General features: G+C 70.7%; 100 protein-coding genes, 1 tRNA gene and 1 other RNA gene (2 of these 102 only partly in view). 35 read left to right on the forward strand and 67 right to left on the reverse strand.

Features of this window, described 5'->3' with window-relative positions; genetic code table 11:
• A protein-coding gene (locus tag MTS1_RS04305; RefSeq protein WP_036304628.1) for a prolyl oligopeptidase family serine peptidase crosses the window boundary here: on the forward strand, nucleotides 1-298 show its final stretch. 1,619 nt of this gene lie to the left of the window's left edge; only the last 298 of its 1,917 coding nucleotides appear in the window; its start codon lies beyond the left edge, outside the window; its stop codon occupies nucleotides 296-298.
• Nucleotides 299-416: 118 nt separating this feature from the next.
• On the opposite strand, the gene hflX is transcribed toward MTS1_RS04305, so the two are convergent.
• Nucleotides 417-1,934 (reverse strand): GTPase HflX, encoded by a 1,518-nt coding sequence (gene hflX, locus MTS1_RS04310; RefSeq protein ID WP_023951752.1) that lies wholly within the window; start codon nucleotides 1,932-1,934, stop codon nucleotides 417-419.
• 85 nt (nucleotides 1,935-2,019) lie between these two features.
• On the opposite strand from hflX, the gene MTS1_RS04315 reads away from it, so the two are divergent.
• On the forward strand, nucleotides 2,020-2,661 hold the full coding sequence (locus MTS1_RS04315) for a class I SAM-dependent methyltransferase (protein ID WP_023951754.1): 642 nt from the start codon (nucleotides 2,020-2,022) through the stop codon (nucleotides 2,659-2,661).
• Nucleotides 2,662-2,697: 36 nt separating this feature from the next.
• On the opposite strand, the gene dapF is transcribed toward MTS1_RS04315, so the two are convergent.
• The 4 genes from dapF to miaB are packed head-to-tail and all read right to left on the reverse strand — an operon-like array spanning nucleotide 2,698 to nucleotide 6,589.
• Nucleotides 2,698-3,567, reverse strand: coding sequence for a diaminopimelate epimerase (gene dapF / locus MTS1_RS04320; protein WP_023951756.1), 870 nt, complete (start codon nucleotides 3,565-3,567; stop codon nucleotides 2,698-2,700).
• A 9-nt stretch (nucleotides 3,568-3,576) separates the two neighbouring features.
• Nucleotides 3,577-4,035: a GNAT family acetyltransferase gene (locus MTS1_RS04325; protein WP_023951758.1), complete on the reverse strand. Its 459-nt coding sequence runs from the start codon at nucleotides 4,033-4,035 to the stop codon at nucleotides 3,577-3,579.
• Nucleotides 4,032-5,042, reverse strand: a complete 1,011-nt coding sequence (gene miaA / locus MTS1_RS04330) for a tRNA (adenosine(37)-N6)-dimethylallyltransferase MiaA (RefSeq protein WP_023951760.1) — start codon at nucleotides 5,040-5,042, stop codon at nucleotides 4,032-4,034. The genes MTS1_RS04325 and miaA overlap by 4 nt, the downstream gene beginning before the upstream one ends.
• Nucleotides 5,039-6,589 (reverse strand): tRNA (N6-isopentenyl adenosine(37)-C2)-methylthiotransferase MiaB, encoded by a 1,551-nt coding sequence (gene miaB / locus MTS1_RS04335; protein ID WP_023951762.1) that lies wholly within the window; start codon nucleotides 6,587-6,589, stop codon nucleotides 5,039-5,041. The genes miaA and miaB overlap by 4 nt, the downstream gene beginning before the upstream one ends.
• A gap of 343 nt (nucleotides 6,590-6,932) precedes the next feature.
• Here miaB and MTS1_RS04340 point away from each other — a divergent pair, with 343 nt between their 5' ends.
• Nucleotides 6,933-9,389: a LuxR C-terminal-related transcriptional regulator gene (locus MTS1_RS04340; protein ID WP_023951764.1), complete on the forward strand. Its 2,457-nt coding sequence runs from the start codon at nucleotides 6,933-6,935 to the stop codon at nucleotides 9,387-9,389.
• Between the two features lie 59 nt (nucleotides 9,390-9,448).
• On the opposite strand, the gene MTS1_RS04345 is transcribed toward MTS1_RS04340, so the two are convergent.
• The 10 genes from MTS1_RS04345 to MTS1_RS04390 all read right to left on the reverse strand — a co-directional run bounded on the left by MTS1_RS04345 (nucleotide 9,449) and on the right by MTS1_RS04390 (nucleotide 19,804).
• Nucleotides 9,449-9,907, reverse strand: a complete 459-nt coding sequence (locus tag MTS1_RS04345; protein WP_023951766.1) for a regulatory protein RecX — start codon at nucleotides 9,905-9,907, stop codon at nucleotides 9,449-9,451.
• Between the two features lie 239 nt (nucleotides 9,908-10,146).
• On the reverse strand, nucleotides 10,147-11,199 hold the full coding sequence (gene recA / locus MTS1_RS04350; protein WP_023951768.1) for a recombinase RecA: 1,053 nt from the start codon (nucleotides 11,197-11,199) through the stop codon (nucleotides 10,147-10,149).
• Between the two features lie 280 nt (nucleotides 11,200-11,479).
• Nucleotides 11,480-11,704 (reverse strand): DUF3046 domain-containing protein, encoded by a 225-nt coding sequence (locus MTS1_RS04355; RefSeq protein WP_023951770.1) that lies wholly within the window; start codon nucleotides 11,702-11,704, stop codon nucleotides 11,480-11,482.
• Nucleotides 11,705-11,719: 15 nt separating this feature from the next.
• The gene (locus MTS1_RS04360) at nucleotides 11,720-12,040 is read right to left on the reverse strand and encodes a helix-turn-helix domain-containing protein (RefSeq protein ID WP_023951772.1); all 321 of its coding nucleotides are present in this window, start codon (nucleotides 12,038-12,040) and stop codon (nucleotides 11,720-11,722) included.
• 157 nt (nucleotides 12,041-12,197) lie between these two features.
• Complete coding sequence (locus MTS1_RS04365) at nucleotides 12,198-12,743, reverse strand: CinA family protein (protein ID WP_023951773.1); 546 nt, start codon at nucleotides 12,741-12,743, stop codon at nucleotides 12,198-12,200.
• Nucleotides 12,740-13,312, reverse strand: a complete 573-nt coding sequence (pgsA, locus tag MTS1_RS04370) for a CDP-diacylglycerol--glycerol-3-phosphate 3-phosphatidyltransferase (RefSeq protein WP_023951774.1) — start codon at nucleotides 13,310-13,312, stop codon at nucleotides 12,740-12,742. Before pgsA ends, MTS1_RS04365 begins: the two co-directional genes overlap by 4 nt.
• A gap of 17 nt (nucleotides 13,313-13,329) precedes the next feature.
• Nucleotides 13,330-16,050, reverse strand: coding sequence for a DNA translocase FtsK (locus MTS1_RS04375; protein ID WP_036304631.1), 2,721 nt, complete (start codon nucleotides 16,048-16,050; stop codon nucleotides 13,330-13,332).
• Nucleotides 16,051-16,098: 48 nt separating this feature from the next.
• Entirely contained in the window at nucleotides 16,099-17,775 is a 1,677-nt protein-coding gene (locus MTS1_RS04380; RefSeq protein WP_023951776.1) for a ribonuclease J, read from the reverse strand.
• 51 nt (nucleotides 17,776-17,826) lie between these two features.
• A complete protein-coding gene (gene dapA, locus MTS1_RS04385) occupies nucleotides 17,827-18,804 on the reverse strand; it encodes a 4-hydroxy-tetrahydrodipicolinate synthase (protein WP_023951777.1) in 978 nt (325 codons plus the stop codon).
• 157 nt (nucleotides 18,805-18,961) lie between these two features.
• Nucleotides 18,962-19,804 (reverse strand): type IV toxin-antitoxin system AbiEi family antitoxin domain-containing protein, encoded by an 843-nt coding sequence (locus MTS1_RS04390; RefSeq protein WP_233494893.1) that lies wholly within the window; start codon nucleotides 19,802-19,804, stop codon nucleotides 18,962-18,964.
• A gap of 252 nt (nucleotides 19,805-20,056) precedes the next feature.
• Between MTS1_RS04390 and MTS1_RS04395 the strand changes: the two genes are divergently transcribed.
• A complete protein-coding gene (locus MTS1_RS04395; RefSeq protein ID WP_023951780.1) occupies nucleotides 20,057-20,596 on the forward strand; it encodes an NUDIX domain-containing protein in 540 nt (179 codons plus the stop codon).
• 43 nt (nucleotides 20,597-20,639) lie between these two features.
• On the opposite strand, the gene thyX is transcribed toward MTS1_RS04395, so the two are convergent.
• Nucleotides 20,640-21,392, reverse strand: coding sequence for an FAD-dependent thymidylate synthase (gene thyX, locus MTS1_RS04400; protein ID WP_023951782.1), 753 nt, complete (start codon nucleotides 21,390-21,392; stop codon nucleotides 20,640-20,642).
• Nucleotides 21,393-21,466: 74 nt separating this feature from the next.
• Between thyX and MTS1_RS04405 the strand changes: the two genes are divergently transcribed.
• The 3 genes from MTS1_RS04405 to MTS1_RS04415 all read left to right on the forward strand — a co-directional run bounded on the left by MTS1_RS04405 (nucleotide 21,467) and on the right by MTS1_RS04415 (nucleotide 23,355).
• Nucleotides 21,467-21,901, forward strand: a complete 435-nt coding sequence (locus MTS1_RS04405) for a thioredoxin domain-containing protein (RefSeq protein ID WP_023951784.1) — start codon at nucleotides 21,467-21,469, stop codon at nucleotides 21,899-21,901.
• Nucleotides 21,902-22,022: 121 nt separating this feature from the next.
• Nucleotides 22,023-22,448, forward strand: coding sequence for an OsmC family peroxiredoxin (locus MTS1_RS04410; protein WP_023951786.1), 426 nt, complete (start codon nucleotides 22,023-22,025; stop codon nucleotides 22,446-22,448).
• On the forward strand, nucleotides 22,441-23,355 hold the full coding sequence (locus tag MTS1_RS04415) for a TIGR01777 family oxidoreductase (protein ID WP_023951788.1): 915 nt from the start codon (nucleotides 22,441-22,443) through the stop codon (nucleotides 23,353-23,355). The genes MTS1_RS04410 and MTS1_RS04415 overlap by 8 nt, the downstream gene beginning before the upstream one ends.
• 1 nt (nucleotide 23,356) lies before the next feature.
• Here the strand turns inward: MTS1_RS04415 and MTS1_RS04420 are convergent, their stop codons facing one another.
• From MTS1_RS04420 to MTS1_RS04450, 7 genes are all read right to left on the reverse strand, one after another.
• Nucleotides 23,357-23,806, reverse strand: a complete 450-nt coding sequence (locus tag MTS1_RS04420) for a tetratricopeptide repeat protein (RefSeq protein ID WP_023951790.1) — start codon at nucleotides 23,804-23,806, stop codon at nucleotides 23,357-23,359.
• Nucleotides 23,803-24,618 (reverse strand): 4-hydroxy-tetrahydrodipicolinate reductase, encoded by an 816-nt coding sequence (dapB, locus tag MTS1_RS04425; RefSeq protein WP_023951792.1) that lies wholly within the window; start codon nucleotides 24,616-24,618, stop codon nucleotides 23,803-23,805. The genes MTS1_RS04420 and dapB overlap by 4 nt, the downstream gene beginning before the upstream one ends.
• A 10-nt stretch (nucleotides 24,619-24,628) precedes the next feature.
• The gene (locus MTS1_RS04430; protein ID WP_036305001.1) at nucleotides 24,629-25,450 is read right to left on the reverse strand and encodes a TSUP family transporter; all 822 of its coding nucleotides are present in this window, start codon (nucleotides 25,448-25,450) and stop codon (nucleotides 24,629-24,631) included.
• 64 nt (nucleotides 25,451-25,514) lie between these two features.
• On the reverse strand, nucleotides 25,515-26,090 hold the full coding sequence (locus tag MTS1_RS04435) for a GrpB family protein (RefSeq protein WP_023951796.1): 576 nt from the start codon (nucleotides 26,088-26,090) through the stop codon (nucleotides 25,515-25,517).
• A gap of 4 nt (nucleotides 26,091-26,094) precedes the next feature.
• Nucleotides 26,095-26,694, reverse strand: coding sequence for a histidine phosphatase family protein (locus MTS1_RS04440; protein WP_023951798.1), 600 nt, complete (start codon nucleotides 26,692-26,694; stop codon nucleotides 26,095-26,097).
• 85 nt (nucleotides 26,695-26,779) lie between these two features.
• Nucleotides 26,780-27,823 carry an aldo/keto reductase gene (locus MTS1_RS04445; RefSeq protein WP_023951801.1) on the reverse strand — a complete coding sequence of 348 codons (1,044 nt, stop codon included), beginning with the start codon at nucleotides 27,821-27,823 and terminating at the stop codon, nucleotides 26,780-26,782.
• Between the two features lie 198 nt (nucleotides 27,824-28,021).
• Nucleotides 28,022-30,301 (reverse strand): polyribonucleotide nucleotidyltransferase, encoded by a 2,280-nt coding sequence (locus MTS1_RS04450; protein ID WP_023951802.1) that lies wholly within the window; start codon nucleotides 30,299-30,301, stop codon nucleotides 28,022-28,024.
• 289 nt (nucleotides 30,302-30,590) lie between these two features.
• On the opposite strand from MTS1_RS04450, the gene MTS1_RS04455 reads away from it, so the two are divergent.
• Both MTS1_RS04455 and MTS1_RS04460 read left to right on the forward strand, forming a co-directional pair.
• A complete protein-coding gene (locus MTS1_RS04455; RefSeq protein WP_036304634.1) occupies nucleotides 30,591-30,773 on the forward strand; it encodes a DUF5302 domain-containing protein in 183 nt (60 codons plus the stop codon).
• 128 nt (nucleotides 30,774-30,901) lie between these two features.
• Nucleotides 30,902-32,383 (forward strand): HNH endonuclease signature motif containing protein, encoded by a 1,482-nt coding sequence (locus MTS1_RS04460; RefSeq protein ID WP_023951807.1) that lies wholly within the window; start codon nucleotides 30,902-30,904, stop codon nucleotides 32,381-32,383.
• Nucleotides 32,384-32,518: 135 nt separating this feature from the next.
• On the opposite strand, the gene MTS1_RS04465 is transcribed toward MTS1_RS04460, so the two are convergent.
• Nucleotides 32,519-33,967: a cation:dicarboxylate symporter family transporter gene (locus tag MTS1_RS04465; RefSeq protein WP_023951808.1), complete on the reverse strand. Its 1,449-nt coding sequence runs from the start codon at nucleotides 33,965-33,967 to the stop codon at nucleotides 32,519-32,521.
• Nucleotides 33,968-34,057: 90 nt separating this feature from the next.
• Between MTS1_RS04465 and MTS1_RS04470 the strand changes: the two genes are divergently transcribed.
• Nucleotides 34,058-35,386: an ATP-binding protein gene (locus MTS1_RS04470; RefSeq protein WP_023951810.1), complete on the forward strand. Its 1,329-nt coding sequence runs from the start codon at nucleotides 34,058-34,060 to the stop codon at nucleotides 35,384-35,386.
• Entirely contained in the window at nucleotides 35,383-36,063 is a 681-nt protein-coding gene (locus MTS1_RS04475) for a response regulator (protein ID WP_023951812.1), read from the forward strand. The genes MTS1_RS04470 and MTS1_RS04475 overlap by 4 nt, the downstream gene beginning before the upstream one ends.
• A gap of 104 nt (nucleotides 36,064-36,167) precedes the next feature.
• On the opposite strand, the gene MTS1_RS04480 is transcribed toward MTS1_RS04475, so the two are convergent.
• Nucleotides 36,168-38,156, reverse strand: a complete 1,989-nt coding sequence (locus tag MTS1_RS04480; protein ID WP_036304636.1) for a GDSL-type esterase/lipase family protein — start codon at nucleotides 38,154-38,156, stop codon at nucleotides 36,168-36,170.
• A gap of 150 nt (nucleotides 38,157-38,306) precedes the next feature.
• Between MTS1_RS04480 and MTS1_RS04485 the strand changes: the two genes are divergently transcribed.
• A complete protein-coding gene (locus MTS1_RS04485; RefSeq protein WP_023951814.1) occupies nucleotides 38,307-38,990 on the forward strand; it encodes a DedA family protein in 684 nt (227 codons plus the stop codon).
• Here MTS1_RS04485 and MTS1_RS04490 read toward each other — a convergent pair.
• Nucleotides 38,902-39,546, reverse strand: coding sequence for a CE1759 family FMN reductase (locus tag MTS1_RS04490; RefSeq protein WP_023951815.1), 645 nt, complete (start codon nucleotides 39,544-39,546; stop codon nucleotides 38,902-38,904). The genes MTS1_RS04485 and MTS1_RS04490 overlap by 89 nt on opposite strands.
• Complete coding sequence (locus MTS1_RS04495; protein ID WP_036305013.1) at nucleotides 39,543-40,739, reverse strand: LLM class flavin-dependent oxidoreductase; 1,197 nt, start codon at nucleotides 40,737-40,739, stop codon at nucleotides 39,543-39,545. Before MTS1_RS04495 ends, MTS1_RS04490 begins: the two co-directional genes overlap by 4 nt.
• Nucleotides 40,740-40,886: 147 nt before the next feature.
• On the opposite strand from MTS1_RS04495, the gene MTS1_RS04500 reads away from it, so the two are divergent.
• On the forward strand, nucleotides 40,887-42,050 hold the full coding sequence (locus MTS1_RS04500) for an acyltransferase family protein (RefSeq protein WP_023951817.1): 1,164 nt from the start codon (nucleotides 40,887-40,889) through the stop codon (nucleotides 42,048-42,050).
• Between the two features lie 9 nt (nucleotides 42,051-42,059).
• Nucleotides 42,060-43,073 (forward strand): isopenicillin N synthase family oxygenase, encoded by a 1,014-nt coding sequence (locus MTS1_RS04505; RefSeq protein WP_023951818.1) that lies wholly within the window; start codon nucleotides 42,060-42,062, stop codon nucleotides 43,071-43,073.
• A gap of 185 nt (nucleotides 43,074-43,258) precedes the next feature.
• Here the strand turns inward: MTS1_RS04505 and rpsO are convergent, their stop codons facing one another.
• On the reverse strand, nucleotides 43,259-43,528 hold the full coding sequence (gene rpsO / locus MTS1_RS04510; protein WP_023951820.1) for a 30S ribosomal protein S15: 270 nt from the start codon (nucleotides 43,526-43,528) through the stop codon (nucleotides 43,259-43,261).
• A gap of 118 nt (nucleotides 43,529-43,646) precedes the next feature.
• Here rpsO and MTS1_RS04515 point away from each other — a divergent pair, with 118 nt between their 5' ends.
• Nucleotides 43,647-44,951, forward strand: coding sequence for an MFS transporter (locus MTS1_RS04515; RefSeq protein WP_023951822.1), 1,305 nt, complete (start codon nucleotides 43,647-43,649; stop codon nucleotides 44,949-44,951).
• 75 nt (nucleotides 44,952-45,026) lie between these two features.
• On the opposite strand, the gene MTS1_RS04520 is transcribed toward MTS1_RS04515, so the two are convergent.
• From MTS1_RS04520 to MTS1_RS04530, 3 genes are all read right to left on the reverse strand, one after another.
• Nucleotides 45,027-45,581, reverse strand: coding sequence for a YceI family protein (locus MTS1_RS04520; protein WP_023951824.1), 555 nt, complete (start codon nucleotides 45,579-45,581; stop codon nucleotides 45,027-45,029).
• Between the two features lie 162 nt (nucleotides 45,582-45,743).
• A complete protein-coding gene (locus MTS1_RS04525; RefSeq protein WP_023951826.1) occupies nucleotides 45,744-46,112 on the reverse strand; it encodes an FKBP-type peptidyl-prolyl cis-trans isomerase in 369 nt (122 codons plus the stop codon).
• Nucleotides 46,113-46,297: 185 nt separating this feature from the next.
• Complete coding sequence (locus MTS1_RS04530) at nucleotides 46,298-47,467, reverse strand: PrsW family intramembrane metalloprotease (RefSeq protein WP_023951828.1); 1,170 nt, start codon at nucleotides 47,465-47,467, stop codon at nucleotides 46,298-46,300.
• Between the two features lie 86 nt (nucleotides 47,468-47,553).
• On the opposite strand from MTS1_RS04530, the gene MTS1_RS04535 reads away from it, so the two are divergent.
• Nucleotides 47,554-48,423 (forward strand): fumarylacetoacetate hydrolase family protein, encoded by an 870-nt coding sequence (locus MTS1_RS04535; protein ID WP_023951829.1) that lies wholly within the window; start codon nucleotides 47,554-47,556, stop codon nucleotides 48,421-48,423.
• On the opposite strand, the gene MTS1_RS04540 is transcribed toward MTS1_RS04535, so the two are convergent.
• From MTS1_RS04540 to MTS1_RS04585, 10 genes are all read right to left on the reverse strand, one after another.
• Nucleotides 48,413-49,567, reverse strand: a complete 1,155-nt coding sequence (locus MTS1_RS04540) for a LacI family DNA-binding transcriptional regulator (RefSeq protein ID WP_023951832.1) — start codon at nucleotides 49,565-49,567, stop codon at nucleotides 48,413-48,415. The genes MTS1_RS04535 and MTS1_RS04540 overlap by 11 nt on opposite strands.
• Nucleotides 49,568-49,604: 37 nt before the next feature.
• On the reverse strand, nucleotides 49,605-51,449 hold the full coding sequence (locus tag MTS1_RS04545) for a glycoside hydrolase family 3 protein (RefSeq protein WP_023951833.1): 1,845 nt from the start codon (nucleotides 51,447-51,449) through the stop codon (nucleotides 49,605-49,607).
• A 56-nt stretch (nucleotides 51,450-51,505) separates the two neighbouring features.
• Nucleotides 51,506-52,390: a carbohydrate ABC transporter permease gene (locus MTS1_RS04550; RefSeq protein ID WP_023951834.1), complete on the reverse strand. Its 885-nt coding sequence runs from the start codon at nucleotides 52,388-52,390 to the stop codon at nucleotides 51,506-51,508.
• Nucleotides 52,391-52,394: 4 nt separating this feature from the next.
• Entirely contained in the window at nucleotides 52,395-53,345 is a 951-nt protein-coding gene (locus tag MTS1_RS04555; protein WP_036305017.1) for a carbohydrate ABC transporter permease, read from the reverse strand.
• 5 nt (nucleotides 53,346-53,350) lie between these two features.
• Nucleotides 53,351-54,616: an extracellular solute-binding protein gene (locus MTS1_RS04560; RefSeq protein ID WP_023951836.1), complete on the reverse strand. Its 1,266-nt coding sequence runs from the start codon at nucleotides 54,614-54,616 to the stop codon at nucleotides 53,351-53,353.
• 175 nt (nucleotides 54,617-54,791) lie between these two features.
• Entirely contained in the window at nucleotides 54,792-55,199 is a 408-nt protein-coding gene (locus tag MTS1_RS04565) for a DUF4190 domain-containing protein (protein ID WP_023951837.1), read from the reverse strand.
• 76 nt (nucleotides 55,200-55,275) lie between these two features.
• On the reverse strand, nucleotides 55,276-56,736 hold the full coding sequence (locus tag MTS1_RS04570; RefSeq protein WP_036305018.1) for an aspartate ammonia-lyase: 1,461 nt from the start codon (nucleotides 56,734-56,736) through the stop codon (nucleotides 55,276-55,278).
• A 54-nt stretch (nucleotides 56,737-56,790) separates the two neighbouring features.
• On the reverse strand, nucleotides 56,791-57,738 hold the full coding sequence (locus MTS1_RS04575; protein ID WP_052007584.1) for a phosphodiesterase: 948 nt from the start codon (nucleotides 57,736-57,738) through the stop codon (nucleotides 56,791-56,793).
• 23 nt (nucleotides 57,739-57,761) lie between these two features.
• Nucleotides 57,762-58,097 (reverse strand): hypothetical protein, encoded by a 336-nt coding sequence (locus MTS1_RS04580; RefSeq protein WP_023951841.1) that lies wholly within the window; start codon nucleotides 58,095-58,097, stop codon nucleotides 57,762-57,764.
• The gene (locus tag MTS1_RS04585; protein WP_023951843.1) at nucleotides 58,094-59,338 is read right to left on the reverse strand and encodes an inorganic phosphate transporter; all 1,245 of its coding nucleotides are present in this window, start codon (nucleotides 59,336-59,338) and stop codon (nucleotides 58,094-58,096) included. Before MTS1_RS04585 ends, MTS1_RS04580 begins: the two co-directional genes overlap by 4 nt.
• Before the next feature lie 199 nt (nucleotides 59,339-59,537).
• Between MTS1_RS04585 and MTS1_RS04590 the strand changes: the two genes are divergently transcribed.
• Nucleotides 59,538-61,697, forward strand: a complete 2,160-nt coding sequence (locus tag MTS1_RS04590; RefSeq protein WP_023951845.1) for a S9 family peptidase — start codon at nucleotides 59,538-59,540, stop codon at nucleotides 61,695-61,697.
• Nucleotides 61,698-61,716: 19 nt separating this feature from the next.
• On the opposite strand, the gene recR is transcribed toward MTS1_RS04590, so the two are convergent.
• The gene (gene recR, locus MTS1_RS04595; RefSeq protein WP_023951846.1) at nucleotides 61,717-62,310 is read right to left on the reverse strand and encodes a recombination mediator RecR; all 594 of its coding nucleotides are present in this window, start codon (nucleotides 62,308-62,310) and stop codon (nucleotides 61,717-61,719) included.
• 3 nt (nucleotides 62,311-62,313) lie between these two features.
• Entirely contained in the window at nucleotides 62,314-64,620 is a 2,307-nt protein-coding gene (locus MTS1_RS04600) for a DNA polymerase III subunit gamma and tau (RefSeq protein ID WP_023951848.1), read from the reverse strand.
• 89 nt (nucleotides 64,621-64,709) lie between these two features.
• Here MTS1_RS04600 and MTS1_RS04605 point away from each other — a divergent pair, with 89 nt between their 5' ends.
• Complete coding sequence (locus tag MTS1_RS04605) at nucleotides 64,710-65,849, forward strand: NAD(P)-binding domain-containing protein (protein WP_023951851.1); 1,140 nt, start codon at nucleotides 64,710-64,712, stop codon at nucleotides 65,847-65,849.
• 34 nt (nucleotides 65,850-65,883) lie between these two features.
• Here MTS1_RS04605 and MTS1_RS04610 read toward each other — a convergent pair whose 3' ends face one another.
• The 5 genes from MTS1_RS04610 to ffs form a co-directional block, all read right to left on the reverse strand.
• Nucleotides 65,884-68,463: a glycoside hydrolase family 65 protein gene (locus tag MTS1_RS04610; RefSeq protein ID WP_023951853.1), complete on the reverse strand. Its 2,580-nt coding sequence runs from the start codon at nucleotides 68,461-68,463 to the stop codon at nucleotides 65,884-65,886.
• A gap of 66 nt (nucleotides 68,464-68,529) precedes the next feature.
• Entirely contained in the window at nucleotides 68,530-69,258 is a 729-nt protein-coding gene (locus MTS1_RS04615; RefSeq protein ID WP_023951855.1) for an HAD family phosphatase, read from the reverse strand.
• A 26-nt stretch (nucleotides 69,259-69,284) separates the two neighbouring features.
• Nucleotides 69,285-70,514, reverse strand: coding sequence for an acetate/propionate family kinase (locus MTS1_RS04620; RefSeq protein ID WP_023951857.1), 1,230 nt, complete (start codon nucleotides 70,512-70,514; stop codon nucleotides 69,285-69,287).
• Nucleotides 70,511-72,628: a phosphate acetyltransferase gene (pta, locus tag MTS1_RS04625; protein WP_023951859.1), complete on the reverse strand. Its 2,118-nt coding sequence runs from the start codon at nucleotides 72,626-72,628 to the stop codon at nucleotides 70,511-70,513. Before pta ends, MTS1_RS04620 begins: the two co-directional genes overlap by 4 nt.
• A gap of 91 nt (nucleotides 72,629-72,719) precedes the next feature.
• An RNA gene (gene ffs, locus MTS1_RS16245) (signal recognition particle sRNA small type) lies at nucleotides 72,720-72,816 on the reverse strand.
• Between the two features lie 107 nt (nucleotides 72,817-72,923).
• Between ffs and MTS1_RS04630 the strand changes: the two genes are divergently transcribed.
• The 3 genes from MTS1_RS04630 to MTS1_RS04640 are packed head-to-tail and all read left to right on the forward strand — an operon-like array spanning nucleotide 72,924 to nucleotide 77,518.
• Nucleotides 72,924-73,916, forward strand: a complete 993-nt coding sequence (locus MTS1_RS04630; RefSeq protein ID WP_023951861.1) for a MoxR family ATPase — start codon at nucleotides 72,924-72,926, stop codon at nucleotides 73,914-73,916.
• A 7-nt stretch (nucleotides 73,917-73,923) separates the two neighbouring features.
• Nucleotides 73,924-75,204 carry a DUF58 domain-containing protein gene (locus tag MTS1_RS04635; protein WP_023951863.1) on the forward strand — a complete coding sequence of 427 codons (1,281 nt, stop codon included), beginning with the start codon at nucleotides 73,924-73,926 and terminating at the stop codon, nucleotides 75,202-75,204.
• Between the two features lie 31 nt (nucleotides 75,205-75,235).
• Nucleotides 75,236-77,518, forward strand: coding sequence for a DUF3488 and transglutaminase-like domain-containing protein (locus MTS1_RS04640; protein WP_023951864.1), 2,283 nt, complete (start codon nucleotides 75,236-75,238; stop codon nucleotides 77,516-77,518).
• Between the two features lie 107 nt (nucleotides 77,519-77,625).
• On the opposite strand, the gene MTS1_RS04645 is transcribed toward MTS1_RS04640, so the two are convergent.
• Nucleotides 77,626-79,020, reverse strand: a complete 1,395-nt coding sequence (locus tag MTS1_RS04645; protein ID WP_023951866.1) for a dicarboxylate/amino acid:cation symporter — start codon at nucleotides 79,018-79,020, stop codon at nucleotides 77,626-77,628.
• Nucleotides 79,021-79,220: 200 nt separating this feature from the next.
• On the opposite strand from MTS1_RS04645, the gene MTS1_RS04650 reads away from it, so the two are divergent.
• The gene (locus MTS1_RS04650) at nucleotides 79,221-79,829 is read left to right on the forward strand and encodes an HD domain-containing protein (protein ID WP_023951868.1); all 609 of its coding nucleotides are present in this window, start codon (nucleotides 79,221-79,223) and stop codon (nucleotides 79,827-79,829) included.
• Nucleotides 79,830-79,870: 41 nt separating this feature from the next.
• On the opposite strand, the gene MTS1_RS04655 is transcribed toward MTS1_RS04650, so the two are convergent.
• Nucleotides 79,871-79,959: transfer RNA gene (locus MTS1_RS04655), tRNA-Ser, on the reverse strand.
• A 73-nt stretch (nucleotides 79,960-80,032) separates the two neighbouring features.
• On the opposite strand from MTS1_RS04655, the gene MTS1_RS04660 reads away from it, so the two are divergent.
• From MTS1_RS04660 to MTS1_RS04670, 3 genes are all read left to right on the forward strand, one after another.
• The gene (locus tag MTS1_RS04660; protein WP_023951870.1) at nucleotides 80,033-81,073 is read left to right on the forward strand and encodes a beta-propeller fold lactonase family protein; all 1,041 of its coding nucleotides are present in this window, start codon (nucleotides 80,033-80,035) and stop codon (nucleotides 81,071-81,073) included.
• A 29-nt stretch (nucleotides 81,074-81,102) separates the two neighbouring features.
• Nucleotides 81,103-81,879 (forward strand): siderophore-interacting protein, encoded by a 777-nt coding sequence (locus tag MTS1_RS04665; protein ID WP_036304637.1) that lies wholly within the window; start codon nucleotides 81,103-81,105, stop codon nucleotides 81,877-81,879.
• A gap of 61 nt (nucleotides 81,880-81,940) precedes the next feature.
• Nucleotides 81,941-82,576, forward strand: coding sequence for an NADPH-dependent F420 reductase (locus tag MTS1_RS04670; protein ID WP_036304638.1), 636 nt, complete (start codon nucleotides 81,941-81,943; stop codon nucleotides 82,574-82,576).
• 40 nt (nucleotides 82,577-82,616) lie between these two features.
• Here the strand turns inward: MTS1_RS04670 and MTS1_RS04675 are convergent, their stop codons facing one another.
• Both MTS1_RS04675 and MTS1_RS04680 read right to left on the reverse strand, forming a co-directional pair.
• Entirely contained in the window at nucleotides 82,617-83,114 is a 498-nt protein-coding gene (locus MTS1_RS04675; protein ID WP_036305025.1) for a DUF427 domain-containing protein, read from the reverse strand.
• A 10-nt stretch (nucleotides 83,115-83,124) separates the two neighbouring features.
• Nucleotides 83,125-83,529, reverse strand: a complete 405-nt coding sequence (locus MTS1_RS04680) for a DUF3054 domain-containing protein (protein ID WP_023951879.1) — start codon at nucleotides 83,527-83,529, stop codon at nucleotides 83,125-83,127.
• 55 nt (nucleotides 83,530-83,584) lie between these two features.
• Between MTS1_RS04680 and MTS1_RS04685 the strand changes: the two genes are divergently transcribed.
• The 3 genes from MTS1_RS04685 to MTS1_RS04695 all read left to right on the forward strand — a co-directional run bounded on the left by MTS1_RS04685 (nucleotide 83,585) and on the right by MTS1_RS04695 (nucleotide 87,887).
• Entirely contained in the window at nucleotides 83,585-84,202 is a 618-nt protein-coding gene (locus tag MTS1_RS04685; RefSeq protein ID WP_023951881.1) for a Type 1 glutamine amidotransferase-like domain-containing protein, read from the forward strand.
• Nucleotides 84,203-84,299: 97 nt separating this feature from the next.
• Nucleotides 84,300-86,015, forward strand: coding sequence for an AMP-binding protein (locus tag MTS1_RS04690; RefSeq protein ID WP_023951883.1), 1,716 nt, complete (start codon nucleotides 84,300-84,302; stop codon nucleotides 86,013-86,015).
• Nucleotides 86,016-86,123: 108 nt separating this feature from the next.
• Nucleotides 86,124-87,887 (forward strand): pyruvate dehydrogenase, encoded by a 1,764-nt coding sequence (locus MTS1_RS04695; protein WP_023951885.1) that lies wholly within the window; start codon nucleotides 86,124-86,126, stop codon nucleotides 87,885-87,887.
• Nucleotides 87,888-88,023: 136 nt separating this feature from the next.
• On the opposite strand, the gene MTS1_RS04700 is transcribed toward MTS1_RS04695, so the two are convergent.
• From MTS1_RS04700 to MTS1_RS04710, 3 genes are read right to left on the reverse strand one after another with little or no spacing between them, the layout of a single operon-like run.
• Nucleotides 88,024-88,578, reverse strand: a complete 555-nt coding sequence (locus MTS1_RS04700; protein ID WP_023951887.1) for an NYN domain-containing protein — start codon at nucleotides 88,576-88,578, stop codon at nucleotides 88,024-88,026.
• A 47-nt stretch (nucleotides 88,579-88,625) separates the two neighbouring features.
• Nucleotides 88,626-89,807, reverse strand: a complete 1,182-nt coding sequence (locus tag MTS1_RS04705; RefSeq protein WP_023951889.1) for a sorbosone dehydrogenase family protein — start codon at nucleotides 89,805-89,807, stop codon at nucleotides 88,626-88,628.
• A 9-nt stretch (nucleotides 89,808-89,816) separates the two neighbouring features.
• Complete coding sequence (locus MTS1_RS04710; protein WP_023951891.1) at nucleotides 89,817-91,211, reverse strand: Cpe/LpqF family protein; 1,395 nt, start codon at nucleotides 91,209-91,211, stop codon at nucleotides 89,817-89,819.
• A 97-nt stretch (nucleotides 91,212-91,308) separates the two neighbouring features.
• Between MTS1_RS04710 and MTS1_RS04715 the strand changes: the two genes are divergently transcribed.
• Entirely contained in the window at nucleotides 91,309-92,616 is a 1,308-nt protein-coding gene (locus MTS1_RS04715; RefSeq protein ID WP_023951893.1) for an SLC13 family permease, read from the forward strand.
• A 17-nt stretch (nucleotides 92,617-92,633) separates the two neighbouring features.
• Here the strand turns inward: MTS1_RS04715 and MTS1_RS04720 are convergent, their stop codons facing one another.
• From MTS1_RS04720 to MTS1_RS04735, 4 genes are all read right to left on the reverse strand, one after another.
• The gene (locus tag MTS1_RS04720; protein ID WP_023951895.1) at nucleotides 92,634-93,344 is read right to left on the reverse strand and encodes a CoA pyrophosphatase; all 711 of its coding nucleotides are present in this window, start codon (nucleotides 93,342-93,344) and stop codon (nucleotides 92,634-92,636) included.
• 20 nt (nucleotides 93,345-93,364) lie between these two features.
• Complete coding sequence (locus MTS1_RS04725; RefSeq protein WP_370576209.1) at nucleotides 93,365-95,107, reverse strand: ABC1 kinase family protein; 1,743 nt, start codon at nucleotides 95,105-95,107, stop codon at nucleotides 93,365-93,367.
• A 5-nt stretch (nucleotides 95,108-95,112) separates the two neighbouring features.
• Complete coding sequence (locus MTS1_RS04730; RefSeq protein ID WP_023951899.1) at nucleotides 95,113-95,697, reverse strand: PadR family transcriptional regulator; 585 nt, start codon at nucleotides 95,695-95,697, stop codon at nucleotides 95,113-95,115.
• Between the two features lie 90 nt (nucleotides 95,698-95,787).
• The gene (locus MTS1_RS04735; protein WP_023951900.1) at nucleotides 95,788-96,156 is read right to left on the reverse strand and encodes a helix-turn-helix domain-containing protein; all 369 of its coding nucleotides are present in this window, start codon (nucleotides 96,154-96,156) and stop codon (nucleotides 95,788-95,790) included.
• Between the two features lie 96 nt (nucleotides 96,157-96,252).
• Between MTS1_RS04735 and MTS1_RS04740 the strand changes: the two genes are divergently transcribed.
• Entirely contained in the window at nucleotides 96,253-97,110 is an 858-nt protein-coding gene (locus MTS1_RS04740) for an SDR family oxidoreductase (protein ID WP_023951902.1), read from the forward strand.
• 61 nt (nucleotides 97,111-97,171) lie between these two features.
• On the opposite strand, the gene MTS1_RS04745 is transcribed toward MTS1_RS04740, so the two are convergent.
• A complete protein-coding gene (locus MTS1_RS04745; RefSeq protein WP_023951904.1) occupies nucleotides 97,172-97,951 on the reverse strand; it encodes an isocitrate lyase/phosphoenolpyruvate mutase family protein in 780 nt (259 codons plus the stop codon).
• 78 nt (nucleotides 97,952-98,029) lie between these two features.
• Nucleotides 98,030-98,152, reverse strand: coding sequence for a type B 50S ribosomal protein L36 (ykgO, locus tag MTS1_RS04750; protein WP_023951906.1), 123 nt, complete (start codon nucleotides 98,150-98,152; stop codon nucleotides 98,030-98,032).
• An 82-nt stretch (nucleotides 98,153-98,234) separates the two neighbouring features.
• Between ykgO and MTS1_RS04755 the strand changes: the two genes are divergently transcribed.
• The gene (locus tag MTS1_RS04755) at nucleotides 98,235-99,164 is read left to right on the forward strand and encodes a GTP-binding protein (RefSeq protein ID WP_023951907.1); all 930 of its coding nucleotides are present in this window, start codon (nucleotides 98,235-98,237) and stop codon (nucleotides 99,162-99,164) included.
• Between the two features lie 15 nt (nucleotides 99,165-99,179).
• On the opposite strand, the gene MTS1_RS04760 is transcribed toward MTS1_RS04755, so the two are convergent.
• On the reverse strand, nucleotides 99,180-103,730 hold the full coding sequence (locus MTS1_RS04760; RefSeq protein WP_023951908.1) for a lamin tail domain-containing protein: 4,551 nt from the start codon (nucleotides 103,728-103,730) through the stop codon (nucleotides 99,180-99,182).
• 175 nt (nucleotides 103,731-103,905) lie between these two features.
• Between MTS1_RS04760 and chrA the strand changes: the two genes are divergently transcribed.
• On the forward strand, nucleotides 103,906-105,108 hold the full coding sequence (chrA, locus tag MTS1_RS04765) for a chromate efflux transporter (protein ID WP_036304639.1): 1,203 nt from the start codon (nucleotides 103,906-103,908) through the stop codon (nucleotides 105,106-105,108).
• Here the strand turns inward: chrA and MTS1_RS04770 are convergent.
• The 3 genes from MTS1_RS04770 to MTS1_RS04780 all read right to left on the reverse strand — a co-directional run bounded on the left by MTS1_RS04770 (nucleotide 105,098) and on the right by MTS1_RS04780 (nucleotide 108,525).
• Nucleotides 105,098-106,375: an MFS transporter gene (locus MTS1_RS04770; protein WP_023951910.1), complete on the reverse strand. Its 1,278-nt coding sequence runs from the start codon at nucleotides 106,373-106,375 to the stop codon at nucleotides 105,098-105,100. The two genes, chrA and MTS1_RS04770, sit on opposite strands and share 11 nt — an antisense overlap.
• Nucleotides 106,376-106,475: 100 nt before the next feature.
• Nucleotides 106,476-107,765, reverse strand: coding sequence for a M18 family aminopeptidase (locus MTS1_RS04775; RefSeq protein ID WP_023951911.1), 1,290 nt, complete (start codon nucleotides 107,763-107,765; stop codon nucleotides 106,476-106,478).
• Nucleotides 107,766-107,829: 64 nt separating this feature from the next.
• Nucleotides 107,830-108,525, reverse strand: coding sequence for a M15 family metallopeptidase (locus tag MTS1_RS04780; RefSeq protein ID WP_081731734.1), 696 nt, complete (start codon nucleotides 108,523-108,525; stop codon nucleotides 107,830-107,832).
• 86 nt (nucleotides 108,526-108,611) lie between these two features.
• Between MTS1_RS04780 and MTS1_RS04785 the strand changes: the two genes are divergently transcribed.
• Complete coding sequence (locus MTS1_RS04785; protein WP_023951913.1) at nucleotides 108,612-109,280, forward strand: response regulator transcription factor; 669 nt, start codon at nucleotides 108,612-108,614, stop codon at nucleotides 109,278-109,280.
• Nucleotides 109,277-110,380, forward strand: a complete 1,104-nt coding sequence (locus MTS1_RS04790) for a HAMP domain-containing sensor histidine kinase (protein ID WP_023951915.1) — start codon at nucleotides 109,277-109,279, stop codon at nucleotides 110,378-110,380. The genes MTS1_RS04785 and MTS1_RS04790 overlap by 4 nt, the downstream gene beginning before the upstream one ends.
• A 6-nt stretch (nucleotides 110,381-110,386) precedes the next feature.
• Here the strand turns inward: MTS1_RS04790 and MTS1_RS04795 are convergent, their stop codons facing one another.
• Nucleotides 110,387-110,695 carry a TraR/DksA family transcriptional regulator gene (locus MTS1_RS04795; protein ID WP_023951917.1) on the reverse strand — a complete coding sequence of 103 codons (309 nt, stop codon included), beginning with the start codon at nucleotides 110,693-110,695 and terminating at the stop codon, nucleotides 110,387-110,389.
• 463 nt (nucleotides 110,696-111,158) lie between these two features.
• Here MTS1_RS04795 and MTS1_RS04800 point away from each other — a divergent pair, with 463 nt between their 5' ends.
• Entirely contained in the window at nucleotides 111,159-112,661 is a 1,503-nt protein-coding gene (locus MTS1_RS04800; protein WP_023951921.1) for an MATE family efflux transporter, read from the forward strand.
• Nucleotides 112,662-112,679: 18 nt separating this feature from the next.
• Here MTS1_RS04800 and MTS1_RS16675 read toward each other — a convergent pair whose 3' ends face one another.
• Nucleotides 112,680-114,097 carry the 3' portion of an NYN domain-containing protein gene (locus MTS1_RS16675; RefSeq protein ID WP_023951923.1) on the reverse strand. 367 nt of this gene lie beyond the right edge of the window, so 1,418 of the gene's 1,785 nt are visible here — the last part of the coding sequence; its start codon lies off the right edge, out of view — the gene reads right to left on this strand; its stop codon occupies nucleotides 112,680-112,682.

Here is a 114,097-nt window from a genome sequence, read left to right on the forward strand (position 1 = left end):
CGAAGCCGAGCCGGTCTACATCGAGCGATCGCCGCTGAGCCGACCCGAGCGGTTCCGGGTGCCGCTGCTGCTCCTGCAGGGCGACGAGGACGCCGTCGTGCCGCCGGCGCAGGCCGAGGCCATCCGCGACGCGCTCGTGGCGCACGGTGTGCCCCACGCCTACGTGCTATACGCGGGCGAGGGACACGGGTTCCGGCGCACCGAGACGATCGTGAACGCGCTCGAGACCGAGCTGGCGTTCCTCGGCCGGGTCTTCGGCTTCGACACCCCCGGCGTCGCACCGCTCGCGCTCGATTGAGCCCCGCGACGGCCGGTGCTGATACATCCGTCAGGCCGGTGGTGTTGGTGAGGCCTTCCACGCGCGCGGAGGACTCGCCGGCACCACCGATCGTGCAGGTGTATCGCCGCGCGCCGATTCAGACGGCGTAGGGCGCAAGCTCGGCCGCGAGACGCTCCGAGACATGCGCGTGCACGGCGGTCCCGTCCTGCTCGTGCGACGTCGCGACGATGTGGCCGCTCTCGTGCACGGCCGAGATCAGGTCGCCGCGGTCGTACGGCACGAGCGCGCGCACCTCGACGGCCGGCAGCGGCAGCGCGTCCTCGATGGCGGCGCGGAGCTCATCGATGCCCTCGCCGGTGCGCGAGGACACGAAGTGCGCCGTCGGCTCGAGCCCGCGCAGCAGCAGCCGAGCATCGTCGTCGACGAGGTCGGCCTTGTTGAACACGACGAGCTCGCGCGTCGCACGAGCGCCCACGTCGCCCATCACATCGCGGACGGTCGCGAGCTGTGCCGCAGGATCGGGATGCGACCCGTCCACGACGTGCACGATGACGTCCGCACCCGACACCTCCTCGAGCGTCGACCGGAAGGCCTCGACGAGCTGATGAGGCAGATTGCGCACGAAGCCGACGGTGTCGGTGAGCGTGAAGACGCGGCCGTCGGCGGCCTCGGCCCGGCGCACGGTGGCATCCAGCGTCGCGAACAGGGCGTTCTCGACGAGGACGCCGGCGCTCGTCAGCCGGTTGAGCAGGCTCGACTTGCCGGCGTTGGTGTAGCCGGCGATCGCGACCGAGGGGATCGTGTTGCGCCGGCGCTCCGCCCGCTTGGCCTCGCGCGACGGCGCGAACTCGCGGATCTGCTTGCGCAGCTGCGCCATACGGGTGCGGATGCGGCGACGGTCGAGCTCGATCTTCGTCTCACCCGGTCCGCGCGAGCCCATGCCCGCGCCGCCGGCGCCGACCTGGCCACCGGCCTGACGGCTCATCGACTCGCCCCAGCCTCGCAGGCGCGGGAGCAGGTACTCGAGCTGGGCGAGCTCGACCTGGGCCTTGCCCTCACGGCTCTTCGCGTGCTGGCTGAAGATGTCGAGGATGACCGTCGTGCGGTCGATGACCTTGACCTTCGCGACGTCCTCGAGGGCACGCCGCTGACTCGGCGCCAGCTCGGTGTCGGCGATCACGGTGTCGGCTCCGACCGCGGCGACGAGGTCGCGCAGCTCGGCGGCCTTGCCGCGTCCGATGTAGGTCGCGGGGTCCGGATGCGGCCGCCGCTGGAGCACGCCGTCGAGCACGACCGCGCCGGCGGTCTCGGCCAGCGCCGCGAGCTCGCGCAGCGAGTTCTCCGCGTCCTCCTGCGACCCCTGGGGGTAGACGCCGACGAGCACGACGTTCTCGAGTCGCAGCTGGCGGTACTCGACCTCGGTGACATCCTCGAGCTCGGTGGACAGGCCGGGGACGCGACGCAGCGCGGCACGCTCCTCGCGGTCCCACTGGTCGCCGTCGGTGTCTCCGTACGCGACGGTCGCCTCGTCCTGCAGCGCCTGGGCGCCGCCGAAGACGCGGATCGACGAACGCGTCTCCGCGCTCGCGAGCACGCGCTCGACCGGGTCCACCGCGATGTCGTCGTCGCCGTCGGGGGTGGTGATATGCGTCATAACTCTCTTCCCGGGATGCCCGTGCCCGGGCATCCGTGAATTCTAGTCTCCCGCCGGTACGTCCGGCTCCGATACGCTCGGATGCATGGGGAGCGATCATTACTTCAGCGCGTCCCCGTCCAGCGAGCAGAACCTCCGCCGCATCCGCGTGACCCTCGCGGGCCGTGCCGTGGAGGTCACGACCGCGGGCGGGGTGTTCAGCCCTGACCACGTGGATTCGGGCACAGGGGTTCTTCTGGCCAATACTCCGCCGGCACCGTCCGGCGGGGATTTCCTCGACCTCGGCTGCGGCTGGGGGCCGATCTCGCTGTCGCTGGCTCTGGAGTCGCCTCACGCCACGGTGTGGGCCGTCGACGTGAACGAACGGGCACTCGACCTGGTGCGACGCAACGCCGCTGATCTGGGACTCGACAACGTCAACGCCGTCCTGCCCGACGATGTTCCCGACGACGTCGTATTCCGGACCATCCGCTCCAATCCGCCGATCCGCGTGGGCAAGAACGAGCTCCACGGGATGCTGCAGCGGTGGATCCCGCGTCTGGCCGAACGCAGCGACGCGTGGCTCGTCGTGCAGCGCAACCTCGGTTCCGACTCGCTGCAGCGGTGGCTCGCCGCCACGTTCGACGACGGCTACGGCGTCTCGCGCGCGGCGACCGGCCGCGGATTCCGCGTGCTTCGGGTGCGCCGGCACGGCACTCCCCCGACGGGCGCGATCGAACTGCCCTGATCACGGGCCGGGCGTCCGGACGCCGTGGCGCTCGGATCAGTCTGCGAGGGTGACCTGCCCCGAGAACACCAGCGTCGCGGGGCCCGAGAGCAGAACGTGCTCGCCATCGGCCTGCCGCACGATCCGCACGCCCAGCGTTCCGCCCGGCACGTCGACGGTCCAGCGGTCGGGCGCGGCCGCCCCGGCCCAGTGGCGCACCGCGAGAGCGGATGCCGCCACCCCTGTGCCGCACGACAGGGTCTCTCCCACGCCGCGCTCGTAGACGCGCATCCGGATGGCCCCGACTCCGTTCTGCACGAGCGGCTCGGCCGGGACGACGAACTCGACGTTCGCGCCGGCCGACGGACGGGGCTCGAGGGTCGGCTGCACCGTCAGGTCGAGCCCGTCGAGCTCATCCTCGCCCGCGAGCGCGACGACGACGTGCGGGTTGCCGACGTCGATCCCTTGACCGGGGCGGGCGACTCCGAGCCCGCGTGCCCGGACGAGCACGTCGCCGTCGTCGGCGCGCCAGAGCCCGAGGTCGACTTCGAAGCCGTTGTCGGCGCGAGTGATCGTCTTGACGCCCGCGCGCGTGCCGATACGGAGTCCGGCCTCGACCGACGCGAGACCCGCGTCGGCGAGGTAGCGGGCGAAGACCCGCGTTCCGTTGCCGCACATCTCGGCCTTCGACCCGTCGGCGTTGCGGTAGTCCATGAACCATTCGGCCCCGGCGGCAGCGGCATCCGCTCCCTCGGGGATCGCGGACGAGCGGACGACCCGCAGCAGCCCGTCGGCGCCGATACCGACGTGGCGGTCGCACAGGGCGGCGATCTGCGCGTCGCTGAGGTCGAGCGCACCGTCCGGGTCGGCCAGGATCACGAAGTCGTTGCCGGTGCCGTGGCCCTTGGTGAACGCGAGAGTCGCCATGAGCCCAGCTTAGGCGGGGCCGCCCGGGCCATCGACGACGAGGCGCTTGCCCGCCGACCACACGGTGAACGGCTCGTACCCGAGCTCGTCGTAGAAGCCGCGCACGGCCTCGTTCTCGGGCCGCACCATGAGCTGCACCTTCGGGCACCCCATGGCCTCCAGCAGGCGCTCGGCCTCCGCGACGAGCATGCGCCCGACGCCGAGTCCGCGGTGCGAGGGGGCCGAGGCCAGGTAGTAGAGCCAACCGCGGTGACCGTCGTACCCGGCCATCACGCTGCCGACGACGGCTTCGGTCGTCCCGTCGTCAGGCTGATCGACCGCTACGAGGAACAGCTCGGGCTGAACCGTCAGCTTGCGCCTGATGTCGGCGCGCGGGTCGTTCCACGGTCGCGTGAGACCGGCCGCGTGCCACAGCTGGACGACCGCGTCCTCGTCGGCGAGCGCGAATGCGCGCACGGTGATGCTCATCGTTCCTCCCCTGTCGACCGGGGCGCTCCGTCACCCGGCGCGGCCGCCCCGTCGACGACGGACGCCGCGTCGACCTCGCGGGCGTCGACCCACCGCACCTCGTCGTAGCGCTTGAACCAAGAGACCTGCCGGCGCGCGTAGCGCCGCGTGAGGGCCTGCGTCTGCGCGATGGCCTCTTCCTCGCTCAGGTCCCCGCGCAGCTGCGCGAGGGCCTGCGCGTAGCCGATCGCGCGCCCCGCCGTCACTCCGCGCTCGAGGCCCTGCCGCCGCAGCGCCTCGACCTCGTCGAGCAGCCCGGCGGCCCACATGCCCTCGACACGCGCGTCAAGCAACGGGACCAGCTCCTCGCGCGGCACCGCGGTGCCGATGATCCGGGTCCGGGGCGACCAGAACACCGGTGCCTCGGGCAGCGCTCCGCCGTGGGTACGTCCGCCTTGAGCCAGCACCTCGAGCGCGCGCACGACCCTGCGGCCGTTCCGCGGATCGATGCGATCGGCCGCGGCCGGGTCGGCGGCACGCAGGCGCGCGAACAGCGGCCCCGCGCCGAGGCGTTCGAGCTCGTCCTCAAGGCTCGCGCGCAGCCGTTCGTCGCGCGGAGGGAAACGGAAGTCGAACAGCACGCTCGATGCGTACAGGCCGGAGCCACCGACGAGGATCGCGTCCGCGCCCCGGCCGTGGATCGCATCGATCGTGCGTCGCGCGAGCTCCTGGTACCACGCGACCGCGGCCTCCTCCGCGACGGCGAGCGCATCGAACAGATGGTGCGGGATGCCGCGGCGATCCGCCTCGGGGATCTTCGCCGTGCCGATGTCCATGCCGCGATACAGCTGCATCGCATCGACGTTGACGATCTCGGCGCGGCGTCCGCGGGCGGCGAGCTCTTCGGCGAGATCGAGGGAGAGACCGGTCTTGCCGGTGCCGGTCGCACCGAGGATCGCCCACAGGGTCGGCGGCCCGGCATCCTCGCCGTCGCGGTGGCCGGGGGCCCGGCCCGGAGCTGCGGTCACACGCCGACGCGCAGGGACGGCAGACCCAGCGAGACGGAGCGCGGGCCGCCATCCGACGCGGCCGGAGCCGGCACACCGCACGACTCGGCCAGCGAACGGTCCCACGCGTCACCGGCCCGGGTACGGCGGACACGCAGCGGTGAGCCGTCGGTGCTGTCGGCGAGCAGATGGAACGGCGCGGCATGCGTGACGGTCACCGTCACGACATCCCCCGGCCGCGGCGTCTCGGAGCCGTCGGGCACCTCGAAGTGCACCAGGCGGTTGTCCTCCGCGCGCCCGGTGAGTCGGTGCGTCTCGGCACCCTTCTTGCCTTCGGCCGACGAGACCAGCACCTGGACCTCACGACCGAGCTGCTTCTGATTCTCCTCGAGGGCGATCCGGTCCTGCAGTGCGACGAGGCGTTCGTAGCGCTCCTGCACGACCGCCTTCGGCACCTGGTCAGGCATGGTCGCGGCGGGTGTCCCTTCTCGGATGGAGTACTGGAAGGTGAACGCGCTCGCGAAGCGGGACTGCTCGACAACCCGCAGGGTGTCTTCGAAGTCGGCGTCGGTCTCGCCGGGGAACCCGACGATGATGTCGGTCGAGATCGCCGCGTGCGGAATGCGCTCGCGCACACGATCGAGGATGCCGAGGAACTTCGAGCTGCGGTACGACCGGCGCATCGCTTTCAGGATGCTGTCGGAGCCCGACTGCAGCGGCATGTGCAGTTGCGGCATGACCGCCGGGGTCTCGGCCATCGCGTCGATGACGTCGTCGGTGAACGCCGCCGGATGCGGGCTGGTGAAGCGGATGCGCTCGAGACCGGGGATCTCGCCCGCCGCGCGCAGGAGCTTGCCGAACGCCTGGCGGTCGCCGAACTCGACGCCGTAGCTGTTCACGTTCTGGCCGAGGAGGGTGACCTCGATCGCCCCGTCGTCGACCAGCAGACGGATCTCGTTCAGGATGTCGCCGGGACGACGGTCCTTCTCCTTGCCGCGCAGGTGCGGCACGATGCAGAACGTGCACGTGTTGTTGCACCCGACCGAGATGGACACCCAGCCGCTGTAGACCGAGTCGCGCTTCGTCGGGAGAGTCGAGGGGAAGGTCTCGAGCGATTCGAGGATCTCGAGCTCGGCCTCGCCGTTGTGCCGCGCGCGCTCGAGCAGGCCCGGAAGAGCCCCCATGTTGTGGGTCCCGAACACGACATCGACCCAGGGCGCCTTCTGCTGCACCGCGGCCTGATCCATCTGCGCGAGGCAGCCTCCGACGGCGATCTGCATACCGTCGCGCTTGTCCTTGCGCGACTTCAGGTGCCCGAGGGTGCCGTACAGCTTGCCGGCCGCGTTGTCGCGCACCGCGCAGGTGTTGATGACGATGACGTCGGCCTCGGTACCGGGATCAGCCGGGAGGTATCCGGCGCTCTCGAGCGAACCCGACAGGCGCTCGGAGTCGTGGACGTTCATCTGGCAGCCGAAGGTGCGCACCTCGTACGTGCGCGCGCGGCCGTCGGCGGTGCGCGCCGCGAGCGACGGCGCGATGAGAGTGGGTGCGCTCGAGGGAGTCGACATGATTCCCTCATTCTACGATCGGCTGTCCGGAATCCCGCCGATTCACCTGTGCGCGCTCGTCCGCCCCCGGCCATCTGCACACCGCGGAGGCGAACTCAGAACCAGCTCAGTAGCCGCTCCGCGATTGCTCATTGGCACCGCTCTCACGGGCTGGCTAGGTTGAGCAGGGACAGCGTGAAACCGGGGGGAGCATCACGGGACCATGATGGACGATCGATTCGGATGGCCGACGTCGGGAAAGACGGGCAGAACGGCCTCCTCCACAGCGCAGCGCGACGTCCTCATCGGGGCAGGCAGAGATGCGCGCGCCTTGACGGACGCGTTGATCCGAGGCGCATCGACCGTGCTGGTCGGTCCTCTCGGGTCGGGCAAGACCTTCCTGATGCAACACGTCGCCGAGGCGCTCGCCGCCCGCTCGGTGTCGCCGGTGATCCTCCGAGGAGCAACCGCACTCGCAGACGTCGAGTACGGGGTCGTGAACGCCTCATCCGACCCCCGGGCGTCCGAGCTGCGGCAGGGCACGCTCGAGCGCAGGGTCGTGCTCATGGTCGACGACGCACAGCATCTCGATTCCGCGTCCGCCGAGGCCGTCGCGCGTGCGGTCCATCGCGGGCAGGCGGCGATGCTCGTGGCGCTCTCCGAGCCGCGGATCCCCTCTCTCGAGCTCGACACGGCGGGTCACCTTCTTGCCGATCTGTGGCTCGATGGGACGGCCGAACGGCTGGACCTCGGCGGTTTCACCCCGGAGGAGGGATCACGCCTGTTCGCCGAGTTCACGTCGAACCAGACTTTCGACGGTGTGACCCGCGCAGCGATCATCTGGCAGGCCGACGGTTCTCGCCTATTGCTTCGCGCCCTCGCCGATCACGCTGTCGACGCCGTCTCCCGCGGCGAAGATCCGATACGCGCGATCGACGACGCCCCGCCCAGCAGCAAACTCGCCGCAGCTCTGAGCGCACACATCCGCGGCGTCGATGACGCCGCCCTCCAAGCACTCGTCCTGGTCGGCCACGCGCCGGGCATCACCTTCGGCGACGCGGCGAGATTCGTCCCGACAACCGTCCTCCATCATCTGCGAAGCGCAGGCATAGTGCAGGACGACCGCAGCCTCGCACACCGCCTGACCGCCAATCGCGCGGTCGCGCGCGCAGCCGCGCGCGCGACCGGTGCGAGCCGAGCCGAGGCACTCGTCCGCGAAGCGACCGACCGCATGATCGAGGATGGCGGTCAATGGTGGAATGGACCGCTGGCGAGGCTGATCGCCGAGCGATGGATACGCGAGTCGGGCAGTCCCGCTCGCCTCGCCGACGTGTCCGCCGATCTGATCGTGCGCGTACTCGCCGATGCCGCACGCCTCGCCAACGACGAGGGTGATGCCGGGTCGGCCGCAGCATACGCCGCCTGGGCGGGCGAGCACGCCTCCACGCCGGTCCTCGCGCTCGAAGAGGATCTTGCTCACGTCGTGCTGGGGGCGAAGCGCACCAGTCACCTCAACCTGCACGCGCTCCCCTCCCATGGCCAACGGAGGACGCTCACCGCCGCGGTGACGCTCGCACTGCAATTCGACAGCTCCCCCCGCCCGCAGACCGACGCCGTCGTGGCGGCAGAGTTCACCGTCGACAGCGCGCTCGCCGATGCACGCGACGCCATCAGCAGGATGGAGATCGAACGAGCCGACGGCGTTCTCCGGTCCGTCCGGGAGCACCCGGATCTCGACCACGCCGACCGGATCGACATGGAGCTGCTGGCCGCGAGTGTGTCAGCGTACCTGGGCCGCGAACAGGACATGCGACGTCAGCTGCGGTCGGTCGAGTGGCTGCTGCGCAGCGGCGGACGCCGCGGCTCGGCCGCAGAACTGCTCGCTGCTCGCTGCCGGGACCTCGCCGCGCGAACGACGGCCGGGGTCGACGACACCGACGTGCTCGTGCAGCTGGACGCCGAGCGTCGCCTCGCAGTGCACACCGGTGACACGAGTCTCGCGCTGGCAGGCGTCGCCTCCGTGCTCACGCTCCTCCGGCGGGGGCACGTGCTGGAGGCACGCATCGAGCTTCTCGCGGCTCTCCGACGCAGCCCGATCAACGGGGGCGAGGGGCAGGGCCTCATCGTCCTCGAGACCGCGCTCGGACTCGCCTTGTACGGGCACGTCAGCGAGGCGCGACACCTCATGGACTCGTTGGCACCGCTCGAAACCCCGAGCCCGTTGTTCGCGCACATGGAGCACGCGACGCGCGCCACGATCGAGCTCGCCGAGGGCCGATGGGATGACGCTCGACGGTCGGCTGCCCAAGCGTGGGTCATCAGCGGCCGCACCGATGCCGTCATGCTTCAGACCCGGACGCTGCACCGCCTCGTCGTGGTCGGGCATCCGGACGCCGGCGCGGCGCTGCACGATCTGCGTGCGCTGGTCAGCGACATTCCGTCCGATGCTGCACGGATGATTCTGGCGAGCGCCGAGCAAGCTGCTCGGAGCAACGAGATGACAGTCCCGGCGGCGCTCCTTCACCTGCGACTCGACCTCTGCCCGCCGCAGCTCCTCCCCGACCTGGCCACGCACGGATTTCCCGATTCCGCGGAATCACAGAGCACACTCACCCCGCGCGAGCTCGAGATCGCCGAGCTCGTGCACCGGGGCCTCTCGAACCGGCAGATCGCGAACGCCCTCTTCCTGTCGGTGCGGACGGTCGAGTCCCACATCTATCAAGCGCGCTCCAAGATCGGGGCTCGAAGTCGCCAAGATCTCGCGGCCCTCATCGCTGCGGACGACCGGGACCACCAGAACTTCCGCCGAACGTGGGGGTGAACCGCCGAAACCACGATCCTCGCGCTTCCCGCCGAGCCGGACCCAGCTTCGTGTCGCCCTCAGGTCAGCTCTGACAGCGCCTGACGGGCGGCGTCGAGTGCCACCGAACCCCGAAAACCACGCCGGGCCAGCTGCCCGTGCAGGCGCCGCAGGGCGACATCGTGGTCGAGATCGGACATGCCGCGGGCGCGCTGCCGAGCGAAATCGAGCGCGCGCTCGGCCTCGTCGTCGGGTAGCGACGCCATGGCGATGTCGATGACCTCGCGGTCGAGGCCGCGGCGGGACAGAGTCTGGGCGATCGCGGTGGCGCCCTGCGCCTTGCGCCCGAGCGCCCCATCGAGCAGCTGCTCCGCCAGCCGACTGTCATCGAGATAGCCGTTGTCGAGGAAAGCGGCGATGACCGCCTCCGCCTCAGCGTCGGCGAGATCCGCCTCGCGCAAGACGTCGCGAGCTTCGCGCACGGACAGTGACCTGCCCCGCAGGCGTTTGAGCAGTGTGCGCTCGGCACGTGCGCGCACGTCGGATTCGTCAGCGGGCCTCACCGCTGCCGGCTCGCGAGGAGCCGATCGAGTTGCGGGCGACGGATCGGAGGCGACTGTTCGCGGCTCGGTGGTCCAGGTGGTGTGCCAGCTCTGGCCGCTCTCCGGGGCCGCCGCGCTACGCGGGCGAACCTCTGACCGAGCGGCATCCGCTTGCCCGAAGAGCGGGATGACGGGGGCGAGGCGCTCGGCCTCGCCCCCGCCGTGATCCGTCCTGCTCACGCCGGGCGGCGCGCCGCGAGCTCGTCGGCCTCGGGCGTCGCGGTCGCGGCGGGCTGACCGATGCCGAGCTTCTGCTTGATCTTGTTCTCGATGTCTGCGGCGATGTCGACGTTCTTGATCAGGAAGTTGCGCGCGTTCTCCTTGCCCTGACCGAGCTGCTCGCCGTCGTACGTGTACCAGGCACCCGACTTCTTGACGATGCCGTGTTCGACGCCGAAGTCGATCAGGCTGCCTTCACGGGAGATACCGACCCCATAGAGGATGTCGAACTCGGCCTGCTTGAACGGCGGCGCCATCTTGTTCTTCACGACCTTGACGCGCGTGCGGTTGCCGACGGCCTCGGTACCGTCCTTGAGCGTCTCGATACGGCGGATGTCGAGGCGGACGGAAGCGTAGAACTTCAGCGCCTTACCACCGGCCGTCGTCTCGGGCGAGCCGAAGAAGACGCCGATCTTCTCGCGCAGCTGGTTGATGAAGATGGCCGTCGTCTTGGTCTGGTTCAGGCCACCCGTGAGCTTGCGGAGGGCCTGCGACATGAGGCGCGCCTGCAGGCCGACGTGGGAGTCGCCCATCTCGCCCTTGATCTCGGCCTCGGGAACGAGCGCCGCGACGGAGTCGATGACCACAAGGTCGATCGCGCCGGACCGGATCAGCATGTCGGCGATCTCGAGCGCCTGCTCACCGGTGTCGGGCTGGGAGACCAGCAGCGCGTCGATGTCGACGCCCAGCTTCTGCGCGTAGGAGGGGTCGAGCGCGTGCTCGGCGTCGATGAACGCGGCGATACCGCCCGCGCGCTGCGCGTTGGCGATGGCGTGCAGGGTCAGCGTCGTCTTACCGGACGACTCCGGACCGTAGATCTCGATGATCCGGCCGCGCGGGAGCCCCCCGATGCCGAGGGCCACGTCGAGGGCGATCGATCCGGTGGGCACAACCTCGACGGGTGCGCGCTCGTCGGAGCCGAGGCGCATGACCGAGCCCTTTCCGAACTGACGGTCGATCTGGGCGAGGGCCGATTCGAGGGCCTTCTCGCGGTCAGCGGGTGATGGCATGGCGTGCTCCTTATGCTCGCGTTTCCGACGCCTGTAGGCTGTCGCGCTCCCGGCAGGGCGCCGGGATGCTGCGACAAGGCATGGTGTGTGTCTCTCGACGCTGTCCACGGTACGGAGGGCCTCCGACATCGGTCGACGACCGGCCCGTATCCGGGGAACCTCGACGGGAGGAACCACCTGTGCAGGACACTACGCTCGTTTCGAACAGATATTCGACGACACGCCGAAAGATCACGACCGACGTCGAACACACGAGGACCGAGATGCCCGCGACGGGGAGTCAGCGCTCTCGCGGATCCAATCGACCGACGCCGTAACGCCGGGACTCCGGCACGTCTGCCTCGACGCACAACGCCAACCAGACGGCACGCGGTGACTCGCCCGCATCGAGAGCCTGGCGCGCGGTGCGATCGCCGAGCGGTCCCAGAGCGAGGTCATCGATCAGCGCCGGACCGCGACCGCCGAACTCCGCCGCGACGGCGCGATCGAACTCACTGCGACGCATGGGAGGGAGCGCTGGTCAGTGCAGCGAGAGCTCGGGGGCGACGAGATCGCCGTCGAGCCCCGCGATGTCGTCGGGAACGACATCCGACAGAACCGGGAGTCCCTCGAGGACGGAGATGCGGTCGCCGACTTCGCGCATGATGCTCGAGATCGGAACGTCGAGCGCTTCGGCGACGGAAGCGAGGATCTCACTCGAGGCCTCTTTCTGGCCGCGCTCCACTTCGCTCAGGTACCCCAGTGCGACACTCGCACGGCTGGCGACCTGTCGCAGCGTACGACCCTTCTGCAGGCGGAGGTCACGCAGAACGTCGCCGATCTCCTGTCGAACCAAGATCATCTCGGACCCCCTCCTTCGTCGTGGTGCTCGCTCGTCCCGGGTGGACAACGGTATCTCATCAGCACGTCACCCTAGCCCGCTCCCGCTGTGGGTCGCATGAGAGTTGACACGCGCTGCTCACGATGACAAGAACGACGGCCGCGCCGTGCGTATTCCGTCACAACGCGTCGAGCGCCAATCGGATCGCACGAGCCGTGGCCTCCGCGCGGATCTGCGCCCGATCGCCTTCGAGCTGCAGGCTCTCGATGCGCACGCCCAGCGCGGTGGCGACAGCGATGTGCACCGTCCCGACAGGCTGTCCGTCCGGAGACCCCGGGCCCGCGATTCCAGTGGTCGCGATGCCGACATCCGCCGCCGCATCCCGGGGGCCGAGCGCCACCCGAGCCCCCTCGGCCATCTGGCGCGCGACCCGAGGGTGGACCGCACCGTGAGCTTCCAGAAGCGCGCCGTCGACATGCAGCAGCCGTTGCTTCAGCTCGGTCGCATAGGCCACCACTCCCCCGCGCAGCACAGCCGATGCCCCCGAGACGGCCACGAGCTCCGCGACGACGAGCCCGCCCGTCAGCGACTCGGCGACGGCGAGCGTCCAGCCGAGTTCGCCCAGTCGGTCGATGAGCCGCTCCGCATCCGTGCGCCGGCCGGTCGAGACGAGGGTCGACTCCAGTTCGTCGGGCAGGTCGTGCACGTGCTCGCGTGCCGTCACGATGCCGCTCCGCTTCGCCGAGCACCGCGGACGGCCGTGATGACGTAGTCGATCCCGCTCGCGACGGTCAGCAGTACCGCGATCCACATCGCGATCGTGTTGACGATGTGGACGCCGTCGCCGAAGACCGTCCACAGCGGAAGGAGGGCGAGCGCGAGAGCGACGGCCTGCGCGACCGTCTTGAGCTTGCCCATCCACGCGGCGGCCACGACATGGTCGCCTGCCACGATGAGCCGGTGCACGGTGATCCCGAGCTCCCGCACGAGCACGACGATCGTGACGGCCCAGGGCAGCTCTCCGAGCAGCGACAACCCGATGAACGCAAGGCCCGTGAGGACCTTGTCGGCGATCGGGTCGAGCAGCTTCCCGAGGTCGGTGACGATGCGGTACTTGCGTGCGAGGTACCCGTCGATGCCGTCCGTCGCGATCGCGACGATGAAGAGCACACCGGCCCACCACCGCAGGGCCCCGTCGGATCCGCCGTCGACGAGAAGCAGCCACAGGAAGACGGGCGCGCACAGAATGCGCACGATCGTGATCGCGTTGGGCAGTTGCCTGGGGATCGCCACGGAGCCGAGCCTATCCGTCAGTCGCGCCCGGTGAGACCCCAGGCGTCCTCGGAGGCGTCGTCACCGTCGACGACCTCGAGCCCCTCGAACTGCGCTTCGACCGGGTCGACGGGTGCAGCGGCCGAAGCCGCAGCCGGCGCGGGCGGGTCTTCTCCCCGCAGACGCGCGAGGACGGCCGGAAGCTGGTCGGGAGTGACGAGGACATCGCGCGCCTTCGACCCTTCCGAGGGGCCGACGATCTCGCGCGACTCGAGGAGGTCCATGAGGCGCCCGGCCTTGGCGAACCCAACGCGCAGCTTGCGCTGCAGCATCGAGGTCGAGCCGAACTGCGTCGACACGATCTGCTCGGCGGCGGCGAGCAGAAGCTCGAGGTCGTCGCCGATGTCGGCGTCGATCTCCTTCTTCTCGGCGACGGCGGCCACGTCGGAGCGGTACTCCGGCTGCGCCTGGCCCTTGACGTGGGCGACGACCTTCTCGATCTCGGACTCGGCGACCCAGGCCCCCTGAACGCGGATGGCTTTCGACGTCCCCATGGGCAGGAACAGGGCGTCGCCCTGACCGATCAGACGGTCGGCGCCCGGCTGGTCGAGGATGACTCGCGAGTCCGTGACGCTCGTGACGGCGAATGCCAGTCGCGACGGCACATTGGCCTTGATGAGCCCCGTCACGACGTCGACGGACGGCCGCTGGGTCGCGAGCACCAAGTGGATGCCGCTCGCTCGCGCGAGCTGGGTGATGCGGACGATCGAGTCCTCGACGTCGCGCGGAGCGACCATCATGAGGTCGGCGAGCTCGTCGACGACGACCAGGAGGTAGGGGTACGGCTTCAGCACGCGCTCGCTGCCGGCCGGCAGCTGGATCTCACCCGCGACGACCGCCTTGTTGAAGTCGTCGATGTGACGGAACCCGAACGACGCGAGGTCGTCGTACCGCATGTCCATCTCCTTCACGACCCACTGCAGCGCCTCGGCAGCCTTCTTGGGGTTCGTGATGATGGGGGTGATCAGGTGGGGAACGCCGGCGTAGCTCGTGAGTTCGACGCGCTTCGGGTCGATGAGGACCATCCGGACGTCGCTGGGCTTCGCCCGCATCAGCAGGCTCGTGATCATCGAGTTCACGAAGCTCGACTTACCCGACCCCGTCGAACCTGCCACCAGGAGGTGGGGCATCTTGGCGAGGTTGGCCACGACGAATCCGCCACCGACATCCTTGCCAACCCCGATCGTCATCGGGTGCGTCGACGAGGTCGCCGCATTGGAGCGCAGCACGTCGCCGAGCGTGACGATCTCGCGGTCGGTGTTGGGGATCTCGACGCCGATCGCGCTCTTCCCGGGGATGGGCGCGAGGATGCGCACCTCGTTCGAGGCGACGGCGTATGCGATGTTGTTCGTCAGCGCCGTGATCTTCTCGACCTTGGTGCCGGGCCCGACCTCGATCTCGTACTGCGTGACTGTCGGCCCACGTGAGAACCCGGTGACCTTGGCGTCGATCGAGAACTGCTCGAAGACGCCGGTGATGGCACGCACGATGGCGTCGTTCGCCTCAGACCGCGTCTTGGCGGGTGTGCCTGCGCCGAGCGCCGCGACGGCGGGCAAGCGGTACGGCGTCGCCGGGGGCTGGCCGTGGAAGTCGCCGCCGAGGCCGGTGAGCCCGGGCAGCTCGTCGATCTCACCGGTGTCGTGGTCGTCGCGCACGGCAGTGTCGGCCGGGCGCCCCGAACGCGCCGCGGTGGCGGCCCGCTCGATGACGCCGGGGTCGATGATCTCGGTCGGCGCATCGGGAAGCGGGGGCGGAGCGGCCACAGCCTGCTCGAACCCGCCGGCGACGGAGCCGGCTACCGATGGTCCGAGGAGCTCGGTGAGATCCTGCGATGCGCTGCTGTCGTCGGGATCCTCCTCGCGCCCGCTCTTGTTGCGACGCCACCAGGGCAGCGCGTCGTCGTCGTCGGCATCCTCGTCCGCAGCCGGCGCCGCCTTCTTGCCCTTCTTGGGCGAGAACGCAACCGTGGGGGCTTCGCCGTCGGGGTCGGCGACGGGACGCTCGGCCCCGAACATCCAGGCGTACAGGTCTCCGAGGCGACTGCCGATACGGTTCGGCGGCGTCTTGGTGAGGATGAGGATGCTGAGAACCGTCACGAGCCCCAGGACGGCAGCGGCGCCGTACGCCGTCAGGATGGTGAGCGGCTCACCGACGGCCCATCCGAACAGACCGCCTGACGCGCTCAGCTGAAGCGCGCCGGCCTTCGGCTCGGGACGCGCACCGAAGACGTGGCAGAAGCCCGCAACGGAGAGGATGAACAGCCCGAATCCGATGCCGATGCGCCCGTTGTCGTTGACCGAAGCGGGATGCCGGAACAGCCACCCCGCGAGGAAGAGAAGAAGCACCGGCATGATGAACGCCTCACGACCGATGAGGAAGCCCACCGTGTACGCGCTGACGAGCGTTCCGGCCTCGGTCCCGATGAGGAACCACTCGACCGCGGCGCCGGCGATCGCGAGGAGCACGAGCAGGAACGGCAGCCCGTCGCGGCGCTGGTCCTTCTCGAGCGTCTCGGGACCGAACGCGCGGAACATCCCGCCCGTCGCGTGGGCGAGGCCCATCCATGCGCGCGCGATGACCGGCGGCCGCTCGGACTCGTCCACGTACCGCTTGGGTGTCGGTTCGCTCTTCCGGGCGCGCGAGGTCGAGGTCTTCGCCGGTGCGCGGCGTCCGGAGGGCGCGTTCGTGCTCCTGGCCATTCCTCCACGGTACGCGGGGGTTCCCCCATTACCGCGGAACGACGCGGGTCAGGCCTCGATGACGACGGGCACGATCATGGGACGCCGACGCAGCGACTGGTTGACCCAGCGGCCGATCGTGCGGCGGACGACCTGCGACAGCGCGTGGTTGTCGCGCGTTCCCGACTGCACGGCCTCCGCGAGCGCCGCCGCGATCTTCGGTTTGACGCTCTCGAACACCGCATCGTCCTCGGCGACACCGCGAGCGTGGATGTCCGGGCCGCTCACGACGCGTCCCGTCTTGCCGTCCACGACGACGATGACCGAGATGAAGCCCTCTTCACCCAGAATCCGGCGGTCCTTCAGATCGGCGTCGGTGATCTCGCCCACGGTCGAGCCGTCGACGTACACGAATCCGATGTCGAGCTGGCCGACGACCTCCGCGACGCCGTCCTTCAGGTCGACGACGGTGCCGTTCTCGGCGAGGATCGTGCGCTCCTCCGGAACGCCGGTGTCCTGCGCGAGCTTGGCGTTGGCCATGAGGTGGCGGTATTCGCCGTGCACCGGCAGCACGTTGCGGGGCTTGAGGATGTTGTAGCAGTAGAGCAGCTCGCCGGCCGCGGCGTGACCCGAAACGTGCACCTTGGCGTTGCCCTTGTGCACGACGTTGGCGCCCAGCTTGGTCAGCCCGTCGATGACGCGGTAGATCGCGTTCTCGTTGCCGGGGATCTGGCTCGATGCGAGGATGACGGTGTCACCTGGCCCCGGCTCGATCGCGTGCTCGAGGTTGGCCATGCGCGAGAGCACCGCCATCGGCTCGCCCTGCGAACCGGTGGACATGTAGACGATGCGGTCGTCGGGCAGGTCCTTGGCCTTCTTGTAGTCGATGAGCACGCCGTCCGGGACGTTGAGGTACCCGAGGTTCTCGGCGATGGTCATGTTGCGGACCATGCTGCGGCCGAGGAAGGCGACGCGGCGACCGTTCGCGGCGGCGGCATCCACGACCTGCTGCACGCGGTGGACGTGGCTCGAGAAGCTCGCGACGATGACGCGGCGCGGCGACTTGCTGATGACCTGGTCGAGCACGGGCCCGATGCCGCGCTCGGTCGGCGTGAAGCCGGGGACGTCCGCGTTGGTGGAGTCGACGAGGAACAGGTCGACCCCCTCTTCTCCCAACCGGGCGAAAGCGCGCAGGTCGGTGATGCGGCCGTCGAGCGGGAGCTGGTCCATCTTGAAGTCGCCGGTGGCGAGGACGAGTCCCGCGGGGGTGCGGACTGCGACGGCGAGCGCATCGGGGATCGAATGGTTGACCGCGATGAACTCGAGGTCGAACGGGCCGACCTGCTCCTCCTGCCCCTCGGCGACCGTGAGGGTGAAGGGGCGGATGCGGTGCTCCTTGAGCTTCGCCTCGATGAGGGCGAGCGTCAGACCCGAGCCGATGAGGGGGATGTCGCCCTTGAGCTTGAGCAGGTAGGGAACGGCGCCGATGTGGTCCTCGTGGCCGTGGGTCAGCACGACGCCGACGATGTCGTCGAGGCGATGCCTGATCGGCTCGAAATCGGGCAGGATCAGGTCGACGCCGGGCTGGTGCTCCTCGGGGAAGAGCACGCCGCAGTCGACCACGAGGAGCTTGCCCTCGTACTCGAAGACGGTCATGTTGCGGCCGACCTCGCCGAGACCGCCGAGCGGGTAGACCCGCAGCGTTCCGGGTTCGAGAGCGGGCGGGCTGAAGACGTTCGTGGGCATTGGCACGCTTCCTCGGGACGCCGACGTGCGCGGCATCCTCATTGTTTTCGTCTAGCGGGTCGTCCCGTGCACCTTGGGCAGCGCACCGCCGGCGGCGGCATTACGGTCGGGACGGAAGTTGGAGAAGTCGGCGCCGGGGACACCCGAGACGAGGGCGAGCTCATCCTCGATGATCGCAGCCTCCCACTCTTCGGGGCCGACGAGGGGCAGGCGCACGCGCGGGCTCGAGATGCGTCCCAGGCCGTGCAGGATGTACTTCGCGCTCACGGTGCCGGGGACGTGCGTCATGACCGCGCGCACGAGCGGCTCGAGGCTCTTGTGCGCCTCGGTCGCGGCCGCGAGGTCTCCCCGGTTCACCGCGTCGACGATCGTGCGGTACGGCGTGGCGGTGATGTTCGCCGTGACGCCGATGAGGCCGCTCGCGCCGATCGAGAGGTGGGGCAGGACGTTGGCGTCGTCGCCGGAGAAGTACATGAGGTCGGTCTGATTGAGCACGCGGCTGACCTCGCTGAAGTCGCCCTTCGCGTCCTTGACGGCCAGGATGTTGGGGTGCTTCGCGAGGCGCAGGATCGTCTCGTACTTGATCGGCACGCCGGTGCGACCCGGGATGTCGTAGAGGATGACGGGCAGATCGGTCGCATCGGCGACGAGGCGGAAGTGCGTCAGGATGCCGGCCTGCGTGGGCTTGTTGTAGTACGGCGTGACGATCATGATGCCGTCGGCGCCGGCCTTCTCGCTGGCCTTGTAGAGCTCGATCGCGTGCGCGGTCTCGTTCGAGCCGCCTCCCGTGATGATCTTGGCGCGGCCGGCCGAGACCGACTTTCCGACCTCGACGAGGCGGAGCTTCTCGGGGTCGGTGAGCGTGCTCGTCTCCCCCGTCGTGCCCGTCACGACGATGCCGTCTGCGCCGGCCGTGATGACGTCGTCGATGTGCTTCTCGACGGCGGGCCAATCGACTTCACCGTCGGCGGTCATGGGAGTGACCAGCGCGACGAGGACCTGTCCGAAGGGATTGCCCGAGTGCGTCATGGTCTCAGGGTATCGGTTCCGCCTTTGCATCGCGTATGGCCGACGGACCGACTCCCGGTCGCCGATACGTTCGCAGGATCGGAGGTGCTGGTGGCGTTGCGGAGACGCTGCCGGGCAACACCAGCCCCGAGGATCCGACGAATGTATCGAACGTCCGTCAGCCGCGCCGGCGGATCGCGTCCAGACGGGCGAGGACGGCTCGCTCGACGCGGGGCCAGTCGAAGACGACCAGGGCATAGTCGAAGCGCAAGGTCTCGTAGCCGATCGCCGCCGCTTCCGCGTCGCGCACGAGATCCTTGTGACGCAGCGACGCACCCTCGTGGTTGACACGGCCGTCCACCTCGATGATGAGGCACCCCGCGACCAGGAAGTCGACCCGCCCCACACCCCGGATGAGCACCTGGCTCTCGACGGTGATGCCGAGCCGCGAGAGGCGCAGCCGCAGGAGGGACTCCAGCCCGCTGTCGGCATCGGGACGGGCGAGATCCACCAGGTATCGGAAGCGGGCCGGAAGCGTCGCGCGCACCTCGGCGCGGTCCGCGCGCGTGAGCAGCCCGAGCCGCCACGCCGACTCGAAGGCCACGAAGAACCCCTCCGCGCCGAGGCACGACGCCGCCTGCTCGAGCGCGTCGACGAGCGAGACGGCACCGAATGCCGCTGCCTCCCCATCGTGATGCGTGACGCAACGGCATCCGTCATGCGGGTGCACGCGGCCGGCCCGACCGACGCGAACGTGCAGGCGTTCCTCCGGCTCGAGCACCCACACGCCGCGCCGTCGCAACGCGGACGCACAGCACACCTCGCCGCCGTGCGCGGCGGCGACGACGACATCCGGCTCGGCATCGGGCGTCGCGTAGACGCCGTGACGAACCCTGACGAGCGCGCCCTTCTCCACGGCTCGCGTCAGCTGCAGTCGCGTGACCCCTCGCGTGGTCAACCACCGCGACCGTACGCATCCGCCCATCGCGCGGATCCTCGTGGCCAGCTCGTGCGCACTCATGCACCGACGTTCGCCGAGAATGCGATCTCATCAGCCCGGCCACCGGCCATCTGGGGACGAGCCAGACCCGCAGCGGCCTGGGGAGGAGCCCAGAGCATTCGCGAGCCCGATACAACCGTCGGATTTGCGGTGCACGATGCGCCTCCAACGCCGGCCCAGGCGACACCAGCCCCGTCGGTCCGACGGATGTATCGCCACCCGGGCCACCCGAGCCGCATGGGCCACCTCGGTCGGGCGCTCTAGGGTGGCGGCATGGCTTGGACGACCCGAAGCACCCGCACGACGTACGAGAACCGCTGGATTTCGGTGCGGGAGGACGAGGTCATCGGGCCGGCGGGCGACGGCATCTACGGCGTCGTCGAGATGCGGCATCCGGCCGTCTTCGTCGTGGCGATCGACGATCACGACCGGGTGTGCTTCGTGGAGGTCGACCGCTACACGACCGGGCTGTCGCTCGAGGTGCCGGCTGGCGCGAGCGACGGCGAAGACCTGCTCGACGCCGCGAAGCGGGAACTCCTCGAAGAGACGGGGCTCACCGCCGACGCGTGGGAGCCCATCGGCCGGATGAATGCGCTGAACGGCATCGCCGTGGCACCCGAGCACGTCTTTCTCGCGCGCGGCCTCGCGCCGGCCGAGGATGCCACGACGTCTCAGCTCGAAGAAGGCATCGAGCGTGTCGTCTGGATCGCGTTCGCCGAGGCGCTGCGCCAGGTCGCCGAGGGACGGATCGACGACGGCGAGACGGTCGCCGCCCTCGCCTACGCGGGCATCAGCCTGGGCAGATTCGTCTGAGTCGAGCTCGGGCCGCCGCCCTCCGAGGCCAGTGAGCGACGCGTCAGGGAGCGACGCGTCCGTTGGCGTTGAACGCGGCGTGCGTCAGCGGCATGAGCTCACGCCAGAAGGTCTCCATCTTCTCGGCGCACATCTCGATCTCGCGCTGCGGGAACGAGGGGAAGTGCGTTCCCTCGACCTTGGTCCGCAGCGACAGGAAGTTCATGAGCGAACGGGCGTTGACCGTGACGTACATCGACGAGTAGATGTTCAACGGCAGGACGATTCGTGCGACCTCGCGAGCGACGCCGGCGTCCAGCATGCGCCGGTAGGCCTCGTACGCCTGGATCGACGCCTGTCGCGTGCTCTCGTCCACCACCGCGAACTGCTCGTCGGTGCCGGGCAGGAACTCGTACGCGCCGGGCTTGCCGACCTGGTTGAGGTTGCGCTCGCGCCCGGGGACGTAGAACACCGGACGCAGCTCGCGGTAGCGGCCCGATTCCTCGTTGTACGAGGCCATGCGGTGCCGCATGAACTCGCGGAACACGAAGATGGGCGCCTGCACGTAGAAGGTCATCGAGTTGTGCTCGAAGGGCGAGCCGTGGCGGTCGCGCATGAGGTAGTTGATGAGGCCACGGTCGCGTCCGGATGCCTCGGTGCCTGCGGCGGCGGCATCCAGGGTCTGCTCCCCCTGCGTCGACACGCGAGCCGCGAACAAGACGTCCGAGTCGGCGGCGCTCGAGCGGATGAGCTCGACCGTCACATCGCTGCGGAACTCGATCTCGGGACTGGTCGGGGTCTGCTCGGCGTCGCTCACAGCTTCAGATTACCCCCGGCGCCCGAGTGCTCCCGGCCGCTCGCGACGGTCTACTGTGGGCTGTTGTGGAACTCATGGCGGTGGCGGTCGTCCTGGCCTGCCTGTTAGCGGTAACAGGTGGGATCGGAGTCTTCGTGCGGTGGCGCGCCTCGCGCCCCTACCCCATCCCCCGTTTCGATGTCGTCGACCCGCGTCGACTCGGCGCTGATCCCGACGCGCTGGGCCGGACCGCCACGCTCCTGCAGTTCAGCACCGAGACCTGTCATCGCTGCCCGGCCGTGCACCGCACACTCGCGGAGATGGCTCGCGACTGCGACGACGTCGTCCATCTCGACGTCGACGTGACCGATCGCCCCGACATCGCGCGTCGCTTCCGGATCGCGCAGACGCCCACCACGCTCATCCTCGACGGGCGAGGCGTCGTGCGCACGCGTTTCGGCGGTGCACCTCGACGGGATGTCGTGCAGCTCGAGATCCTGAGGCTGCGGGCCGACTCCGCCTCGGTCTGAGCTGGCGGGCGGAAACTGTCAAGACGTTCCGGCGAAGCCCCCGCCGACCTAGGCTCGACGCAAGCGCACCCCGCGCCGTCTCGAAGCGGCACGTCATCTGCCGCCTGTGAAGAGGAGAGTCATGAGCGTCACGAGCGAAGCAACCACCAGCTGGAAGGGCAGCCTCACGGAGGGATCCGGTCAGATCGCCCTGGAGAGCTCGAACCAGGGACCCTTCGAGGTCAACTGGAAGGCGCGCAGCGAAGGCTCGAGCGCGGTGACGACGCCCGAGGAGCTGATCGCCGCCGCGCACTCCTCGTGCTTCTCGATGGCCCTCTCCCACGCGCTGGCCGAGAACGGCACGCCGCCCGAGTCGGTCGAGACCACGGCATCGGTCACCTTCATCCCGGGCACGGGCATCACCGGTTCTCACCTCAATGTCAACGCCGTCGTCCCGGGACTGTCTGCCGAGGACTTCGATCGGCTGGCGCAGGAGGCCAAGAGCGGATGCCCCGTATCGGCCGCCCTCGCCGGCATCGAGATCACCCTCGAGGCCACGCTTGGCTGATCAGGGCTCCGCGGGCCGCGTCGTCGTCGCGGGCGCGTCCGGTCTGATCGGACGCGCCCTCGTCGACGCGCTGCACGAGGACGGGATCGAGGTCACGCGCCTCGTCCGCCGCTCCCCCATCGCGGCCGACGAAGTCCAGTGGTTCCCCGGGGAGCGTCCGCTCGATCCCGGCGTCCTCGACGGCGCTCGCGCCGTGGTGGGCCTCAACGGCGCGAGCATCGGCCGGTTCCCGTGGACGCGTTCCTACAAGCACGAGCTGGTGTGGTCGCGACTGCTTCCGACGGAGACCCTCGCGAGGGCCGTCCGCGCCCTCGGATCGGATGCTCCGGCGTTCCTGTCGTCCTCGGCCGTCGGCTACTACCCCACGCGTCCCGGCGTCCGGATGACCGAGACCGCACCCCGCGGCGATTCCTTCCTCGCGGACCTGTGCGGTGAGTGGGAGGCGGCCGCACTGACCGCTCGTGAGCAGGCGCGCGTGGTGCTGCTGCGTACGGCGCCGGTCGTGCATCCCGAAGGCGTGCTGAAGCCGCTCATGCTGCTGACCCGGGCGGGTCTGTCGGGTCCGATCGGTCGAGGCACGCAGGTGTGGCCCTGGATCTCGCTCGTCGACGAGGTCGCCGCCATCCGCCACCTCATCGACGCCGACGTCGCCGGTCCCGTCAACCTCACCGGACCGACGCGCGCGACGGCCAACGACCTGGGCTTCGCCCTCGCTATGAGGATGAACCGCCCGTATCTGGTCCGCGCTCCCGAGTGGGGGCTGCGGCTCGTGCTCGGGAGCGACGCCACCGAGGCGCTGCTGACCAACGACACCGACGTGGCTCCCGCCGTGCTGCAGAAGTCGGGCTTCGTGTTCACGCACGAGCGCGTCGAGGACGCCGTCCGCGCCGTCGTCCCGCCCCGCTGAGTCAGACGCGCCGCTCGGCGCGCTCGAGAGAGATCGCCGTGCGCACCGCCTGCCGGGCGCGGCGCCGGTCGCCGGCGCCGTCGTAGGCGAGCCCGAGCCGGAACCAGGCGCGCCAGTCCTCGGGCGCGTCCTCGACGGCCTCACGGTACCGCGGGAAGAGAGCGTCGGCCTCAGCGCGATCGGGCCGGCCGCTCGGCGACAGGTCGAGGCTCTCCTCCGGCAGCGCCGACTCCTGCTCGAGGCGTCGGCCGAGCCGGGACGCGCCCGCACCGAACGCCAACTCGCGCCAGAGCGCCCAGGCCGCGATGACCGGCAGCACGATGAGCGCGACGCCCATCACGACACCCACGGGCTCGCCGGTCATGACCAGGAGCACGGCGCGCTGCGCGACGAAGACGATGTACAGCGCGAGCAGCGCCGCCATGATCAGCGTCAGGATGCGGGTGCTCATGCTCCGGTGACGCGCGCGACCTGGCCGGGAACGTCGCCCTCGTCGGCCGGGCCCGTCGGCGCCGGTGCCGACGGCGGGCGGATGCCGATGTCGATGAAGCTGTCGAGACCGACGGTGATCCCCCGGGCCCCCCGCGTTGCGTCGAGCGCGATGCGGATACCGGGCTCGTACGCGCGCGCCGGATCGATCGTGTCGTGCACGATCGACAGCGCCTCACCCGGTCCCGAGAGGATGGTCTCCTGACGGGCGACGACGCCCGGCCGACGCAGCGAGTGGATCGGGACGCTCGCGACCTTCTGTCCGCGGGCGCGCTGATCGGCGTGCGGCGACTCGACCGGGCCGACCCCGGCGCGGGCCGCGGCGATGAGCTCGGCCGTGCGGACCGCGGTGCCACTGGGCGAGTCGACCTTCGTCTCGCGATGGGCCTCGATGATCTCGATCGACGGGAAGAGCGCAGCCGCTGCCGCGGCGAGAGCGCTGCCGACGACGGACCCGAGCGAGAAGTTGGGGATGAAGACCACACCGACACCGGCAGCTTCGACCGCGGGCCGGACCTGGGCGATGCGCTCCTGGGACCACCCCGATGTGCCGACGAGCACGTTGATGCCGCGCTCGACGGCCGCCCGGACCACATCCGTCGACACGGCGGGGGTCGACGCGTCGACGACGAGGTCGGCGCCGTCGAGCTCGTCGAGACTGCTGCGACTGGTCAGGACCGCGCAGATCTCGAAGCCATCGGATGCCTCGATGACGTCTCGGATGATGCCGCCGAGCTTTCCGGTGCCGCCCACGAGGGCCACGCGCGTGGTCATGACCACCAGCCTACGCGGGCGCGAACTGCACGAACGTGTCCCAGGCGAGCTTGACGACCAGGATCGACAGGACGACGAGGAACACGATGCGCACGAAACCGCTGCCGTTCTTCGTCGCCATGCGCGCGCCGATGAACCCGCCGGTCATGTTCGCCGCGGCCATCACGACGGCCAGGAGCAGCAGGATCTCACCATGCACCCCGTAGACGAGGAGCGCTGCGAGGTTCGTGGCGAGGTTGGCGATCTTCGCGTTGACGCTCGCCTGCAGGAAGCCGTACCCGAGCACGGCGACGAGGAGGATGACGAAGAACGAACCGGTGCCGGGACCGAGGATGCCGTCGTAGAAGCCCACGACGAGTCCGATGAGCGCCGAGCGCCACACGATCGCCGCCCGGGATTCGTGGCGCGGCTCGTGATGCAGGCCCATCTTGGGCTTGAGCAGCGTGTAGATCGCGACCGCGACGACGGCGACGAGAACGATCGGAGTCAGGAGCTCCCGCGGGACGTAGCGCGACAGCGCCGCCCCCACGGCCGATCCGCCGAAAGCTCCGGCCACGAGCGGCACGAGCAGCACGAGCTGCACCCGGATGCGCCGCAGGTAGACCCAGCTCGCCGAGAGCGTGCCCGCGAAGGACGACAGCTTGTTCGTTCCGAGGATGAACGGCGTGGCGACATCCTTCGGCACGCCGATCACGAGCGCGGGAAGCTGAATCAGCCCTCCCCCGCCGACGACCGCGTCGACCCATCCAGCCACCCCGGCCGCCACGACGAGGAAGATCAGCGCCGAGACGGAGACGGGGAGCCAGTCGGCGAGCAGAGGACCATCGAGCACCGATCGATTCTCCGGTTCGGTGAGCGCCAGGTCCAATCGGCGGGAGCCGGTCTCGCGCCGCGACTCAGCCGCGCATGTCGCTGAAGAACGCCGTCTTCGCTCGGGTGTAGTCGTCGTAATCGGCCTTGCCCGCGTTCGCGGCCGACAGCCGGCGCTTGAGATCCTGATAGCGAGCGCGGAGCACGGGGTCGGAGCACAGCGCGTCGCGGAATCGCACGGTCTCGCGCGCCCACGGCGAATCCGAGCGGCGCACGTGCAGGATCACGTCGGCGCCGGACGCGACGTAGAGCCGCTTCTCCCAGACGTCGGCGGGGATGTCATCGGCGCCCCGAGGGATGTCGCGGCTGACGCCCGGCGAGTCGGGGCGCGACCCCCACGCGCGGTGGAAGCCCGCAGGGACCAGTCGAGCGCTCAGGTCGTCCTCGGAGGGCAGCGGAAGGATGCTGACCTGGAGGTCGATGATCGGCTTGGCATCGAGTTCTGGAACCGCCGTCGACCCGATGTGGTCGAAGCGGGCGGCATCCGCTCCCGGCAGCCCGTCGAGCGCTGCCCGGACACGATCGAGAATCGTGCGGGCCTCGACGGCCCACACCGGATCGTGCGGCCGGAGCTGCGCGGGGTTGCCGGACTCGTCGGCCATCGGCTCAGACGGGCAGGATGTCGGGAAGGCCTGTGCGCAGCTCGACCGGGAGGTGCGAGAGGTCGTTGTGCGACACCATCGTCCAAGGGCGGCCGGGACGCTGCGCGAGCACAGTCAGCCCGCAGTGCGCCTGGTTGATCGTGAGCCAGCGCCAGTCGGGCGCCTGCAGCACCTCTCGGACGAACCAGGCGATGACGAAGTTGTGCGTGATCAGCAGCTCGTGGGTGTCGGGCTTGCGGGCAAGGAACTCGCCGACGGCATCCGCCATCTGCGCCGCGCCCGCCTCGGTCTCGGCCTCGGTGTACGACCCGAAGAACGGCTCGTAGACGGCAGGCGTTTCGGGCGTCATACCGGTCGGGACACAGTCGAACAGCAGCGAGGAGGCCTGCGGCGAGAGCGAGGGCAGGCGCTTGGCGACGGCGCGGGCGGTCTCTTGCGCGCGCTCGAGGGGCGAGTGCCACACCGCGTCGAGCGGCACGCCGGAGATGCGATCGGCCAGCAGCTCGGCTTGACGGCGCCCACGGGGAGACAGCGGACCGTCTTCGAGACCGTGCTCGGCGTCCTGATGCTCTCCGTGGCGCACGAGGTAGAGATACTGCGTCACAGAAGCTCGATTCGAAACGATGAACAGGGCGCCATCCACCCTACGTCACCCCTCCGACAGCCGGTCCGAGGGATCACGAATCGGCTCACTCCACGGCGCGCGCGATCTCGGCGAGATGCGAGCGGCCGAGCCGGGCGCCGACACCCTGCACGAGCTGGTCGACGTGCGCGGGCCGGCTCGCGTTGACGATCGGCGCGGTGACGACGCGCTGCGCGAGAAGCCACGAGACCGCGATCGCCGCCGTCGAGACCGACAGCTCCTCCGAGATGCGGTCGAGCGCCTTCAGCGTCCGGGCGCCGCGACGGTTCATCCATGCGGCGAGCTGCGAGCCGCGCACCGATGACGACAGACCGGCACGATCGCGATGACGCCCGGTGAGGTAACCGTGCTCGAGAGCCTGCGAGGGTGTGACGGCGAGCCCCTGCGCTCCGGCGATCAAGCGCAGGTCGCCGTCGAAATCGGAGCGGTGCAAGAGGTTGTACGCAACGTCGAGGGCGGCGAAACGCGGGTAGCCCGCGGACGACAGGATGCGGGCTTCGACGAGCTGCATCGCGGTGTAGCCGGCGGCTCCCAAAGAGCGGACCTTGCCGCTGTCGACGAGCCACTCCGCCGTCGCGAGCGTGTCTTCGAGCGCCGTGACGCCGTCGGTCGCGGCATCCAGGTAGAGCACATCGATGCGCTCGATGCCGAGGCGTCCGAGCGAAGCCTCCACCGACCGCACGAGATTGACCGGCCCGAGGCCGGGGTTGTCCGGGTTGCCCCCGACCCGCACCGTGACGACGATCTCGTCGCGGTTGCCCCGGCTGGCCAGCCAGCGCCCGATGATGTGCTCGCTGCGGCCCGACGCGTAGCCGTCCGAGGTGTGCAGAGCGTTTCCGCCACGCTGCACGTAGGCGTCGAGCACGGCATGGCTCGCCGCGAGATCGATGGTCCAGCCGAACTCGGAGCCGCCGAGGATCAGAGGGAAGATCCGCAGGCCGGTCTCGCCGAGATCGACGCGGATGTCTGCCCCGAGGGGCTTGCCGTGGACGGGGATCGGGCTGGAGGGATGCACGGCGGGTGCGGCGGGCACCGCGGTCTCGGCGGGCGCACCAGCGGGTGCCGCCTGAGCCACCCGGTCCCCCGACATCACACACCTCCGGTCGACACCGAGGAATCGCGGGGCGCGGCTCCTCGGCGCGCACTTCGAGAGTAGGACACCCGGCAGCAGTGGGCGCGCATTGCCGCGAACGGGCCGTGAATTCCACATAACTGTTTCATCACGGTCTCCCGGATACGACGGATGCCCGCCCCCGAGACGGGGACGGGCATCCGGGCGATCAGAGGATCAGCCTTCGGCGGAAGCCTCCGGGCCCTCGCTCGCTGCGGCCGAGCCGTCCTGGTCAGCGGTCTCTTCGAGAACGGGCTCGAGGGAGAGCTTGCCGCGGTCGTCGATCTTCGTGATGCGAACGAGGATCTTCTGGCCGACACCGAGGACATCCTCGACGTTCTCCACGCGCTTGCCGCCGGCGAGCTTGCGGACCTCGCTGACGTGCAGCAGTCCGTCCTTGCCGGGCAGGAGCGAGATGAACGCGCCGAACGTCGCGATCTTCACGACGGTTCCGAGGAACTGCTCGCCGACCTCCGGGTTGGTGGGGTTGGCGATCGCGTTCACGCGGGCACGGGCGGCCTCGGCCGAGGGGCCGTCGGTGGCGCCGATGTAGACGGTGCCGTCCTCCTCGATCGAGATGTCGGCGCCGGTCTCGTCCTGGATCGAGTTGATCGTCTTGCCCTTGGGGCCGATCAGCTCGCCGATCTTGTCGACCGGGATCTGGACGCTGATGACGCGCGGAGCGGTGGGCGCCATCTCGTCGGGGCTGTCGATCGCGGCGTTGAGGACACCGAGGATCGTCAGACGAGCCTCCTTGGCCTGGGTCAGCGCTGCCGAGAGCACCGACGACGGGATGCCGTCGAGCTTCGTGTCGAGCTGGATGGCCGTGACGAACTCGCTCGTGCCGGCGACCTTGAAGTCCATGTCGCCGAGCGCGTCCTCGGCGCCCAGGATGTCGGTCAGCGCCGCGTAGCGGGTCTCACCGTCGACCTGGTCGGAGACGAGACCCATCGCGATGCCCGCGACCGGGGCGCGCAGGGGCACACCGGCGTTCAGCAGCGACAGGGTCGAGGCGCACACCGAGCCCATCGAGGTCGAGCCGTTCGACCCGAGGGCCTCGGAGACCTGACGGATCGCGTACGGGAACTCCTCGCGGCTGGGCAGCACCGGCACGAGGGCGCGCTCGGCGAGGAAGCCGTGCCCGATCTCGCGACGCTTCGGGCTGCCGACGCGTCCGGTCTCACCGGTCGAGTAGGGCGGGAAGTTGTAGTGGTGCAGGTAGCGCTTGCTCGTCGTGGGCGACAGCGAGTCGATCTGCTGCTCCATCTTCAGCATGTTCAGCGTGGTGACACCCAGGATCTGGGTCTCGCCGCGCTGGAAGATCGCCGAGCCGTGGACGCGCGGGATGACCTGCACCTCGGCGTCGAGCGGACGGATGTCGGCCAGGCCGCGACCGTCGATGCGGACGCCCTCGCTGAGGATGCGGCCGCGGACGATCTTCTTGGTGACCGACTTGTACGCAGCGGAGAACTCCGCGAGCGCGGATGCCGGGAGCTGCTCGGCCTCGACGGCAGCGGCGACCTCGCCCTTGACGCGCTCCTTGATGGCGTCGTCGGCGTTCTGGCGCTCCTGCTTGTCGGCGATCTGGTAGACGCTCGTCAGCTCGCCGTAGGCACGCTCGGCGACGAAGTCGTAGACCTCGGGGGCGTACGGCGGGAAGACGGGGTAGACACCCGGCTCACGCGACGCGGAGGCCGCCATCGAAGCCTGCGCCTCGACGAGCTGCTTGATGAAGGGCTTCGCGGCCTCGAGGCCCTGTGCGACGACCTCTTCGCTCGGCTTGACGGCGCCGCCCTTGATGAGGTTCCAGCTGCCCTCGGTCGCCTCGGCCTCGACCATCATGATGGCCACTTCGCCGTCGGGGAGGACCCGGCCGGCGACGGTGAGGTCGAACACGGCCTCTTCGACGACCTTCTGGTTCGGGAAGACGACCCACTGGTCCTCGTGCTCCCCGTGACCGGGAACGAGTGCCAGGCGGACACCGGCGATCGGGCCGGAGAACGGCAGCCCCGAGATCTGCGTCGAAGCGGACGCCGCGTTGATCGCGAGCGCGTCGTAGTACTCGCCGGGCGCGATCGAGAGGACCGTGATGACGATCTGGACCTCGTTGCGCAGGCCGTCGACGAACGACGGGCGCAGCGGACGGTCGATCAGACGGCAGACGAGGATCGCCTCGGTCGAGGGGCGTCCCTCGCGACGGAAGAACGAGCCGGGGATCTTGCCGGCGGCGTACGAACGCTCTTCGACGTCGACGGTGAGTGGGAAGAAGTCGAAGCCTTCGCGCGGGTGCTTGCCGGCGCTGGTGGCCGAGAGGAGCATCGTCTCCTCGTCGAGGTAGGCGGCAACGGCGCCCTGCGCCTGCTGTGCCAGGCGTCCGGTCTCGAACCGGACGGTGCGGGTGCCGAAGCGGCCGTTATCGAGGACGGCTTCGGCTGCGGTGATTTCTGGACCTTCCAAGAGGTCCCTCCTTCTTTGTTTAGACTCGCACGCGCGTTTCGCGCACGAGATCGTGCGAAGGAGCGGGGCAGATATGGGCGCGCGGACGAAACCGCGAGAACCGCCTGCGCTGGTCACCAGTCGAAGATCACCATCTCCGCGACCGGGATTCGATCGGGATGGGAACCCACCACAGGGGACCAGCTTCCTGCCGGATCCGCTCCATGAGCTCAGTGTTGAATTGAGCGGGTGCCGGACGGCAACCTGCCCCAGCCTACCAGCGAGACCCTCGCCTGCGTATCGTGGCCTCATGAGCGAAGCAGACAAGCCCGCGGGCGCGGCATCCGACGATGTCAAGCGCAAGTTCCGCGAGGCGCTCGAGAAGAAGAACGCCCAGCACCGCACGGGAGAGGCGCACCTCGACGGCGATTCGTCGGTGCACGCGTCGCACGGTGCGATGACCAAGCGGGAGTTCCGCCGCAAGAGCGGGTGAGACCGAACGACCACCCGCGACGGGGCTCGGATGCTGACGCGTCCGGGCCCCGGGTGCGTTCTTCGAGCTCTTCGGGGGGCTGTGGAGAGTGACGTACCGATGTCGGAGGTCCGTGACATCATTCGAACATGTATTCGAATGGCGGGCTGAGCGGCGGGATGGGCACCGACGGCGACGTCACTGCGCTCGCGGCTTTGGTGGCGGATGCCGAGGTGGCGGCGGATGCTGCGCGGTCGGCGCAGATCCGGGAGGTTCGGGTGCTCGCGGCCGCTGGGGTTCTCGCGGAGAAGCAGGCCGCTGGGGCGTCGGAGAGGGTCAAGGCGCGTGAGATGGCGTTGCGCGGGATCGCCGCCGAGCTGGCTGGGGTGTTCGCGGCGACCGACCGGACCGTGCAGCGCCGCATCGACGAGGCGCGCGATCTGGTGGAGAACTACCCGGTGACGATGGCGGCGTGGGAGGACGGGCGGATCGTCCGCGGGCATGTGCGGGTCATCCAGGAGACGGGATGCCTGGTGCCCGCGGAGGAGCGGGCGGAGTTCGAACGGGTCGCGGTCAAGCGGTGCGAGGGCGAGACCCCGAACCGAGTGCGGGACGCGTTGCGGATGATCGCTGAACGGATGCACCCGCGGAGTTTCACGGAGCGGCATGAAGAGGCCGCGGCGGGGCGGTGCGTGCGGGTGCAGGCCGGCGCGGACGGGATGTCGGATCTCATCGCGACCCTGCCGACCGTCATCGCCGACGGGATCGTGGATCGGCTGACCCGGCAGGCGCGGGAGATCATCAACGTGCGGCATCAGGCCGACGCGGCGGGCGTTGACGCGAGCGGGGCTGACGCTCGAGCCGACGCGCTTGGCGCTCGAGCCGACGCGGCGTCCGGTGGCGCTGGCGCTCGAGCCGACGCGCTTGGCGCTCGAGCCGACGCCAATGGTGGCGGTCGCGATGCCGATGCGACGATTTGCGACGGGTCGTCGTTCGCCGACGATGCCCGCACGATCGACCAGGTCCGCGCCGACGTCTTCAGCGACCTCCTCCTTGCCGGCACACCCGCCCTCGACCCCACCGCGACCGGCGACGGCGACGGAACCCTCGGAGCCATCCGCGCGCACGTGCAGGTCGCCGTATCCGCACTGACACTCATGGGCCAAGACGACGGGCCGGCCGACCTCGCTGGCCGCTCCCCCATCGACGCCGCAACCGCGCGGGAGCTGGCGGGCAACGCCACCTCGTGGGACCGGCTCCTCACCCACCCGGTCACCGGGACCGTGCTGGAGTGCGACACCTACCGACCCACCGCCGCCATGGTGCGACTGCTGCGGGCACGCGACCGGCACTGCCGATTCCCCGGATGCCGGCAACCGGCGATCCGCTGCGAGCTCGACCACACCATCGCCGCATCCGAGGGCGGGCCAACGCACGTGTGCAACCTCGCCAACCTCTGCAAACGACACCACGACGTCAAACACCACACCCGCTGGCACGTCCGACAACTCCCCTGCGGAAGGCTCGTCTGGACCTCACCGACCGGACGGGTCTACCGCGACGACGCACCACCACCCCTCGTCGCCTTCACGACCACAGACCCACCCGACCCGGGGGCCGCGCCATTCTGAGCGGTCGAGTTCCAGCTTCTCCTCGCCGGGCGCGTTGCCCTGCGCGCCGCAGACCCGGTTTGTCCTGCCGTCGGGAACGCCGGTGGCCGCGGCATCCGATTGCTCGGATCCGCGGCCGCCGGATAAGGGGAACGGTCAGCGCGTCGCGGCCTCGCGACGGAGGCGAGCGCGCTCCTCCTTGGCCGCCGCCTCCTCGAGAGCGGCGTCACCGAGGCCCTGCGTGTTGACGGCACCGGTGTCGTCCGACATCCCGTCGTGACCATGACCGGAGAGCATCGCCTCGTCGAACGGGCGCTCTCCGCTGAGGACGGCGCGGGCCTGGTCGCGGTCGAACTCGCGGGTCCAGGTTCCGATGAGGATCGTGGCGACGGCGTTGCCCGTGAAGTTGGTCAGCGCGCGACCTTCCGACATGAAGCGGTCGATACCGACGATCACGCCGACGCCGTTGACGAGGTCGGGGCGGTACGCCTGCAGACCGCCGGCGAGGGTTGCCAGTCCCGCACCGGTGACTCCGGCCGCACCCTTCGAGGCGATGATCATGAAGACCAGCAGGCCGATCTGCTCGGGGATCGACATGGGAGCGCCCATACCCGCGGCGATGAACAGCGACGCCATCGTGAGGTAGATGGCCGTCCCATCGAGGTTGAAGGAGTATCCCGTGGGGACGGTGATGCCCACGACCGGCTTCGAGACGCCGACGTGCTCCATCTTCGCGATCAGGCGGGGCAGCGCCGACTCGCTCGACGACGTCCCGACGATCAGCAGGTACTCGCGTGCGAGGTACTTCATCAGGCTGAAGATGTTGATCCGCGCCACGGCGTAGAGCAGCGTGCCGAGCACCGCGACGATGAAGACGATGCACGTGATGTAGAACGCGATCATCAGCACGCCGAGGCTCACGATGGCGGCGACACCGGTCTTGCCCACCACAGCGGCGATCGCCCCGAAGGCGCCGATCGGAGCGAGCCACAGGATCATGCCGAGGATGCGGAAGACGAGCGTCTGCAGGTTCTTCACGGCGCTCATGATCGGCGCGCCCTTCTCACCGAGTCCCTGAAGCGCGAATCCGACCAGCAGCGCGATGAACAGCACCTGGAGCACGCTCTCACCGGTGAACGCCGAGAAGAACGTGGTGGGGATGATGCCGAGCAGGAAGTCGGTCGTCGACTTCGCCTCGGCCGCCGTCCCGGCGTCGTAGACCGCGCTCTGCATGTTGAGCCCCTCACCCGGGTGGATGATGTTGCCCACGATGAGACCGATCGCCAGGGCGAACGTCGACATCACCATGAAGTAGAGCAGCGCGAGACCACCGATGCGTCCGACCGTCGCGGCCTTGGCGATCGAGCCGACGCCCACCACGATCGTGCAGAAGATGATCGGCGCGATCATCATCTTGATGAGGTTGACGAAGCCCTTCCCGAGCGGTTCGAGGCCGACCGCGAAGGTGGGCCACACGAGCCCGACGATCGCGCCCAGCACGACCGCCAGGATGACCGAGACGTAGAGCCAGGTGTGCTTGTCCCAGGCCTGCTTGCCCTTCCGGGCGTTGTACCCCGGCAGGCGGAAAGATGATGTGAGAGCCATGGTCTCCTCCAGCTGAACAGTCGTTGTCCGATGCCGACGTCTCTGTCGGTGCGCTCTCAGCGTCGGACTGTTCCGCTCGCACGCCGATTTATGGTCGTATTGGTCGCGGCCCGCGACCCGGGCGCACCCGACGATGACGACGAGAGCGAGAGCGGCATGACGACGCGTACCCGCAGCGCCGCCTCGCTGGTGTTCGTGGCGATCGCCGTGGCCGTGGCCGTCCTCACCCTGGCCATCGCCGGCATCCTCATCGCCGACGGGCAGCGGTCCGCGCGGTCCGAGGCGGAGCGCGTCACCCAGGCCGTCGCGCAGACCGTCGCCGACTCGGCGCAGGTCGCCGACCTCCTCGCCACCGGCGACCGCGACCTCGCGTCCGCAGCACTGCAGCCCCAGGTCGAGCAGGTCATCGTCGATGCGCGCGTCGACTTCGTCACGATCATGGATCCCGGCGGCATCCGGATCACGCATCGCGACCCCGAGCGGATCGGCGAGCGCTATCTCGGCTCCATCCCCACCGCACCCCGGGCCCTCACCGAGGAGTTCACGGGCACCCTCGGCCCCTCGATCCGCACGATCGTGCCCGTGGAGAGCGACGGCTCCGTCGTCGGGTGGGTCTCGGTCGGCGTGACGATCGGCAGCATCGCGGCGACTCTGGGGCCTCGCATCCTCGTCGTCATCGGCATCGCGGCCGCGCTTCTCGCAGCCGGTCTCGTCGGAGCCGTCGTCGCACGTCGGGCGACGCGGCAGGTCACCGGAGACCTGCCCGCCGGCGCCATCCGCGACGCCGTCTCGTCGTTCGAGTCGCTCCGCACCCTCGGCGAAGCCCTGCGGGCGCAGACTCATGAGCACGGCAACCGCATGCACACCGCCATCGCCCTGCTCGAGCTGGGTCGCACCCCCGAAGCGATCGAGATCCTCGCCGAGACCTCGCGCCAGAGCCAGGTCCTGGTCGACGAGGTCGCCGCCCGCCGCGACGGCGACCCGACCGTCGGGGCGCTGCTGCTCGGCAAGGCCTCGCAGGCCAAGGAACGCGGCATCCGGTGGCGCTCCCGCATCGAACCCGACGCGCCTCGCTCGGTGCTCTCGCCGGTCGACGCCGTCTCGGTCGTCGGTAATCTCATCGACAATGCGCTCGACGCCGCCGCCGCCGGACCCGAACCGCGCTGGGTGGAGATCAGGATGACGCGCACCGAGGAGGACGAGCTCGAGATCGCCGTCTCCGACTCGGGAACCGGCGTTCCTTCCGAGCTTCGGCGCCGGATCTTCGAGCACGGCTTCTCGACCAAGCCCGCCGCCGCCGAGGGTCGCGGTGTAGGCCTCGCCCTCGTCGCGGCGATCGTCGACGACGCCGGCGGTACCCTCGCCCTCGACCACGACCCGACGACGTTCCGCGTCATCCTGCCGAGGAGGCAAGCATGATCGGCGTGCTGCTCGTCGACGACGAAGCCCTCACCCTCGACCTGCACCGTCACTACATCGACCGGCTCGACGGGTTCGGTGTCGTGGCCGAATGCAGCGGGGCGCGCGCGGCGCTGCGGGCACTCCTCGACAGTCCCACCGCCGACGAGATCGACCTCGTGCTGCTGGACATGACGATGCCGGACGGCTCAGGACTCGATGTCCTCCGTCATCTGCGAGCACGAGCGCGCGATGTCGACGTCATCGCGATCACCTCCGTGCGCGATGCGGACGTGGTGCGCCAGGTCGTCGGCCTCGGCGCGGTGCAGTACCTCGTGAAGCCGTTCACCTTCGCCGACTTCCAGGAACGGATGTCGCAGTACGCGCGATTCCGCGCACGCGCGAGCGAGACCACGGGCGCAGCGACCCAGGCCGAGATCGACGCACTGCTTGGAGCGCTGCGACCGGTCACCGCGCCGATCCCCAAGGGCCTGGCCCCCGAGACGCTCGAGCGCGTGTCGAACCGGCTCCGCGAGGCGGGCGCCCTGTCGGCCCGCGAGGCTGCGGAGGCGCTCGGGATGTCGCGGGTCGCCGCTCGTCGATACCTCGAACACCTCGCCGACGCCGGCCGCGCCGAGCGCGCTCAGCGCTACGGCACCCCCGGCCGTCCCGAGGCCGAGTACCGCTGGCGCGCGTGACCCCCTCCCGCTCCGCCGAGAACGCACCCTTGCCGTGAGCGCGTACCGGCGAAGGTGCGTTGTCGCGGGAACGGTACGCGCTCGTCGGGGCGGGGCGGCGCGGGCTACTGCTGCGGGGAGGGCGAGCGGCGCGAGTCCATGGGGCCGATGCGCACGTAGGCGGGGAGCTTGGGGGCGACACCGTCGCCGGCGGTACGGCCGCGCAGGCGCCGCCACACCCACGGCAGAGCATCGCGCCGCAGCCATGTCCCGGGCACAACCGGGTCGTCATCGAGGTGGAAGGCCTCGTCGAGACCGGCCAGCGCCTCGGCATGGGGCACCCCGAGCGCTTCCGCGGCGCGATAAGCCACGAGCCGGTGCCCGCGCGAGCGCAGGTGCACCTTGTCGTCGGCCCACAGTTCCAGGCGGGCGAGCTCCGGCACCGCCTCGAGATCGACCAGGATCGCGCCCGTCGTCGCTGCGATCGTCCGCAACCGCGCGTTGTAGGCGGCGAACCGGCGGGCGAAGATGCCCGCGGCGGCCCGGCCGGGAAGGAACACGGTGGCGAGCAGCACGTCGGCGCCGGACTCCCGCAACCGCCGGACGGCGATCTCGACCTCGTCTGCGACGCTCGCGACGTCGACCCGTGCCTGCACGAGATCATTGGCTCCGATGAGCACCGAGACGAGGTCGGGTCGCAGCGCCAGACACGCCGGCACCTGCTCGTCGACGAGGTGACGCACCCGTCTGCTGCGCACGGCGAGGTTCGCGTACTGGAAGGCGCCCGTTCCCCCGCCGACGCGCGGCGCCGCCGAGGCGAGCAGCTGCGCGAGGCGGTCGGCCCAGCCCCGGTGCATGCCCGCGGGCATTCGAGAGGTGTCGCAGAGCCCCTCCGTGATCGAATCGCCCAGCGCGACGTAGCGCCGCCAGAGCGGTGGTCCGTCTGCGGCGGCGGGCAGCTCGGCTCGCGGCCACACCCGCGCGCGCCGCGCGCGGTCGAGCGCATGCAGCTCACCCGCACGCTCGTAGTGGCCGAGCAGGGCGTCGCCGAGGCTCTCCCAGGTCCGCGCGGCGACGGCCTCCCGCGCGGCGGCACCGAACGCTCGCCGTTTGGCGGCGTCACCCGCCAGGTCGGCGACCCGGCTGCGGAGGTCGTCGGGGTCACCGGGCCGGTAGAGCCACCCGTCGACACTGCTGCGGACGAGATCCAGGGGTCCCCCGCGTCCGGTCGCGACGACCGGCACACCGCTCGCCTGCGCCTCCTGGATGGTCTGTCCGAACGTCTCGCTCTCACCCGGGTGCACGAACACGTCGAAGCTCGCCATCGCCGTCGCCAGCTCATCACCCTGCAGATGCCCGAGGAACACGGCATCAGGCAGCAGGCGCTCGAGCCCCGCCCGCGACGGACCGTCGCCCACGATGACCAGTCGCACTCCGGGCAGCGAGCTCAGCGCGGCGAGGTCCTCGATCTGCTTCTCGGGTGCGAGCCGCCCGACGTAGCCGACCACGACCTCGCCGCTCGTCGCCCCCGGCACGGTCCGGGCCCGCCACGCTTCGTCGCGCCGATGCGGTGCGAAGCGGATGCCGTCGACCCCGCGGCCCCAGATCGCCACACGATCCACCCCGAGGCCGACGAGCTGGCGTCGCGCCGCATCGGCGGGAGCGAGCGTCAGCGTCGCGCGGCGATGCAGTCGCCGCACGTGTGCCGCCGTGAGCGCGGTGGCGTGCGGCAGGCCGTAGCGCTCGGTGTAGGCGATGACGTCGGTCTGGTAGACGGCGACGCTCGGCACACCGAGACCGTCGGCTGCGAGCAGCCCCTGCCACCCGAGGAGGAACGGCGAAGCCAGGTGCACGATGTCGGGTCGGAACGAACGCAGGGCGCGGGTGACCGATGCCACCGGCGGAGCGGCGACGCGCACCGCCGGATAGCGGGGCATCGGGATCGACCTGACCGACCGGCCCGGAACAGCGAGCGGATGCCGGCGGCCCGCGCCCGGCGCGACGACGAAGGCTTCATGCCCGCGACGCTCGAGATGCTCGAGCACCCGCAGCACAGAACCGGTCACCCCGTTCATGTGGGGGAGGAAGGACTCGGTGACCACCGCGACTCTCACGAGACCAGGGTGTCGCCCGTGACGCCTCGGCGCGCGCGGATGCGGCAGGTATCGCGCACTGTTCACGCGTTCCTCGGCGGCCGGTCACCTCGCGGATGCCTGACCGTCGCCGTTCCCGCACCGTTCATCCCCGGCTGATAGAGATGCCACGTGCTGGCCGACCTGCTGAACGCGATCTCCGGCGGGCCGTGGCTCCTCGTCGCGGTCTTCGTGCTCGTCCTGCTCGACTCGGTGCTGGTCGTCGTTCCCGGGGAGATCGCGGTGACGGCGGCGGGAGCACTCGCGGCGTCGACCGGCGATCCCCCCGTGGCGGCCGTCGTCGGTGTCGCCGCGGCGGCGGCGTTCTGCGGGGATGCGCTCTGCTACGCCGTGGGGCGTCGGATCGGCCTCCGCCGCTGGCGGTGGATGCGGCATCCGCGCGTGCAGCGCGCGTTCGCGTGGGCGGGGGCTCGGCTGCAGCGGGGAACGGCGACGGTCGTCTTCACCGCCCGCTTCATCCCCTTCGCGCGCCTCGCGGTCAACCTCACCGCGGGCGCGACGCGCGTGTCTGCCGCGCGCTTCCTCACCGTCGCCGCGGTCGCGGCCACGACCTGGGCCGCCTATCAGAGCATCATCGGAGCGGCGATCGGCGCGCTTCTTCCCGATGCTCCGCTTCTCGCGGTCGTCCTGTCGGTCGTCGCGGCGCTCGCGCTGGGCGTCGTGATCGATCTGATCACGGCCGCCGTCGCGCGGCGCCGCGAGCGAGTCACTCCCCCGCGAGACCGCCCAGCAGATGACCGAACGACTTGCCCTCGCCCAGGTACGAGGCCGGGTCGAACGGATCCGCGTCGGTGACGGGCGTGCGTGCCACGACGGCCGCCGCCAGCTCACGCGCCCCGCGCTCGACCCTGGCGCTCAGCGGAGCGACCTCGTCGGCCTTGCTCCCCCAGTCGCTCGATGCCGCGAACACGCCGGTCGAGACCGGGGCCGCGTGCAGGTAGGCGAACAGCGGGCGGATGGCGTAGTCGATCGCCAGCGAGTGCCGTGCCGTACCCGCGTTGGCCCCGATGAGCACCGGCTTCCCGGTGAGCGAGTCGGGATCGAGTACGTCGATGAACGACTTGAACAGTCCCGAGTAGCTCGTCGAGAAGATCGGCGTCACGGCGATGAGCGCGTCGGCCGAGACGACCGAGTTGATCGCCGACTCGAGCGCGGGCGGCGCGAAGCCGGTCAGGAGGTTGTTGGTGATGTCGTGCGCGAGATCGCGCAGCTCGATGACGTCGGCGGTCGCGGTGATGTCGGATGCCGCGAGCTCCGCGATCGTGGCGGTCGCCAGCCGATCGGCCAGCATCCGCGTCGACGACGGGTTCGACAGCCCCGCCGACACGACGGCGATCCGGCGCGCGCTCATCGTGCCGCCGCCACGCCGAAGGCCGAACCTGCGGGCGCCGGGGCGTCCTGGTAGGGCGAAGGGCCGCTGAGGTTGTCGCCGCGGTTGGCGCGGGGCCGCGCCTCGCGAGCGGGGCCGTCACCGTACACCTCACGGACGCGCGCAGCGTGCGTCGGGGCGTCGGGCACCGCGGCGCCGCGGCCCTGCGCGAGCTCCTTGCGCAGCACGGGCACGACCTCGCCGCCCAGGATGTCGAGCTGCTCGAGGACCGTCTTCAGCGGCAGCCCCGCGTGGTCGATGAGGAACAGCTGACGCTGGTAGTCGCCGAACGTCTCGCGCATGGCGGCGTATCGGTCGATGACCTGCTGCGGCGATCCCACCGTCAGCGGGGTCATCTCGCTGAAGTCCTCGAGCGAGGGGCCGTGGCCGTAGACGGGCGCGTTGTCGAAGTACGGACGGAACTGCCGGACGGCATCCTGCGAGTTGGCGCTCATGAAAACCTGGCCGCCGAGACCGACGATCGCCTGCTCGGGCGTGCCGTGGCCGTAGTGAGCGAAGCGCTGACGGTACAGGTCGATCAGGCGCTGGTAGTGCTCCTTGGGCCAGAAGATGTTGTTCGCGAAGAAGCCGTCGCCGTAGTAGGCGGCCTGCTCGGCGATCTCGGGGGTGCGGATCGAGCCGTGCCAGACGAACGGCGCGACGCCGTCGAGCGGGCGGGGCGTCGAGGTGAAGCCCTGCAGCGGCGTGCGGAACTTGCCCTCCCAGTCGACGACGTCCTCCCGCCACAGCTTGTGCAGCAGGGCGTAGTTCTCGATCGCGAGCGGCAGACCCTGACGGATGTCCTTGCCGAACCACGGGTACACCGGGCCGGTGTTGCCACGGCCCATGATGAGGTCGACGCGGCCGCCGGACAGGTGCTGCAGCATCGCGTAGTCCTCGGCGATCTTCACCGGGTCGTTCGTCGTGATGAGCGTCGTGGCGGTGGAGAGGATGAGGCGCTCGGTCTGCGCCGCGATGTAGGCGAGCGTCGTGGTGGGCGAGGACGACCAGAACGGCGGGTTGTGGTGCTCTCCGATCGCGTAGACGTCGAGCCCGACCTCCTCGGCGTGCTTGGCGATGGTCACGGCTGCGCGGATCTTCTCCGCCTCGCTCGGGGTGTGGCCGGTCGTCGGGTCTGCCGTGATGTCGCTTACGGAGAAGATGCCGAACTGCATCCCCGACCAGCCGGTGTGTTCGCTCGTGTGCGTGTTCACGTCGGTCCGCCTTCCCGGATGCCGCGGCATCCGTTTCATGCAAATGAATATAAACCATGCAACGCCGTCGCGCTCGGACTATTCCCGCGGGATAGTGTTTCATCCACGATGACGCATCCCGCCACCGGCACGACCGGAACGCGCCCGAAGCGGCGCGTGCCCTTCTGGGACAACGCCCGCTTCGCCTGCATCGTGCTGGTGGTGCTGGGACACGCCGTCCAGCGCCTGACGTACGACTCCGACATCGCGATGGCGATGTACCTCGTGATCTACGCGTTCCACATGCCCGCGTTCGCGATCATCTCGGGCTACTTCTCGAAGTCCGATCCGCCGTCGCGGCGACAGATGGCCCGCGTCATCACCGACATCATCGTGCCGTACGCGATCTTCGAGGGCCTGTGGACGCTCACGAAGTTCCTCGTCGAAGGACACGCGAACCCCAACCCGACGCAGCCCTCGTGGACGCTGTGGTTCCTGCTGGCACTGGGCATCTTCCGCCTCGTGCTGCCCTACCTCGCGCTCCTGCGGTGGCCGCTGCTGTGGGCCGTCGCGATCTCGATCGTCTCGGGCTACCTCCCCAACATCGACTCGACCCTGTCGCTGTCGCGCACCCTCGGCTTCCTGCCCTTCTTCGTCCTGGGCTGGTGGCTGCGCGACCGCGACGTGGTCGACAGGTTCGACCTGCTGCGACGCAATGCCGCGACCGTGACGGCGGCCATCGCGACGCTCGGGCTCGCCGGCTGGGCGGCGTGGGCCTTCATCGGCACGTGGCGCGACATCAACCTCGGCAAGTGGATGTTCTACGACGCGAGCTACTCCGACGCGGGCAGCTCCGAGTGGTGGGCGGGAGCGGTGCGGATCGCCCTCGTCCTCGTGGCGCTGGCCCTCACGGCATCCTTCTTCGCCCTCATCCCCCGCGGCTCGCACCGCTGGACCCGCCTCGGGCAGTACACGATGTACGTCTACCTGCTGCACTCGTTCGTGCTGTACCCGTTCCGGGAATCGGGCGTGCTGCGCGATGCCGAGCCGACGTGGGTATGGCTGCCGCTCGTCGTCGTCGCGTCGGTTCTCATCGCGCTCGGACTCGCCACAGCGCCGGTGCGACGCGTGTTCCGACGGCTCGTCGAGCCGCGCCCCGCATGGCTGTTCCGCGACCCGGAGCTCGCCGGACGCGAGGGCCGGCGCAACGATCCGACGGGCTCGCGTCGTCCGCGAGAGCCCGGCGCGGTCATCCCGCGCAACAATCGAGCGGATGCCGCAGACGGCTCGTAACCTCGCTGCATGAGCGAGCTCTCCCTCCCCGTTCTCGACTTCTCGCAGCTCGACGGCGACGCCGACCACATCGCCCGCTTCCGCGACGAGCTGCGCGCCGCGACGCACGACGTCGGCTTCTTCTACCTCACCGGCACCGGCATCCCCGAGGGGCTCGAGGACCGCCTGCACCGCGTCGCGCGGGAGTTCTTCGCCCTGCCCGAGGACGACAAGCTCGCGATCGAGAACGTCAACAGCCCGCACTTCCGCGGCTACACGCGCGTGGGCGGCGAGCTCACCCAGGGCCGGGTCGACTGGCGCGAGCAGATCGACATCGGCCCCGAGCGGCCCGCGGTGACCGATCCCGAGGCCCCCGACTACGCGCGCCTCATCGGGCCGAACCTCTGGCCCGCGGCGCAGCCCGAGCTGCGTGAGGTCGCCGATGCGTGGGTCGCCCACCTCTCGGAGGTCGCGCGGCGCCTGCTCCGCGCCTGGGCCGAAGCGCTCGGCGCGCCCTCGACGTACTTCGACGACCACTTCGGCGAACCCCAGACGCTGCTGAAGATCGTCCGCTACCCCGGCAAGGACGACCCGACACCGCAGCAGGGCGTCGGGGCGCACAAGGACTCGGGCGCCCTGACGCTGCTGTGGGTCGAGCCCGGCAAGGGCGGGCTGCAGGTGCAGCGCGACGGCGAATGGGTCGACGCTCCACCGGTGCCGGGAGCCTTCGTCGTCAACATCGGCGAACTGCTCGAGTACGCGACCGACGGCTATCTCATCGCGACGAACCACCGCGTCGTGTCGCCGCGGTACCCCGACGACCGCATCTCGGTGCCGTTCTTCTTCAACCCCGCCCTCGACGCCCGATTCCCGCTCATCGAGCTGCCCGCAGAGCTCGCCGCCGAGGCGAAGGGCGTCACGAAGGACCCGAGCAACCCCATTCACGGGGTCCACGGCGAGAACGCACTGAAGTCGCGCCTGCGGGCCCACCCCGACGTCGCCGAGCGCTGGCACGCCGACCTGCTCGCCGCGGCCCGCCGCTGAGCACACCCCGCCGAACACCCGCCGCTGAGCACGCACCGTCTCCGCGACGACGTACCAGATGGCGTACGTTCTCGCGGTGAAGGTACGTTCTCGCGACGCCGGCTCGGGAAAAGCCGAAGGCCGCCCCACACCTGGGACGGCCTTCGCAAGAATGTTTTGCGCGATTGTGCGCGGAGTCGCTCTCCTTAGCGGCGGAGACCGAGGCGCTCGATCAGCGTACGGTAACGCTGGATGTCGAGCTCCTGGAGGTAGCCGAGCAGTCGACGGCGCTGACCGACGAGCAGGAAGAGCCCACGGCGCGAGTGGTGGTCGTGCTTGTGGGTCTTGAGGTGCTCGGTGAGGTCCTTGATGCGCTGCGACATGAGCGCGACCTGCACCTCGGGGGATCCGGTGTCACCGGGGTGCGTCGCGTACTCTTCGATGATCGCCTTCTTGACGTCTGCTTCGAGTGCCATAGATGGGATCCCCTTCCTTCTCATTGCGCGGCGCCCGTCACCCGATGTGCGAGCTCTCTTTATCCGCGGCCGATCGAACGGCAACCGCTCTACTGTACCAGTCATCTAGGCTCGTCTGATGCGCCTGCGTCGGGATCACCTCATCGATCTGCGGCCGTTGACCACCTCCCCCGCCTTCGCGCGCATGTGGGTCGGCTCGACCCTCGCGGGTCTCGGGGGGCAACTGACGATCGTCGCGATCATGCTCCACATGTACGACCTGACGGCGTCGACGTTCGCCGTCGCGATGATCGCTGTCGCCGGGCTCGTGCCGATGATCATCGCCGGCCTCTACGGGGGCATGCTCGCCGACGCGTTCGACCGGCGGCGGGTCGCCCTCATCGCGGCATCCGTGACGTTCGCCTCGACGGCCGTCCTGATGGTCCTGACCTGGAGCGGTGGCGAGACGGTCGCGTGGCTGTACGCCATCGCGGTCGTGAACTCCGCGGCCAATTCGGTCGTCATGGCGGCACGGCAGGCGATCGTGCCGCGGCTGATCCCCCGCGAGCTGCTGCCCGCAGCCTCGGCGCTCGGGGGCATCACGATGGGCATCATGGTCTCGGTCGGGCCGGCCGCGGCCGGGCTGCTCGTGGCCTTCACCGGCTACGGCTGGACCTACACGATCGACCTCGTGCTGATGAGCGCCCTCTTCCTCGGCCTCTGGTCGTTGCCCAGCATTCGCCCGGAGGGCGCCGTCGTGCGCCCGGGGCTGCGCTCGCTCGCCGACGGCTGGCGATTCATCAAGCGGGCGAAGAACATCCGGCTGCAGTTCATCCTCGACATCATCGCGATGACCTTCGGGCAGCCCACCGCGCTCTTCCCGGCCATCGGGGCCGTCCTCCTCGGTGGCGGCGCGATCACCACGGGCCTGCTGACGGCCGCCATCGCCGTCGGAGCGTTCTTCTCGAGCCTGTTCTCGGGACCGATCGCGCGCTACCCGATGCACGGGCGCGGAATCGAGCGGGCGATCATCGCCTACGGCATCACGATCGCCCTGTTCGGCGGCGTCCTGCTCGCGGGCTCGCTGGGCGTGCTCTCCCCCGGAAACGTGGGCGAGGACTCCGCGAACGTCGCGCTCATCGCCCTCGCGGCGATCGCCCTGGCCGGGTCGGGCGCTGCCGACAACGTCAGCTCGATCTACCGGAACACGATGGTGCAGGCCGCCGTCCCCGACGCGATCCGGGGCCGCCTGCAGGGCCTGTTCATCGTCGTCGTGGCGGGCGGTCCGCGTCTGGGCGCGCTGTACGCCGGCACCCTCGCGACGGTCACGGCGCTGTGGTTCCCGCCGCTGCTCGGCGGGTTCATCATCGTCGGGCTGGTGGCGCTGCTCGTGCGCCTGGCCCCCGCGTTCCGCTCCTACGATGCGGCACACCCGACGCCCTGAGCCGGCCGAACCGGGGCCGATGACACGACGAGGGGCGTATGCCGCGGCATCCGCCCCTCGTGGGTATCCGGGCGATCAGGCCTGGATGGAGCCCTGCAGGTCGAGCTCGATCGTGACGTCCTTGCCGACGAGCACGCCGCCGGTCTCGAGCGCGGCGTTCCAAGTGAGGCCGAACTCCTCGCGGTTGATGACGGTCTTCGCCGTCGCGCCGGCCTTGTAGTTGCCCCACGGGTCGGTGCCGAAGCCACCGAACTCGACCTCGAAGGTCACCGGCTTGGTGACGTCCTTGATGGTGAGGTCGCCGTCGACGAGGAAGTCGCCGCCCTGCTGACGCACACCGGTCGAGACGAACGTGATGTTCGGGTACTTCTCGACGTCGAAGAAGTCGGCGCTGCGGAGGTGGTTGTCACGCCCCTCGTCCTTGGTGTTGATCGAGGCGACGTCGACCTTGGCGTCGAGCGTCAGCTCGAGCGGGTTCTCGGGGGCGACGATGGTCGCCTCGGCGACGGCGAAGGTGCCGCGCACCTTCGAGATCATCATGTGGCGGACGCTGAAGCCCACCTCGCTGTGGGAGGCGTCGAGCACCCAGGTGCCAGCCTTGTAACCGGGGATGTCGGTGGTCGTGGTCATGATCGTCCTTCGTCGTAGGTGTCCGGGAGGGGTCCGGCGTACAGGGGCGGCAACGCGACCCTCGCACAGCCTATTCCCGCGAATGTAAATTTTCGGTGGCCGAACGGCGACGGGCGGATGCCGCGTCGCGCAGCATCCGCCCGTCGAGAGGTATTCGCCCGCTCAGCCGACCGCGAGCAGGTCGATGATGAAGATCAGGGTCTTGCCGCCGAGGAAGTGGCCGCCGGCGGGGCCGTACGCCAGGTGCGGCGGGATCACGAGCTCGCGGCGTCCGCCGACCTTCATGCCCGGGATGCCGTCCTGCCAGCCCTGGATGAGTCCGCGCAGCGGGAACTGGATGCTCTCACCGCGGTTCCACGACGAGTCGAACTCCTCGCCGGAGGTGTACTCGACGCCGACGTAGTGGACGGTGACGGTGTCGCCGGGCTTGGCCTCGGCGCCGTCGCCGACGATCAGGTCGCGAACGACGAGGTCATCGGGCGCGGGACCCTCGGGGGCGTCGATCTCGGGCTTGGTGCGGTCGTCAGTCATGATGTCCATCCAACCCGAGGGCGCGGGCCGGTGCAACGCGGGGCCCGTCCGAGCGCGCCTCTTGACGCGGCGCGGCGGCGGGAGGATCATGAGGGCAGGCCAACTCAGCGCCCGGGAGACATGCAGGCATCGCCGCAGCACCGGGCGCTGAGTCTTTCACCGGGCGGCGCCGTCCCGGTCCCGCGTCACGGGCGCAACAGCGTCTGGCGCAGGCGCGTGGCCCGGGCGAGATGCTCGCGCTCGTCGGCGAGGGCCCGATCGTCACGGCCGGTCAGCGCCCGCTGCCGCGCCGCAGCCAGACGCGTGGCCTCGGCGATGAAGGCGCGCATCGTCTCGCTGCGGTCACCGGGGAGGGTCCGCGCCCAGGCCAGCGCGCGCCGCCGGCCTCCCCCGGTGGCGAGGAGGTCGACCTCGACGGGGGTGAACCATCCCGCTGCCGCGTAGTCGTGGAGGCGCTCCCGCGTGAGCCGCGCCTCCTCGCGTCGCAGCAGCAGGACACCGAGCACGAATCCGATGAACAGGGGCACCTGCAGCGTGACGTAGAGAGCGAAGAAGTCGGCGAACGCGGCCGAACCGTTCCAGAGCGCGTGCAGCAGGATCGCGACGGCGAGACCGGTCGCCCACGGCCCGAAGACGGCGCTGCCGCGCGCGCCGCGGCGCACCGCGAGTCCGACCGCGAACCCCGTGGCGGCGGTGAACATGACGTGCGCGAAGGGCGAGAGGATGCCGCGCAGCACGAAGGTCACCGACACCTGCGCGATACCGCCGGTGATCAGGCTGTCGGCGAAGTAGAGGATGTTCTCGGTGAAGGCGAAGCCGGCACCGATCATCGCGCCGTAGACCACGCCGTCGACGGGGCCGTCGAAGTACCGGCGGCCGATGCGGAGCATGAGGAGGACGCCGAGCCCCTTCGCGATCTCCTCCACGATCGGCGCCTGCACGACACTCCCCATCGCCTGCGCGAGCGGGTCGCGCGCGGGACCGGCCACGATCGTCACCAGCAGGTCGACGCCCAGCGCGATGACCACCGAGGCGACGGCTCCCCACCCGAGGGCGAGCCACAGCAGCCGCGGCGGCTCGGGCTCCCAACGATCGACGATGCGGACGGCCCAGAGCACGCCGAGCAGCGGAAGCAGGGCCAGCACCGCACCCACGATCGCCGCGAACCACCCCAGAAAGGAGACCAGGTAGGCGACGAGTCCGAGCAGCAGCAGCACGAGGACGGCGCCCACCCAGAGGGCGGCCCATCCCCCGGGGCGTGCCCGCACCGGCACGACGGGCGGCGACGTCGGTGCGGCCGGGATGGGACCGGGATGACCGGGCTGCGGCTGCGACAGGGGCGACGGGAACGACACGCCCCCACCCTAGGGCGCGAGCGGGCTCCGCCCGATGATGAGCAGCCCGCGCCGCGACCGAGTCGCGAGCCGGGTAGCCTGACAGTATGCGCTTTGCCCACGTGATGACCGCGGGGGCCGACGATCCCCGCCTCGTGCTCGTCGACGACGACCGGGCCACCTTCGTCGGCGACCTGTTCGCCGGCGCACCCGAGCGTCTGCAGCAGCTCATCGAGCTCGGTGACGACGGGCTCGCCCGCGTCGCCGATGCCTCGACGGGCGACGACGTCGCGTGGCACGGCATCGACGGTTCGGCGTTCGCGTCGGCCGTCCTGGCCCCGCCGATCGTCCTCGCCGTCGGCCTGAACTACGCGGCGCACTCGAGCGAGCTGGGCCTGAAGGCCGACACCGCACCCACCGTCTTCACCCTGTGGCCGAACTCGCTCACCGCTCACGAGGCCATCACGTCGTGGCCGCGGAGCCTCAGCGAGTCCGTCGACTACGAGGCCGAGCTCGGCGTCATCATCGGAACGGCGGCGAAGGATGTCACCGCCGACGCCGCCCTCGACCACGTCTGGGGCTACACCGTGGTCAACGACATCACCGCGCGCGACATCCAGTTCTCCGAGGCGCAGTGGTCGCGCTGCAAGTCGTTCGACGGGTTCACCCCGACGGGGCCGTACGTGGTGACCGCCGATGAGATCGCCGACCCGCAGGACCTGCACATCTGGGCGGTCGTCGACGGACAGACGGTGCAGGACGCCTCGACGGGGCAGATGATTCGATCGGTGGCCACGCTCGTCGCGCACCTCTCGACCGCGGCGACGCTGCTGCCCGGCACGCTCATCTCGACCGGCAGCCCGGGCGGAGCAGGCTACTCGCGCGACCCGCAGATCTTCCTGCGCGACCGCTCCGTCGTGACCGTCGGGATCGACGGGATCGGCGAGCTGCGGACGCACTGCCGCATCACGGACTGACCGCGCACCCGCAGCTCCCGCCGACCCGGAGTCCCACCTCGACGCGCACGCTTCGGCGCGCTGACCCGTCGCCCGGATCGTTCAGCAGCAGGTGGGCGGCGATGCGCCCCATGAGTTCCATCGGCTGACGCACGGTGGTGAGCGGGGGCGACGACATCCCCGCCGCCTGGATGCCGTCGAAGCCCGCGAGCCGGACGTCGTGCGGCACCTGCACGCCGCGGGCGTGCAGCACATCGAGCGCAGCGAGCGCGATCTGATCGGTCGCGCACAGGACCGCGTCGGGCAGCGTGCCCGCGTGCGCCCGTGAGCTGAGCCCCGGGAAAACCGGCGCGCGCTCGAGCTCGACGGTGTCGATGATCTCCGCGCTCGCGCCGGGATGGGCCGCGACGGCCTCGAAGAAGGCAGCGCGGCGCTCGTCGGTGTCGAAGCCCGCGGGCGCGTCGATCCACCCGAAGGTGGAGACGCCGTGGACCTCGACGAAATGCTCGACGAGCATCCGCTCCCCACCCGCGTTGTCGGCGAGGACGTGGTGCGCGTCGCCGAGCGGCGAGCTGAGCACGGCGACCGGAAGCGTCGACGACACCGAGCCGAGGGATGCCGTCACCGTCGGCCCCGGGAGGATCGCGAGGCCGTCGACCTGGCCCGCCGTGTCGGCGATCTCGGATGCTCCCAGGCCCCCGGTGCTGAGCAGCACCGCGGTGCCGGCCCGTTTGCACTCGAGCACGAAGCCGCGCTGGATCTCGTCGACGTAGAGCGGGAAGGTGCGCGGAGCACTCCGGCGGACGTCCTCGTCGGCGTCCCAGGCGATCAGGTCGACGTCGAGGTCGAGCTCGGCGAGATCGGTGAGCCCGGGTGGCGGCGTCGGCCCGGCGGACGGCGCGCCCGCGGACAGCCCCGTCTCGACGGGCGGCGCCGATTCGACCAGCAGGTCGAACAGGTGCAGCCCGAGCACACCGGTGCGGCCGCGTGCGAGGTTCCGGGCCGATCCGCTCGGGACGTATCCGAGCTCGCGCGCGACACGCAGCACCGTGTCACGCGTCTCGGTGCGCACCTTGTCGGGGCGCCGGAACGCGAAGGAGACCGTCGCGATCGACACCCCGGCCCGTTCCGCGACGTCGTACACCGTGGGCCGTCCGACCACCATGACTACCTCGATTCCCCGGGGAGTCTACCGACGCGCCTCACGCCGGCACGATCGACAGCCCGGTCCCCCGCGGGAAGATCGGCTCGTCCGTGTCGCCCGGGACGTCGGTCCGGGAGCGGCGCACGGCCTCCATCGATCGCGGGATCTCGACCGGCAGCGTTCCCCGCGGCGGCACGGCGCCGGTGAGAGCGGCGAGCACCGCGGCGTCCGAGCTGCCGTAGTCGGCGACGATCGCCGAGGCGATGGGGACGAAGGGGGTGAGCACGGCGGGCCTGTCGAGACCGACGACCAGCACCAGCGGGGCGTGGGCGGCGACACGGCCCAACCGCGACACGAGCCCGGGCCCGAAGTCGAGAGAGCCCTGGTGGAACCACTTCTCGAGGAACAGGTCGTCGCGGGGCTCGAAGGGCGCTCCGACACGGACGATCGCGACGTCGGCATCCTCGGGCCGCTCGACGCGGTCGCCGTACGCGGCGAGTGCGCTGTCGCCGACGTTCTCGGCGTAGATCCTCGGCCGGGGCTCCGAGCGGATGGGCAGCACGTCGTCGCGATTCTGCAGGACGGTCAGCGACTCCGCCTGCGCACGGGTCCCGAGCTCGCGGAAATCGGCGTTGCCGACGATGCGCTCGGCCGCGTCCTCGTCGACGTACGGGTCGTCGAAGAGGCCCAGCCGGAACTTCACGAGCAGGATGCGGCGGGCGGACACGTCGATGCGCTCGAGGGGCACGGTGCCGGACTCGACGAGGTCGACCAGCAGCTCCGTGCACTCCTCGCCGCCGAACTGGTCGACACCGGCATCCAGCAGCCGCAGCATCCGCTCGGTGGGGTCGAGGTCCTCGACGCCCCACGCCCGCGCCGGCAGCACCTGATCGCCGACGTGATTGTCGTTGACGAGCTCCCAGTCCGTGACGACGACGCCGTCGTAGCCGAGCTCGTCGCGCAGGAGGTCCGTCACGATCTGACGGTTGTAGGCGAACCCCACCTCGGCGATCGGCACCCCGTTCCGCTCGAGTCCGACAGGCATGCCGTAGTACGGCATCATGCCGGCCGTGCCGCGCCGGATCGCCTCGCGGAAGGGCTCGAGGTGGTAGTCGAACATGCCGCCCGGGTACACCTGCTCGCGGCCGTACGGGAAGTGCGCGTCCTCGCCGTCGAGCTGAGGCCCGCCGCCCGGGAAGTGCTTCGTCGTGCAGGCGACGCTCTCGGTACCGAGCTCGTCGCCCTGGAAGCCCCGGAGGTAGGCGGCGGTGATCTGCGAGACCCGTTCGGCATCGAAGCCGAAGGTCTGCGCCTGCCGCCCCCATCGCGCCTCCGTGGGCAGGTCGATCTGCGGATGCAGCGCGGCTCGGATGCCGACCGCGCAGTACTCGCGTCGGGCGACGTCGGCGAACTGCTCGATGACCTCGAGGTCGTCGAGAGCGGCGAGACCCAGCGGCTCGGGCCACTGCGAGAACGGTCCCGCCGAGAAGGCGACCCCGGTGTTCTCGACGAAGGCGTGCCGCGGATCCGTGCTGATCGTGACCGGGATGCCGTGCGGCGTGCGCTCGGCGAGACGCTGGAGGTTGTTGTTCCAGCGCGCGCCCTCGCGGGCGGTCCGGATGGCGTGCACGTTGAAATGCGTCATGTTCTTGCCGACCACGACATCGGTCGTGGGCGACTTCGAGATGGCCCCCGGCGTCTCGAGGAGCTCGCCGTCGGGGCCGATCTCGATGACGGTCTGGAACATGAGGCCGATCTTCTCGGCCGGCGACATCCGGCCGAGAAGATCGTCGGTGCGTTCCTCGGGGGTCAGGCGCGGGTCCTCGTACGGGTCGAGGATGCCGTTGCCGTTGAGGTCGCGGAAGCGGGTTCCGTCGGGGGCGGTGTGGAATTCGGGTCGCATGAGGGACTTTCGATCGTGGGGGGACGGATGCGGCGACGCGGAGGTCCGCGCGAGGGTCACTTCAGGCCGGTGGTGGCAACGCCCCGGATGAACCAGCGCTGCAGGAACACGAACAGCACGATGATGGGCGCGATGACGAGCACCGAGCCGGCCAGGAGCAGTCCGTAGTTGGTCGCGTTCTGCCCCGTGGAGTAGAGCGACAGCGCCACGGGGAGCGTGTACATCTCCTCGGTCTGGGCGGCCACCAGGGGCCACAGGAAGTTGTTCCATGAGGCGAGGAACGTCAGGATGCCGAGGGTCGCGAGCGGCGGCCCGCACAGCGGCATCACGATGCGCGAGAAGATGCGCCACTCCCCCGCCCCGTCGAGGCGCGCCGCCTCGAGCAGCGCGTCGGGAATGCCCATGATGAACTGCCGCATGAGGAACACGCCGATGGGGGCGGTGATGAAGGGCAGGATGAGCGCGGGATAGGTGTTGACGAGCCCGAGCGAGGAGACCATCACGAACAGGGGCACGAAGGTGACGACTCCCGGCACCATGAGCGTCACCATGACGAGGACGAAGAGCGCCTTCTTGCCGGGGAACTCCATCTTCGCCAGGGCATAGCCCACCATCGAGCAGAACACGATGTTGCCGAGGACGGTGACGACCGCGACGATGAGGCTGTTGGCGAAGAAGTGGCCGAAGTCCAAAGGCCCGAACCACTGCGCGAAGTTCTCGCCCGTCGGGTTCTCCGGGAACCACGTGGGCGGACGGCGCAGGATCTCGCCCTGCGTCTTGACCGATCCCAGCACCATCCACAGGAACGGGATGAGCCAGAGGGCGAGTCCGACCGTCAGGACGGTGTAGGTGATCGCGCGCGGGCCGAACCGACGGCGGCGGCGCCGGGGAGCGGGCGGTGGCGTGACGGTGTCCACCACGGGAGCGGGGATGGTTGTCATCGGGTCAGTCCTTCGAACGGAGCAGCCGGAACTGCAGCAGGCTCAGCAGCGCGATGGCCAGGAACAGGACGTAGCTGGCGGCTGACGCCAGGCCGTATTCGCCGAAGCCGAACTGCTGGAAGGTGTAGTACGCGACCGACAGGGTGGAGTCGAGCGGCCCGCCCTTGGTCATGACGAACGCCTCCTCGAAGAACTGCAGGTAGCCGACGGAGATGAGCACCGCGCCGAGGAGGATCGTCGGCCGCAGCAGCGGAAGGGTGACCGAGGTCAGACGCCGCCAGGCTGATGCGCCGTCCATCGTCGCGGCCTCGTTGACGTCCTGAGGCACGGCCTGCAGGCCCGCGAGGAAGATGACCATGAGCGTGCCGACGTTGCGCCACACCGCCATCATGATCAGCGACGGCAGAGCGAAAGCGGGATCGTTCAGCCAGTTGGGACCGTCGATGCCGACGAGGGCGAGGGCCGAGTTGAGAAGGCCGTCGGGCTGGAGGATGTACCGCCAGACGACCGCGACCGCCACGATGCTCGTGACCACCGGTGCGTAGAAGCCGACCCGGAAGAACGCGACGATGCGCCCGCCGCCGCTGTTGAGTGCCAGGGCGAGGGCCAGGGCCAGCACCATCGTGACCGGGATGCCCACCACGACGAAGATCGCGGTGACCCCGAGGGAGGTGAGGAAGCGCGGGTCGCCGAAGAGCGTCGCGAACTGGTCGAACCAGACGAAGTTCACCGCGAAGGGCGAAGTGATGTCACGCGCCGTGAAGTCGGTGAACGACATCGCGAACGAGCCGACGATCGGGAACAGCATGAAGACGGCGAAGACCGCGACGAAGGGCAGGCAGAACGCCCAGGCGATGAGGGCCTGGCGCTTGCGCTGCCTCGCGTGCAGCCCGCCGGGGCGGGAGGCCCCGCGGCCGGAGTCGACTCCGGCCGCGGGGAGGGTGGTGGTGGACATCGAGGTCACTCGAGTCCGATCGCGTCGGCGTCGGCCTGCAGCTTCTGCAGCACCGCGGGAACGTCGGCGCCGCCGCGGCGCAGCTGCTCGAGGGCCTGGTCGCCCTTCGCGGCGACCTGCACCCAGCTGGTCGTCACGGGCGGAGCCTTGGCGGTCTGGAGCTGTTCGCCGAAGGTCGTCAGGCTCGCGTCGTCTGCCAGCGCAGGAGCGTCCCACGCCGCCTGGAGAGCGGGCAGGTCACCCGTCGTCTCGTAGAAGGCCGCCTGGGTCTCCGGCTCGCTGAGCCAACGGACGAGCTTCCACGCCGATTCGGCGTTCTTGCTCTGGTTGAACACGACGAGGTTGGCGCCGCCGCTGAACGAGACCGACCCGGTGTCGGCGGGCAGGACCGCTGTGGCGTACTTCGAGGCGAAGTCGGGGCCGCCCAGCAGCTCGAGCTGACCACGCAGGAACGGGCCCTCGACGACCATCGGGGTGGTCCCGGCCACGAACTCGGCCTCCGTGGCTCCGGCCGAGATGTCGGCGTTCGCGTCGGCGAGGCCCGTGTCGAAGAAGCTCTTGTAGTACTCCAGCCCCGTGGTCATCTCGGGGGTGTCGAGCGTCCAGGCGTCACCGTCGGTGAGCTCGGCACCGGCAGACCACGGCATCCACATCGCGCCCTGGAACGAGTCGTTGCCGCCCGGCATCCGGATGCCGTACTCGGCGCCGGCCTTGTCCTTCATGTCGGCGGCGAGCTGCTGCAGTTCGTCCCACGTGGTGGGAGCCTGCGTCCAGCCCGCCTGCTGCGCGAGATCGGTCCGGTAGTAGAGCACCCGCGTGTCGACGTACCAGGGCACGCCGGCGGCGCGGTCGTCGAACTCCGTCGTGCTGAGGGCACCCGGGAAGAAGCCGTCGGTCGCGATCTCGGCCGGGACGGTGGCGAACGCGTCGCCGAAGTCGGCCATCCACGTCGAGCCGACCATGGCGACATCGGGGGTGTTCCCGCCGGCGATCGCCGTCTGGAACTTGTTGTGCGCCGCGTCCCACGGAATGGCGGTGACGTCGATCTTCACGTCCGGGTTCGCTTCCTGGAACTTCTCGACGAACGCGGGCAGCGCTTCGCCCTCGGCACCCATCGCCCACACGCTGATCGTGCCCGTCGCCGGGCTGTCGTCGATCGTGGTGACCTCAGCAGGTCCGGCAGCCGACTCGTCCGCCCGGCCGCAGCCGGTCAGGATGAGCGACACCGCGGCCAGGGTGGCGATGCCACCTGCCACTGTCTTGAACTTCACGTCTTCCTCCTTGAATCGCGGGACCGCCGCGGCGATCAAAGCGCTTAACCTCTGCGCCGTCGTCGAGTTTAAGCGCTTTGAGCATCAAGACGCAATCGCGCCCGGGAGTCCTGAGCCGGGCATGAGGAAGCCCCCGCGGATCGGATCCGCGGGGGCTTTCGGTGTTGGCGTCGGCTCAGTACCGCGCGGACGAGCAGGGCTGGGTCTGACCCCAGACCGTCACGGTGTCGGCCCCTTCCACGACGCAGGTCTGGTAGATCTCGTTCGCCATGTTGCCGAAGACGGTGAACAGCACGATCGCCACGACGACGCCGATGACCATGAGCACGGAGCTGATGATGATCGCGGCGAGCGCGAACCCGTTCTTGTGCCCCGCCTTCTTGCTCTGGACGAGCGCGACGATGCCGAGGACGAGGGCGACGAGCTGCGCGAAGAACGACAGGACGAAGGCGACGATACCGAGGGTCTTGCCCGGGATCGGTGCGTTGGGGTTGCCGTACGAGGCGTCGGAGGATGACGTCGGGTACGCCGGTGGCTGGTAGGCCGGAGGCTGCGGCGCGGACGGGTTGTTCGGGTCGGTCATGGGATCCCCCGGTCGGTCGGTAAGAGGTGGACTTCTCGACGTTAGCGAGAGCCGACCCCCCGGCACAAAGGGGTGGTCAGCCCGACACGCTCTCCTCAGCGTCGGCGAGGACGATCGGGATGGCCGCCGTCACGGCCTGCAGCCCCGACAGCCGCGCGGGCGAGAGCTGCTTGTCGACCTCCTCGCGCGACATCAACCCCGCCTCGACGACGAGGTCGCCCACGTTGCGGTGGGTCAGCAGTGCCGTCTTGGCGAGGGCCGCCGCCGCCGCGTAGCCGATGAAGGGGGTGAGCGCCGTGACCACGCCGACCGACGAACCGACCATCGCGCCCAGCCGCTCGCGGTTGGCGGTGATGCCGTCGACGCAGTTGACGCGCAGTGTGCGCATGGCCCGCCGCATCCACGTGATCGACTGGAAGATCGAGTGGGCGATGATCGGTTCGAATGCGTTGAGCTGCAGCTGCCCACCCTCGACCGCCATCGTCACCGTCAGGTCGGCGCCGGCGACGGCGAACGCGACCTGGTTGACCACTTCCGGGATCACCGGGTTCACCTTGCCGGGCATGATGCTCGACCCCGCCTGGCGCGCCGGGAGATTGATCTCGCCCAGGCCCGCCTGGGGGCCGCTCGAGAGCAGGCGCAGGTCGTTGCTGATCTTCGAGAGCTTGATGGCGTTGCGCTTGAGCGACGAGGAGAACGACATGAACGCGCCGGTGTCGCTCGTCGATTCGACGAGGTCGACGGCGCTGGAGAGGTCGAGGCCGGTGATCTCGCGCAGGTGGCGGACGACCGCGGGACGGTATTCCGGATGCGTCGTGATGCCCGTGCCGATGGCGGTCGCACCCATGTTGATCTCGTAGAGGAGCGACGCGTTCTCGCCGAGGCGGGAGTGGTCCTCACCCAGGGTCGTCGCGAAGCCGTGGAACTCCTGTCCGAGCGTCATCGGAACGGCATCCTGGAGCTGCGTGCGCCCGACCTTGAGCACGTCGTGGAACTCGACGGCCTTCGCCAGGAACGATTCGCGCAGCAGCGCCAGCTCGTCGAGCAGTCCCTGCAGGTCGAGGGCGAGACCGACCTTGATCGCCGTCGGGTAGACGTCGTTGGTGGACTGGCTGCGGTTCGTATGGTCGATCGGCGAGAGGAAGCCGTAATCGCCCTTGGGGCGGCCCGCCAGCTCGAGGGCGATATTGGTGATGACCTCGTTGGCGTTCATGTTCGTCGAGGTGCCGGCACCGCCCTGGACGACGCCGACCACGAACTGGTCGTGGTACTCGCCGTCGATGACGAGCTGCGCGGCCCGGTCGATCAACTCGGCGCGCTCGGCGTCGAGCACGCCGATCTCCCGGTTCGCACGCGCCGAGGCCTGCTTGACCATCGCGAGGGCCCGGACCAGGTCGCGATAGACGGAGATCGGCCGCTGCGAGATCGGGAAGTTCTCGAGTGCGCGAGCGGTGTGCACGCCCCAGTAGGCGTCGGCGGGGATTTCGAGCGAACCGAGCGAATCTGTCTCGGTGCGGGTGGCGGGAGTGGACGACATCATGCACGGGTCCTTGTGGGTCTCACGGCGATGGGAGGGACGATCCCAGCCTAGTCAGCGCTTGCGGGAAAACGCCTCGAGACGCTCCTGCGGCGACAGCCGCGCCATCTCGGCGACCCACTCGGCGGAGAAGTAGTCGCCCGTCGGAGCGTCGACGACTGGCACGACGGTGTGGGTGATCACGTCGTCGTAGACGTGCACCAGCTGGAACGCCTGGCCGGCGTCCATTCCGTTGACCGCCTGCGGCGGGCGCTGGAGGTTCATCGTGTAGCAGGTGGCCGACGCGACCGAAACCGGAACGCCCGCGAATGTCCCGGAGGTGGAGTAGTGAAGGTGACCGGCAAGAATGCCGCGCACGTCGGTCCCCGCGATGGTCTCCGCCAGCGCCTCCTGATGACGCAGCTCGAGGATGTCGAAGAACGGCACGTGGCTCGGCAGCGGCGGATGGTGCATCGCGAGGATCGTGCCGTGGGGCGCCGGCTCGGACAGGATCCCGCGCAGCCAGTCGCGCTGATCCGCATCGATGTCACCGTGGTGCCAGCCCGGGACCGTGGAGTCGAGGGCGACGAGCCGCAGTCCCGACAGGTCCCACACCCCGGTCAGCGGTTCCCGGGACGACGGTCCGCCGAACAGGCCCATGCGCATCGCGTCGCGTTCGTCGTGATTGCCGGCCACCCACACGATCGGCGCCGCCAGCCGTTCCGCCACGGGTTCGACCGCGTCGCGGAGGCGGCGATACGCGTCCGGCTCGCCGAGGTCGGTGAGGTCACCGGTGAAGACCAGCGCGTCGGGTCGGACGCCGGTGCGCTCGACGGCCGCGAGGGTGGCGTCGAGGTTCGCCTCGACGTCGTAGCGCCCGCCGAGTGCAGCGCCACCCGCCAGCAGGTGCGTGTCGCTGATATGGACGAGGACGTGACCGGCGGGCTCATGACGACCGAAACGCACGGATGCCGCACGGTCGCGAGGCTGTGTGGAACCGTCCGACGGCGCTGCTGAAGTCATGGCCACAGCCTATGCCGGGGGTCCTACCGCCCCGCCACGATGAGGACGATGCCCCCGAGGACGGCGAGCCCGCAGAGTGCGAAGGCGCCGTAGGCGGCCACGAGCGCGACCCTCTTCTGGGCCGCCGTCAGCGGGTTCTTCTTCGCCGCCTTGGCCGCGGCCTTCGCGTGGCGGCGCGCCTGCTTCTCGCTGATGACCGCGATCGCGTCGGTGAACTCCGCGGGAGTCACGACCGGCACGCGGCCCGCACGAACCAGCATCCGCAAGCCGAACGCGTAGAAGCCGACGACGAGCACGGCGCCGGTGATGGCCGCCGCGAACACCTGGACGAAGGCGAACCAGTCGATCGAGACGTTCATCGCTCGCCCTCCGTCTGCTCCGAGCCCGACTTCCTCGCCGCGGCCGCCGCCTTCGCGCGCCGCTGCCGCCGCGTGGGCGGCGGATCGGCCGGCACCTCGACGGCGAGACCGGAATCGGCGACCTCGCTCATCGCGTTGCCCGCGTGCACCTCGTTGCGACGCGAGCGGAGGAACAGCGCGAGGACGATCGCGACGGCGGCGATCGCATCGGTGACGATGCCCACCGGCCCGAACCACACCACGAGCAGAGCGGCGACGGCGCCCACGGCCCCCGAGGCGGGAAGGGTCAGCAGCCAGCCGACTGCGATGCGGCCCACCGTGGCCCAGCGGACCGTCGAGCCGCGGCGTCCGAGTCCGGAGCCGATCACCGAGCCCGACGCGACCTGCGTCGTCGACAGCGCGAAGCCGAGGGCGCTCGAGGCGAGGATCGTCGACGCGGTCGACGCCTCGGCCGAGAACCCCTGGGCGGGCTTGACGTCGGTGAGCCCCTTGCCGAGGGTGCGGATGATGCGCCATCCCCCCATGTAGGTGCCGAGCGCGATCGTGACGGCGCACGCCACGATGACCCACAGCTGGGGCTCGGCGTGCTCGGCGCTCTGCCAGCCGGCCGCGATGAGGGCGAGGGTGATGACGCCCATGGTCTTCTGCGCGTCATTGGTGCCGTGCGCGAGCGCGACGAGAGAGGAGGTGAAGATCTGCCCCCAGCGGAAGCCGTCGCGACCATCGGGCTTGCCGTCGTGGCGACGGGTCACGGCGTAGGCGACCTTCGTCACGGTGAACGCGATGACACCGGCCGTCACGGGCGCGATCAGCGCGGGCAGGATGATCTTGCTCAGCACGACGCCGAAGTCGATCGCCATCGCCCCGACACCCACGAGGGTCGCGCCGATGAGGCCGCCGAAGAGGGCGTGGGACGAACTCGACGGGAGTCCCAGCAGCCACGTCAGCATGTTCCACGTGATCGCGCCGATCAGCCCCGCGAAGATCAGCGGCAGCAGCGCGGTGGCGGCGAGCTGATCCTCGTGGATGATCCCGTGCGAGACGGTCTTGGCGACCTCCGTCGACAGGAATGCTCCGACGAGATTGAGGCCGGCGGCCAGGAGGACGGCGACCTTGGGCTTGAGCGCCCCCGTCGCGATCGGCGTCGCCATCGCGTTGGCGGTGTCGTGGAAGCCGTTGGTGAAGTCGAAGAAGAGTGCCAGTCCGATGACCAGCAGAAGAATGAGTACAGCGGTTTCCACTGTGCGCTCTCTGTGCGTGCGGGCCCGCGAACACGGGTCCTCGAGTACGGATCGGGATGCCGCGGCAGCGGCGGGCGCGAACGAAGAGTTCACCGTCTGTTCAGGGTCCGGCAACCGGACCATCGAATCCTGCCACACCATCGCCGTCACCGTGAATCCGAGCGGCCGGATCGGGCGGTCACGGCGCTAGCGTGGAACGGTGACCGACACCCGCGACATCCTCAGCCCCTCTTCCTCCGACGCTCCCGCGGCCCCTGTCGCGGCCGTGCGCGAGCACCGCCGCACCCACCACGGCGACGAGTTCGTCGACCGGTACGAGTGGCTGCGCGAGAAGGACGACGCCGAGGTGATCGCGCACCTCGAGGCGGAGAACGCGTACACCGACGCCCGCACGGCGCACCTGAGCGGGCTGCGCGAGCGGATCTTCGAGGAGATCAAGGGCCGCACGCTCGAGACCGACCTCTCTGTTCCGAGCCGCCGCGGCGACTGGTGGTATTACAGCCGCACCGTCGAAGGCAGCCAGTACGGCATCCACTGCCGCGCTCCCCTCGCGTCGCCCGACGACTGGACGCCTCCGCAGCTCGAGCCCGGCGTCGATGTCGCCGGCGAGCAGGTGCTTCTCGACGGCAACGTCGAGGCCGAAGGCGCGGAGTTCTTCTCGCTCGGGAGCTTCGAGGTCTCCGCCGACGGTTCCCTGCTGCTCTACGGCGTCGACACCGAGGGCGACGAGCGATACACGCTGCGCCTTCGCGACATCGCCACCGGCGAGAACCTGCCCGACGAGATCACCGGGACCTTCGCGGGAGCCTCGCTGTCACCGGACGGCCGATTCGTCGTCTACTCCACGGTGGATGACGCGTGGCGACCGGACTCGGTCTGGCTGCACGAGATCGGCACCGACACGGCATCCGACGAGCGTCTGTTCCACGAGCCCGACGAGCGCTACTGGGTGGGTGCGGGCTTCACGCGCAGCGACCGCTACCTCGTGATCGAGGTCGGCTCGTCGATCACGAGCGAGGAGTTCCTCGTGCCGGCGGACGACCTGCGGGCCGAACCCCGGTCGGTGTGGCCGCGGCGCGAGGGCGTGGAGTACTCCGTCTCGCACGCGGTCGTGGCCGGCGAGGACGTGCTCTACGTTCTGCACAACGAGGACGCGCTCGACTTCGAGCTCGTCCGGGTCTCGGCCGCCGACCCGACGGGTGCGCGCGAGGTCGTGCTCCCCCACGAGCCGGGACGCCGCCTCGAAGGGCTCTCGACCTTCCGCGACTGGGCGCTGCTCGGCTACCGGCGCGACGGACTGCAGCGTCTGGGCATCTTCGACTACGGCTCGGGCTCGGTCACCGAGCTCGAGTTCGACGAGCCGCTCTACACCGTGGGCTCCGGCGGCAACCCCGAGTGGGCGCCGCCCGTGCTGCGTCTGGGCTACGGCTCGTTCGTCACCCCCGGCACCGTCTACGACTACGTCGTCGCCACCGGCGAGCTGCTGCTGCGCAAGCGCCAGCCGGTGCTGGGCGGATACGACCCCGCGGACTACGAGCAGCGACGGGTGTGGGCGACGGCCGACGACGGGACACTCATCCCGGTCTCGGTCGTGTGGAAGCGGTCGTTCGGCGACCCCGCCGAGAGCGAGGGCGAACAGCCGCGCGCGCTGCACCTGTACGGCTACGGATCGTACGAGCACTCGATCGACCCGGCGATGTCGGTGGCGCGCCTGTCGCTCCTCGACCGCGGCGTCGTGTTCGCCGTCGCCCACGTGCGAGGCGGCGGCGAGATGGGGCGCCAGTGGTACGAGGACGGCAAGCTGCTGCACAAGCGCAACACGTTCACCGACTTCGTCGCCGTCGCCCGCCACCTCGTCGAGACCGGCTACACCACACCCGATCGGATGACCGCCGAGGGCGGGTCGGCCGGCGGGCTCCTCATGGGCGCCGTCGCGAACCTCGCCCCCGAGCTGTTCTCGGGCGTCCTCGCCGCCGTGCCGTTCGTCGACGCGCTCACGACGATCCTCGACCCGTCGCTGCCCCTGACCGTCATCGAGTGGGACGAATGGGGCGACCCGCTGCACGACCCCGACGTGTATGCCTACATGAAGTCGTACTCGCCGTACGAGAACGTCCGCGAGGACGCCACCTACCCCCGCATCCTCGCGGTCACCTCACTCAATGACACTCGTGTGATGTACGTCGAGCCCGCGAAGTGGGTCGCCCGGCTGCGGGAGGTCGGGGCCGACGCGTTGCTGAAGTGCGAGATGGTGGCCGGCCACGGCGGGGTGAGCGGCCGGTACAACTCGTGGCGCGAGCGCGCGTTCGAGCTCGCGTGGCTGCTCGACGTCGTCGGCCTGGCCGACCAGCCGGCCTGACACCACCCGAGGGGCGCTGTCAGAGCTGGCGGCGCCCCTCGAACGCACGGCCGAGGGTGACCTCGTCGGCGTACTCGAGGTCGCCTCCGACGGGGAGGCCCGATGCCAGCCGCGTCACGCGGATCTCGAGAGCGGTCAGCAGGCGACTGAGGTAGGTCGCGGTGGCCTCTCCCTCGAGGTTCGGGTTGGTCGCGAGGATGACCTCCTGCACGGTGCCGTCGGCCAGACGCTGCATGAGCTGCGCGATGCGGAGGTCGTCGGGGCCGATGCCGCCGATGGGACTGATCGCGCCGCCGAGCACGTGGTACAGGCCTCGGAACTCGCGGGTGCGCTCGATCGCCGCGACGTCCTTGGCGTCTTCGACGACGCAGATGAACGTGCCGTCACGCCGCGGGTCTCGGCAGATCGCGCAGCGGTCGTGCTCGGACACGTTGCCGCAGACCTCGCAGAAGCGCACGCGCTCGCGCAGCTCGCCGAGCAGGTGCGAGAGCTTGGAGACGTCGAAGGTGGGAGTCTGCAGGATGTGGAACGCGATGCGCTGCGCCGACTTCGGTCCGATGCCGGGCAGGCGACCGAACTCGTCGATGAGGTCCTGGACGATGCCGTCGTACATGGCTTAGCCGAATCTCGTGGGTGAGGTGAAGGGTTCTTCGCGGACGAAGGTGGCCCCGAGCATCTGGCGGACGACCGCTTCGCCGTAGCGCTCGATACCGCCCCGCGCGGGCACGGCGTTCGAGCGGCCGTTCGACGGCGCGGAGGCGGCGACTGCGGACCCCGGCGATGTCTGTGCGGGGCCTGTCGTCGCCGGAGCGGGGGTCGTGGACCGTTCGACGGCGACCGGCGCCCGCGGGGGCAGCGGCGCATCGTCGTCGACGGGAGGCGGCGGGTAGTCGCGGTCCTCCTCGTCGATGGGTGGCAGGGGCTCGGGGTACGGGTCGACGTCACCGTCGTGGGGAGCCGTGAGCGTGCGCACGGGGGCGGCGACGGCATCCTCCGGCTCGTCGTCCACAGCGAACTGCGGTGCCGGGTCGCCCTGCGGGATCGGCGCGACGGCCCACTCGGTGACGGGGCCGGCGGAGGACGCGGAGCCGGAAGGTGACGCGGATGCGGCCGGACGGGCGCCCGCCGACGCCGAGGGAGCGCCCGCGGCGCGTTGACCGCCGGGGGCCGGCTGCGACGGCGGGCCAGCCGCGGGCTGCCGGTGATCCCCCGCGGGCTGCTGTCGCGGTGCGCCGCCCGACTGACCGCCCGGTTGCGGGGCCGGCGGGCCGCCCGGTGCCGGGCCGCCGCCGGGGTCGGAGTCGTGACGGGCGACGTACTTCACGCGGACGCCGAGGACGCCCAGGATCGCGCCCCGCAGGTCTTCGCTCGGTCCCTTGCCTGCGTTGAGCTTCTTGAACTGCAGGACGTCGGACTGGCTCTGGAACGACAGCGTCAGCACGCCCGTCTCGGAGAACGCGACAGGTGTGGCGACGGAGGCGATCATCCACGAGGTGCGGCTGATCGACTCGAGACGCTGCAGCACCTCGGGCCATGCGTCGCGCATCTGCGCGAGCGTGACGGTCGACGGATCGCGTGGTTCGGCGGAGCTCGCGGCCGCGGGACGCTGCGTATCGGGCGCGGGGGCTCCCGACGCGGCGGCCGGCGCGGTGGGGGCGGCGGACGGCGCGGACGCGGCGCGCTCGGGCTGCGCAGGGGCCGAAACCTGAGCCGGAGCGGGCGTGACGATGCGCGGCGGGGCTGCGGGCGCGGCCGCGGGAGACGAGGCGTGCGACGCGGGAGCGGCGGCGACCGGGGCCTGGTCGGCTGCCGGAACACTGTGCTGCGCGGCGGCGAGGACGCGCGCCACGAGCAGCTCGAGCTGAAGCCGCGGCGACGTCGCTCCCGACATCTCGTCGAGGGCGGTGACCACGAGGTCGGCCGTGCGCGAGAGGCGGTCGGTGCCGAAGAGCGAGGCCTGCCGCCCCATCCGCTCGAGCTCTTCCGCGGACACGCCGCGCAGCACGGCGGACGCGCCCTGGCCGGTGGCCGAGACGATGATGAGGTCGCGCAGCCGCTCGAGCAGGTCGTCGACGAACCGGCGAGGGTCCTGCCCCGTCTGGATCACCCGGTCGACCGCCGCGAAGGCCGCGGCGGCGTCGACGGCTCCGAACGCTCCGACGACCTCGTCGAGCAGCTCCGCGTGGGTGTAGCCGAGGAGGGCGACCGCGCGCTCGTAGGCGACCGCGCCGTCGTCGGAACCGGCGATCAGCTGGTCGAGCAACGAGAGCGTGTCGCGGGGCGACCCGCCCCCGGCTCGCACGACGAGCGGCAGCACGCCGGCCTCGACCTGCACGCCCTCCTGGGCGCACAGCTGCTCGACGTACTCGAGCATCGCGGCAGGCGCCACGAGCCGGAACGGGTAGTGGTGGGTGCGCGAGCGGATCGTGCCGATGACCTTCTCGGGCTCGGTCGTGGCGAAGATGAACTTCACGTGGGCCGGCGGTTCTTCGACGAGCTTGAGCAGGGCGTTGAAGCCCTGCGCCGTGACCATGTGCGCCTCATCGAGGATGAAGATCTTGAAGCGGTCGCGGGCCGGGGCGAAGACGGCGCGCTCACGAAGGTCGCGGGCGTCGTCGACACCGTTGTGGGAGGCCGCGTCGATCTCGACGACGTCGAGCGAGCCGCCCCCGCCTCGGCTCAGTTCGACGCAGCTGTCGCACGTGCCGCACGGCGTGTCGGTGGGGCCCTGAGCGCAGTTGAGGCAGCGGGCGAGGATGCGGGCCGAGGTCGTCTTGCCGCATCCGCGAGGACCCGAGAAGAGGTACGCGTGACCGACGCGGTCGGAGCGGAGCGCCGTCATCAGGGGTTCGGTCACCTGCGACTGGCCGATCATCTCGCCGAACGCTTCGGGACGGTAGCGGCGGTAGAGGGCGGTGGTCACCCAGACAGACTACGGCGTACCGCTGACACCGGCCCCGTCGGCATCCCCACGTCGGGAACAGCGCGCGCCAGCGCGCGGTTGCACGGGGCATGGAAGCAGCGCGCGTCGATGTCGTCGTCATCGGCGCGGGGCAAGCGGGGCTCTCCGCCGCCTACCATCTGCGGCGGCGCGGGTTCGTCCCTCTCTCCCCCGGCGAGACCCCCTCCGACGCGTCGGTGCGATCCTTCGTCGTCCTCGATGCCGAGGACGCTCCCGGCGGCGCCTGGCAGCATCGCTGGGAATCGCTGCGCATGCAGACCGTCAACGGCATCCACGAGCTGCCCGGTTTCGCGGTGCCGCCGGCCGACCCGGCAGCTCCGGCCCGCACCGTGCTGCCCGCATACTTCGACGACTACGAGCGACGCTTCGGCCTCGGGGTGCATCGCCCCGTGGAGGTGCGGCGCGTCGAACGCGAGGACGCCGATCCGCGCGGCCGGCTGCGCGTGGTCACCGGCACCGGCTCGTGGTCGGCCCGCTGGGTCGTCAACGCCACGGGGACGTGGCGCCGCCCGTTCTGGCCGCACTACCCGGGAGCCGAGACCTTCGCGGGGCGTCAGCTCCACGTGCACGACTACGTCTCGGCCCACGAGTTCGCGGGCCAGCGGGTCGTCATCGTCGGCGCCGGCATCTCGGCCATCCAGCTGCTCGACGAGATCTCCCGCGTCGCCGACACCTTCTGGGTGACGCGCGACGAGCTGCGGTGGGATGCCGGCGGGTTCGACACCGCCGCGCGCATCGCGGCCATCGCCGGGGTCGAGGAGCGCGTGCGGCAGGGGCTCCCGCCCGGCAGCGTCATCTCGGTCACCGGCCTGCACTGGAACCGCTGGGCCGAGTCGGCTCAGCAGCGCGGCGTGCTCGTGCGGCATCCGATGTTCGAGCGGATCGAGCCGACCGGGGTGCGCATGCCGGACGGCCGGGTCGAGCCCGCCGATGCGATCCTGTGGGCGACCGGCTTCCGCGCCGACATCCCGCACCTGACCCCGCTGGGCCTGCGGACCGCTGCAGGCGGCATCCGGGTCGCGAACGGGCGCGCGATCGACGAACCGCGGCTGTTCCTCATCGGCTATGGGCCGTCGCAGTCGACGGTCGGCGCCAACCGCGCGGGCCGCGACGCCGTGCGGGCGATCATGTCCGAGCTCGCGGCGGCCCCTGCTCCGGATCCCGAACCCGCCGCGGCGGCGGTTCCCTGAGCCGGCCGGCCAGGGCCCGCCGACTCCGACGTCGTCAGGAGTCGGAGCCCACCTGCTGGTCGGCGAAGGTCTGCGCGTAGTCCTCGACGACGGGAACCTCACCGGTGATGATCGGAACGTCCGTCGTCACCGTCGGAATCGACGTCGTCACCGTCGCGTCGGGGATCGAGGCCGACAGCAGCGAACCGTCCTCGCGTCGCGACTGAGCGAGCTGGCGCAGCGACGGGCGGCCGGACAGGAGCGGTCCCTGACCGGCGAGCGGGATGCGGACGGTGTCGCCGCCCGCGACCCGGAACTCTCGACCGCGCACCGAGAAGTCCACCGGGTCGCCCGGCCCCGCGGCGACGGTCATCGCGTCGGCGGTCAGCGTGATGTCCAGGCGCGTGCCCTGCCAGTGCAGGGTGTACTCCAGCGAGGGCCAGTCGCGCGGCAGGCGCGGGTCGAAGCTCAGGGCTCCGTAGTGATCGCGCATGCCGCCGAATCCGGACACGAGAGCGGTCCACACGCCACCGGCCGAGGCGACGTGCACGCCGTCCGAGGCGTTGCTGTGGAGGTCGCCGAGATCGACGTAGATCGACTCGAGGAAGTACTCCAGCGCGAGGTCCTGGTATCCGACCTCGGCCGCGAGAATCGACTGCACGACACCGGACAGGGTCGAGTCGCCGGTCGTGAGCGGGTCGTAGTACTCGAAGTCGGCCAGCTTCTCCTCGTCGGTGAAGTGGTTGCCCTGGAGGAACAGCGCCAGCACCACGTCGGCCTGCTTGAGCACCTGGTAGCGGTAGATCACAAGCGGGTGGAAGTGCAGCAGCAGGGGCCGCTGGCTGTCGGGGGTGTTCTCCAGGTCCCACACCTCGCGGTCGAGGAACACCGCGTCCTGCGGGTGGATGCGCAGCGATTCGCTGAACGGGATGAGCAGTGCCTCGGCAGCCCGCTCCCACCCGTCGGCCTCTGCGGGGTCGAGATCGAGACGCTCGATGAGCGCGCGGTACGCCTCGGGCGCCTCCTCGGCCATGTCGCGCACAGTCCGCGCGGCGAACCGCAGGTTGAACCGCGCCATGACGTTCGTGAAGAGGTTGTCGTTGACGACCGTCGTGTATTCGTCGGGTCCGGTGACGCCGTGGATGTGGAACGACTCTGCGGATCCGTCCTCGCCGAAGCGCCAGAACCCGAGCGTCGACCACAGTCGCGCGGTCTCGACGGCGATGTCGACGGCCTCGCGGTAGAGGAAGTCCACGTCACCCGTAGCCCGCACGTACTTCGCGAGGGCGAAGCTGACGTCGGCGTTGATGTGGTACTGGGCGGTGCCGGCGGCATAGTAGGCCGACGCTTCCTCGCCGTTGATCGTGCGCCACGGGAACAGGGCGCCGGCCTCGTTGAGCTGACGGGCCCGGCGGCGCGCGGCGGGGAGCATGAGGTAGCGCATGCGCAGCGCGTTCCGGGCCCACAGCGGGGTCGTGTAGGCCAGGAAGGGCAGGACGTAGACCTCGGTGTCCCAGAAGTAGTGGCCGCTGTATCCCGACCCGCTGACACCCTTGGCGGGCACGCCCTGTCCATCGGCTCGGGCGGCCGCCTGCGCGAGCTGGAACAGGCACCAGCGGGTCGCCTGCTGCAGGTCCTCGTGGCCGCCGATGCGCACGTCGGAACGACGCCAGAAGTCGGCGCACCACGCCGCCTGCCGCTCGAACTGAACGACCACGCCCTCCTCGCGGACCCGGTCGAGCACGCGGCGGCCCCGCTCGACGAGCTCGCGCGCCGGCACGCCGCGCGACGTGTGGTAGCTCACGAGCTTGGTGACGGTGATGGGGACGCCCTGCCGGGCGTTCACCCGGTAGACGTTCTTGGCGATGTCGGGCTCGATGAGCCGGCGAGACGAGTACTCGTTCTCGGTCTCGACGAGGTGGTCGGCGACGACCGACACCGTCATGCCCGAGTTGGTGGACTTGTACGACAGGACCGACCGGCCGTCCTCGTCCTGCCAGTACTCCTGCGGCTGGAGGACCCGCTCCTCGATCTTCTCGGTCTTGCGCGGATCGAAGCCCGCGGCGGCGCGGCCCGGCGCCGACCCCCCGTAGACGTCCTCGCCGTCCTGACGGTTGACGATCTGGCTGCTCACCGAGACCGGGGCGTCGGAGTTGAGCACCGTGATGGTCAGCCGCATGATCGCCAGGTGCCTCTGCTCGAACGAGACGAGGCGCTCGAAGTCGACCTGCACCTCCTTGCCGCTCGGGGTGACCCACAGCAGCTTCCGGGTGAGCACGCCGGTGCGCATGTCGAGAACCCGCTCGTAATCGCGGATGTCGGCGACGTCGAGCGAGAGAGGCTCGTCGTCGACGTAGACGCGCATCACCTTCGCGTCGGGCGCGTTGATGATCGTCTGCCCGACCTCGGCGAAGCCGAAGGCCTTCTCGGCGTGGCGGATCGGGAAGATCTCGTGGAAGCCGTTGATGAACGTGCCGTGCTCGTGCGCGTAGCGTCCCTCGGGGTGGTTGCCGCGCAGCCCGAGGTAGCCGTTGCCGACCGCGAAGAGCGTCTCGGTCACGCCGATGTCCTCGACCGAGAACCTCTTCTCGACGAGACGCCAGGGGTCGACGGGGAAGCGATCGCGATCGATCATGAGGGCCTTCCGGAGGACGGGCCCCGCCGCTGGAGGCGGGCGACGCGGGCAGGTGTTGACGTTGGGTCAGACGAACGCGTCGAGATCGTCGACGACGACGTGGGCTCCGAGCGCGCGGAGCGCGTCGGCGCCGGCGCCGCGATCGACGCCGACCACGAGAGCGTAGCCTGCCGCGACTGCCGACTCGACACCCGAGTGGGCGTCCTCGATCGCGACGGAACGGGCCGGATCGACGCCGAGCATGCGCGCGCCCTCCGCGAAGACGTCGGGCGCGGGCTTGGAGGGCAGGTGGCGCTCCTCGGCGATGACGCCGTCCATGACGACGGGGAACCTCTCCAGAAGCCCCGCGACGGCGAGGACCTCGCGCGCGTTCTTCGAGCTGGACACCACGGCGATCGGGACCCCGGCAGCCTGGAGCTTGTCGACCAGAGCCAGCGATCCGGGGTACGGCGCGATTCCCTCGGCTCGCAGGACGCGCTCGAACACGGCGTTCTTGCGGTTGCCGATGCCGCAGATCGTGTCGGCCGACGGGTCGTCGCCGGGGTCGCCCCACGGCACCTCGACGTCGCGCGAACGCAGCAGGCTCGCGACGCCGTCGTAGCGCTTCTTGCCGTCGAGATGGCGGAAGTAGTCGTCCGCGGTGTACTCCGGCGTGATCCCCCAGGCCGCGAACAGCTCGGTGAACATGGTCTGCCAGGCGTGCATGTGCACGTCGGCGGTCGGGGTGAGCACGCCGTCGAGGTCGAACAGGACGCCGTCGTAGGTGGTCAGGTCGGGAAGCTGAGCCGAGGTCACGGAACCAGCGTAATGAGGTCCGGCGGTCACGCCGTCACGGCGATGGTCTGCCGCGCGATCTCCAGCTCCTCGTTCGTCGGGACGACGAGCACCTCGACCCGGGAGGCATCCGTGGAGATCCGGCGGATGCCGCGCCCGCGCTGCTCGTTTCGGGCCGGATCGATCTCGACACCGGCGAACCCGAGCGTCTCGAGGGCTGCGGCGCGCACCAGCGGGGAGTTCTCCCCCACGCCGGCGGTGAAGGAGATGACGTCGACGCCGCCCAGCTCCGCGAGGTACGCACCGGCGTAGGCGCGCAGCCGGTGCGCGTAGACCTCGAACGCCAGTGTGGCCGCCTCGTCGCCGCGCTCGACCCCGTCCTCGATGTCGCGCATGTCGGAGACCCCCGCAAGGCCCAGCATGCCGCTCCGCTTGTTCAAGAGGTCGTCGAGCTGAGGGATGGTCATCTCGGCGCGGCGGGCCAAGTGGAAGATGACGGCCGGGTCGATGTCGCCCGACCGCGTGCCCATGACCAGGCCCTCCAGCGGCGTCATCCCCATCGACGTGTCGACCGAGCGACCGCCGTCGATCGCCGTGACGGATGCGCCGTTGCCCAGGTGGAAGACGATCTGGCGCAGCTCGGCGAGCGGACGGCCGAGGTGAGCCGCGGCCGCCTCCGAGACGAACTTGTGGGACGTGCCGTGGAACCCGTAGCGGCGGACGCGATGCGCCTCGGCGAGCGCAGCGTCGATCGCGTAGGTGTAGGCGGCGGGCGGCATCGTCTGGTGGAAGGCGGTGTCGAACACCGCGACGTGCGGCAGGTCGGCGAAGGCGGCCTTGGCCGCACGGATGCCCTGCAGCGCGCCGGGGTTGTGGAGGGGCGCGAGCACCGAGAGCTCGTCGATGTTGATCTCGACGAGGGGCGTGATGAGCGTCGGCTCGAAGAACCGCGCGCCGCCGTGGACGACGCGATGGCCGACGGCGACGGGCGCGTGCTGCTCGAGTGACGGGCCGTTCTCGGCGAACGCGTCGAGCATGAGCTGGAAGCCCGCGGTGTGGTCGGCGATCGGAAGCTCGCGCTCGAAGGTGGCGTCGGTGGCGGTGACCGCGGCCTCCCCGCCAGCGGCGGGCGGGAAGAACACGGTGTGCTTGACCCGGCCCTGCTCCTGCCCGATGCGCTCGACAAGACCCGACGCGTGAGGGAGCCCGGTCTCGGCGTCGATCAGCTGGTACTTGAACGACGACGAGCCGCTGTTGATGACGAGCACGATGCTCATGCGGATGCCCCTCCCTGGGCCTGGATCGCGGTGATGGCGATCGTGTTGACGATGTCTTCGACGAGGGCTCCGCGGGAGAGGTCGTTGATCGGCTTGTTCAGACCCTGCAGAACGGGACCGATCGCGACGGCGCCGGCGGAGCGCTGGACCGCCTTGTAGGTGTTGTTGCCGGTGTTCAGGTCGGGGAAGACGAACACCGTCGCCTTGCCCGCCACGGAGGATCCGGGCATCTTCTTGGCCGCGACGGCGGCGTCGGTCGCGGCGTCGTACTGGATCGGTCCTTCGACCAGCAGCTCGGGGGCGCGCTCGCGAACGAGCGTGGTGGCCGCGCGCACCTTGTCGACGTCGGCGCCCGACCCCGACTCCCCCGTCGAGTACGACAGCATCGCCACGCGCGGGTCGATGCCGAACTGGCGCGCCGTCTCGGCCGACGAGACGGCGATGTCGGCGAGCTGCTCGCTCGTGGGGTCGGGGATGACGGCGCAGTCGCCGTAGACGAGGACGCGGTCGGCGAGCGCCATGAGGAAGACGCTCGAGACGACCGAGACGCCGGGCTTGGTCTTGATGATCTCGAACGCGGGACGGATCGTGTGCGCCGTCGTGTGCGCGGCTCCCGAGACCATGCCGTCGGCGAGACCGAGGTGCACCATGAGCGTGCCGAAGTACGACACGTCGGTGACCGTGTCGGCCGCCTGGCCGTACGTCATCCCCTTGTGAGCGCGCAGGCGCTCGTATTCGCGGGCGAACTTGTCGACGTGGACGGCGTCGAAGGGCGAGAGGATCTCGGCTCCGCGCAGGTCGAGACCGAGCTCCAGCGCTCGCGAGCGCACCTCGATCTCCTCGCCCAGCAGCGTGATGTCGGCGATGCCACGGGCGAGGACGATCGACGCGGCGTGCAGCACGCGGTCGTCGTCGGCTTCGGGCAGGACGATCCGGCGGCGGTCCGTGCGCGCCCGCTCGACCAGGCCGTACGCGAACATCAGCGGGGTCACGACGGTGGACCGCGCGAGCCCGAGCGCCTCGGTCAGCTCATTGGTGTCGATGTGCCGCTCGAACAGGGCCGCGGCCGCCTCGTAGTGCCGGCGCGAATCGGCCGCGAGGCGCCCACGCGTGCCCATGATGCGGGCGGCGGTCTCGTAGGTGTCGAGATCGGTGGCGATGATCGGGAGCGTCTCGCCGACGCCGTCGATCAGCCGGTCGACCGCCTCGGGCAGCGGGAACCCGCCGTTGATGACGATCGCCGAGAGCGAGGGGAACGTACCCGACCCGTGCGCGAGCAGGGTCGCGAGCAGCACCTCGGCCCGGTCGGAGGGGATGACCACGACCGAGCGCTCGCTGAGCCGCGGGAGCACGTTGACCATCGACATCGCGCCGATGACGACCCCGAGCACCTCGCGCCCCAGGAGGTCGGCGTCGCCCTTGACGAGCGAGCCCTCGACCGCGGCCAGGACGGTGCTCACCGACGGCGAGACGAGGAAGCGGTCCTCCGGCACGGCCCAGACCGGGACGTTCTGCGGCACCGCGCCGCGCACGGCGTCGATGATCTCGTCGAGACGATCGCCGTCCGCACGGTTGGCGACGACGGCGAACAGCTCGGCGCGGTCGCCGCGCAGCTCCGACACCGCCAGCGAGGCGATCTGCCCCATCTCGTCAGGGGTGCGCGCGGGGGCGGACCCGAGCTTCTCGCCGCCGCCCTGTCCCGCCCGTCCGCCGAGGACCAGCAGCACCGGCGCGCCGAGGTTCACCGCGATGCGGCCGTTGTAGCTCAGCTCGGCGGGGGAACCGACATCCGTGTAGTCGCTGCCCATGATGACGACGGCGTCGCACTTGGCCTCGACCGACTTGTACCGCTCCACGATGCGAGAGAGCGCCCCGTCGGGGTCGCGCCGCATGTCGTCGTAGGTGACGCCGATGCACTCGTCGTACGCGAGGTCGACGCCGTCGTGGTCGAGCAGCATCTCGAGGACGTAGTCGCGTTCCTCCGTCGACCGGGCGATCGGCCGGAAGACGCCGACGCGCGGCGCGACGCGGCTGAACGCCTCGAGCACCCCCAGCGCGATGATCGACTTCGCGGAATGGCCTTCTGCGGACGTGATGTAGATGCTCTGAGCCACGGGTTCAGCCTAAGAGGGAGAGGCCTGACCACGAGCCGTGAATATCGCCACGGTCGTGGCGGCGGATGCCGCAGGCCACGACGGTGGGGAAAAATAAGACTCTCCGCGAACCCGGCAGAGCCCGGTTACCCTTGCTACGTTTCCGTCCTGGGGGAGTTGGCCTGGATGCCGCCTCGCGGAGAGCTGTCACCAGTCTAACCCGGAACCTGAGTCCTCCCGTCACCGGGGCCGGTTAGGCTCTCGCCAGACGGGCGCGACGCGACGGGGCACGCGACGCGGAGAACGAGGGGATCGCATGACCAACCACGGCACCCAGGCAGCTTTCGGTCCCGACCGGTTCGCCGCCACCACCGATGCCATCTCGGCGAGTATCGCCCGCGTCATCGACGGAAAGCCCGAGGCGGTGCGCTCCGCGCTCGTCTGCCTCCTGGCCGAGGGGCATCTCCTCATCGAGGACGTGCCCGGCGTCGGCAAGACGATGCTCGCGCGTGCGCTCGCCGCGACGGTGGACGCCACGGTGCGCCGCATCCAGTTCACCCCCGACCTGCTGCCCGGCGACGTCACGGGCGTGAGCGTCTTCAATCAGGCCGATCGCGAGTTCGAGTTCAAGCAGGGGGCGATCTTCGCCCACATCGTCATCGCCGACGAGATCAACCGCTCCTCCCCCAAGACGCAGTCCGCGCTGCTGGAGGCGATGGAGGAGCGCCAGGTGACGGTCGACGGGCGCACCCATGCGCTGCCCGCGCCGTTCCTGGTGGTCGCGACGCAGAACCCCCTCGAGATGGAGGGCACCTACGCCCTGCCGGAGGCGCAGCGCGACCGCTTCATGATGCGCATCTCGATGGGCTATCCCGACGCCGGATCCGAGGCTCGGATGCTGCGTGAGCGCGACACCGTCAACCCGTTGTCGTCGCTCGCCCCGGTCATCACGGCGCGCGAGGTGCAGGATCTCATCGCCTGGGCCCGCAGCCTGCATGTCTCGCCCTCCGTCGAGGAGTACGCGGTCGCGATCGCCCGCGCCACCCGCGATCACCGCGACCTGCGCCTGGGGGCCAGTCCCCGCGCCACTCTGCAGCTCGTCCGTGCCGCGAAGGTGTGGGCAGCCCTCGACGGCCGCCCCTTCGTCATCCCGGACGACATCGTCGCGCTGCTTCAGCCGGTCTTCGCCCACCGCCTCATCCCGGCGCGGACGACCGGCGCCTCCCGCGGCCGCAGCGGTGCCGAAGTCGTCGAAGCGGCGTTGGCCGACATCGCCGCGACGGTGCCGGTGCCGCTGCCGGTCCGCTGAGTCCGCCATGACCGGTTCTTCCCGTCCGGCTCACCGCCGGCACCGGCTGGGCCCCGCCCTCCGACGGGCCTGGCCGCTGACGGCCCGCGGTTCCGGCGCGCTGCTGATCGCCGTCGCCGCCATCGTCTGCGCGCACGCCTTCGGCGTCGTGGAGCTCGTATACGTCGGCGTGCTGCTGATCGCGGCCGTCGCACTGGGCTGGGTGTCGCTGTGGTTCGTCCACAGGTACGGCGACGTGTCGCGTTCGTTCTCCCCCGACGTCGCCGCCGTCGGGAGCGAGAGCGTCGTGACCGTGCACGCGACGGCCCGCGGCGGGGTCTCCGGCGCGATCGCCCGGTGGACCGACATGTTGCCGAACGGCGTGGAGGGAGACGCATCCGGCATCCTCACCGGTGCGGCCGCTCTCGACCGCATCCGGCTGACCTACCGCATCCGGGGCACCCGGCGCGGCATCCGCGACGTCGGCCCCTTCGCCCTCGTCGTGACCGATCCCTTCGGGTTCACCCGCCGGAGCGTCCGCATGGGCCGGGCTGAGCCGATCACCGTCGCGCCGGCGACCGTGATGCTTCCCCCGCTGACGGAATACCCCGGCGAGGCGGGCGGCAGCCTCCACACCGCGACGCACCAGCTGGGCGAGGGCGCCGACAACCTCATCCCGCGGGCCTATGCGCCGGGCGACTCGATGCGGCGGATCAACTGGCGCGCGAGCGCGCACCACGACGAGCTGATGGTGCGTCAGGAGGAGCAGGAGTCCACTCCCGAGGCCACCGTCGTGCTCGACCGGGCGGCGTCCCGCTGGGCCCCCGCCGCGTCGCGACCCGGCGAAGACCCGGCGTTCGAGGCCGCCGTGACGGCGGCGATCTCGGCCGTCGCACGCCTGGCCCGGGAGGGCTACGACGTCACGGTCATCGACTCGGAGGGACATCCGGTGGGCGCGCCCGTTCCGGCCGGCGATTCCGTCGCGGTCGAGCAGCTGGCCCTCGACCTGGCCACGATCGTCGCCGGCTCCGACGATCGACTGGCGGCGCTCCCCCGCCTGTTCGCAGGCACCGTCGCGGGACCGGTGGTCGTCGTCTCCGCACGCGTGACGACGGCCGACGCCGATGCGTTGGCGCCGCTCGTGGCGCACAGCGCGCTTCCCGTGCTGCTGGCGGCCGAATCCTCGGAACAGGCGCTCGCACGGGCATCCGCCGCCGGCTGGCGGGCCGGCGTCCTGACTCCCGACGGCGACCTCACCGAGAGCTGGCGAGCCGCGACCGAACGGGGGACCGCTCGTGCCGCGTACTGATCCGTCGCGCCGGTGGCGGCATCGTCCGACGATGCCCTCGCGAGCCGAGCTGAGCCGCACCGGCGACACGCCCCTGGCGGCCGTCCTCCTCCTCTCGATCGTCGCCGCGATCCTCCCGCTGCTGCGCGTGGTCGCCGCCGGCACGTGGCTCGTCGTCGCGGTCGCCGTGGCGGCCGCCCTGCTGCTCGTCGGCGTCGGACTGCGGCGGCTGCACACGCCCGCCGTCGTGGTCACCCTCGCCGAGCTGGTGACGGCGGGTGCACTCGTCACCGCCGTCTACTTCGGCGACACCGCGCTGCTCCTCGTCATCCCGACCCCCGGAACCTTCGCCGAGGTGCCGTCCCTCATCGCCGGCGCGAGCGGGCAGATCGTCAACGGAGTCGCGCCCCTCACCGCGGACCGCCCGCTCGCGGTCCTCGCCGTGACGGCGGTCGCAGCTCTCACGATCCTGCTCGACCACACCGTCATCACGGCACGGATGCCGCTGCTGGCGGCCATCGCCCTCGTCACGGTATGGCTGATTCCCGCACTGTCGGTGCCTGCGCCCGTCGACCTGATCGCGTTCGTCGTCTTCGCGGCCGCGGTGCTCCTGCTCATCCGGACCGAGACCCGCTCGCGCGAGCGTGCGCTGGCCCGATCGGCCGCAGCCGCCAGCGCCGCCGAGGCGCGACAGCGCGGCGAGGCCGAACCACGGCGCCGCCTGCCACGCTCGGGTGCCGTGCTCGCAGCGGGCCTCGCGGTGACGGCGATCGTGGCGACCGTCATCGTGGTGCCCGAGCTCCCCCGCCCCGCGCCGCGCGTCGGAATCGGAACGGGCCCCGCCACCACCATCAACGCCAGCCTCGAGCTCGGCGACGATCTGCGGCGCCCCACCGACGTCGAGGTGCTCACGACCCGCACCAACGCGCCCAGCATGCCCTACCTGCGTGCCGCGACGCTCTCGAGCTTCGACGGACGCGTCTGGGAACCCGACCGCGACGAGACCACCCCCCTCACTCCCGAGGCGCTCGGTCCGGTCGTCGCCGACCCCGACGTGCGGGTGACCGAGTACCAGACGACCGTCAGCATCACGCAGCTCTCGTCCGCATGGCTGCCGGTACCCGGCCCGGCCGTGCGCGTGGACGACCTCTCCGGCGGCTGGGAGGCGATGCCCTCCAACCGCACGGTGGTCGCCGCGGACACCGACACGCAGGGACAGGAGTACGTCACGACGACCCATGTCGTGCGTCCGACCCTCGAGCAGATCCAGGCGGCCGGGACGACCATCGACGGCCTCCCCGACACCGTCACCCAGCTGCCCGCCGACATGCCCGCCGCGATCGAGCGGACGGCGCGCGAGGTCACCGCGGGGGCCGAGAACGATTACGACCGGCTCGCCGCCCTCCAGCGCTGGTTCCGCAGCGCGGAGTTCACCTACTCGCTCGATGCTCCGGTCTCCGACGGGTTCGACGGATCGGGCGTCGACGCGATCGCGGACTTCCTCGAGGTGCGCAGCGGCTACTGCGTGCACTTCGCCTCCGCGTTCGCGGTGATGGCGCGGACGCTCGACATGCCGTCCCGCATCGTCGTCGGATACCTGCCCGGAACGCTGACCGGCCGCGTCGTCGATGGCGAGAGCGTCGCGACGGTGCTGAGCTCGCAGCTGCACGCCTGGCCCGAGGTGTACTTCGCCGGCATCGGCTGGGTGCCGTTCGAGCCGACGAACAGCCTCGGCACCCCCGCCAGCTATACGCGCTCGGCGCAGCCGCTGCCGGACGACGGCGGGCAGGACGTGCCCCCCGCGCCCGCGCCGCAGCAGACGGCGACGGTCGCGCCCGACGGCGGCCCCACTCCGACGCCGACCGCCTCGACGGGGACGAGCGCGGGCTCCGAAACCTCGCCCCTCGCGCTCGCGCTGCCCTACGGCGGAGTCGTCCTCGGCTTCGCGGCGCTCGTGCTGCTGCCCGCCCTCCTCGGTGCCGCGCGGCGGCGGTGGCAGACGACGGCTGCCGAACGCGGCGATGTGCTCGCGGCGTGGCGGATCGTCCGCGAGAGCGCCCGCGACATCGGCGTGCGCATCGACGACGCCGAGAGCCCCCGCGCGCTCGGCATCCGCCTGGCGGCCGTGCCGACGGTTCCCGTCGACCGCATCGACGCGCTCGTCGCGGCGGTCGAACGGACGAGCTACGACGTTCCCGACGGCGACCGCGACGCCGCGATCGGCCGCGCCGCGGCATCCGACGCCCTGGCCGTCCGCCGAGGGCTGCTCGCATCCGTCTCGACGCCGCGGCGCATCGGCGCCGTGCTGCTCCCCCGATTCCTCGTCCGCGCCTGATCTCCGCGGGCGCCACGCATGCCGATGGGGCGCACATCCCGACATCGAGCGCAGAAGAAGCTGCGCCGGATGCCGAGAAGTGCGCCCCGTCGCGGTGGGCGCGAGCGTCAGGCCCGGGCGGGGGCCTCTACCTCGTCGGCGCTGTCGTCGGCGAACGGGTCGCCCGAACGCTCGGCGTCGTACAGCTCGCGGTCGAGGATGCCCTCGCGCTTGGCCACGATCGTCGGCACGAGCGCCTGGCCCGCGACGTTGACGGCCGTGCGGCCCATGTCGAGGATCGGGTCGATCGCCAGCAGCAGGCCGACACCCTCGAGCGGCAGGCCCAGGGTCGTGAGGGTCAGCGTGAGCATGACGGTCGCACCCGTCGTGCCCGCCGTCGCGGCGGAACCGACGACAGAGACGACCACGATCAGCAGGTACTGCACCGCGTTCAGCTCGAGGCCGAAGAACTGCGCGACGAAGATCGCGGCGATCGCCGGGTAGATCGCAGCGCAGCCGTCCATCTTCGTCGTCGCCCCGAACGGCACGGCGAACGAGGCGTACTCGCGCGGAACGCCGAGGTTGCGCTCGGTGACCCGCTGCGTGAGCGGCAGGGTGCCGATCGAGGAGCGCGAGACGAAGGCGAGCTGCACGGCGGGCCACACGCCCGAGAAGTACTGCCGCACCGACAGGCCGTGGGTCTTCAGCAGCACGGGATAGACGACGAAGAGCACGAGAGCGAGGCCGATGTAGATGGCGACGGCGAACCAGAGGAGCGTCGTGAGCTTCTCCCAGCCGTAGGTAACGACGGCCGACCCGATCAGGCCGAGGGTGCCGATCGGAGCGATGCGGATGATCCACCAGAGCACCCGCTGGACGACCTTCAGCGCCGACTCGGTGAACGACACGAACGCCTCGGCGCGCTTGCCGAGCTTGAGGGCGGCGATGCCGATCGCGACCGAGATGACGATGATCTGGAGCACGTTGTAGCCGACGCTCGAGCTCGCGGCGCCCGTCTCGGGGTTGATCGAGGTCGACACCGACAGACCGAGGAAGTTCTGCGGGATGAGCCCCGTGAGGAAGCTCCACCAGGAGCCGACGCTCGAGGGGACGTCGGGCGTGAGCTGGCCGGCGTCGACGCGCGCGCCCGGCTGGATCGTGACACCCAGCACGATGCCGATCGTCACGGCGAACAGCGCGGTGATCCCGAACCACAGCAGGGTCTGCCCCGCCAGACGCGCGGCGTTGGTGACGTTGCGCAGCTGCGTGATCGAGGCGACGATCGCGAGGAAGATCAGCGGCACGACCGCCGTGCGCAGCAGTGTGACGTAGCCGCTGCCGATCGTCGACAGCGTTGCGGCGAGGCCGTTCGGGTTGCCCTCGGCATCGGGCCCGAGCTGGCGTGCCAGCAGGCCGAGGAGGACGCCCGCGACGAGCGCGATCGTGATCTGGAAGCCGAACGAGCGGTAGAAGGGCTTCTTCCGCTTCGCCGGCGCGGCGTTCTTCGAGGTGGCAGAACTCATGGTGGTGCTCCTGAGAGGGATGACGTCGCGATGGCGACCCACCGACGCTAAACCCGAATCGGGGTCGCCGGGGCCGTATGACCTTCCATGACACCCGCCGGCCTGCTCGCGCCGTCGCTTTCGGGACACGGGCGCTCTGATGTCTGCCGGAGTCGGCAGCGGGGCGGTCGGGTTTGCCGCCGCCACCCCAGAATGAGCGCATGATCCGTGATCTCGACCGCCTCCTCGCCCCGCCGACGCCCACCGCCGCGCTCGCCCTCGAGGCGGTGAGCCGGTGGTCGTCGGCCGTGCTCGTCGACCACGGCATCCGGTCGTGGGCCTGGGCGCGGCTGCGCGCCGAAGCGCTCGGGCTCGACCACGACCCCGAACTGCTGTTCGTCGCCGCGATGCTCCACGACCTCGGCGTGACACCCGCGTTCGACGCGCACGAGATGGCGTTCGAGTCGGCCGGCGGCGCGGCCGCGTGGCTCTTCGCGGCCGGTGCGGGGTGGCCCGCGGCGCGCCGCGAACGCGCGCGCGAGGTCATCGAGCGGCACATGTGGCTGAGCGTCGACCCGGCGCTCGACCCCGAGGGTCATCTGCTGGAGGTCGCGACGAGCCTCGACGTCTCGGGAGTCGCGCCGGAGCTATGGGATGCCGAGACCCTGCGGGCCGTCACGCGAAGGCATCCACGCCGGGACTTCGCCGCGCAGTTCGCGGGGTGCATCCACGCACAGGCGCGCCGCAAGCCCGGCACTCCTGCGGCCCGGCTCGACGCGTCACAGCGCATCGCCGAGGGCGGGCGGGTGTGGGACGACATCCTGGCATGACGAAGGGCGCCACCCTCGCGGAGTGGCGCCCTTCATTTCGGCGGAAGTGACAGGATTTGAACCTGCGAGGCGAGTTACCCCGCCTACATGGATTCCAGCCATGCTCCTTAGGCCGCTCGGACACACTTCCGTCGACGAGTTTATCAGTCCCCGGCGTGGACTCCCGCCGCGTCGGTCTCGGACCGCGGAGCTAGGCTCGTGGCGTGACTGATTCCTCTCTCGTCCTGGTCGCCAACGCGGGTGACAGCAGCATCAGCGTGTTCCGTCTCGATGGCGACGCCCTCGAACGGCTCTTCGTCGCCGACGGCCTCACCGGCACCGGCACCTTCGCGATCGACCGCGAGCGCGGCCTCGTCTACGCGGGAGTCAAGGGTGCGACCTCCGACGAGCCCGCGGCGATCGTCACGCTCTCCCTCGACCGCGCCACGGGCGAGCTCACCCCCCGCTCGCGCTTCGCGCTTCCGGACGGCTCGGTCAGCTACATCGCTCTCGCCCGCGGGGGCACGGCGCTCCTCGCCGCCTCGTACGGCGGTGACTACGGGTTCGTCGCCCCGATCTCCGACGGCGCGATCGGCGAGCCGACCGGCCGCGTCGAGTTCTCCAAGCTGCACTCGGTGCTGCCCTCCTCCGACGGGCGCTTCGCCTACTTCGTCTCACTCGGCGACGATCTCGTCGGGCAGTTCGAGCTCGGCGACGACCTGACGCTGACTCCGGTCGGCCCGGGCACCGCCGCGGCGCCCGCCGGCAGCGGACCCCGCCACCTGGTGCTCAACAGCGCCGAGGACGCCGTCTACGTCATGACCGAGTACTCCGGCGAGGTGCTGCACTACGTGCGCGACGCGGCGACGGGCGGCCTGGAGCTGCGCTCCCGGGCCAACGCAGTCGACCCCGCAGCCGGACTCGTGCGCGGTGAGATCGGCGGCGACCCGGTCGCCAACCACGCCGTCTGGGGCGCCGACATCCACTTCGGCGCGGACGAGCGGTACCTCTGGATCTCGGAGCGTTCGACGAGCACGCTGGGCGCCGCGCCCGTCGCCGAGGACGGCACCGTGCAGGACGTCGGGTCCTTCATCCCCACCGAGCCGCAGCCGCGCGGCTTCGCCCTCTCCCCCGCCGGCGACCGCCTGATCGCGGCGGGTGAGAAGTCGCGCACGGTCTCGCTCTACGCCGTCGACGGCGCCGAGCTGACGTTGCTCGAGCAGGCCGAGACCGGCGCGGGCGCGAACTGGGTCCGCTTCGCCTGACCCGCGGCGCCCCGGGTACCGTGGGTGAGGTGGCTCTCTCCTCTCGCACCGCTCCCCGTACCCCGCGCCCGAGCATCCAGCTCGAGGTCGTCGGAACCGAACGCCTCTCCGCGCACCTGGTGCGCGTGACCCTCGGCGGCGACGGCTTCGCGGGGTTCCAGAACCGGCCCGAGACCGACAAGTACGTCAAGCTGAAGTTCACGACTCCCGCTCCCGAATCCGCACCCGTCACGCGGACGTACACCGTCCGGCGGGTGGATGCTGTCGCCGGCACCCTCTCGATCGACTTCGTCGTGCACGGTGACGAGGGCCTCGCCGGGCCGTGGGCGGCGCGCGCGCAGGTCGGCGACCAGATCGAGCTGATGGGACCGGGCGGCGGCTACGCCCCGGATGCCGCCGCCGATTTCCATCTCTTCGCCGGAGACATCTCGGCCGTTCCGGCGATCGCCGCCGCACTGGAGGCGCTGCCGTCGGATGCGGCCGGACACGCGTTCGTCGAAGTGGAATCCGACGACGCGATCCTGCCCCTCGACGCGCCTGCGGGTGTCGAGGTGGAGTGGGTCGTCGACCCTGCCCACGACCCCGAGGCTCTCGCCGCCGTCGTGCGGCAGTACGACTGGCCGGCGGGCGACGTTCAGGTCTTCGCGCACGGTGAGCGCGAGTCGATGAAGGCTCTGCGACGCGTGCTCTTCGACGAGCGCGGACTCGAGCGCGGCCGTGTCTCCCTGTCGGGCTACTGGGCCCGGGGCCGCAACGAGGACCGGTTCCAGGCGGAGAAGCGCGAGCCCATCGGCCAGATCCTCTGACCTTCCCGGTCTCTGCAATCGTGCGGGAATGCCGGGACCGGCTCCGGCGGTTCACTCCCCCATGACAACTGTGGGAATCATCGGAGCAGGACACATCGGAAGCGCTCTCGCCGAGGGCCTGGTCGCACGCGGCTACGACGTCGTGATCGCCAACTCGCGCGGGCCGGAGACGCTCGGCGACCTCGTCGCGCGGCTCGGCGAGCGCGCACGGGCGGCGACCGCGCAGGAAGCGGCCGAGGCGGCGGATTGGGCCGTCGTGACGGTGCCGCTGAAGGCGCTCGAGGACGTCCCCGCCGAACCGCTCGCGGGCAAGATCGTGCTCGACACGAACAACTACTACTGGGAGCGCGACGGCCGCATCGCCGAGCTCGAGGAGAAGCGCACCACGACGTCCGAGATGGCGCAGCGTCATTTCGCCGAGTCGAAGGTCGTCAAGGCGTTCAACCACATCCCCGCCGCCGACATCAACACCGACGGCTCCCCCGCGGGAACCCCGGACCGGCGCGCGCTCGCGACGGCGAGCGACCACCCGGATGCCGTCGCCCACGTCACGGCGCTCTACGACGCGTTCGGCTTCGACACCGTCGACATCGGTTCGCTCGCTCAGAGCTGGCGCGTCGAGCGCGACCAGCCCGCTTACGTCGTGCGGCAGAACGCCGACGAGCTGCGCGCAAACCTCGCCCGCGCCCAGCGCTGAACGAAGCGCGGCAACGCCTCCGCGGGCCTGTTCGAGCGGGTCACCATCCCATCGAACCGGGAACCCCCTTGAACGGGCCTGCGAGGTTCGACGTCACCCAGCCGCCGTAGAACCCGCCGGGCTGTGGCACGACGACCTCGCCGTCGACCGTGCACCGGTCCATCCCGCCCGCGTAGACGGCCACGCGACCGACGAGCTCCTCATACCCCGGCGACGGGTTCGGATAACCCCACGCGGCGCGCTCGCGCACCGCCGTGCCGCGGACCACGTCGAAGTACTCGGCGGCACCCTTGAACTCGCAGAACGAGCTGCCGGCCGCAGGTATCAGCGAGCCGGGCACGAACGCCGCGGCCGGCAGGTAGTACACGGGCGGATGGCTCGTCTCGAGCACCCGCACGACGTCGTCGGTGTCGACGATCGTGACGGCGGCGAAATCGATCGTGACGCGCGCCTGGACGCGTTCGAGACGGGGCGGTCGCGGGTAGTCCCAGACGGACTCCTGTCCGGGACCGACGGGATCGGGGGTGGGGCGGCGCATGCCCGACAGGTTACGCGCGAGGAGCGACATCCCGGCTGCGAGGACGCCCATCGCCGCGCGACCGCAGCGAACGGATGCCGCGGGCGATGAGACGCCACCCGATGAGCAGGACGAGCAGCGTCAGCGTCGCGACGACCACGAACGGCAGTGCCGTCCCCTGGCCCGAGAGCGCGCGCAGCAGCATCCCGCCGACGACCGTGACCGCCCAGACGACCAGACCCGTCGGCACGATCCCGGTCGGCGATCGCCAGGCGCGCACGGCAACCCACGCCACCAGCAGGCCGGCGAGGAACGGCCACGAGGTGTGCCAGAGGCCCGCGAGCACATCGGAGTCATGGCTCGCCCGGCCGGTCGCCGCGAACGCCACCACGAGGACGGCATCGAGCAGGAAGGCGAGGACGGACGCACGGATCATCTCTCCATCCTCTCCCGCCACCACCGTGTCGGCCGTCCCCGATAGCGTGACGGGCGTGCGACTGCTCCTGCTCTCCCTGCATCCCGGCGCGCTGCGCCCGTTCCTCGACGACGGCGACCGCCCGGGCCCGATCGTGTACATCGACGACGCGCAGGCGGCGTTCCGCGATGCGCCCTTCGCCGCCGCCGAGCGCGAGGCGGTGCGCTCGTTCGGCCGCGACGTGATCGATGCGACGTTGCGAGACACCGCGCCCGAGGACGCGGACCGTCTGCTCTCGCGCGCGGGGGCGGTGTACGTCGCGGGCGGAAGCACCTTCGCGCTTCTCGAGGCCCTGCGACTCTCCGGCAACGACGACGTCCTCGTCGACCACGTCCGGCGCGGGCTCCCGTACATCGGACTCAGCGCCGGATCGATCGTCGCCGGACCCGACGTGACGCCCGCATCGCTGATGGACGATCCTGCCGACGGTCCCGCACTCGAGAACCACGACGGGCTTGGGCTGATCGACGTCACACCGATCCCGCACGCAGACGGACAGCTGCCGCAATACCCGCCCGAGCTGATCCGCCGCACCATCGACACGTACGGGTCGGACTTCGCACTCCTCCCGCTGCGCGACGATCAGGCACTGCTGGTCGAGGACGGCAGCGCCACGGTGATCGCCTCGCGCTGAATCCGTGCGTCCCATGCTTCGCCCAGCATCCGCTTCTTCCTAGACTCGGAAGGCGTCCGCCGCGCCTGCTCCGGACGAGAGAACAGATCCGAGGCCCATGTCTTCTCCCGATGCGACGGCGGCGACGGCCGCATTCCGCGCCGCCCGCGACTTCCTGCTCGACAACGCGCACTCACCCGAGGCGGCCCACGCCGGGTTCAGCTGGCCCGACGTCGGCGACCACTTCAACTGGGCCGTCGACTGGTTCGACGCCATCGCCACGGGCAACGACCGCATCGCCCTGCACGTCGTCGACGAGGACGGCAGCGAGACGCGGGTCACGTACGACGAGATGCGTCGTCGCTCGAACCGCGTCGCCAACTGGCTCACCGGCCTCGGCGTCGGGCACGGAGATGCCGTCATGCTCATGCTCGGCAACCGTGTCGAGCTGTGGGAGGCGATGCTGGCGATCCTCAAGATCGGTGCCGTCATCCTGCCGACCTCGGTCGTGCTGGGCGCCGACGACCTCCTCGAGCGCGTCGAACGCGCCGACATCCGCGCCGTCCTGGCCGACCCGGTCGACGCCGCCAAGTTCGACGGGATCGCGGGCGGCTTCGAGCGCGTCGTCGTGGGCGGCGAGCGTCCGGGATGGCACTCGTTCGCGGATGCGGCCGACGCCGACGACGCGGCACCCGGTGTCGTCGTGGCCTCCGATGATCCGGCCATCGTCTACTTCACCTCCGGCACCACGTCGCGGCCCAAGATGGTCGTGCACACGCACGTGAGCTATCCGGTGGGGCACCTCTCGACCACGTACTGGATCGGCGTGCGCCCCGGCGACGTGCACATGACGATCAGCGCTCCCGGGTGGGGCAAGCACGCGTGGAGCCTGTTCTTCGCGCCGTGGATCGCCGAGACGACGGTCTTCGTCTACAACTACGCCCGGTTCGACGCCGCGCGCCTCGTCGAGCAGCTCGACCGCAACGCGGTCAACACCTTCTGCGCCCCGCCGACGGTCTGGCGCATGCTCATCCAGGCCGACCTCGAGAAGCGGCCCCGCGCACTGCGCGAGCTGCTCTCGGCCGGCGAGCCCCTCAACCCCGAGGTGATCGACACGATCCAGCGCTGGTGGGGGCTGCAGATCCGCGACGGGTACGGGCAGACCGAACTGACGGCGGTCATCGGCAACACGCCGGGCGTCGCCGTCAAGCCCGGCGCGATGGGCAGACCGCTCCCGGGCAACGACATCGTGCTGATCGACCCGCTCACCGGGCGCATCGGAGACGAGGGCGAGATCTGCCTGCCGACCGCGCCGATCCGTCCGCTCAATCTCATGCCCGGCTACCTCGGCGAGCCCGAGCGCACCGCCCGGGTCGACCACGACGGCTACTACCACACGAGCGATGTCGCCGTCCGGGATGCCGCCGGACAGCTCACGTTCGTCGGGCGCACCGACGATGTGTTCAAGGCCAGCGACTTCAAGGTGTCGCCGTTCGAGGTCGAGTCGATCCTGCTGACGCACCCGGCCGTGGCCGAGGCGGGCGTCGTCGGGGCGCCCGACGCCGTGCGTCTCAACATCGTCAAGGCGTACGTGTCGCTCGCGGCATCCTGGGAGGCGTCGGCCGAGACCGCGCGGGCGATCCTCGCGCACGCCCGCGAGCACATGCCTCCGTACATGCGGGTGCGCCGCGTGGAGTTCTTCGAGCTGCCGAAGACGATCTCGGGCAAGATCCGCCGGGTCGAGCTGCGCGAGCGCGAAGTGGCCGCCGCGCATGCCGGCGAGCGCGTGACGACCGAGTGGCGCGAGTCGGACTTCCCCGACCTCAAAGGCTGAGGCGCGGCTCGCCTGCCGCTCAGGCGAGCCATCCGCAACCCCTGGCATGCGCACAGGCGGCGGGAGAAGACTGAGGGTGTCCGGACAGCCTCAGCAGAAGGAGCCCTCGTGCCGCAGAACGTCGCCGAACAGATCGTCGCCCAGCTGATGGATGCGGGGGTGAAGCGGATCTACGGCATCGTCGGCGACTCGCTCAACCCGATCGTCGACGCGGTACGACGAACCGGAGGTGCGGCGTCGGGCGGGATCGACTGGATCCACGTCCGCCACGAGGAGGCCGCCGCGTTCGCCGCCGCCGCGGACGCCGAGCTCACGGGCGAGCTGGCGGTGTGCGCGGGCAGCTGCGGCCCCGGCAATCTGCATCTGATCAACGGCCTGTTCGATGCGCAGCGGTCGGGTGTGCCGGTGCTCGCGATCGCCAGCCACATCCCGAGCCTGCAGATCGGTTCGGGGTACTTCCAGGAGACGCATCCCGAGCGCCTCTTCACCGAGTGCAGCGACTACTGCGAGATGATCCTGACGCCCGAGCAGTCGCCGCGCGTCGTGAACTCCGCGATCCGTCACGCCACCGCGGGGTCGTCCGTCTCGGTGATCGTGCTGCCCGGCGATCTCGCCGAGCTGCACTCGACGGGCGAGTTCCCGCCGTTCGTCGCCGCTCGCCCCGGTCGCATCGCGCCCGACGAGCGGAGCGTCGCCGAGCTCGCCGCCGCCATCGACAAGGCCGAGAAGATCGCGATCTTCGCCGGCGAGGGCGTCCGCGACGCGCGCGAGGAGGTCATCGCGTTCGCCGAGCACCTGCAGGCGCCGATGGGGCACTCGCTGCGCGGCAAGCAGTGGATCCAGTACGACAACCGCTTCGACGTCGGCATGTCGGGCCTGCTCGGCTACGGCGCGATCGACCACGCGATGCACGAGGTCGATCTCCTCCTGATGGTCGGCACCGACTTCCCGTACGAGCAGTTCCTCCCCGACGGCGCCAAGACGGTCATCGCGCAGATCGACATCGACGCGCAGCGGCTCGGGCGCCGAGCGGGGGTCACGCATCCCGTCCACGGCGATGTCGGCCTCACCCTCGCGGCGCTGCGCGCACGGACCGCCGCGAAGACCGACGACGCGTTCCTCCAGCACACGCTGAAGCGGTATCGGAAGGCGATGAAGGATTCGGTCGCGGCGTACACCGACTCGGATGCGCAGCCGATCCATCCCGAGCGTGCCATGTCGGTCATCGACCGGGTCGCGGCATCCGATGCGGTCTTCACCGCCGACACCGGCATGGGCAACGTCTGGCATGCCCGCTATGTCACTCCCGGGCCCGAGCGGCGTCTGCTGGCGTCGTGGCGGCACGGGTCGATGGCCAACGCCCTCCCCCACGCCTTCGGCGCGCAGATGGCGTACCCCGATCGGCAGGTCATCGCGATCGCGGGAGACGGCGGACTCTCGATGCTGCTCGGTGAGCTCATCACGGTGGCCGCCTACGACCTGCCGCTGAACGTGTTCGTGTTCAACAACTCCACGCTCGGGATGGTCAAGGCCGAGATGCTCGTCGCCGGCTTCCCCGACTTCGGCGTCGACGTGCCGATGGTCGACTTCGCCGCCGTCGGGCGGGCGCTCGGGTTCCACGCGCAGCGGGTGACCGATCCGGCCGATCTCGAGGCGGCCGCCGCCGCGGCGCTCGCGCACCGGGGGCCGTCCATCGTCGACATCGTCACCGACCCCGATGCCCTCTCGATGCCGGCATCGATCACGGCGGAGCAGGTCGCGGGCTTCGGGATGTCGATGGCGAAGATGGTGCTCGGGGCGAAGGACTCCGGCGGCATCGGCGCGGTGCTCGAGACGGCGAAGTCGAACATCAAGCACATCCGGAGTCTCTGACACCCCGTCGGCCCGCCTCCGGCGCGCCCGCCGATACAATCGTCGGACTCGCGGGGCTGGTGTGCCCTCGGCGCCCGCTCGAGACGACGCCAGCCCCGCCGGTCCGACGGGTGTATCGCCTCCATCACCGGATGGGTCAGGCGAGGAACTCCCACGGGTCGAACGACTCGATCGGGATGACGCGGACGCGCGGCAGCGGTGCATCGAATGCATGGACGTCGTACTCGAGGTCGAAGAACTCGACGCCCGGGATGGCCGTGAGCTCGCTGCTGCGGAACTCCGAGAACGCCAGCACGCCCACGCGACGACCGGGCCCGGTGAGCGCCGCCACCTCGCCGACGAAGTCGCGGTCGTGGCTGACGAGCACGACATCGTCCTCGCGTTCCTTCAGCGCCGCGAGCGTGCGCTGGATGGCGATGTCGACGACCTTCTCGTCGGCGTCGCCCGACAGCGGCACCGGCTTGTAGTCGAGGGCGAGCAGCGCCTGGACGAACGACATCGGCAGGTGGTTGCTGGCGTTGAGGAAGAACAGGCCGCGAGCGGGCTGCTGCCATTGATCGTCGACGAACTGCAGCAGGCGGTCCCAGCGGGGTCGTTCGTCCGGGAGCGGACGACGCCCGAGGATCGACTGACCGAGCGTCGCGTCGATGTTCTCGCCGTCGACGAGCAGCCATGTCACGCGTTCGGTCATGAGGTCCCCTGTCTGCGAATGTCTCCTGTGAACGCTATCAAGCCGGTTCAGTCCGCTGCCGCCAGGGGGACCCGCGTCAGGCGGTCGTCGCCGGCCGCCGCGTTCCCCCGGCCGTCGGTGTTGTTCGTGAGCAGCCAGAGCTCGTCACCCGCCACGACGGCATCGCGGACGCGGCCGAGCTCACCCTGCCAGAGCGCGACCGGCTCGCCGGTGAGCGCGCCTGCCTCGACGTCGATCTGCCATACGCGTTCGCCGCGCAGACCCGCGACGAAGAGGGTGTTCCCCCGCGCCGCGACGCCGCTCGGGCTCGCCTCCTCCGGCGTCCAGGTGATGAGGGGCGCGATGAAGCGCTCGTCGTCCGATGCGCCCTCGACGACCGGCCAGCCGTAGTTGCCGCCGGCTTCGATGCGGTTGATCTCGTCGAAGCGATCCTGTCCGAACTCGCTCGCCCACATCGTGCCGTCCTGCGTCCACGCGAGACCCTGCACGTTGCGGTGGCCGAGGGAGTACACCTCCGACCCGGAAGGGTTGCCCGGGGCGGGCTCCCCTTCCGGCGTCAGCCGCAGGATCTTCCCCGCCAGCGAACCGGGCTCCTGCGCCGCCTCGGGCCGTCCGGCGTCTCCCGTGGCGACGTAGAGCATGCCGTCGGGCCCGAAGGCGATGCGCCCGCCGTTGTGGACGCGATCACGCGGGATGCCGTCGATCACGACCTCCGCACCGCCGAGCCGGCGGTTCCCCGCCTCACCGTCGAGCCCCACGCGCACGACGCGATTGTCATCGGCCGTCGTCACGTAGGCGTACAGCAGCGTGCGGTCCTCGTCCGCGTCCTCATGCACCGCGATGCCGAGGAGGCCGCCCTCGCCGACCGCGGCCGTGAGGTCGATCTCGCCCACGACGCGCGCGAGCCCGTCCGCGTCGACCTCGAGGACAGCGCCGTCGTCGCGCTGGCTCACCAGCTGGGTCCCGTCGTCGAGGACGACGACCGACCACGGCACCTCCAGCTGAGTGACGACGTCGCGGGGCTCGCCCGCGGCGTGCCACCAGGCGACGGCATCCGCCTGTTCCGTCGGGGTCTCGCTCGGGGTCGGCGCGGTCGCGCCGCCGCTCGGGCGCGGTTCGGCCGCGCCGGTGCAGGCGGACAGCAGCAGCGTCGAGGCGAGGAGCGCCCCGGCCAGGGCCTTCGGCCCCCGAGGACGCGGATGGATGCCGTGGCTCGTCGAGCGCTTCATCGTTCCAGGCTACGGGCCGGCGAGGATGGCGGCGGCGTCCTGTGCCCACCCGAGCGCGGCTTCGGGGTGTGCGAGCGTCGTGGCGTCGTCGGCGCGCGCGAGCACCGTGATGACGACGGGCGCGCCGCCCTCCCGCTCGAGGTACCACGAGCCGGCGAGCACGCCGACCGAGCTCCCGCCCTTGAAGGCGACGTACGTCCATTCGTCGCCGAACGCGAGACCGGGATTGGCGGACAGGATCTCGCGCACCGGCGCCCCCGCCGGCGTCTGCGCCCGGTCCTGCAGCGCAACGTGTGCGACCGCGAGATCATCGGGCGCCGCGAACCAGTCGATCCCGTCGGGCCAGCCCGGCTGCGCATCGGAGGCGGACGCGACATCGGGGACGCCGGCGGGCAGCCGCTCCAGCACCGAGCGACGGGCATCGGGGTCGCCCGCAGCGGTCCACAGCGCCCGCAGATCGGCGTCGCCGAAGAGGAGCCAGAAGAACTCGCGCGTCGTGGCGAACGGGAGGTTCGCCTCGGGGTCGGCGTGCCCCATCGAGACCATCGCCGCTTCGACCGCATCGCGACCGACGGCGCGGGTGAGCATGTCGGTGGCGGTGTTGTCGCTGATGGCGATCATCTTGTCGGCGGCCTCCCGCACGGTCACCTTCGTGCCGTCGGGACGGTCCTGCAGCTCGCCGCTGGGGAGACTGCGCACCGCGGCGTCGACGACCAGCTCGTCGTCCCAGGCGAGCCGTCCGGCCGCGACGGCGTCGACGACGGCGCCGAGCACCCACAGCTTGAAGATGGAGCCGATGGGTCCGGCGGCCTGGTCACCGCCCTCGTAGAGCACCTCGCCCCCGACCTCCCGGACCTGCACGCCTGCGGTGAAGGCGGCGTCGTCGATCTGCCGGGTGAGCTCGTCCCAGGACGCCGCGGGCGTGCGTTCAGGCTGCGGCGGGCTGAACAGGAGCATCTGGATGCGAGCGTCGGGGGTGACCGAGATCGACATGTCGTAGGTCACCTGAGCGGACTCGATGGTCACGCGGGCCTGGGTCTCGACGCCGTCGTACCCGACCGCCGTCCACGGGGCCGCGGCCTGCATCTGCGCGAACACGTCCTGCAGCTGCGCGGGCGGGAGCTGCTCCAGAGCGGCGGCGTCGAAGTGCGTCTCGATGTCTTCGATGTCGGTGGCCGCGTCGGCGTTGATCTCGTCCATCACCCAGCGGACCTGGTCGCCGACCGGTGTGCCGGGAATCTCGACGGGTGCGGCCGGCGAGGCGGGCGTCCCCTCCGGCGCGGGCTCGGCAGAGCAGGAGGCGAGCGCTGCGGCGGTCGCCGCCGCGACGGCGACGGCGACCGGTCCGCGTCGGCGGGAGCGGGTGGATGGACGAGCAACATGCGTATCGATGGGGAGACTCACCTATCCAGCTTCTCGACGCACGGGTGTCACCGCCTCCCCCTGCGGGAGGAGATCGTGGCCACCCGAACCGGCTCGGCCCTGCGGGTAGCGTGAAAGGGTGGACCCGATCGTCGCGACCTTCCTGATCCTCGCCGCAGCGATCATCGCGTTCCTGTCGGCGCGGGTGCCGCTCGAGGTCGTGGCCGTGGGTGTCGCGCTCGGGCTGTGGGCCACGGGGGTGCTCACCCTCCCCCAGGCGTTCGCCGGTTTCGGCGATCCCACGGTGCTGTTCATCGCGAGCCTGTTCATCGTCGCGACGGCCCTCGAGACGAGCGGCGTCACCCGGATGGTCGGTGCCGTGATCCTCGCGCGCGCCGGTACGCGGCGTGGCCGCATCCTGATATGGGTCGGCGGGATCGTCGCGATCCTCACCGCGCTGATCAGCATCAACGGCGCCGTCGCCGCGCTCATCCCCGTCGCCGCCGTGATCGCCCGACGGTCGGGCCTGTCGCCGTCGCAGCTCATGCTGCCGATGGCCTTCATCGCGTCGTCTGCGTCGCTGCTCACCCTGACCGGAACACCCGTCAACGTCGTGGTGTCCGAGCTCGCGGCCGAGGCGGGCCGCCCGTTCGGCTTCTTCGAGTTCGCGCTCGTCGGGCTCCCGCTCGTCGCGGCCACGATCGCGATCGTCGTGCTGCTCGGCCCGCGGCTGCTGCCGCATCACGGACCGGACCCCGCCCCCGAACATCACACGGAGCGCGAGGCCGAGACTCTCTCGCTCGTCCCCGAGGCCGTGCGCACGGGGGCTGTGCGCACGCAGCGGCGCAGTCGCCTGCACCGCGGCTCGCGGCGCACGCTCGCCGTCACCGCCGTGATGGTCGCGCTGCTGGCCACGGGCGCGATCCCGCCCGCGGTCGCCGGCCTCCTCGCCGCCGGCTCCCTCATCGTGCTGCGGGTCGTGAAGCTGCCCGACCTCTATCACGGCGTCTCGTGGACGACCCTCGTCCTCATCGCGGGCATGATCCCCCTGTCCGTGGCGTTCCTCGAGACCGGCGCGGCCGACGTCGTGGCCGACGCCCTGCTCGCCGTCGTCGGCCAGGCCGACCCGCACCTGGCGCTCATCGTGGTCTGCGTCGTGGTCGTCGTGCTCGGACAGTTCATCTCGAACGTCGCCACCGTCCTGATCGTCGCGCCGGTCGCGACCTCGATCGCGCTCACCCTCGATGTCAGCGCGCTCCCGTTCCTCATGGCACTGACGGTCGCGGGGGCGTCGTCGTTCCTCACCCCGGTCGCCACTCCCGTCAACCTCATGGTGATGGCGCCGGGCGGGTACCGGTTCGGCGACTACTGGCGGCTCGGGCTGCCGCTCACCGTCCTGTTCCTCCTCGCGGCGGTGGTCTACGTCCCACTCATCTGGCGGTTCTGAGCGCGGGGCGGCCGTGGTCAGGACGGCGGCAGGACCAGCTCCCTGGCGGTGTCCCAGTCCTCGGTCCAGCCGAGCTCGGTGAACAGGCCGTCCAGGAGCATCGCGGTGAAGCCCCACACGAGGAACTCTCCGGCATCGTGGCGGACGACGAAGCCCGGTCCCCGCCATTCGGCGCCGTCTCGGCGCAGGACCGTGACGCCGCGGTTCGCCGGCGCGAGCAGATCAGCGACCGGGGCGCGGAACACGGCCGCGGATTCCGCCACATCGACCACGCGCACGGGTGATGGACGACGCCACCAGGCCAGGACGGGCGTCACGAGGTGGTGGGAGTACTCCAGCGGAACCGGCGGAAGGGCGCCGAGCACCTCGACCCCGTCGGTGTCGATGCCGGTCTCCTCGCGCGCCTCCCGCAGCGCCGCCGCAACCGTGTCGGCGTCACCGGGGTCCACCCGGCCGCCCGGCAGAGCCACCTGCCCGGGATGCGATCGGAGCGTCGCCGCGCGGGCGAGGAGCAGGACATCGAGATCGCGCGAGACAGCGGCATCGGGCGCATGATCGCTCGGATGGTCATCGAGCATGCCGAAGAGCACGAGCACGGCGGCGGCGCGTGCGCCGGGCGCGGCCGGGGTCCCCGTCACCCGGCCCGCACCGAACCCGGCCCGTCCGGCACGCGCGGCGAGCGCGGCGAGCTGTTCGCGCGCGCCCGTTCCCGGCGTCTCGAGGGGCATTCCTCCAGGCTACCCAGCCCTCAGTCGCGGCGGCCGAACACGCCGCCGAGCAGGACGTGCAGCAGCGGCAGTGCCGAGAGCCCCATGAGCACCGTGCCCGCCGTCTCGTCGTCGGGACGCATCAGGACTCCCGCCACGAGCAGACCGGCGAAGAGGATTCCCGAGACGGCGCGCCGTCCGAGCCGTTCCAGGCGCGACATCCGCCGTTCGAGCCGCCCGCTGTCGAAGCCGAGGTTGCCGTCTTCGAGATGCGTGATGAGGCCGTCGAGCCGCTGCGGGAGGCGCATCGTGATATCGGCGAACGCCATCGCGCGTCGCGCGGCGTCGCGCATGAGATCGCCGCGTTCCTCGCGGAGCAGCCGAGCCGCGTAGGGCTCCACCGCGTCCCAGAGGTTGAACGCGGGATCGATCGAGGTGCACACGCCCGACGTGAGCGAGGCCGCCCGGATGACGAGCAGGAAGTTCTCGGGCAGCTGGAACGGCAGCGCACGGGCGAGCTCGCCGAACTCCCCCGCGAAGTCGCGGAACTCCCGCGGGTCGACCTGCTTCAGCTCGGCGAATCCCATGCCTCCGAAGCGCGCGAACAGCTGGGTCATCGCGCGCTCGAGCTCGCGGACGTCGGCGGAGGGCAGCAGCGCGCCGACCTGCGACATCCCGGCGACGAGTCCGCGGCCGTCGCGAGCCGCGGCAGCGACGAGAACCGTGCGCAGCGCGTCGCGCGCCGAGGGTGAGATCTCGCCCATCATCCCGAAGTCGATGAACGTCAGCACCCAGTCCGGCTCGCCCTCGCGGCGCCGATCGGACGGCACCGGCGTGACGAAGACGTTGCCCGGGTGAGGGTCGGCGTGGAAGAAGCCGAAACCGAAGAACTGGTCGAACATCACGGAGGCGAACATGCTCGCCACCTCGTGAGGGTCGATGCCCGCGCGGCGAAGACCATCGACGTCGGTGACCTTGATCGCGGTGACGTCGGCGAGCGTCAGGACCCGCGCGGTCGACCGCTCCCACGCGATCTCGGGGACGGCGACTCGGGGGTTGCCGGCGAACTTCTCGCGGAAGCGCTCGGCGTTGGCCGCCTCGTGCCGATAGTCGATCTCCTCGAGGCTCGTGACGGCGAACTCCTCGACGAGAGCCGGCATGTCCGCTCGCCGCGAGACGATGCGGATGCGGCGCAGCCAGCGCGCGATACGGCGGAGCGCGGCGAGGTCGACGTCGACGATGGTCTGGATGCCGGGTCGCTGGACCTTCACGACGACGTCGGTGAAGCCGGCGTCGGCGGCCTGCTCGGCGGCGAGCCGGGCGCGATGGGCCTGACCGAGGGAGGCCGCGGCGACCGGCTGCTCGTCGAACGACGCGTAGGCGTCGCGCAGCGGCATCCCCAGCTCTGCTTCCGCCGCCGCGCGGATCTGGTCGAAGGGAACCGGGGGCACCTCGTCCTGCAGGCCGGCCAGTTCGGTCGTGATCTCCGGTGGCAGGACGTCGAGCCGGGATGACATGAACTGCCCGACCTTGATCATCAGCCCGCCGAGCTCGACGGCGAGCGCGTGGAAGCGGCGCGCGAGGCGGCGCAGACGGACCGTTCGCCCCCGTTCGGAGAGCCGCTCGAGACCGAAGCGCGGCAGGACGATCTCGAACCACCACGTCTGCACGAGCGCCCGCGCGGCGAAGCGCAGGATGCGGCGATAGCGCGCACGCGCGCGGGCATCACCCGGCACCGCGGGGGTGCCGGGTGATGCGACGCGATGCGGTTCGGCCGAGGCCACCCGCGTCAGGCCTGCGCGAGCAGGGCGTACAGCTTGCGGCGCGCGTCGTCGAGGATCTCCACGGCCTGCTGGACCTGCTCGGGCGAACCGCTGCGGCCGACCTGGGCGGCGGCCTGGGCGAGCTCGACGCCCGCCTTGGGCAGCGCGGTCACGCGGCTGTGGTCGCGGCTCGTGGACTCCCACGGAGCGGACTTCTCGCCCGCCTCGCCCGCCGCCTCGCGGCCGGCCTCGGTGAGCGAGTAGGTCTTGCGTCCGTTGGACTCCTGGGCGCTGACGAGGCCCTCGTCGGCGAGCAGCTGGAGGGTGGGGTACACCGATCCCGCGCTGGGCTTCCACGACCCGCCGCTGCGCTCTTCGATCTCGTGGATGATCTGGTAGCCGTGCATGGGCTGCTCGGCGAGGAGGGCGAGCACGGCGGCACGGACGTCGCCGCGTCCGACCCGGGTGTTCACCTTCTGCTCGAAGGTCGACTTCAACTGGTCGAATGCCTCGAACACGTTGTTCCCGAGATCGGAGACGTTGAACCCGCCTCGTCCCCCGAAGATGTTGTCACGGCCGCCGAAACCGCCGGTGGGGAATGTTCCGCTCATGCTGACCTCCCGGTCGTCGATACGTTAGCGATACCTGACGATATATCGTTATCGCCCCCGGCGACAGGGCTCGCACGGAACACTCAGCCTTCACGCGGGGCGGCCGACGATGTCGTCCGCGTTCGCGGCGATCCACTCCATGAGCGGCATCATGCGCTCCATCAGCTCGACACCGCGTTCGGTCAGCGCGTACTCCACGCGAGGCGGCACCTCGGGGTAGGCGGTGCGGCTCACGATGCCGTCGGCCTCGAGCGTACGCAGTGTGGACGCGAGCATCTTCTCGCTGATGCCCGCCACGGAGCGCCGGAGCTCACCCCATCGGGCGGTGCCGTCGGTCAGTGCGAGCAGCACGAGCACGCCCCATTTGCTCATGACATGGTCGAGCACGACCCGCGTCGGGCAGTTCTCGGTGAAGACCTGATCGGAGGACGCCCGGATCTGCGCGAAACTCACTGCCATGTAGGTAGCTTACCGAAAAGTGGGTACCCATCTGACGGAATGCAAGGATGCCCGGCGGCGGTTGTCACCGGCAACACCCGACCGAAAGGACCACCGATGACCATCCTCATCACCGGAGCGAGCGGACAGCTCGGCCACCTCGTCGTCGACGCGCTGCTCGCCCGCGGCGTCTCCCCCGACACCGTCGTCGCCGGGGCTCGCGACCTCGCCAAGCTCGCCGACCTCGCCGACCGCGGTGTCGCCACCGCCCGCGTCGACTACGACGACCCCGCCTCGCTGCGCGACGCGCTCGCGGGCGTCGACAGCGTGCTGCTGATCTCGGCGTCGGAGCCGGGCAAGCGGCTCGCGGGCCACAAGAACGTCATCGACGCGGCAGCGGCGGCAGGAGTGTCGAAGCTCGTCTACACCAGCGCCCCGAAGGCGACGACCTTCGAGTGGCCCTTGGGCGCCGAGCACAAGGCGACCGAGGAGGCGATCGCGGCGAGCGGCATTCCGGCTGTCGTGGTGCGCAACAACTGGTACATCGAGAACTACGTGCCCGACGTCCAGCGCGCCGCCGAGAGCGGTGTCATCGCGGCATCCGTCGGCGACGGGCTGATCGCACCGGCCTCGCGCGCCGACTTCGCCGAGGGCGCCGCCGTCGTGCTCATCGAGGACGGTCACCTCGGCGAGGTGTACGAGTTCGCGGGCGACACCCGCATCGGGTACGACGCCATCGCGGCCGCGGCATCCGAGGTGCTCGGTCGCGATGTCGCCTACGCGCGCGTGTCGACGGAGGATCACATCGCGGCCCTCGAGAGCGCCGGTCTCGACGCCGGGACCGCCCAGTTCGTCGCGGGGATCGACACCGGCATTCGCGAGGGCGTTCTCGATGTGGACGACCACACCCTCTCGCGCCTCATCGGACGACCGACGACGTCGTTCGCGGACGGGCTTCGCGCCGCACTCGCCTGACCCGCAAGATGCCGACGCACTCCGCCCCTCGGGGGCCGGGGCGCGTCGGCATCTGCTCCGCTCAGTTCAGAGGGCGCGTCGAGGGCGGGATGACACCGTTGGCGTATAGCTGCTGGGCCACATCCTGCAGCGCCGTGAGAGCGACCCGCTGGGTTGTCGGACCGTACGAGATGCGGGCGACGCCGAGATCCTCGTACTCCTTCGCGGTGAGCGCGCCGGGCAGCCCGATGACGCTGAGCTTGCGCTCTCCGAGCCCCTCGACGAGGCGCCGGGTGATGTCGGCGTCGAGGATCCCCGGGACGAAGACCAGATCGGCGCCGGCGTCGAGATACGCGCGACCGCGCTCGATGGCATCGGCGATCGATTCCTCGGTCGAACGGTCACCCGCGCGCACGAAGGCGTCGGTGCGGGCGTTGAGGGCGAACGGGACACCTTCGGCCTCCCCCGCCCGGACGATGGCCTCGACCGCGCGGACCGAGTCCGCGAGAGGCTGCAGGCGGTCTTCGACGTTGGCTCCCACGATGCCCACGCCGATGGCCCGGCGCGTCGTCTCACCGGGGTCGCCGAAGCCGGCGTCGAGGTCGGCCGACACCGGGACGTCGCCCGCTACCGAGACGATGCGGCCCACCATGTCCAGCACGATCTCGAGCGGGATGTCGGTGCCGTCCTCGTACCCGAACGACGCGGCGATCGAGTGACCGGCGGTGGCGATCGCGCGTGTCTCGGGCAGAGCCAGGATGGCTTCGGCCGACACCACGTCCCACACGTTCACCACCCGGAGGATCTCGGGCGCAGCATGGAGTGCGGACAGGGTCTGGGCTCGCTCAGCGGGGGTGCTCATGCCGATCACGCTAACCGCGCGCGGCGGGCACGGGGCACATGTTGCGCGATTCGACGACACGTGCCATCGGGCCGCGCCTCAGCCCTGGCGCCCTTTGAACCGCGGGTTGAGCTTGTTGATGACGTACACGCGGCCACGGCGACGCACGACCTGCGCGCCGGGCTGATTCTTCAGCGACTTGATGGATGCGCGAACCTTCACGACGACCTCCTATTGAGAACTCTTATCAACAACAAGGTACGGTGGAGGACCGATCGCCACAACTCGAGCCGGAGAGAACACCGTGACCACTCATCTCGCCGTCACCGGCGTCTGCAGCGCCGAACGCCGTCGTTACGCCCGTCTGTGCGCCATCGCCGGTCGCCACCGCGCCCTCCGCGTCGTCGACCTCGCCAGCGACGCCGACCCGGTCCACGTCCACGCCACCGTCCACGGCATGCCCTCGCTCTGCGTGCTGGATGCCCGCCATGCGATCGACGACCTGCGCGACGAGGCACCGCTGCGTCGGGCAGTCCCGCACGGAGACGGGCGAGCAGACGTCGGAGCACGCGCGCGGCTGGCGGCGCAGCTGATCGAGGCGGCGAGCGCCGTCGTGATCGTCAACTGGGAGCGGATGCCGACGGCCGACCTGTCGATCCTCATGGCACTCGCGTCGCACCTGGCACCGACCGCCCGCATCCGACTCAGCCGCGGCGTCGTCGACGACCTCTCCGCACTGGGCTTCGGCACCACCCTTCCACTGCGCGACGCGGGCGATCGCGCCGGATGGACGCGTGCCCTCAACGGCGAGCACGATCCGTTCCTCACCGATCGGCGCGTTGCGACGATGCGCTACGAGCAGTTGCGCCCGTTCCACCCCGGCCGGCTCGTGCTGGCTCTCGATCTGCTCGATTCCGGCTCGTGCGGACTGGTCCTGCGATCGGTCGGGGTCTGCCGTCTCGCGACGCGGCCGAATGTTCCCGCGCGGTGGGAGCAGGCCGGCTCGGCCATGTGGATCGACCCCATCGAGGCCGGCCACGGACTCGACGACGTCGGCCAGGACATCGCTCTGACCGGCATCGACCTCAACACCGTCGCCGTGCGGCACGTCCTGGATGCCGCCGTGCTCGACGACGCGGAGCTGTCGGCGGGTCCGACGGCCTGGCGACGGCTGTCCGACCCCCTGCCCGAATGGAACGTGGCGGTCGGGTCCGAAGACCCGACCGCCGACTGAGCCGCTGGGTGCGGTTCAGATCCGTCCGCGGCGGTGCGCGCGCCGGCGGATCGCCGTGAGAAGCGCGCCGCCCGCGAGGAGCGCGAGAGCGATCCCGGTCACCGTCGCGGTCATCGAGGCCTCGCCGCCCGTCGCAGCGAGATCGCGCCGCGCGCCGACCCCGGCCGCTGCGCCCGCCGCCTCGGGGCCGGTCGCGCCGGCGCCGCCGGACGGAGCACCGCCCGCACCCCCACCGGTGCCGCCGCCTGCTCCGCCTCCGGCGCCGGGGTCCGAGCCCCCGCCCGACCCCTCGCCGGGGTTCTCGGGCTCGACGGCGGCGGTCACGGTGAACAGCGACACGCGCGAGTCGTCGACGGCGCCGAAGGGATCGCTCGTGCGGACGTACCATCCGCGCTCGCCCTCCTCCGCGAGCGGCCAGGCGGCCGAGAGGATCGAGCCGCTCGCGACATCCGAGAACGTCGCGATCTCCGTGCCGCCGAGGACCTCCGCCGAGAAGGCGTCGGTGCCGAGGGTGCGCGTGCCCGGCTCGATGCGCAGCTGATCGTACGTGAGCGCGAACTCCTGCTGCGAGTAGTCGCCTGCTCCCGCCGGGCCGAGGAGGCTCGGCTCGTCGGAGTTGTAGACGTCGAGTGACGGCGAGTAGGTGCGCACGAGCATCTGCCGCCCCTCGTTGTCGAAGTGCAGGAGGCGGAGGAAGCCGAGACCGCCCTCCGGGAGGCCCTGGTAGTCGAACAGCATCGAGTACACGGTGCGGTCCGAGATGCCGTCGCCGTCGTCGTCGAACGCGTCCTCGCGCAGGAATGCGTCGTGGTAGTGCCCGGAGAAGACCATGCGGACGTTCGGGTTGGTCGCGACGACCTCGTCCATGACCCGCTGCGGGATCGCGCCGAGCCCGCCGGTGGTGAGGATGAACTCGTGCTGCGCGATGATCGCGACGCGATCGGGGTACTGCGCGAGCACCTCGTTCATCCACGCGATCGACTGATCGCCGGGGAGCCATCCGGTGTACAGCATCAGGAAGTCGATGCCGCCCGCCGAGATGAGGTCGTAGTGACCGCGGTTGTCCTCGAAGCTGCCGCCGTACCAGGGGTTGCCGGCGTAGCGGTCCTCGCCGAAGTACGCACCGTAGTTCGAGTAGTCCTCGAGGTGGTGTCCCACATCGTGGTTGCCGGCCAGGACGCCGTAGGGCAAGCCCGCCTCGTCGAGGCGGCGGTACTCGGGATCGGCCCGCTCCCACTGCTCCATCACGTCGTAATCGTCGATGATGTCGCCGGTGTGGAAGAGGTACTGCAGGTTCAGCTCGTCGCGCCGATCCAGCAGGTACGAGTGGATCGCCTGCTGGTGCCGGTACGGCTCGCCCGGGAGGGTGTTCTCGTTGTAGTACTGCGTGTCCGACTCCCACGCCAGGGTGAAGTCGTACTCGCTGCGCGCTACATCGGCGGCGTTGTGCGGTGCGACCGGAGTCGTCCGGTCCGAGCGGTCCGCGCCCGCGAAGCCTTCGGAGTGCTGCACGAGCATCCGCACCACCCGTCCCGCGCCGTCCGAGGCGGCGAACGCGTAGTCGTCGACCGCGACGACGGCATCGAGCGAGAACGACTCGTCGTCGGCCGCGCTCACGTGGCGGTCGACCTCGTCCCACCCCGACCCGTCGGCTCGCTGGACGTAGAGGATGACGGTCGCTCCCGCGTCGGCGTGACCCGACCAGGTCGAGCGGACGTCGGAACCGGCGTCGGCGTCGGTCACCGCGACGTCGAACGACTGGTACGGGAACGCCCGGTCGCTGGTGATCTCCTCCGAGAGGCCGTCGACGGCCGCGAGAGTGCGCAGCTCGTCGGTCGTCAGCTGTTCCGCCTCGGCGCGGTCGACGGCTCGTGCGTCCTGCACGGTGCCGGACTGCGCGCTGACGTCGCCGTCGGACAGATCGAGCCGGCGTCCCTCGAGGAAGCTCACGTCGAGGACGTCGCCCGTCGGATCCTCGACCTTCGCCTGCAGCGTCACGTCGCCCGCGGGCACCTCGGCCCCTTCGGCCGGCGCGAGAGCCCCGGCGCTCGGCTGCTCGTCGTACGTCGTGAAGGTCGCCGTCCACGAGTCGGTGTTGCCGGCCTGATCGGTCGCGGTGATCTCGACGCGGTGCTCCCCCGCGGCCAGGTCGACAGACGAGGTCTCGTGAGGCAGGGCGATCTCCGCGCCGTCGAGCCGGGCGACGGTGCTCGCGACGCCCGATCCCGCGTCGACGATCTCGGCATCGATGACGATCGGTCCCTGATAGGCGGTGCCGTCGACGATCTGCGAGGTGACGACGGGAGCGGTGTTGTCGACCGTCACCATCCGCGAGACGGTCGTCTCGCCGTCGGTGGCCGCCACCACGGCGGCACCGTCGGCGCCGGCGGTGGTGTCCCAGGAAGCCGAGAGCGCGGCGAACGCATCGTCGGGCAGCGCGAAGCGCGCCTCGTAGTAGTCGAGCTTCCCGGTGGCGGCTCCCGCCTCGGTGACGCTGTCGCCCATCCGCAGGACTGCGGCAGGATCGTCGTAGCCGAGGGGCGTGAGCGTCCGGCCGTCGGGGAGCACCAGGCGCAGGCCGCGGATCTCGAAGTCGTCGTTGTTCTCGGCGAGGTCGATCTCAGGCGCCTTCTTCGTACCCGCCCACACGCTCACGACGAGCTCGTCACCGCGGACGACGTACTCGAGCGGCACGGGCGTGACGATCGTCTCCCATCCCTGCGTGCCGATCTCGAAGATGTTGAGGACATCGTCACCGATGCGCACGCCGTTCTTGAAGTAGTAGTTGACGTTCGTCGTGTCGAAGACGAAACGCGGCTCGTCCTCGAGGGTGGGGGTGGTCTCCACGGCCGCGCCGTCGATCGTCAGCTCGATCGGGCTCGGGTACGCGTCGCCCGCGGCGACGATCTCCGTCGTTCCCGATACGAACCGCCCGTCCTCGAGATTGAGTCGGACCGGGTTGGTGTCGACCCCGGCCACAGGAACGCGACGAGTCTGCGTCGACGTGGTGTTCGTGCCGTCGCTCGCGGTGATCGTGTACTCGTACCAGCTCTTGCCGATGAGGTCGGCGGCGTTGACCACGAACGTCACCGATCCGTCGCCGGCGTCGAGGAGGTTGATGCGCGCCGGGGCGGGGTCGACGTCGTTGGCGAGCTGCAGTGTCACGGTCCGCGCCAGGACGTCATCGGTCACGGTCGCGGTGATGGCGAAGTCGGTGCCCGGCTGGATCTCGGCGGCGGTGCCGTCGACGATCGTCGGCGCCTGCGTGTCGGGCGCCACGATCATGAGCCCGCCGGGAACCTGGTCTGGCTGCACGGCACCCGGCGACGCCGGGGCGAGGTCGACGATCCGCTGCGTCGCGACATCCGCTCCGACGGTGTAACGGATCCCCTGGTCGGCGACGGTGTCATCGGCGCCGTCGAGGTTGTACAGCGCGGTGCTGACGTGACGGCCGCTGTTGGTCTCGATCGCGACGCCCCGAGGCGAGCCGTTCGCCATCCCGGCCGAGGAGATCTCGACGAGACTCTCCCCCGCGACGAGCCGCGAGCCGAAGTGGTCGTTGAAGTCGGCGGCGGTCAGGGCGTCGTTGGCGCCGTTCTTGATCCACAGCACGAGCGTCTCGCCGGCCGGGATCACGACGTCACCGGGAACGGCCGGCCAGACGCTCGACGAGCCCTCGACGGGGTAGAGGTAATCGATCGTGTAGTCGGAGAAGTCGATCGGATCACTCGAGGCGTTGTAGACCTCGATGAACTCGAAGGCGTCGGAGCCCGCGACGTTGGCCGAGTCGGGCATCAGCTCGGTGATCTGCAGCGGTGCGGTGACGACGCTCGGGTCGGGCTTCGGGTCGAACCCCGGCTGTCCCCCCGGCTCCTCTCCCGCGGGCGGGGTGACGGCTTCGGGCGCGACGACGCCGGGCGTCGCCGCAGCCGGCTCGGCGAGGATGTCCGTGCCGCCGTCGACGCGCTCAGCGGGCAGACGGAAGTGCGCCGACTGTCCGGCGGCGGCCGCCGTGCGGCCGTAGGTCGACCAGCCCACGATCCCGTCGTTCTGCAGGATGCGGATGCCGCGCGGCGCGCCGTTGGCCATTCCGGCCTGCCCCGTCACGCGCACGACGGTGGTGCCGGCATCGGCGCCCCAGTGCGCGCGGAACTCGTCGATCGAGCGGGCGAAGGAGTCGACGCTCCCCGCGGTGTAGCTGAGCCAGAACACGACGGTCCCCCCGGCGGGGATCACGACCGGGTCGGCCACGGCGAGCGGAACGTCGCGGGAGCGGTCGGCACCGTCGACATACGTGTACGCGAACGAGACGCCCGCAGCCGCCAGGTCGACGTCGGCGGCACCGCGGTTGTGGACCTCGAAGAACTCGTAGTCGTCGACGCCGACGTTGTCGGGGGCGATCTCGGTCACGACGAGCGAGCCGGATGCCGCGTCGGCCGCTGTCGGCACGAGAGCGGTGGGAGCCGCGAGCGCGGGCGCTGCGAGCGCGAGCGAGAGGGCTCCCGCGGCGAGCGTCGCCGTCGTCGCGATGGTGAGAAAACGGGCGCGTGGGCGCTCAGCGGGCATGACAAGCCACCTTCGGTGCAAGAGGGATGCCGCCGACGGTAGGGGCCGTGCGCGAGCACGAAGTGAACGCTCCCGTCCCGCGAGGTGTCCGCGCGGTGACACGCTGCGTCATCTTGGTGTGCTAATCGCGCGTGGCGTTCACCGCATGTTCACGGATCGGTGGTGCGCTGGACGCGTGTCGAATCTCGCCGCCGTGTTCGCGGTGTTCCTCCGCCTCGGGCTGACGTCCTTCGGCGGCCCGATCGCGCACCTCGGGTACTTCCGCGACGAGTTCGTGACCCGGCGGCGCTGGATCGGCGATCGGAGCTACGGCGAAATCGTGGCCCTGTGCCAGTTCCTGCCCGGACCCGCGTCGAGCCAGGTGGGGTTCGCGATCGGCCTGCGCCGCGCGGGACTCTCGGGCGCCGTCGCGGCCTTCGCCGCATTCACGCTGCCCTCCGCCGCGCTCATGGTCTGGGCGGCGAGCGGCATCGGGGCCGTGACCGGCCCCGTCGCGACCGGAGTCATCGACGGGCTCAAGGTGGTCGCGGTCGCCGTCGTCGCGCACGCCGTCTGGGGCATGGCGCGCAGCCTCGCGCCCGACCGGCCCCGCGGGACGATAGCGATCGCGGCGGCCGTCGGGGTCGCGCTGGTGGGCGGGCCCGTCGCGCAGCTCGGGGCGATCGCCCTCGGCGCACTCGCGGGGGTTCTGTGGCTCAGCGAGAGGTCCTCCGACTCGGATGACGCCGGCGGGGACGACGCGCTCCCGAGCGCGGGCACCCGCGTCGGGATCGCTGCGCTCGTGATCCTGGTCGCGCTCCTCGTCGTGAGCCCGATCGCCGCCCGGATCACGGGAGACGGCTCGATCGCGTTGTTCGACGCTTTCCTGCGCTCTGGCGCGCTCGTCTTCGGCGGCGGCCACGTCGTCCTCCCCCTCCTCGAGAGCGCCGTCGTCGGGCCAGGCTGGGTCGACGCCGAGACGTTCCTCGCCGGCTACGGCGCCGCGCAGGCGCTGCCGGGACCGCTTTTCGCCTTCGCCGCCTATCTCGGAGCGCTCGCGAGCGTCGGCCCGGGAGGCGTGGCCGGGGCGACGATCGCGCTCGTCGCCATCTTCCTGCCCGGCTTCCTGCTGCTCCTCGGGACGCTGCCCGTCTGGGCTGTCCTGCGGCGCCGGTCGTGGGCGCGTGGCGTGGTCCGGGGAGCGAGTGCCGCAGTAGTCGGCATCCTCGGCGCCGCCCTTTACGACCCGGTCTTCACGACGTCGATCACCCGGGTCGACCAGTTCGCACTCGCTCTGGTCTGCTTCGGGCTGCTGACGCTCTGGCGCTGCCCCGCCTGGGTGGTCGTGGCGCTGGGTGCCGGCGTCGGTGCGGCCGCCGGAGCGCTGATCAGCGGCTGACGAGCGACGGGGCGGAGCGGACTCCGCGCGGCGTTCCGGCACCATCGCCCGCGCGTTCGCGCCGCTCGATGGCGAGGTTGACGACACCGAACGCGAGCACGAGCACCGCCGCGATCGTCGGCAGCAGCATGGCGAGCCGCACCTCGCCGGCCTCGGCGATGGCGCCCGTCACGGCCGACGCGAGCGCCTGCGCCAGCGTCAGCGCCGATCCGAGGAGCGTCATCGTCGTCGCCGACCGGCCGACGGGGCTGCGGTGCCCCGCGATGCTGAACAGCGTCACGAGGGTCGGCCCGACCCCGAGCCCCATCAGCAGCAGCATCACGATGACCGCCCCGAGCGAGTCCGAGGCGGCGTAACCGCCGGCCGAGACCGCGAGGACGGCTGCGAAGACGAGCCAGCGGCGGCGCAGCGCGAACCGCGAGGGCAGGAGCACGACCGCGAGAGCGAGGGCCGCCGAGCCGATCCCCATCAGCCCGTACAGGAGTCCTGCCTCGACGTCGTCGCCCGCGGTCTGCGCGAACGCGGTGAGCGAGGTCAGTGTCGAGCCGAAGAAGAGCCCCACGCCGAACGTGGCCGCGACCAGCACGAGGATGCGTCCGCGCAGCACCTGCGAGATCGGCGCCCGCTCCTCGCTCTCGCCCGGATCGAGGGCCGTCGCCGCGATCTGCCCGCTGGGGTGAAGGGCGAAGGCGGTGACGAAGACGAGGCTGAGGGCTGCGGCGATCGCGATCGGGGCCCAGGGGGCGACGACGGCCGCGAGGATGCCGACGAGGAACGGACCGATGACGAAGGCCGTCTCGTCGGCCGCCGATTCGTACGACATCACGCGCGAGAGCGTCCGCGGTCGATGCTCGGCGTCGAGTCGCGCCCGGATGATGCCCATCAGCCGACTGCGCGACATGGCCGCGGCCTGCGGAGCGCTCAGTCCGATGGCCGCCGCGGCGGTCAGGATGAGCGGGTCGGCTGATCCGGCCGTGACGACGACGGGGAAGATCCCGAGCAGGATGCCGTTGAGGATCCCGAGCGGAACGAGCACCCGTCGCTGCCCGAACCGGTCGACGGCGTCGCCGATGACCGGACCGGCGATGACGACGCCGATGCCGACGGCGGCCGAGGTGAGCCCGCCGAGCCCGACCGAGCCGGTCGCGGAGACGACGAGGGTGAGGACGCCCACGACCATCATCGCGAAAGGAAGCCGGGCGATGAAGGCGATCGGGAAGAGCGCCCAGCCCGTGTGATGGATCAGGGAACGATCATTCGACGTCATACATGCCTCCGAGCAGTCAGCTCGTTCTCACGTGCCGCCTTGCTCCGTCAGCAGGTAGTTGCATCGCTTCATCCGGGCCGGCGCCGCGGACCCCTCGATTCTACCGGCGGAACAGCTCCTCGGCGACGAGTGAGATGTCATGCAGGTCGGAGACCCCCGCGAGCTCGCGCGCCGAGTGCATCGAGAGGATCGGGATTCCGACGTCGACGGTGCGGATGCCGAGCCGCGTGGCGGTGATCGGCCCGATGGTCGACCCGCAGGGCACGCCGTTGTTCGACACGAACTCCTGGCTGGCGACGCCCGCCGCCTCGCACCAGCCGTTCCATGCGGCCGCTCCGACGCCGTCGGTCGCGTACCGCTGGTTGGCGTTGATCTTCAGGATCGGCCCCGATCCCAGCACCGGCAGGACGACGGGGTCGTGCTTGTGGGCGTAGTTCGGGTGCACCGAGTGGCCGACGTCGCTCGAGACGCACCAGGATGCCGCCATCGCGCGCATCCCCTCTTCGCGATCGGCCCCGAGGCCGAGCTGGATGCGCTCGATGACGTCGGCGAGGAAGGGACCGGCAGCACCCGAGCGGGTGGCCGAACCGACCTCTTCGTGGTCGAAGACGGCGAGCATCGCGATGTGCCCGGCGTCGAAGCCTTCGGCGGCTCGCTCCAGGGCGACGACTCCGGCATGGACGGAGGCGAGGTCGTCGAGCCGTCCCGAGGCGAAGAAGACGTCGCCCGCGCCGAACACCGAGCCTCGGGCGGCATCGGCGGTCACGACGTCGTAGCCGCGGATGCGGGCGGCGTCCACGCCCGCCTCTCGGGCGAGCTCTCCCAGCAGGTCGGCGGACTCGGCGGACCCGAGTCCCCAGACCGGCTGGGTCTGCGTCTGCTTGTCGAGCGCGAGATGATCGTTCGCCTCGCGGTCGAGGTGGATCGCGAGCTGGGGAAGGCGGAGCAGCGGCCCCGTCGCGGTGAGCACCGAGGTGCCGTCGTCGAGCACGAGGCGCCCGGCCAGGCGCAGTTCGCGATCGAGCCACGAGTTGAGCAGCGGCCCGCCGTAGACCTCGACACCGGCCTGCAGCCAGCCGAGACGCCCGGTGGTGGGACGGGGCTTGAGTTTGAACGCCGGCGAGTCGCTGTGCGCGCCGAACACCCGGACGGGCGTCACCGCCGTCGCCGCTTCCGGCACGATCCACGCGAGCACGGCGCCGTCGCGCACCACGAGATAGCGCCCGCCCGGCTGATCGGGCCAGCGCTCGTCCTCGGCCAGCGCGGTGAAGCCCGCGGCGACGAGGCGACGGGCCACCTCGGCGGCGGCGTGGAAACTCGACGGCGACGACGCGACGAAGTCGGCGAGGTCGGCGGCGTGGGAGCGGGCGGCGGCGGTGACGGCGGACACGGTGACTCCTGGATCGTTGGGGGCCTCCGTCGATCGTAGGCGCACCCGCCGTCGCACCCGCGGCTCAGCCGTTGGCATCGGTGCGCATCGGCGGGCACTCCGCGCCCGGCGCGGTGGCCAGTTCGAAATGCCAGGGCTCGTTGCCGTAGGTCTGACAGATGCCGAACTCCGAGCCGTACGAGATGAGCCAGTACTGCGCGTCGACCGGCCCGATGTCGATGGCGTCCCCGCTGACGTGGCGCGACTGCTCGGGGGTGGCGACGTAGGCGCGCGCGGTCTCCTCCCCCACCGACGCGATGCGGTCGTCGAGGAGCCACTGCTGATACGCCGCGCTGCGCCATCCGCTCGTCACACCGAGGCGGATGCCCTCGTCCGCGGCACGCGCCTCGGCGGCGCGCATCGCCGCGAGCAGCTCCGGGTCGAGTCGCGAGATCGCCGGAAGGTCGTCGTCCCACAGGCTCACCTGCACGCCATCCTCGATGAACCCGTCGTCCGCCGACGGCGAGAACGCCGGCCCCGGGAACACCGGCGGCATCGGGGGCAGCTGCACGCCCGACGCACCGGCGAGCGCACCGATGGCGGACGCGCCGAGGGCGACCGCACCCGCGACCGCGACCACACCGAGCGCGAGACGGCGGCGGCGCACACGACGGGATGTCCGCGCTCGCGGGCGCGGCGGCACGAACGTCACCCGCCGTCCGGGCTCGGTCGTCGGCAGCGCGAGCGGGCGGGTCGGAACCGGGGCGGAGGAAGTGCTCATGCTCCCAGTGGACGAGAGCGGATGTTGCACCGGTGTCGCCGATTCCTCATACGCCCGCGATACCTGCGCCCGCCTATCCTGAGGCCATGCGTGTGCTGATCGTCGAGGACGAGCTCTTCCTCGCCGAGGCGATCCGCGACGGGCTGCGCCTCGAGGCCATCTCCGCCGACCTCGCCGCCGACGGCGACATCGCACTCGAGCAGCTGGCCATCACCGGGTACGACGTCGTCGTGCTCGACCGTGACATCCCCGGCCCGAACGGCGACGAGATCGCCCGCCTCCTCTCGCAGCGCCCCCTGGCTCCCCGCATCCTCATGCTGACGGCGGCCGACCGGCTGGACGACAAGGCGTCGGGCTTCGAATCCGGCGCCGACGACTACCTGACCAAGCCGTTCGCGATGCGCGAGCTCGTGCTGCGGCTGCGCGCGCTGGCTCGACGTTCGCCCAGCTCCGCTCCCCCGGTCCGCGAGTTCGGCGGCGTGCGACTCGATCCCTTTCGGCGCGAGGTCTACCGCGACGGAAGATACGTCGCGCTGACGCGGAAGCAGTTCGCCGTGCTCGAGGTTCTCGTCGGCGCCGCCGGCGGCGTCATCAGTGCCGAGACGCTGCTCGAACGGGCGTGGGACGAGAACGCCGACCCGTTCACGAACGCGGTCCGCATCACGATCTCGACGCTGCGCAAACGGCTCGGCGAGCCCTGGGTCATCGAGACCGTTCCCGGCGTCGGATACCGGATGTCGGACCCCGCGCCGTGATCGTCCGTCGCCGAGGACTCTCCTTACGGGTCTCGCTCACCCTCAGCTACGCCGGGTTCCTCGTCGTCGCCGGCGCGGTGCTCTTCGGCGTCGGCTTGCTGGCCCTGCGGTTCGTGCCGAGCGGCGACCTGTTCAGTCAGTCGACGGGCGGGTGGGCACCGGGTCGCGGTGACCTCACCGACGTCTTCGTGAAGTACGCCTGGTGGGCCCTCGCGGCGCTCGTCGTCGTCGGCCTCGTCGGCGGATGGTTCCTCTCGGGGTGGATGCTCGCCCCGCTCGGGCGGATCACCGAGGTCGTCGGCCTGGCAGATGCGGGAACGCTTCACCGCCGGATCGCGCTGCGCGGACGACGGAACGAGCTCACCGACCTCGCCGATGCCTTCGACGACATGCTCGACCGGATCGAGAGAGCGGTCGCGGAGGAATCGCGGTTCGCGGCGAACGCGTCGCACGAGCTGCGCACCCCGCACGCCGTCATCCGGACGATCGTCGAGGTCGCGCGAGCCGATCCGGAGGAGCGCGACGTCGACCTCGTCCTGAGCAGGATCGCCGAGACGAACGAGCGGGCGATCGCGACGACGGAGGCACTGCTCGACCTGGCACGCGCCGGCCGCACCGGCCTGGCCTTCGAGCCGGTCGACCTCGCCGCCGTGACGGAACGCGTCGCCGCGGACGCGCGAACCCCCGGCGCCCCGGCGACGCACCGGCCGTCGCCGACCATCCGGGTGGAGCCGGGGCCGGCGGTCGCCCACGGCAACGCGGCCCTGCTCGGGCAGCTCGTATCGAACCTCGTCACCAACGCGATGGTCCACAACCTCTCCGACGGCGGCGAGGTCGCGGTGCGGACGCGCACGGCGCCGGACGGGTGGGCGCTGCTCGAGATAGCGAACACCGGGCCCCACCTCGATCCCGCTCGCGTCTCGACGCTGACGGAGCCGTTCGTCCGGGCGGGCGACCGCACCCGCCCGGCATCCGACCGCGGCGTCGGTCTCGGCCTGACCATCGTCGCGACCATCGTCCGCAGCCACCGCGGCGATCTGCGCATCACGGCGCGCGAAGGCGGCGGCCTGCTCGTCCGGGTCGCGCTGCCGAGCGCGTGAGCGGCCTCAGGCCGTCTCGGCCCGGCTCTGGCACTCGATGCACGCGGGAGCGTAGGGGACCGCTTCCAGGCGTGCGGGCGCGATCGCACGACCGCATCCGACGCACTGACCGTACGAGCCCGCACGGACGCGGTCGAGCGCCTCGCTGATCAGCGTGATCGTCGCGCGGTGCGATGCGGCGGCCTGATAGGCCACCGGGTCTACCGAGGGAACGGCACGCGGCTCGATATCCGCCAGCAGCTCGCGGCGTTCCGCGAGGAGCGCTTCCAGGCGCGTCCGGACGTCGCTCGACGCCGCTTCGGCCGTTTTTTCCATTTTTCTTCCGTTCCGCTTTTTGTGGTGCACGAAAAGCCCCGATCTCGAGCCCGCAGGGGCGAGATGACGGGGCATTGACCACCCACCATAGCCAGTGCGCACAAAAAAGCAAGTCACTGCAAATCGCCCTCGACGGTCGATTTGACTTCTTTATTTTCCGGGCTATGGTCGGGAGTCACACGCCAGCCACAAGGGGAAGCGAGTTCTTATGTCGACCAAAACACCACGCTCACGCGGCGACAAAAAGGCGCCGCAATTGTCACTCAAGGAAAAACGCGCCGCCAAACGCGAGAAGCAGGAGGACGGCGCGTTCCTCAAACCGCGGAAGGGCTCGGCCCGCTGACGCCGCGCGTGCGCATGCGGGATAGCCCGTGGCACATCTCGAATCGATTCGATAGACTGACCGACGGCGGCGCTCCGGCGCCGCCGTTGTCGTGCCCGCATCTTCTCGAAGGCCCCCGCGATGTCCCGCAACCTCACCACCGGCAGCCCCTGGCGCGTCATCCTCGCGTTCTCGGTGCCCCTTCTGATCGGCAACGTGGTGCAGCAGATGTACCACATCGTCGACGCGGTCGTGGTGGGCCGCTGGCTCGGCGTCGACGCACTCGCTGCGGTCGGTGCCACCGGCTCGATGCTCTTCCTCCTCATCGGCTTCGCGTGGGGACTGACCTCGGGGTTCGCGATCCCCACGGCGCAGGCCTTCGGCGCCGGCGACCACGCCGCAGTGCGCCGCTCGGTCGCGGCCGGTGCCACGCTGACCGCCATCACGAGCGTCGCGCTCACCGTCGTGGCGCCGTTCCTCTCGCGCCCGCTGCTTCAGCTGCTGCAGACGCCCCCAGAACTGCTCGACGACGCGACGATGTTCGCGGTCGTCAGCTTCCTGGGTGCCGGGGCGACGATGTTCTTCAACTATCTCGCCGCCATCATCCGCGCGATCGGCGACTCACGCACCCCGCTGATCTTCCTGACGGTCGCGTGCGTCTTCAACGTCGTGCTCGTGGTGCTGATGGTCGGACCGCTCGGGTGGGGGGTCGGCGGGGCCGCCCTCGCGACGGTGGTGTCGCAGGCGCTCTCGGTGGTGCTGTGCCTCGATTACATCCGCCGGCGCATCCCCGTTCTGCGCATGCGGCGCTCCGACTGGCGCATCACGCGTGCCGATCTCGCCCTGCACCTGCGACTCGGGCTGCCGATGGGATTCCAGGCGTCGATCATCGCGATCGGCACGCTCGCGGTGCAGGTCCGTCTCAACGAGCTCGGTGCCGACGCCGTCGCCGCCTACACGACCGCCTCCCGCGTCGACGGCATCGCGGTCGCTCTGCTGCAGTCGCTCGGACTCGCCGTCTCGATGTTCGTCGCGCAGAACTACGGCGGCGGCCGTCCCGACCGCATCCGCCAAGGCGTCGCGCAGGCGACATGGATGGCAGTGATCGGCGCCGTCGCTCTCGGCGTGGTGCTGATCACCTCGGGGGCCTCGCTCGTGCGCCTGTTCGTCGGCGACGGCTCGGATGAGGTCGTCTCCCTCGCCGCGCTCATGCTGATCATCAACGGGGCGACCTACAGCGCCCTCGGCGTCCTGTTCGTCCTTCGCGGGGCCCTGCAGGGGCTCGGGCACACCCTCGTGCCGACCATCACCGGGATCGTCGAGCTGTTCATGCGCGCCGGAGCCGCCGTCGTGCTCGGCGCGCTGCTCGGGTTCGCGGGAGTGGCCTGGAGCAATCCCCTCGCGTGGCTCGGCGCAACCGTCATCCTGATCCCCGCTTACCTGCGGGCCCGGCGCGAACTCGCGGGCATGCCCGTCGCCCGCGCGGATCACATCACCGCAGCGACGACGCCGGTACCGGTCGTGGGCCCCGCGAGCGGATCGATGGTCGTCGACGCGGTGGTCACGCAGCCGGTGCCCGTCGTTCCGGTCGCGCGGCGCCGACGTCGTGCGCTCGTCTCGGCGTTGCGCCGCGGACGCGGCTGACCGGGCGCCGCCCCGCGATCAGCTCGCCGACGAGCCGGGCCGGGATGCCCGGCGGGGAGCCCGCTTGGCGGGCGCGGATGCCGCAGCTGAAGCCGGAGCCGAAACGGCCTCGGCCGGCGCCTCGACGGCGGGCTCGGCGGCAGTCCGACCAGTCGTCTTCGTCGCGGGCTCCGCGACGGGCTCGACAGCAGGGTCGACCGTCGGCTCGTTCGCGGGCTCAGCCGCGGCCTTTTGGTTGCGCGACGCGCGCTTCGGCCGGACAGGAGCCTCGGAGTCGGCATCGTCCGAGGCGGTCTTCGATGCGGTTGCTCGGCTGCGCGACGCGCGCTTCGGTCGCGCGGGCGTCTCGGCCTCGGTCTCCGTCTCGACCGTCGTCGGAGCGGCACCGTCGTCCGGGCCGGACACGGATGCCGCGCGGACGCTCGGCTCCGTCGGATCGGCGTCTTCGGCCGCAGGCTTCGCCGCGGCGCGAGCGGTCGTCGTCCGGGGGGCCCGGGTCTTCACCGCGGGAGCCTTCGCGGGGGTCTTCGCATCAGCCTTCGCGGTGGTCTTCTTCGCGGCTGTCCGCCTCTTCGCCGCTCCGCCGTCGGACACCGCCTCGTCCTCGGCCGGGGCGGCATCCACCGAGCCGGTCGCCTCGTCGGGTGTCGTGCGCTCCGTCGCGGCAGGCATCGGCGCGGGGTCGACCGCTCCCCCGCCGGCGCCTACAGCATCGGCATCCTCCGACGACGACGACGCGGCGTTGCCGCGCGCGGCCGACGAGACCGCGTCGAGCGCGGCATCCAGAGCTGCGCCCAGCGTCAGCTGCTCGATCATCGGACGACGGCCGCGGGATGTCGACCCGCTCGCGCTCTCCGACGGAGCGGTCGCCCGCGAGGTCTCGACGCGGGAGTCCGCACCGTCCTCCGGCCCGGTCGGCGCCTCCGGCGCGGTCGGTGTCGCCTGCGCGAACGACTCGGACTCCGAGCCTGCGCTCTTGGCACGCGACGGCTTGCGCCTCGAGCGTCCCGGTTCCGCATCGCCTCGGCCCTTCGCGGACGCGTCGGCAGCGGTGTCGTCCGAGCCCTTCGAGCCCCCCGCGGTCTTCGGGCGCAGCGACATCCCGCCCGGCTTCGACTCGATCGTGAACAGCCCCACCGCTCGCACGAGATCCGACAGCTTCGCGTAGCCCCAGTTGCGGGGGTCGAAGTCGGGCTGCTGCTTGCGCATGAGCTGACCCACCGTGCCGAGATCGGACCAGCCGTCGTCGGCGGAGGCGGTCTCGGCGGCGCTGCGCAGCAGGGCCACGAGGCGCGCGTCGCCGCGCAACGCCGCAGACGTCCAGCGCTCCGCGGTGGTCGAGCGTGCGGCATCCGGCTCGTCGACGACACCGAGCACCTCGAGGTAGGTGAACTGATCGCACGCGTTGCGGAAGGCCTCGGGAGTCTTCCGCTCAC

The organism is Microbacterium sp. TS-1, from assembly GCF_000509385.1.
Classification (GTDB): domain Bacteria; phylum Actinomycetota; class Actinomycetes; order Actinomycetales; family Microbacteriaceae; genus Microbacterium; species Microbacterium arborescens.

What these genes read in the sequence shown, in the direction of transcription:
- hflX (WP_023951752.1), bottom strand. Translation starts at nt 1,934, where the DNA reads ATGACGCATATCACCACCCCCGACGGCGACGACGACATCGCGGTGGAC.
- MTS1_RS04315 (WP_023951754.1), top strand. Translation starts at nt 2,020, where the DNA reads ATGGGGAGCGATCATTACTTCAGCGCGTCCCCGTCCAGCGAGCAGAAC.
- dapF (WP_023951756.1), bottom strand. Translation starts at nt 3,567, where the DNA reads ATGGCGACTCTCGCGTTCACCAAGGGCCACGGCACCGGCAACGACTTC.
- MTS1_RS04325 (WP_023951758.1), bottom strand. Translation starts at nt 4,035, where the DNA reads ATGAGCATCACCGTGCGCGCATTCGCGCTCGCCGACGAGGACGCGGTC.
- miaB (WP_023951762.1), bottom strand. Translation starts at nt 6,589, where the DNA reads ATGTCGACTCCCTCGAGCGCACCCACTCTCATCGCGCCGTCGCTCGCG.
- recA (WP_023951768.1), bottom strand. Translation starts at nt 11,199, where the DNA reads ATGCCATCACCCGCTGACCGCGAGAAGGCCCTCGAATCGGCCCTCGCC.
- MTS1_RS04355 (WP_023951770.1), bottom strand. Translation starts at nt 11,704, where the DNA reads ATGCGTCGCAGTGAGTTCGATCGCGCCGTCGCGGCGGAGTTCGGCGGT.
- MTS1_RS04360 (WP_023951772.1), bottom strand. Translation starts at nt 12,040, where the DNA reads ATGATCTTGGTTCGACAGGAGATCGGCGACGTTCTGCGTGACCTCCGC.
- MTS1_RS04375 (WP_036304631.1), bottom strand. Translation starts at nt 16,050, where the DNA reads ATGGCCAGGAGCACGAACGCGCCCTCCGGACGCCGCGCACCGGCGAAG.
- MTS1_RS04380 (WP_023951776.1), bottom strand. Translation starts at nt 17,775, where the DNA reads ATGCCCACGAACGTCTTCAGCCCGCCCGCTCTCGAACCCGGAACGCTG.
- dapA (WP_023951777.1), bottom strand. Translation starts at nt 18,804, where the DNA reads ATGACGCACTCGGGCAATCCCTTCGGACAGGTCCTCGTCGCGCTGGTC.
- MTS1_RS04390 (WP_233494893.1), bottom strand. Translation starts at nt 19,804, where the DNA reads ATGAGTGCGCACGAGCTGGCCACGAGGATCCGCGCGATGGGCGGATGC.
- MTS1_RS04395 (WP_023951780.1), top strand. Translation starts at nt 20,057, where the DNA reads ATGGCTTGGACGACCCGAAGCACCCGCACGACGTACGAGAACCGCTGG.
- MTS1_RS04405 (WP_023951784.1), top strand. Translation starts at nt 21,467, where the DNA reads ATGGCGGTGGCGGTCGTCCTGGCCTGCCTGTTAGCGGTAACAGGTGGG.
- MTS1_RS04410 (WP_023951786.1), top strand. Translation starts at nt 22,023, where the DNA reads ATGAGCGTCACGAGCGAAGCAACCACCAGCTGGAAGGGCAGCCTCACG.
- MTS1_RS04420 (WP_023951790.1), bottom strand. Translation starts at nt 23,806, where the DNA reads ATGAGCACCCGCATCCTGACGCTGATCATGGCGGCGCTGCTCGCGCTG.
- dapB (WP_023951792.1), bottom strand. Translation starts at nt 24,618, where the DNA reads ATGACCACGCGCGTGGCCCTCGTGGGCGGCACCGGAAAGCTCGGCGGC.
- MTS1_RS04435 (WP_023951796.1), bottom strand. Translation starts at nt 26,090, where the DNA reads ATGGCCGACGAGTCCGGCAACCCCGCGCAGCTCCGGCCGCACGATCCG.
- MTS1_RS04445 (WP_023951801.1), bottom strand. Translation starts at nt 27,823, where the DNA reads ATGTCGGGGGACCGGGTGGCTCAGGCGGCACCCGCTGGTGCGCCCGCC.
- MTS1_RS04455 (WP_036304634.1), top strand. Translation starts at nt 30,591, where the DNA reads ATGAGCGAAGCAGACAAGCCCGCGGGCGCGGCATCCGACGATGTCAAG.
- MTS1_RS04460 (WP_023951807.1), top strand. Translation starts at nt 30,902, where the DNA reads ATGTATTCGAATGGCGGGCTGAGCGGCGGGATGGGCACCGACGGCGAC.
- MTS1_RS04465 (WP_023951808.1), bottom strand. Translation starts at nt 33,967, where the DNA reads ATGGCTCTCACATCATCTTTCCGCCTGCCGGGGTACAACGCCCGGAAG.
- MTS1_RS04470 (WP_023951810.1), top strand. Translation starts at nt 34,058, where the DNA reads ATGGTCGTATTGGTCGCGGCCCGCGACCCGGGCGCACCCGACGATGAC.
- MTS1_RS04475 (WP_023951812.1), top strand. Translation starts at nt 35,383, where the DNA reads ATGATCGGCGTGCTGCTCGTCGACGACGAAGCCCTCACCCTCGACCTG.
- MTS1_RS04490 (WP_023951815.1), bottom strand. Translation starts at nt 39,546, where the DNA reads ATGAGCGCGCGCCGGATCGCCGTCGTGTCGGCGGGGCTGTCGAACCCG.
- MTS1_RS04495 (WP_036305013.1), bottom strand. Translation starts at nt 40,739, where the DNA reads ATGCAGTTCGGCATCTTCTCCGTAAGCGACATCACGGCAGACCCGACG.
- MTS1_RS04500 (WP_023951817.1), top strand. Translation starts at nt 40,887, where the DNA reads ATGACGCATCCCGCCACCGGCACGACCGGAACGCGCCCGAAGCGGCGC.
- MTS1_RS04505 (WP_023951818.1), top strand. Translation starts at nt 42,060, where the DNA reads ATGAGCGAGCTCTCCCTCCCCGTTCTCGACTTCTCGCAGCTCGACGGC.
- rpsO (WP_023951820.1), bottom strand. Translation starts at nt 43,528, where the DNA reads ATGGCACTCGAAGCAGACGTCAAGAAGGCGATCATCGAAGAGTACGCG.
- MTS1_RS04515 (WP_023951822.1), top strand. Translation starts at nt 43,647, where the DNA reads ATGCGCCTGCGTCGGGATCACCTCATCGATCTGCGGCCGTTGACCACC.
- MTS1_RS04520 (WP_023951824.1), bottom strand. Translation starts at nt 45,581, where the DNA reads ATGACCACGACCACCGACATCCCCGGTTACAAGGCTGGCACCTGGGTG.
- MTS1_RS04525 (WP_023951826.1), bottom strand. Translation starts at nt 46,112, where the DNA reads ATGACTGACGACCGCACCAAGCCCGAGATCGACGCCCCCGAGGGTCCC.
- MTS1_RS04535 (WP_023951829.1), top strand. Translation starts at nt 47,554, where the DNA reads ATGCGCTTTGCCCACGTGATGACCGCGGGGGCCGACGATCCCCGCCTC.
- MTS1_RS04540 (WP_023951832.1), bottom strand. Translation starts at nt 49,567, where the DNA reads ATGGTGGTCGGACGGCCCACGGTGTACGACGTCGCGGAACGGGCCGGG.
- MTS1_RS04545 (WP_023951833.1), bottom strand. Translation starts at nt 51,449, where the DNA reads ATGCGACCCGAATTCCACACCGCCCCCGACGGAACCCGCTTCCGCGAC.
- MTS1_RS04550 (WP_023951834.1), bottom strand. Translation starts at nt 52,390, where the DNA reads ATGACAACCATCCCCGCTCCCGTGGTGGACACCGTCACGCCACCGCCC.
- MTS1_RS04555 (WP_036305017.1), bottom strand. Translation starts at nt 53,345, where the DNA reads ATGTCCACCACCACCCTCCCCGCGGCCGGAGTCGACTCCGGCCGCGGG.
- MTS1_RS04565 (WP_023951837.1), bottom strand. Translation starts at nt 55,199, where the DNA reads ATGACCGACCCGAACAACCCGTCCGCGCCGCAGCCTCCGGCCTACCAG.
- MTS1_RS04570 (WP_036305018.1), bottom strand. Translation starts at nt 56,736, where the DNA reads ATGTCGTCCACTCCCGCCACCCGCACCGAGACAGATTCGCTCGGTTCG.
- MTS1_RS04575 (WP_052007584.1), bottom strand. Translation starts at nt 57,738, where the DNA reads ATGACTTCAGCAGCGCCGTCGGACGGTTCCACACAGCCTCGCGACCGT.
- MTS1_RS04580 (WP_023951841.1), bottom strand. Translation starts at nt 58,097, where the DNA reads ATGAACGTCTCGATCGACTGGTTCGCCTTCGTCCAGGTGTTCGCGGCG.
- recR (WP_023951846.1), bottom strand. Translation starts at nt 62,310, where the DNA reads ATGTACGACGGCATCGTCCAGGACCTCATCGACGAGTTCGGTCGCCTG.
- MTS1_RS04605 (WP_023951851.1), top strand. Translation starts at nt 64,710, where the DNA reads ATGGAAGCAGCGCGCGTCGATGTCGTCGTCATCGGCGCGGGGCAAGCG.
- MTS1_RS04610 (WP_023951853.1), bottom strand. Translation starts at nt 68,463, where the DNA reads ATGATCGATCGCGATCGCTTCCCCGTCGACCCCTGGCGTCTCGTCGAG.
- MTS1_RS04620 (WP_023951857.1), bottom strand. Translation starts at nt 70,514, where the DNA reads ATGAGCATCGTGCTCGTCATCAACAGCGGCTCGTCGTCGTTCAAGTAC.
- MTS1_RS04630 (WP_023951861.1), top strand. Translation starts at nt 72,924, where the DNA reads ATGACCAACCACGGCACCCAGGCAGCTTTCGGTCCCGACCGGTTCGCC.
- MTS1_RS04635 (WP_023951863.1), top strand. Translation starts at nt 73,924, where the DNA reads ATGACCGGTTCTTCCCGTCCGGCTCACCGCCGGCACCGGCTGGGCCCC.
- MTS1_RS04640 (WP_023951864.1), top strand. Translation starts at nt 75,236, where the DNA reads ATGCCCTCGCGAGCCGAGCTGAGCCGCACCGGCGACACGCCCCTGGCG.
- MTS1_RS04645 (WP_023951866.1), bottom strand. Translation starts at nt 79,020, where the DNA reads ATGAGTTCTGCCACCTCGAAGAACGCCGCGCCGGCGAAGCGGAAGAAG.
- MTS1_RS04650 (WP_023951868.1), top strand. Translation starts at nt 79,221, where the DNA reads ATGATCCGTGATCTCGACCGCCTCCTCGCCCCGCCGACGCCCACCGCC.
- MTS1_RS04670 (WP_036304638.1), top strand. Translation starts at nt 81,941, where the DNA reads ATGACAACTGTGGGAATCATCGGAGCAGGACACATCGGAAGCGCTCTC.
- MTS1_RS04675 (WP_036305025.1), bottom strand. Translation starts at nt 83,114, where the DNA reads ATGCGCCGCCCCACCCCCGATCCCGTCGGTCCCGGACAGGAGTCCGTC.
- MTS1_RS04680 (WP_023951879.1), bottom strand. Translation starts at nt 83,529, where the DNA reads ATGATCCGTGCGTCCGTCCTCGCCTTCCTGCTCGATGCCGTCCTCGTG.
- MTS1_RS04690 (WP_023951883.1), top strand. Translation starts at nt 84,300, where the DNA reads ATGTCTTCTCCCGATGCGACGGCGGCGACGGCCGCATTCCGCGCCGCC.
- MTS1_RS04700 (WP_023951887.1), bottom strand. Translation starts at nt 88,578, where the DNA reads ATGACCGAACGCGTGACATGGCTGCTCGTCGACGGCGAGAACATCGAC.
- MTS1_RS04705 (WP_023951889.1), bottom strand. Translation starts at nt 89,807, where the DNA reads ATGAAGCGCTCGACGAGCCACGGCATCCATCCGCGTCCTCGGGGGCCG.
- MTS1_RS04720 (WP_023951895.1), bottom strand. Translation starts at nt 93,344, where the DNA reads ATGCCCCTCGAGACGCCGGGAACGGGCGCGCGCGAACAGCTCGCCGCG.
- MTS1_RS04730 (WP_023951899.1), bottom strand. Translation starts at nt 95,697, where the DNA reads ATGAGCGGAACATTCCCCACCGGCGGTTTCGGCGGCCGTGACAACATC.
- MTS1_RS04735 (WP_023951900.1), bottom strand. Translation starts at nt 96,156, where the DNA reads ATGGCAGTGAGTTTCGCGCAGATCCGGGCGTCCTCCGATCAGGTCTTC.
- MTS1_RS04740 (WP_023951902.1), top strand. Translation starts at nt 96,253, where the DNA reads ATGACCATCCTCATCACCGGAGCGAGCGGACAGCTCGGCCACCTCGTC.
- MTS1_RS04745 (WP_023951904.1), bottom strand. Translation starts at nt 97,951, where the DNA reads ATGAGCACCCCCGCTGAGCGAGCCCAGACCCTGTCCGCACTCCATGCT.
- MTS1_RS04760 (WP_023951908.1), bottom strand. Translation starts at nt 103,730, where the DNA reads ATGCCCGCTGAGCGCCCACGCGCCCGTTTTCTCACCATCGCGACGACG.
- MTS1_RS04770 (WP_023951910.1), bottom strand. Translation starts at nt 106,375, where the DNA reads ATGACGTCGAATGATCGTTCCCTGATCCATCACACGGGCTGGGCGCTC.
- MTS1_RS04780 (WP_081731734.1), bottom strand. Translation starts at nt 108,525, where the DNA reads ATGAGCACTTCCTCCGCCCCGGTTCCGACCCGCCCGCTCGCGCTGCCG.
- MTS1_RS04785 (WP_023951913.1), top strand. Translation starts at nt 108,612, where the DNA reads ATGCGTGTGCTGATCGTCGAGGACGAGCTCTTCCTCGCCGAGGCGATC.
- MTS1_RS04795 (WP_023951917.1), bottom strand. Translation starts at nt 110,695, where the DNA reads ATGGAAAAAACGGCCGAAGCGGCGTCGAGCGACGTCCGGACGCGCCTG.
- MTS1_RS04800 (WP_023951921.1), top strand. Translation starts at nt 111,159, where the DNA reads ATGTCCCGCAACCTCACCACCGGCAGCCCCTGGCGCGTCATCCTCGCG.